This window comes from Frankia sp. CcI156 (genome assembly GCF_001983015.1).
Taxonomy (GTDB): Bacteria; Actinomycetota; Actinomycetes; order Frankiales; family Frankiaceae; genus Frankia; species Frankia casuarinae.
In genome coordinates this window covers 57,672-167,901 of record NZ_MOMD01000016.1, presented here as the reverse complement: position 1 = coordinate 167,901, position 110,230 = coordinate 57,672, and the positions used below count along the sequence as shown (strand labels likewise).

96 protein-coding genes, 2 tRNA genes, 1 other RNA gene, 10 pseudogenes and 1 riboswitch (1 of these 110 running past the window's edge) are annotated in these 110,230 nt (G+C 70.2%); of the genes and pseudogenes, 53 read left to right on the top strand and 56 right to left on the bottom strand.

The genetic code is table 11. The features are described 5' to 3' along the window. Positions 1 to 324 precede the first annotated feature (324 nt). On the top strand, positions 325 to 1,362 hold the full coding sequence (locus CcI156_RS08655) for a CD225/dispanin family protein (protein WP_076805212.1): 1,038 nt from the start codon (positions 325 to 327) through the stop codon (positions 1,360 to 1,362). A gap of 70 nt (positions 1,363 to 1,432) precedes the next feature. On the opposite strand, the gene CcI156_RS08650 is transcribed toward CcI156_RS08655, so the two are convergent. Then, positions 1,433 to 1,999 (bottom strand): CD225/dispanin family protein, encoded by a 567-nt coding sequence (locus CcI156_RS08650; RefSeq protein ID WP_076805210.1) that lies wholly within the window; start codon positions 1,997 to 1,999, stop codon positions 1,433 to 1,435. Between the two features lie 483 nt (positions 2,000 to 2,482). Here CcI156_RS08650 and CcI156_RS08645 point away from each other — a divergent pair, with 483 nt between their 5' ends. Further along, positions 2,483 to 3,829 (top strand): glycoside hydrolase family 26 protein, encoded by a 1,347-nt coding sequence (locus CcI156_RS08645; protein WP_023840108.1) that lies wholly within the window; start codon positions 2,483 to 2,485, stop codon positions 3,827 to 3,829. Between the two features lie 67 nt (positions 3,830 to 3,896). On the opposite strand, the gene CcI156_RS08640 is transcribed toward CcI156_RS08645, so the two are convergent. From CcI156_RS08640 to CcI156_RS08620, 5 genes are all read right to left on the bottom strand, one after another. Then, positions 3,897 to 4,559, bottom strand: a complete 663-nt coding sequence (locus CcI156_RS08640) for a TIGR03085 family metal-binding protein (RefSeq protein WP_175637558.1) — start codon at positions 4,557 to 4,559, stop codon at positions 3,897 to 3,899. Positions 4,560 to 4,586: 27 nt separating this feature from the next. After that, the gene (locus CcI156_RS08635) at positions 4,587 to 6,218 is read right to left on the bottom strand and encodes a CHASE3 domain-containing protein (RefSeq protein ID WP_076805208.1); all 1,632 of its coding nucleotides are present in this window, start codon (positions 6,216 to 6,218) and stop codon (positions 4,587 to 4,589) included. Next, entirely contained in the window at positions 6,218 to 7,390 is a 1,173-nt protein-coding gene (locus CcI156_RS08630) for a PP2C family protein-serine/threonine phosphatase (protein ID WP_076805207.1), read from the bottom strand. The genes CcI156_RS08635 and CcI156_RS08630 overlap by 1 nt, the downstream gene beginning before the upstream one ends. Before the next feature lie 236 nt (positions 7,391 to 7,626). Then, a complete protein-coding gene (locus tag CcI156_RS08625) occupies positions 7,627 to 8,388 on the bottom strand; it encodes a hemerythrin domain-containing protein (RefSeq protein ID WP_254847333.1) in 762 nt (253 codons plus the stop codon). 204 nt (positions 8,389 to 8,592) lie between these two features. Continuing rightward, complete coding sequence (locus CcI156_RS08620) at positions 8,593 to 9,306, bottom strand: PhzF family phenazine biosynthesis protein (protein WP_011434754.1); 714 nt, start codon at positions 9,304 to 9,306, stop codon at positions 8,593 to 8,595. A gap of 224 nt (positions 9,307 to 9,530) precedes the next feature. Between CcI156_RS08620 and corA the strand changes: the two genes are divergently transcribed. The 3 genes from corA (at position 9,531) to CcI156_RS08605 (ending at position 13,021) form a co-directional block, all read left to right on the top strand. After that, positions 9,531 to 10,790: a magnesium/cobalt transporter CorA gene (gene corA / locus CcI156_RS08615; RefSeq protein ID WP_254847332.1), complete on the top strand. Its 1,260-nt coding sequence runs from the start codon at positions 9,531 to 9,533 to the stop codon at positions 10,788 to 10,790. A 214-nt stretch (positions 10,791 to 11,004) separates the two neighbouring features. Next, on the top strand, positions 11,005 to 11,391 hold the full coding sequence (locus CcI156_RS08610; protein WP_011434752.1) for a hypothetical protein: 387 nt from the start codon (positions 11,005 to 11,007) through the stop codon (positions 11,389 to 11,391). Between the two features lie 351 nt (positions 11,392 to 11,742). Continuing rightward, positions 11,743 to 11,909: riboswitch (cyclic di-AMP (ydaO/yuaA leader) on the top strand. Between the two features lie 5 nt (positions 11,910 to 11,914). Continuing rightward, positions 11,915 to 13,021 (top strand): C40 family peptidase, encoded by a 1,107-nt coding sequence (locus CcI156_RS08605; protein WP_083718382.1) that lies wholly within the window; start codon positions 11,915 to 11,917, stop codon positions 13,019 to 13,021. A gap of 519 nt (positions 13,022 to 13,540) precedes the next feature. On the opposite strand, the gene CcI156_RS08600 is transcribed toward CcI156_RS08605, so the two are convergent. The 3 genes from CcI156_RS08600 to CcI156_RS08590 all read right to left on the bottom strand — a co-directional run bounded on the left by CcI156_RS08600 (position 13,541) and on the right by CcI156_RS08590 (position 16,417). Then, positions 13,541 to 14,188, bottom strand: coding sequence for a PHB depolymerase family esterase (locus tag CcI156_RS08600; protein WP_011434750.1), 648 nt, complete (start codon positions 14,186 to 14,188; stop codon positions 13,541 to 13,543). A gap of 136 nt (positions 14,189 to 14,324) precedes the next feature. After that, positions 14,325 to 15,068 (bottom strand): type 1 glutamine amidotransferase, encoded by a 744-nt coding sequence (locus tag CcI156_RS08595; protein WP_011434749.1) that lies wholly within the window; start codon positions 15,066 to 15,068, stop codon positions 14,325 to 14,327. A gap of 98 nt (positions 15,069 to 15,166) precedes the next feature. Next, a complete protein-coding gene (locus tag CcI156_RS08590; protein ID WP_076805203.1) occupies positions 15,167 to 16,417 on the bottom strand; it encodes a MurT ligase domain-containing protein in 1,251 nt (416 codons plus the stop codon). Between the two features lie 420 nt (positions 16,418 to 16,837). On the opposite strand from CcI156_RS08590, the gene CcI156_RS08585 reads away from it, so the two are divergent. From CcI156_RS08585 to CcI156_RS08575, 3 genes are all read left to right on the top strand, one after another. Beyond that, positions 16,838 to 17,329, top strand: coding sequence for a tRNA adenosine deaminase-associated protein (locus CcI156_RS08585; protein WP_011434747.1), 492 nt, complete (start codon positions 16,838 to 16,840; stop codon positions 17,327 to 17,329). A gap of 42 nt (positions 17,330 to 17,371) precedes the next feature. After that, positions 17,372 to 17,902, top strand: coding sequence for a tRNA adenosine(34) deaminase TadA (gene tadA, locus CcI156_RS08580; RefSeq protein WP_011434746.1), 531 nt, complete (start codon positions 17,372 to 17,374; stop codon positions 17,900 to 17,902). 118 nt (positions 17,903 to 18,020) lie between these two features. Further along, a tRNA-Ser gene (locus CcI156_RS08575) sits at positions 18,021 to 18,107 on the top strand. A 127-nt stretch (positions 18,108 to 18,234) separates the two neighbouring features. On the opposite strand, the gene CcI156_RS08570 is transcribed toward CcI156_RS08575, so the two are convergent. Together CcI156_RS08570 and CcI156_RS08565 are read right to left on the bottom strand one after the other, a co-directional pair. Continuing rightward, positions 18,235 to 19,620 carry a pyridoxal-dependent decarboxylase gene (locus CcI156_RS08570; RefSeq protein ID WP_076805201.1) on the bottom strand — a complete coding sequence of 462 codons (1,386 nt, stop codon included), beginning with the start codon at positions 19,618 to 19,620 and terminating at the stop codon, positions 18,235 to 18,237. A gap of 534 nt (positions 19,621 to 20,154) precedes the next feature. Next, complete coding sequence (locus CcI156_RS08565) at positions 20,155 to 20,490, bottom strand: DUF4326 domain-containing protein (RefSeq protein WP_023840114.1); 336 nt, start codon at positions 20,488 to 20,490, stop codon at positions 20,155 to 20,157. A 631-nt stretch (positions 20,491 to 21,121) separates the two neighbouring features. Here CcI156_RS08565 and CcI156_RS08560 point away from each other — a divergent pair. Further along, on the top strand, positions 21,122 to 24,130 hold the full coding sequence (locus CcI156_RS08560; protein ID WP_254847331.1) for a TIR domain-containing protein: 3,009 nt from the start codon (positions 21,122 to 21,124) through the stop codon (positions 24,128 to 24,130). Between the two features lie 37 nt (positions 24,131 to 24,167). On the opposite strand, the gene CcI156_RS08555 is transcribed toward CcI156_RS08560, so the two are convergent. From CcI156_RS08555 to CcI156_RS08545, 4 genes and pseudogenes are all read right to left on the bottom strand, one after another. Then, positions 24,168 to 25,205 (bottom strand): hypothetical protein, encoded by a 1,038-nt coding sequence (locus CcI156_RS08555; protein ID WP_076805199.1) that lies wholly within the window; start codon positions 25,203 to 25,205, stop codon positions 24,168 to 24,170. Positions 25,206 to 25,290: 85 nt separating this feature from the next. Next, entirely contained in the window at positions 25,291 to 25,875 is a 585-nt protein-coding gene (locus CcI156_RS24665; protein ID WP_139341451.1) for a glycosyltransferase, read from the bottom strand. A gap of 154 nt (positions 25,876 to 26,029) precedes the next feature. Beyond that, a pseudogene (locus CcI156_RS26755) lies at positions 26,030 to 26,263 on the bottom strand (radical SAM protein); the annotation flags it as partial. Between the two features lie 31 nt (positions 26,264 to 26,294). Beyond that, positions 26,295 to 26,768, bottom strand: a complete 474-nt coding sequence (locus CcI156_RS08545; RefSeq protein ID WP_011434739.1) for a hypothetical protein — start codon at positions 26,766 to 26,768, stop codon at positions 26,295 to 26,297. A 61-nt stretch (positions 26,769 to 26,829) separates the two neighbouring features. Here CcI156_RS08545 and CcI156_RS25560 point away from each other — a divergent pair, with 61 nt between their 5' ends. The 3 genes and pseudogenes from CcI156_RS25560 to CcI156_RS08530 all read left to right on the top strand — a co-directional run. Next, positions 26,830 to 27,066: a hypothetical protein gene (locus tag CcI156_RS25560; RefSeq protein WP_023840118.1), complete on the top strand. Its 237-nt coding sequence runs from the start codon at positions 26,830 to 26,832 to the stop codon at positions 27,064 to 27,066. A gap of 19 nt (positions 27,067 to 27,085) precedes the next feature. After that, positions 27,086 to 27,631 (top strand): hypothetical protein, encoded by a 546-nt coding sequence (locus CcI156_RS25555; protein ID WP_023840119.1) that lies wholly within the window; start codon positions 27,086 to 27,088, stop codon positions 27,629 to 27,631. A gap of 1,050 nt (positions 27,632 to 28,681) precedes the next feature. After that, a pseudogene (locus CcI156_RS08530) lies at positions 28,682 to 28,915 on the top strand (zinc ribbon domain-containing protein); the annotation flags it as partial. Positions 28,916 to 29,194: 279 nt separating this feature from the next. Here the strand turns inward: CcI156_RS08530 and CcI156_RS08520 are convergent. Further along, positions 29,195 to 29,279, bottom strand: a tRNA-Ser gene (locus tag CcI156_RS08520). A gap of 106 nt (positions 29,280 to 29,385) precedes the next feature. Here CcI156_RS08520 and ffs point away from each other — a divergent pair. The 4 genes from ffs (at position 29,386) to recR (ending at position 33,109) form a co-directional block, all read left to right on the top strand. Beyond that, positions 29,386 to 29,482: signal recognition particle sRNA small type (ffs, locus tag CcI156_RS08515), an RNA gene on the top strand. 38 nt (positions 29,483 to 29,520) lie between these two features. Continuing rightward, positions 29,521 to 31,959, top strand: a complete 2,439-nt coding sequence (locus tag CcI156_RS08510) for a DNA polymerase III subunit gamma and tau (protein WP_076805195.1) — start codon at positions 29,521 to 29,523, stop codon at positions 31,957 to 31,959. 58 nt (positions 31,960 to 32,017) lie between these two features. Beyond that, positions 32,018 to 32,494, top strand: a complete 477-nt coding sequence (locus tag CcI156_RS08505; protein WP_076805193.1) for a YbaB/EbfC family nucleoid-associated protein — start codon at positions 32,018 to 32,020, stop codon at positions 32,492 to 32,494. 15 nt (positions 32,495 to 32,509) lie between these two features. Beyond that, on the top strand, positions 32,510 to 33,109 hold the full coding sequence (gene recR, locus CcI156_RS08500) for a recombination mediator RecR (protein WP_076805190.1): 600 nt from the start codon (positions 32,510 to 32,512) through the stop codon (positions 33,107 to 33,109). 107 nt (positions 33,110 to 33,216) lie between these two features. On the opposite strand, the gene CcI156_RS08495 is transcribed toward recR, so the two are convergent. Further along, positions 33,217 to 33,825, bottom strand: coding sequence for a hypothetical protein (locus tag CcI156_RS08495; RefSeq protein ID WP_023840124.1), 609 nt, complete (start codon positions 33,823 to 33,825; stop codon positions 33,217 to 33,219). Positions 33,826 to 34,431: 606 nt separating this feature from the next. On the opposite strand from CcI156_RS08495, the gene CcI156_RS08490 reads away from it, so the two are divergent. Next, complete coding sequence (locus CcI156_RS08490; protein ID WP_076805187.1) at positions 34,432 to 34,884, top strand: hypothetical protein; 453 nt, start codon at positions 34,432 to 34,434, stop codon at positions 34,882 to 34,884. Between the two features lie 145 nt (positions 34,885 to 35,029). On the opposite strand, the gene CcI156_RS08485 is transcribed toward CcI156_RS08490, so the two are convergent. Both CcI156_RS08485 and CcI156_RS08480 read right to left on the bottom strand, forming a co-directional pair. Further along, the gene (locus CcI156_RS08485; protein WP_011434731.1) at positions 35,030 to 36,028 is read right to left on the bottom strand and encodes a zinc-dependent alcohol dehydrogenase family protein; all 999 of its coding nucleotides are present in this window, start codon (positions 36,026 to 36,028) and stop codon (positions 35,030 to 35,032) included. 13 nt (positions 36,029 to 36,041) lie between these two features. After that, entirely contained in the window at positions 36,042 to 36,626 is a 585-nt protein-coding gene (locus tag CcI156_RS08480) for a TerD family protein (RefSeq protein ID WP_076805185.1), read from the bottom strand. A 299-nt stretch (positions 36,627 to 36,925) separates the two neighbouring features. Between CcI156_RS08480 and CcI156_RS08475 the strand changes: the two genes are divergently transcribed. Then, complete coding sequence (locus CcI156_RS08475; RefSeq protein ID WP_011434729.1) at positions 36,926 to 38,194, top strand: aspartate kinase; 1,269 nt, start codon at positions 36,926 to 36,928, stop codon at positions 38,192 to 38,194. 109 nt (positions 38,195 to 38,303) lie between these two features. Continuing rightward, positions 38,304 to 39,383: an aspartate-semialdehyde dehydrogenase gene (locus tag CcI156_RS08470; RefSeq protein ID WP_076805183.1), complete on the top strand. Its 1,080-nt coding sequence runs from the start codon at positions 38,304 to 38,306 to the stop codon at positions 39,381 to 39,383. Between the two features lie 209 nt (positions 39,384 to 39,592). On the opposite strand, the gene CcI156_RS08465 is transcribed toward CcI156_RS08470, so the two are convergent. The 5 genes from CcI156_RS08465 to CcI156_RS08445 form a co-directional block, all read right to left on the bottom strand. Next, positions 39,593 to 39,796, bottom strand: a complete 204-nt coding sequence (locus CcI156_RS08465; RefSeq protein ID WP_009740954.1) for a cold-shock protein — start codon at positions 39,794 to 39,796, stop codon at positions 39,593 to 39,595. Positions 39,797 to 40,202: 406 nt separating this feature from the next. Further along, complete coding sequence (locus CcI156_RS08460; protein WP_076805181.1) at positions 40,203 to 41,771, bottom strand: CYTH and CHAD domain-containing protein; 1,569 nt, start codon at positions 41,769 to 41,771, stop codon at positions 40,203 to 40,205. 186 nt (positions 41,772 to 41,957) lie between these two features. Next, entirely contained in the window at positions 41,958 to 42,758 is an 801-nt protein-coding gene (locus CcI156_RS08455) for a CPBP family intramembrane glutamic endopeptidase (RefSeq protein WP_254847330.1), read from the bottom strand. Between the two features lie 73 nt (positions 42,759 to 42,831). Beyond that, the gene (locus tag CcI156_RS08450) at positions 42,832 to 43,824 is read right to left on the bottom strand and encodes a cytochrome d ubiquinol oxidase subunit II (RefSeq protein ID WP_011434725.1); all 993 of its coding nucleotides are present in this window, start codon (positions 43,822 to 43,824) and stop codon (positions 42,832 to 42,834) included. After that, positions 43,824 to 45,491 carry a cytochrome ubiquinol oxidase subunit I gene (locus CcI156_RS08445; RefSeq protein ID WP_076805177.1) on the bottom strand — a complete coding sequence of 556 codons (1,668 nt, stop codon included), beginning with the start codon at positions 45,489 to 45,491 and terminating at the stop codon, positions 43,824 to 43,826. Before CcI156_RS08445 ends, CcI156_RS08450 begins: the two co-directional genes overlap by 1 nt. Positions 45,492 to 46,135: 644 nt before the next feature. On the opposite strand from CcI156_RS08445, the gene CcI156_RS08440 reads away from it, so the two are divergent. The 8 genes and pseudogenes from CcI156_RS08440 (at position 46,136) to CcI156_RS08405 (ending at position 55,210) form a co-directional block, all read left to right on the top strand. Further along, positions 46,136 to 46,693: a BlaI/MecI/CopY family transcriptional regulator gene (locus CcI156_RS08440; RefSeq protein ID WP_023840127.1), complete on the top strand. Its 558-nt coding sequence runs from the start codon at positions 46,136 to 46,138 to the stop codon at positions 46,691 to 46,693. 13 nt (positions 46,694 to 46,706) lie between these two features. Next, positions 46,707 to 47,945 carry a M56 family metallopeptidase gene (locus CcI156_RS08435; protein WP_023840128.1) on the top strand — a complete coding sequence of 413 codons (1,239 nt, stop codon included), beginning with the start codon at positions 46,707 to 46,709 and terminating at the stop codon, positions 47,943 to 47,945. Between the two features lie 470 nt (positions 47,946 to 48,415). Further along, complete coding sequence (locus CcI156_RS08430; protein WP_035731187.1) at positions 48,416 to 49,795, top strand: ROK family transcriptional regulator; 1,380 nt, start codon at positions 48,416 to 48,418, stop codon at positions 49,793 to 49,795. A gap of 310 nt (positions 49,796 to 50,105) precedes the next feature. Continuing rightward, the gene (locus CcI156_RS08425; RefSeq protein ID WP_011434720.1) at positions 50,106 to 51,032 is read left to right on the top strand and encodes a TauD/TfdA family dioxygenase; all 927 of its coding nucleotides are present in this window, start codon (positions 50,106 to 50,108) and stop codon (positions 51,030 to 51,032) included. A 189-nt stretch (positions 51,033 to 51,221) separates the two neighbouring features. Next, positions 51,222 to 52,262: an ABC transporter substrate-binding protein gene (locus CcI156_RS08420; RefSeq protein WP_076805175.1), complete on the top strand. Its 1,041-nt coding sequence runs from the start codon at positions 51,222 to 51,224 to the stop codon at positions 52,260 to 52,262. Positions 52,263 to 52,304: 42 nt separating this feature from the next. Further along, a complete protein-coding gene (locus CcI156_RS08415; protein ID WP_011434718.1) occupies positions 52,305 to 53,147 on the top strand; it encodes an ABC transporter permease in 843 nt (280 codons plus the stop codon). After that, a complete protein-coding gene (locus tag CcI156_RS08410; RefSeq protein WP_023840131.1) occupies positions 53,120 to 54,046 on the top strand; it encodes an ABC transporter ATP-binding protein in 927 nt (308 codons plus the stop codon). Before CcI156_RS08415 ends, CcI156_RS08410 begins: the two co-directional genes overlap by 28 nt. A gap of 322 nt (positions 54,047 to 54,368) precedes the next feature. Next, positions 54,369 to 55,210 (top strand): annotated as a pseudogene (locus CcI156_RS08405) (transposase family protein). 3 nt (positions 55,211 to 55,213) lie between these two features. On the opposite strand, the gene CcI156_RS08400 reads toward CcI156_RS08405, so the two are convergent. Both CcI156_RS08400 and CcI156_RS08395 read right to left on the bottom strand, forming a co-directional pair. Further along, a complete protein-coding gene (locus CcI156_RS08400; protein ID WP_023840133.1) occupies positions 55,214 to 55,453 on the bottom strand; it encodes a hypothetical protein in 240 nt (79 codons plus the stop codon). 617 nt (positions 55,454 to 56,070) lie between these two features. Beyond that, positions 56,071 to 56,340 carry a type II toxin-antitoxin system VapB family antitoxin gene (locus CcI156_RS08395; RefSeq protein ID WP_011434714.1) on the bottom strand — a complete coding sequence of 90 codons (270 nt, stop codon included), beginning with the start codon at positions 56,338 to 56,340 and terminating at the stop codon, positions 56,071 to 56,073. Between the two features lie 162 nt (positions 56,341 to 56,502). Here CcI156_RS08395 and CcI156_RS08390 point away from each other — a divergent pair, with 162 nt between their 5' ends. Next, entirely contained in the window at positions 56,503 to 56,910 is a 408-nt protein-coding gene (locus CcI156_RS08390) for a YciI family protein (RefSeq protein ID WP_076805173.1), read from the top strand. Positions 56,911 to 56,918: 8 nt separating this feature from the next. Continuing rightward, entirely contained in the window at positions 56,919 to 58,064 is a 1,146-nt protein-coding gene (locus tag CcI156_RS08385) for an RNA polymerase sigma factor (protein WP_035731191.1), read from the top strand. 99 nt (positions 58,065 to 58,163) lie between these two features. On the opposite strand, the pseudogene CcI156_RS27660 reads toward CcI156_RS08385, so the two are convergent. The 5 genes and pseudogenes from CcI156_RS27660 to CcI156_RS08370 all read right to left on the bottom strand — a co-directional run. Continuing rightward, a pseudogene (locus tag CcI156_RS27660) lies at positions 58,164 to 58,268 on the bottom strand (RNA polymerase subunit sigma-24); the annotation flags it as partial. Between the two features lie 6 nt (positions 58,269 to 58,274). After that, positions 58,275 to 60,227 carry a molecular chaperone HtpG gene (htpG, locus tag CcI156_RS08380; protein ID WP_076805171.1) on the bottom strand — a complete coding sequence of 651 codons (1,953 nt, stop codon included), beginning with the start codon at positions 60,225 to 60,227 and terminating at the stop codon, positions 58,275 to 58,277. 166 nt (positions 60,228 to 60,393) lie between these two features. After that, positions 60,394 to 60,603 carry a hypothetical protein gene (locus tag CcI156_RS26160; RefSeq protein WP_023840136.1) on the bottom strand — a complete coding sequence of 70 codons (210 nt, stop codon included), beginning with the start codon at positions 60,601 to 60,603 and terminating at the stop codon, positions 60,394 to 60,396. 146 nt (positions 60,604 to 60,749) lie between these two features. Continuing rightward, positions 60,750 to 60,830 (bottom strand): annotated as a pseudogene (locus tag CcI156_RS27655) (hypothetical protein); the annotation flags it as partial. A gap of 32 nt (positions 60,831 to 60,862) precedes the next feature. Further along, a complete protein-coding gene (locus CcI156_RS08370) occupies positions 60,863 to 61,399 on the bottom strand; it encodes an ABC transporter ATP-binding protein (protein WP_076805169.1) in 537 nt (178 codons plus the stop codon). 67 nt (positions 61,400 to 61,466) lie between these two features. Here CcI156_RS08370 and CcI156_RS08365 point away from each other — a divergent pair, with 67 nt between their 5' ends. Continuing rightward, positions 61,467 to 62,312 carry a TetR/AcrR family transcriptional regulator gene (locus CcI156_RS08365; protein ID WP_076805167.1) on the top strand — a complete coding sequence of 282 codons (846 nt, stop codon included), beginning with the start codon at positions 61,467 to 61,469 and terminating at the stop codon, positions 62,310 to 62,312. A 101-nt stretch (positions 62,313 to 62,413) separates the two neighbouring features. On the opposite strand, the gene CcI156_RS25545 is transcribed toward CcI156_RS08365, so the two are convergent. Beyond that, positions 62,414 to 62,578: a hypothetical protein gene (locus CcI156_RS25545; protein WP_011434708.1), complete on the bottom strand. Its 165-nt coding sequence runs from the start codon at positions 62,576 to 62,578 to the stop codon at positions 62,414 to 62,416. 174 nt (positions 62,579 to 62,752) lie between these two features. On the opposite strand from CcI156_RS25545, the gene CcI156_RS08360 reads away from it, so the two are divergent. Both CcI156_RS08360 and CcI156_RS08355 read left to right on the top strand, forming a co-directional pair. Next, on the top strand, positions 62,753 to 63,148 hold the full coding sequence (locus CcI156_RS08360) for a hypothetical protein (protein WP_076805164.1): 396 nt from the start codon (positions 62,753 to 62,755) through the stop codon (positions 63,146 to 63,148). Position 63,149: 1 nt separating this feature from the next. Further along, positions 63,150 to 64,181, top strand: a complete 1,032-nt coding sequence (locus CcI156_RS08355; protein ID WP_076805163.1) for a tyrosinase family protein — start codon at positions 63,150 to 63,152, stop codon at positions 64,179 to 64,181. Between the two features lie 134 nt (positions 64,182 to 64,315). On the opposite strand, the gene CcI156_RS08350 is transcribed toward CcI156_RS08355, so the two are convergent. The 7 genes from CcI156_RS08350 to CcI156_RS08320 form a co-directional block, all read right to left on the bottom strand. Next, the gene (locus tag CcI156_RS08350) at positions 64,316 to 65,242 is read right to left on the bottom strand and encodes a putative protein N(5)-glutamine methyltransferase (protein ID WP_023840139.1); all 927 of its coding nucleotides are present in this window, start codon (positions 65,240 to 65,242) and stop codon (positions 64,316 to 64,318) included. A gap of 288 nt (positions 65,243 to 65,530) precedes the next feature. After that, positions 65,531 to 66,964, bottom strand: a complete 1,434-nt coding sequence (locus CcI156_RS08345; RefSeq protein WP_254847334.1) for a cell wall metabolism sensor histidine kinase WalK — start codon at positions 66,962 to 66,964, stop codon at positions 65,531 to 65,533. 65 nt (positions 66,965 to 67,029) lie between these two features. Beyond that, the gene (locus tag CcI156_RS08340; RefSeq protein WP_011434703.1) at positions 67,030 to 67,758 is read right to left on the bottom strand and encodes a response regulator transcription factor; all 729 of its coding nucleotides are present in this window, start codon (positions 67,756 to 67,758) and stop codon (positions 67,030 to 67,032) included. Then, on the bottom strand, positions 67,755 to 68,567 hold the full coding sequence (locus tag CcI156_RS08335) for an FAD:protein FMN transferase (RefSeq protein ID WP_254847329.1): 813 nt from the start codon (positions 68,565 to 68,567) through the stop codon (positions 67,755 to 67,757). Before CcI156_RS08335 ends, CcI156_RS08340 begins: the two co-directional genes overlap by 4 nt. A 61-nt stretch (positions 68,568 to 68,628) precedes the next feature. Beyond that, positions 68,629 to 69,210: an FMN-binding protein gene (locus CcI156_RS26750; protein ID WP_371681781.1), complete on the bottom strand. Its 582-nt coding sequence runs from the start codon at positions 69,208 to 69,210 to the stop codon at positions 68,629 to 68,631. Continuing rightward, positions 69,207 to 70,553, bottom strand: coding sequence for a ferric reductase-like transmembrane domain-containing protein (locus tag CcI156_RS08325; RefSeq protein WP_011434700.1), 1,347 nt, complete (start codon positions 70,551 to 70,553; stop codon positions 69,207 to 69,209). Before CcI156_RS08325 ends, CcI156_RS26750 begins: the two co-directional genes overlap by 4 nt. Before the next feature lie 139 nt (positions 70,554 to 70,692). Beyond that, entirely contained in the window at positions 70,693 to 70,971 is a 279-nt protein-coding gene (locus CcI156_RS08320; RefSeq protein WP_011434699.1) for a hypothetical protein, read from the bottom strand. A 579-nt stretch (positions 70,972 to 71,550) separates the two neighbouring features. On the opposite strand from CcI156_RS08320, the gene CcI156_RS08315 reads away from it, so the two are divergent. The 3 genes from CcI156_RS08315 to CcI156_RS25535 all read left to right on the top strand — a co-directional run bounded on the left by CcI156_RS08315 (position 71,551) and on the right by CcI156_RS25535 (position 73,800). Then, positions 71,551 to 72,411, top strand: coding sequence for a helix-turn-helix transcriptional regulator (locus tag CcI156_RS08315; protein ID WP_076805161.1), 861 nt, complete (start codon positions 71,551 to 71,553; stop codon positions 72,409 to 72,411). Further along, positions 72,408 to 72,650, top strand: coding sequence for a DUF397 domain-containing protein (locus CcI156_RS08310; RefSeq protein ID WP_011434697.1), 243 nt, complete (start codon positions 72,408 to 72,410; stop codon positions 72,648 to 72,650). Before CcI156_RS08315 ends, CcI156_RS08310 begins: the two co-directional genes overlap by 4 nt. 991 nt (positions 72,651 to 73,641) lie before the next feature. Continuing rightward, on the top strand, positions 73,642 to 73,800 hold the full coding sequence (locus tag CcI156_RS25535; protein ID WP_175637556.1) for a hypothetical protein: 159 nt from the start codon (positions 73,642 to 73,644) through the stop codon (positions 73,798 to 73,800). Between the two features lie 272 nt (positions 73,801 to 74,072). Here CcI156_RS25535 and CcI156_RS08305 read toward each other — a convergent pair whose 3' ends face one another. Genes CcI156_RS08305 through CcI156_RS08290 form a run of 4 tightly spaced genes read right to left on the bottom strand, consistent with a single transcriptional unit; the run spans position 74,073 to position 78,640 of the window. Continuing rightward, positions 74,073 to 75,167 carry a hypothetical protein gene (locus tag CcI156_RS08305; protein ID WP_076805159.1) on the bottom strand — a complete coding sequence of 365 codons (1,095 nt, stop codon included), beginning with the start codon at positions 75,165 to 75,167 and terminating at the stop codon, positions 74,073 to 74,075. Positions 75,168 to 75,219: 52 nt separating this feature from the next. Beyond that, positions 75,220 to 76,527: a glycosyl hydrolase gene (locus tag CcI156_RS08300; protein ID WP_011434694.1), complete on the bottom strand. Its 1,308-nt coding sequence runs from the start codon at positions 76,525 to 76,527 to the stop codon at positions 75,220 to 75,222. A 2-nt stretch (positions 76,528 to 76,529) separates the two neighbouring features. Then, positions 76,530 to 77,507, bottom strand: a complete 978-nt coding sequence (locus CcI156_RS08295) for an NAD(P)-dependent oxidoreductase (protein ID WP_076805156.1) — start codon at positions 77,505 to 77,507, stop codon at positions 76,530 to 76,532. A gap of 2 nt (positions 77,508 to 77,509) precedes the next feature. Further along, a complete protein-coding gene (locus CcI156_RS08290; protein ID WP_011434692.1) occupies positions 77,510 to 78,640 on the bottom strand; it encodes a DegT/DnrJ/EryC1/StrS aminotransferase family protein in 1,131 nt (376 codons plus the stop codon). Positions 78,641 to 80,457: 1,817 nt separating this feature from the next. On the opposite strand from CcI156_RS08290, the gene CcI156_RS08285 reads away from it, so the two are divergent. From CcI156_RS08285 to CcI156_RS08270, 4 genes are all read left to right on the top strand, one after another. Beyond that, the gene (locus CcI156_RS08285) at positions 80,458 to 81,342 is read left to right on the top strand and encodes an alpha/beta fold hydrolase (protein WP_023840146.1); all 885 of its coding nucleotides are present in this window, start codon (positions 80,458 to 80,460) and stop codon (positions 81,340 to 81,342) included. Between the two features lie 265 nt (positions 81,343 to 81,607). Next, the gene (locus tag CcI156_RS08280) at positions 81,608 to 82,132 is read left to right on the top strand and encodes a phage holin family protein (RefSeq protein ID WP_371681780.1); all 525 of its coding nucleotides are present in this window, start codon (positions 81,608 to 81,610) and stop codon (positions 82,130 to 82,132) included. A 125-nt stretch (positions 82,133 to 82,257) separates the two neighbouring features. Next, positions 82,258 to 82,800, top strand: a complete 543-nt coding sequence (locus CcI156_RS08275; protein ID WP_023840147.1) for a DUF3618 domain-containing protein — start codon at positions 82,258 to 82,260, stop codon at positions 82,798 to 82,800. 306 nt (positions 82,801 to 83,106) lie between these two features. Continuing rightward, positions 83,107 to 83,553: an SRPBCC family protein gene (locus CcI156_RS08270; RefSeq protein WP_076805230.1), complete on the top strand. Its 447-nt coding sequence runs from the start codon at positions 83,107 to 83,109 to the stop codon at positions 83,551 to 83,553. Between the two features lie 143 nt (positions 83,554 to 83,696). Here the strand turns inward: CcI156_RS08270 and CcI156_RS08265 are convergent, their stop codons facing one another. Continuing rightward, complete coding sequence (locus CcI156_RS08265) at positions 83,697 to 84,821, bottom strand: sensor histidine kinase (RefSeq protein ID WP_235462906.1); 1,125 nt, start codon at positions 84,819 to 84,821, stop codon at positions 83,697 to 83,699. A 398-nt stretch (positions 84,822 to 85,219) separates the two neighbouring features. On the opposite strand from CcI156_RS08265, the gene CcI156_RS08260 reads away from it, so the two are divergent. Beyond that, on the top strand, positions 85,220 to 87,814 hold the full coding sequence (locus CcI156_RS08260; RefSeq protein ID WP_011434686.1) for a Tex family protein: 2,595 nt from the start codon (positions 85,220 to 85,222) through the stop codon (positions 87,812 to 87,814). Between the two features lie 274 nt (positions 87,815 to 88,088). Here the strand turns inward: CcI156_RS08260 and CcI156_RS08255 are convergent, their stop codons facing one another. The 6 genes from CcI156_RS08255 to CcI156_RS08230 form a co-directional block, all read right to left on the bottom strand. After that, positions 88,089 to 88,577, bottom strand: a complete 489-nt coding sequence (locus tag CcI156_RS08255; protein ID WP_011434685.1) for a carbonic anhydrase — start codon at positions 88,575 to 88,577, stop codon at positions 88,089 to 88,091. Between the two features lie 60 nt (positions 88,578 to 88,637). Beyond that, complete coding sequence (locus CcI156_RS08250) at positions 88,638 to 89,663, bottom strand: aromatic/alkene monooxygenase hydroxylase subunit beta (RefSeq protein ID WP_076805152.1); 1,026 nt, start codon at positions 89,661 to 89,663, stop codon at positions 88,638 to 88,640. Positions 89,664 to 89,665: 2 nt separating this feature from the next. After that, on the bottom strand, positions 89,666 to 89,971 hold the full coding sequence (locus tag CcI156_RS08245; RefSeq protein WP_011434683.1) for an MmoB/DmpM family protein: 306 nt from the start codon (positions 89,969 to 89,971) through the stop codon (positions 89,666 to 89,668). Continuing rightward, on the bottom strand, positions 89,968 to 90,393 hold the full coding sequence (locus tag CcI156_RS08240; RefSeq protein WP_023840149.1) for a Rieske 2Fe-2S domain-containing protein: 426 nt from the start codon (positions 90,391 to 90,393) through the stop codon (positions 89,968 to 89,970). Before CcI156_RS08240 ends, CcI156_RS08245 begins: the two co-directional genes overlap by 4 nt. Continuing rightward, positions 90,386 to 90,634: a toluene-4-monooxygenase system B family protein gene (locus CcI156_RS08235; protein WP_011434681.1), complete on the bottom strand. Its 249-nt coding sequence runs from the start codon at positions 90,632 to 90,634 to the stop codon at positions 90,386 to 90,388. Before CcI156_RS08235 ends, CcI156_RS08240 begins: the two co-directional genes overlap by 8 nt. Before the next feature lie 100 nt (positions 90,635 to 90,734). Continuing rightward, positions 90,735 to 92,258: an aromatic/alkene/methane monooxygenase hydroxylase/oxygenase subunit alpha gene (locus CcI156_RS08230; protein ID WP_076805228.1), complete on the bottom strand. Its 1,524-nt coding sequence runs from the start codon at positions 92,256 to 92,258 to the stop codon at positions 90,735 to 90,737. 314 nt (positions 92,259 to 92,572) lie between these two features. Between CcI156_RS08230 and CcI156_RS08225 the strand changes: the two genes are divergently transcribed. Next, positions 92,573 to 93,247 carry a MarR family winged helix-turn-helix transcriptional regulator gene (locus tag CcI156_RS08225; RefSeq protein ID WP_052154512.1) on the top strand — a complete coding sequence of 225 codons (675 nt, stop codon included), beginning with the start codon at positions 92,573 to 92,575 and terminating at the stop codon, positions 93,245 to 93,247. Positions 93,248 to 93,394: 147 nt separating this feature from the next. Here the strand turns inward: CcI156_RS08225 and CcI156_RS08220 are convergent, their stop codons facing one another. Then, complete coding sequence (locus tag CcI156_RS08220; protein WP_011434678.1) at positions 93,395 to 93,988, bottom strand: NADPH-dependent FMN reductase; 594 nt, start codon at positions 93,986 to 93,988, stop codon at positions 93,395 to 93,397. A gap of 113 nt (positions 93,989 to 94,101) precedes the next feature. On the opposite strand from CcI156_RS08220, the gene CcI156_RS08215 reads away from it, so the two are divergent. Further along, positions 94,102 to 94,935 (top strand): helix-turn-helix domain-containing protein, encoded by an 834-nt coding sequence (locus CcI156_RS08215; RefSeq protein ID WP_011434677.1) that lies wholly within the window; start codon positions 94,102 to 94,104, stop codon positions 94,933 to 94,935. A gap of 342 nt (positions 94,936 to 95,277) precedes the next feature. Next, positions 95,278 to 96,258, top strand: coding sequence for a glycoside hydrolase family 26 protein (locus CcI156_RS08210; RefSeq protein WP_371681779.1), 981 nt, complete (start codon positions 95,278 to 95,280; stop codon positions 96,256 to 96,258). Between the two features lie 127 nt (positions 96,259 to 96,385). On the opposite strand, the pseudogene CcI156_RS08205 reads toward CcI156_RS08210, so the two are convergent. Then, positions 96,386 to 96,711: pseudogene (locus CcI156_RS08205) on the bottom strand (DDE-type integrase/transposase/recombinase); the annotation flags it as partial. A 303-nt stretch (positions 96,712 to 97,014) separates the two neighbouring features. Between CcI156_RS08205 and CcI156_RS26745 the strand changes: the two are divergent. The 4 genes and pseudogenes from CcI156_RS26745 to CcI156_RS23970 form a co-directional block, all read left to right on the top strand. Further along, a pseudogene (locus CcI156_RS26745) lies at positions 97,015 to 97,186 on the top strand (IS5/IS1182 family transposase); the annotation flags it as partial. Positions 97,187 to 97,370: 184 nt separating this feature from the next. Then, positions 97,371 to 97,748 carry a hypothetical protein gene (locus tag CcI156_RS08195; RefSeq protein ID WP_035941041.1) on the top strand — a complete coding sequence of 126 codons (378 nt, stop codon included), beginning with the start codon at positions 97,371 to 97,373 and terminating at the stop codon, positions 97,746 to 97,748. A gap of 155 nt (positions 97,749 to 97,903) precedes the next feature. Next, a pseudogene (locus tag CcI156_RS08190) lies at positions 97,904 to 98,656 on the top strand (lanthionine synthetase C family protein); the annotation flags it as partial. Between the two features lie 14 nt (positions 98,657 to 98,670). Continuing rightward, positions 98,671 to 99,517 (top strand): annotated as a pseudogene (locus tag CcI156_RS23970) (thiopeptide-type bacteriocin biosynthesis protein). Positions 99,518 to 99,576: 59 nt separating this feature from the next. On the opposite strand, the gene CcI156_RS08180 reads toward CcI156_RS23970, so the two are convergent. Then, positions 99,577 to 99,927: a hypothetical protein gene (locus CcI156_RS08180; RefSeq protein WP_023840158.1), complete on the bottom strand. Its 351-nt coding sequence runs from the start codon at positions 99,925 to 99,927 to the stop codon at positions 99,577 to 99,579. Positions 99,928 to 99,982: 55 nt separating this feature from the next. Continuing rightward, positions 99,983 to 100,531 carry an SDR family oxidoreductase gene (locus CcI156_RS08175; protein WP_076805145.1) on the bottom strand — a complete coding sequence of 183 codons (549 nt, stop codon included), beginning with the start codon at positions 100,529 to 100,531 and terminating at the stop codon, positions 99,983 to 99,985. Between the two features lie 777 nt (positions 100,532 to 101,308). Here CcI156_RS08175 and CcI156_RS27385 point away from each other — a divergent pair. Then, on the top strand, positions 101,309 to 101,437 hold the full coding sequence (locus tag CcI156_RS27385) for a hypothetical protein (RefSeq protein ID WP_255361092.1): 129 nt from the start codon (positions 101,309 to 101,311) through the stop codon (positions 101,435 to 101,437). A gap of 29 nt (positions 101,438 to 101,466) precedes the next feature. Here the strand turns inward: CcI156_RS27385 and CcI156_RS27650 are convergent. Further along, positions 101,467 to 101,700: pseudogene (locus tag CcI156_RS27650) on the bottom strand (TetR/AcrR family transcriptional regulator C-terminal domain-containing protein); the annotation flags it as partial. Positions 101,701 to 101,926: 226 nt separating this feature from the next. Here CcI156_RS27650 and CcI156_RS08160 point away from each other — a divergent pair. Genes CcI156_RS08160 through CcI156_RS08140 form a run of 5 tightly spaced genes read left to right on the top strand, consistent with a single transcriptional unit; the run spans position 101,927 to position 108,834 of the window. Then, positions 101,927 to 103,396: an efflux RND transporter periplasmic adaptor subunit gene (locus tag CcI156_RS08160; RefSeq protein WP_023840161.1), complete on the top strand. Its 1,470-nt coding sequence runs from the start codon at positions 101,927 to 101,929 to the stop codon at positions 103,394 to 103,396. After that, positions 103,389 to 104,264: an ABC transporter ATP-binding protein gene (locus tag CcI156_RS08155; RefSeq protein ID WP_011434669.1), complete on the top strand. Its 876-nt coding sequence runs from the start codon at positions 103,389 to 103,391 to the stop codon at positions 104,262 to 104,264. The genes CcI156_RS08160 and CcI156_RS08155 overlap by 8 nt, the downstream gene beginning before the upstream one ends. After that, positions 104,264 to 105,499 (top strand): ABC transporter permease, encoded by a 1,236-nt coding sequence (locus tag CcI156_RS08150; RefSeq protein WP_076805140.1) that lies wholly within the window; start codon positions 104,264 to 104,266, stop codon positions 105,497 to 105,499. The genes CcI156_RS08155 and CcI156_RS08150 overlap by 1 nt, the downstream gene beginning before the upstream one ends. A gap of 25 nt (positions 105,500 to 105,524) precedes the next feature. Next, a complete protein-coding gene (locus CcI156_RS24645) occupies positions 105,525 to 106,568 on the top strand; it encodes a hypothetical protein (RefSeq protein WP_023840164.1) in 1,044 nt (347 codons plus the stop codon). Continuing rightward, positions 106,561 to 108,834 carry a biotin/lipoyl-binding protein gene (locus CcI156_RS08140; protein WP_023840165.1) on the top strand — a complete coding sequence of 758 codons (2,274 nt, stop codon included), beginning with the start codon at positions 106,561 to 106,563 and terminating at the stop codon, positions 108,832 to 108,834. The genes CcI156_RS24645 and CcI156_RS08140 overlap by 8 nt, the downstream gene beginning before the upstream one ends. 1,021 nt (positions 108,835 to 109,855) lie before the next feature. On the opposite strand, the gene CcI156_RS08135 is transcribed toward CcI156_RS08140, so the two are convergent. Beyond that, on the bottom strand, positions 109,856 to 110,230 hold the 3' portion of the coding sequence (locus tag CcI156_RS08135; protein ID WP_076805138.1) for a type I restriction endonuclease subunit R. Its footprint extends 2,751 nt past the window's final position; the window shows 375 of its 3,126 coding nt (coding positions 2,752–3,126); the start codon falls outside the window, past its right edge — the gene reads right to left on this strand; it ends in the stop codon at positions 109,856 to 109,858.

Here is a 110,230-nt window from a genome sequence, read left to right as displayed (position 1 = left end):
GCCCACGATCAGGCTCGCCAACCCCACGAAACCCCAGGTAGCAGCTTGATCGACTTAGTGGAAGTGGCATTGCGGCTACGGGTCGGCGCTGCTGGTCGGAGGTCTGTATGCCGCCGGTGCGGCGGTGGTCGGGGCGGTGAGCCTGGCCCGCCGGGACGTCACGGCCTGACAGCACGAATCTGCCAAAGGCAGACGAATGGCGGACTGATGGCGGACGGATCGCCTATCATCACCGCTGATGGCGCCCGGCCGACGACGGGGAATGGCGGTTCGCATGGTGCCTTCCGATCGGAACCGCGGCGACGTCGTCAAGCGGATCGGACGTTGACCCCGCTCAACCGGCTGGTTCGCGAACTCGGTGGCGTCGACGCCTACGCCGTGCTCGGGGTAGCGCGCACCGCCGACCGGGCGGAGATCCGCCGGGCGTACCGGGCCCGCGTCCGGGCTCATCACCCCGACAATCCCGCCAGCCGGGACGCACAGTCCATGCGCACGATGCAGCTCCTCACCGTGTCCCACGAAATCCTCGACAGGTGGCGGGACGAGTACGACGCCCGCCTCACCGGGTCGCCCTCGTCCCCGGCACCGGACGCGGGCGGCCCGGGATCGACGAACCACACCGGCCGGACGAATACCGGCGCCCGCACGAACGCCGGTTGCCGGACGGACACCGGTGCCCGCTGGGATCCCTGGACCGCGGCCGACACCGGCCCGCGGTCGGGCTCACGCATCAGCGACCCGTCATCCCGCACCACCGGCACCACCGGCACCACCGGCACCACCCAGCGTCGCCCGAGGACCGATCGGCCCCGCAGCCGCTGGGAGGAGGAGTTCCGCCCGCCTCCGACCGAACCATTGCGGTGGAACACGCACAACGTGCGGTGGCCTGGGCCAGGGGACACCGGCGGTCACTACTACTCGAGCGGACATCACTACTCGACCGGCTACCCACGGAATCGACACAACGACACCGGCCCCCATCCGGGCTGGCCCGGAACACAGGCCCACCGACCCGCCGAACCCCACCAGACGCTCCGGCGGCACGCGCAGACACCACGGCACGCGCAGACACCACGGCACGCGCGGRCGCGGCAGCGGCCGGKGACCGAGGYGACGCCAAAGGTCGGCAATTACCTGGCTCTCGCGATCCTGACGACATTCCTGTGCGCACCGCTCGGCGTGATGGGGATCATCAACTCCTCGCGCGCGTCGAATCGACTCCTTGCCCACGACGTCGCCGGGGCGCGCCGGGCATCGCGTCGCAGCCTGGCCTGGTGCCTGGCCGGACTCGTGTTCGGCCTCCTCTTCCTCGCGTCTCTCTCGGTGATGGCGGGGCTCTGCGGCGGGAGCTCCATCGGCTGACGAGCCGACAAGCGAGCCAAGCCGACGGCCGTTACGACGAGAGCCTGACTCTCGGTCAGGCCACGCTCCTTCAGGTGCGAGCGGGTGGGAGCGTCGAATACGACGTGCTGGAATCGGTCTCGAAGCCGCMGGCCAAGCCGATGACGAGGATGACCAGGAACACCACGATGATCGAGATGGCCGAGATGATGCACCACATCCTGGCCTTCTTGGAGGCGTCCAGCGCGCCGTTGATGTCGCCGATCTGCTGGCGGCTCTGCACCTTGGTGGCATAGACGATTGCCACCACACCGGCGGGCAGACAGCACAGCAGGGTGACCACGATCGACTGCCACAGGTAGGTCGGGATCGGCTGGTTGTAGGGCGGAGGTGGGCCGAACCCACCCGGGCCGCCGTATCCCAGCGGGGCACCGTAGCCCTGCGGCGCGCCGTACCCACCGGGCGGGGGTCCATAGCCGGGCGGTGGAGGGCCGTAGCCGCCCTGGTCATAACCGCCCTGGCCACCGTAACCGCCCTGGTCATAACCGCCCTGGCCACCGTAACCACCCTGGCCGTAGCCGCCCTGGCCGTAGCCGCCCTGGTCATAACCCCCTTGACCGTGACCGCCGGCGGGAGGGTACTCGGGTGGCTGGGACATTGGGTGCTCTCCTGTTGTCGTCGTGGCGGGCGAGCCGGTGAACGGCCCCGCCACCGCGCCTGGCYGCATAACCCCCGGGGCGCTCGACCAGGCACCGCGGACACTCCACCGGCGCGTGATCCCCGACCCGTGCGCGGAATCCGTGACRCGAGGTGGGTTGACCACCAGGCACATCCCAGGCTCCGCGCGCGCACATTGTGGCACAGCCAGCGTGTCGACCAACCGGCGTGCCGACCAACCGGGCTCCACGCCACCCGAGAGCCTCACCGCCCGAAACCCCCGAGTTCCGACAAGTCGGCCTAGCACGTCGGTGTAGTGTCTCGTCCGAACTATCTAGACACGGCAGCCGGCGTCGAGGGGGCGACCGGAGGCCGGTCCGGTCCGTCTCAGGCTGCTGTGCGACATGGAGGTCATCCGCTTCGATGCCGAAGCCGGGACCCGGGGGGTCCTGACGACACTGCCACGCACGGAGGGATACCCGCGGTGAAGCACCGAGCGGAGGGCAATCCCAGCCCGCCGAGAGTCCGATCCGGTTCCCGGCGCGGGCGCCGCCGTCCGCGTCACCCTGCCTGGATCGCGTCGCTAGGCGTGATGGCTCTGGTCGCCGCCGTAGTCGGGTGGACCCTCGTCCCCGAACGCGACACCGGGGGCGAGGGCTCGGCGACAGTCGAGGCCACCGCCATCCAGCACGGGAAGCCCCGACACGGCGATGACCTCCGGGTGCAACCCAGCCTCTCGGCGGGCAGCGCCTCGGCGGGCAGCGCCTCGGCGGGCACGACCGGCGGAAACTCCCGCGCGACCGTCGCCTCGCCGTCGCCCGCCCCGGTGCCCGCGGGCACCCCGGCCGGTACGGCCCCACGGACCACCGCCAGGCCGACGACCCCCGGCGCCGCGGCCCGGGTCACGAAGCCTGCGGTACAAGTGCCCGTTATCCCCGTCGGTGGTGGGGGCGGTTCGGTGCCCGGCGGCATGAGCGGCGTCGCCGCGGGGACGATGACGCAGGTGCGGGCCTGGGAGAGCTTCCGCGGCTCGCCGGTCAACGTCGTGCTCACCTTCACCGACAGGTCGAGCTGGCAGACCATGACGAACCCGTGGCTCGGCTCGGGCCCGGAGAAGTTCTCGACCTTCGCCGGCACCTGGGTCATCTCGCAGTCCTTCTACCCCACGGGCGGTGGGGACATGAACTCCTGCGCGAGCGGCGCCTACAACGGCCACTGGGCGGACTTCGGCCGGTGGCTGGTGGCGAAGGGCCGCCCGGCGAGCGTCATCCGGCTCGCCTGGGAGTTCAACGGCGACTGGTTCCCGTGGTCGGTCTCCAAGACCAACCCCACCACCTGGGTGAACTGCTTCCGCCAGGTTGTCAGCGCGATCCGCTCGACGGATCCGCAGGCCCGCATCGACTGGGCGCTGAATGCGCACAGCAGCGGAGCCTGGGCCGTCTACCCCGGTGACCAGTACGTCGACATCATCGGCATCGACAGCTACGACCAATGGCCGGCGAGCACGGACGACGCTGCCTTCGCCAGTCAGTGTCACGCCGAAGCCGGGCTCTGCTCGACGATCGCGTTCGCCCGCCAGCACGGCAAGCAGTTCTCGGTCCCAGAATGGGGACTCGTCGGGAAGAGTGATACCGGGGCGGGCCGCGCCGGCCAGGCCGGCGGCGACAACCCGGTGTACATCCGCAACATGTACCAGACGTTCGCCGCGAACCGCGACATCCTCGCCTACGAGACGTACTTCAGCGATTCGTCACCCGGGAACGTGCACTCCTCCCTGGTGAACCCGACAGAGCATCCCGCTGGCGCGGCCACCTACGCCTCGCTCTGGTAGCGCCTTGCTCTGGTAACGCCCCGCCCCGATAGCGGCACGGCTCCGACCGGATCGCAGCCGCCGGGAGCTAGGGACCGGTGGGAGCCGCGCGGAACCGCTCGATGTCGGCGTCGGAACCGCGCAGCTCGACCCGGGCGACCTGGCCCCGCCCGAACGCGTACAGCACGATCTCCTCAGGTGGCCCGACGATCTCCACCACCGGCTCGCCGCCGTGCAAGGCGCGCCGGCCAGGAGCGTCCGTACGCTCCGCCACGACACCCAGGCCGGCTCGCCGGAACCCGGCGAACCCGATCAGCAGCAGAGCGGTCCACATCGCGTCACGGCTTCTGGTGTCAAGCTCGCGAGGCTCCCAGCCAGGGGCGGCGCGGCGGATGTCCTCGGCGTGCRCGAAGAACTCGACCAGGTTCATGGCATCGTCGATCAGGCCGATGCGGGTCGGCTGCCACCACGGCGGCCCGGCACGGAACGTCTCGACCAACTCGGGAAAGGTGTGGGCCCGCATGGTGGCCCGCTCGGCCCGCTCCGTGATGCCGTGCAGCCGACCGACGATGAGCCCGGGAGCGGCCYACGGCACCCGCTCGCGGGTGACCAGGTGCGCCACCAGATCATGGTTCGTCCATCCGGCGCAGAGGGTGGACGCCGCCGGGCCACGCTCGGCCAGCAGGTCCGCGAGCTCCCGCCGCTGCGCACGGGCCCCTGGCCGGGTGAGAACCGCTCCTGACCCCATCATGTGCGGCACTCTAGGCGATGAGGCGACTCACGGCGGGTCTCTGGCCGTTAGAAGTCTCCGGTTAGGGAAAGTGAACCGGAAGGTGGTTCCGTCCTTCACCGCGCCGTCCAGCCAGATCCGGCCGCCGTGGAACTCGACGATCTTGCGACACAACGCCAGCCCGATGCCCGTGCCCTCGTAGACATCCCGGCCGTGCAGCCGCTGGAAGATCACGAAAATCTTCTCGGCGTACTCCGGWTCGATTCCGATCCCGTTGTCGGCGCAGTACAGCTCCCACTCGTCCGCCCGGTCGACGACACCGACATGCACGGCGGGAACCGTCTCGGCCCGGAACTTCAGCGCGTTCCCGATCAGGTTCGCGAACAGCTGGGTGAGCAGGACGGGGTCCCCGCGCACGACCGGCAGATCATCCGCGGTGACCTCGGCCCGGGCGCTCTCGATCGCGATGGACAGCGCTCCCACCGCCCGGTCGAAGATCTCCCCCAGGGACACATCGACGAAACCGTCAGTAGTCCGCCCCACCCGGGAGAAGGCCAGCAGATCGTTGATGAGCTGCTGCATCCGCTTCGCGCCGTCCACCGCGAAAGCGATGTACTGGGTGCCCCGCTCGTCGAGCCTGTCACCGTAGCGTCGCTCCAGGAGCTGGCAGAAACTCGCCACCTTCCGCAGCGGCTCCTGCAGGTCGTGCGAGGCGACATAGGCGAACTGTTCCAGGTCACGATTGGAGCGCCGCAGCGCCTCGGCCTGCGCCTCCACCGCGGACCGCGCCGCCCGCGCGACCCCGAGCTCCCCGATCAGCTGGCGTCGCATCGACTCCACGTCGGCGGCGAGCGAGGCGATGTCCGGGGGACCGGTCGGCTCGACCACGTGATCGAGATGTCCGGAGGCGACGGTTCGCGCATCGTCGCTCACCCGCTCGAGCGGGCGGGTGACCCAGGACCGTAGCGCCCGCGCGATGACCGCCAGGAGTACGGCCATGACGGCCGCGCCGGTCACCAGCGCGAAGATCAGGAAACGGAGCGCCGCCGTGACGTGCTGGCGGGCCCGGACTTCCCTGGCCCGCAGGTCCGCCTCGAGGTCCCCGGCCGCGGCGCGGACCGCCTCGAAGCGGGTCTTGCCGAACTCCGGTGACAACAGGCGGGCCGCCGCGGGACCGCCCACCCGCACCGCGTTGATGGCCGGATCGGCGTAGTCGCCGTGCCAGGCCCGGATCCGGTCCTCCAGCACGGCGAGCCTCGCCAGCAGGTCGGGGCGCTCCACGAGCCGTCGGTGCAGGTCCGCGAGCAGCGTGCGCTCGGCCCTGCGCCCTTCGTTGTAGGGCTCCAGGAAGTCCTCGCTGCCCTGAAGCAGGTAGCCCCGCATCCCGGTCTCCTGGTCGACCAGGCTGGAGACCAGTTCGGTGGAGCTCAGCAGAGCCGGGGCGAGGACGTCGCTGCGCGTGTGGAGGGCGTCATCAAGCCGGACCAACGACGAGACGACGAGACCAGCGACGATCATCAGCACCATCGCCGCCACCGCGTAGGTCACCTCGAGTCGACGGCGCAGGCGCCAGACGGACCCGACCCGGCCGCGCTCCACCGCTCCGCTCGGCCCCGCGTCGCCCGCTCCCCCGTCGGTGACGTTCGGGTGGGTGACGTTCGGGTGGGTGCGCTCCGGCATCAGCCGGCACCCCAGATCAGCAGCAGGAGCGCGACGTCGTCGGTCAGCGGGCCGCCATTGCGCGCCTCCACCCGGTCGATCAGGTTGTCGAGCAGCCCGTCGGGGTCGTCGGCGGGCCAGAGTTTGGCGATCTCGGGCAGCACGCCCTCCCAGCCCAGCGGTTCCCCGCCCGGTCCCTCCCGCCCCTCCAGCAGGCCGTCCGTGGCGAGCAGGAGCGCCCAGTGCGGCCCGAGCTCGATCCGCACCTCCTCGGAGAGGTCGTCGTCGACGATGCCAAGAGCCGGACCGACGACGTCGCCCGGCAGCGCCGACAGCCGCGGATGCAACAGCGCCGGCGGCGGATGACCGGCCAGCCGCATCCGCGCCGAGGTCCGGTCGGGAGCGATCGCGAGGGTGCACACCGTCGCGAAGATCTCATCCTGTTCCCGCTCGCTCACCAGCACGCGTTGGAGATACCCGAGCCGGTCGGGTTCCGGAACACCGGCGAGGACCAACGTGCGCCACGCGATCCGCAGGCTCACCCCGAGCGCCGCCTCGTCCGGGCCGTGCCCGCAGACGTCGCCGAGCAGGACGTGGAGCGTGCCGTCCGCGGTGGACACCATGTCGTAGAAGTCCCCGCCGAGCAGGGACTGCTGCCGGCCGGGGCGGTACCGGGCGTCGTGATGCAACCGGCCGTCGTCGATGAGTGGCCGGGGTAACAGGCCGCGTTCGAGGCGGGCCCGCTCGTCCGCCAGCAGCTCCGACTCCCGCAGCGCCTGCGCGGCGGTGTCGGCCCGCTTGCGCTCAATCGCGTACCGGACGGCCCGGACCAGGTCCCGCCCGTCGACCTGACCCTTGACGAGATAGTCCTGCGCGCCCGCGGCGACCGCCTGCGCCCCCCGGTACTCGTCAACCAGACCGGTGAGCACCACGACCGGCGCTCCCGCMTCGACCGTGAGCAACCGGCGTAGCGCCGACAGGCCCTCGCTGTCCGRCAGCCCGAGATCCAGCAGCACGCACGCGACGTGCTCGCTGCGACGGGCGGCTTCGGCCACCGTGCGCACCCGGGTCAGYTCGACCGGAGCGGAGACCTCGTCGAGGAGCTCGGACACCAGATAGGCGTCGGCATCATCATCCTCGACCAACAGCACCGGCCAGATCACTTTTACGGGATCAGCGTTCGGCGCCCGCATCGCGGTGCCCTCGGTTCCTGACACATCTCMTCGGCATTGCACGACACGAGGCCATACCGGCCCAACCCGGACTCGAAGCATGGCACGACCACGGCGCCCGTGCGCATCGGAACGCCGAACCGGAGTGGACCGCGGCCAGGAAGACCGTCAGGAAGACAGAGCGCGACGGGCTCCGGAAGACCGGGCTCAGGAAGACATGGTGGGCCTACGGAAACGACGGCAGTCGCAAGGACGGATCAATGAGCGGCGATGTGGCTACCAGTGACGTTGTGGCTACCAGCGGCGGTGTCGCCCTRCGCGCCTTCCTTCCCTGACGGGGTCTCACCCGCAGCCGGCGCCGTGGGACGGCCCAGCAGGTACCAGCCCCACAGCCCGGCGGGCACCGGGGCCCGCCTCGGCGCGCCGGGCACCTCCCGGGCGTCCATCACGTCGAGCAGGTGATCCCAGTAGCCCGTCAGGCGGGCCGCCAGGCTTCCACCGAACAGCCTGCTGTGCAGAAGGTGCGGATGYGGTCGGGTCGGAGCGTGGCGCATCGCGTCGGAGAAGCGGTCGAGGAGATCCCGGCGCTCGTCGTCGGACAGCTCGGCCATCAGCTCACGCAGAAGTTCGTCCTCCAGCGTCGCATGTTCGACCATCAACGCGGCCAGATCCCGGCGCAGGTTCGCGACCGGCTCCGCGGGCCGGTTGAGGTCCCCCTGGACGTACTGTTCAATGCCGCGCATCACCGAGGAGCAGCGCCGCGCCAAGCGGCCCAGGTCCGCCACCCGCGCCCGGCCGCCCACGACCCGGCGGGCCATCTCCGGGTAGACCACCGACTCCATCGCGCTCAGGTGCGCGGAGACGGCGGCCACGGCCGCGTCGCTGGCGCGCAGCGCCTGCCGCGGGTCGGTCGACGGACCATCCACGTCACCGTGGGCACCGACGTCGCGCGAGAGCTCGATCAGACGGACGGCATCCTGATGCGCGGCCTCCACCAAGGTCACCAACGTCTCGGCCATGACCACCTCGCAGCCCATGGGCGGATACCCAGCGGAGAGCTACCGGGATCCAAAGCTACGCCTATCCGACCCGGTCCGCATCTCGGCAGCCACCACGCAGCCGTAACCCGGTACCCACAAAGGGTGCCAGTCGCCTCGCTCGGCACCTACACTCTCAGGCTTGGTCCCCGTGGTGTCCGGCCGTGGCCGCGCCGAACGGCACCGTCACCGGGCGAGGAACTCGTCGAGATCGGCGAGGAACCTCGTCTCGTCCTCGACCACCAAGCCGCCGACATCGGCGTGGCCGGGCGGACCCGGCTGCGCGAGCACAATCGAACCGGCGCCGTGCCGGATGGTGAGCCGCCGCCCGAGCATCGCGGCCAGTCGCATGGAAGCCGACCCGCAGGCCTCGTCCTCGGTGACGCCGTGCCTGCTGGCGAAGGCCCGGGCCCGCACGACCCCGCCCGGCTCATCCTCCCACGCCCAGAGCTGGGTCAGGTCCTCGGCGGGTGGACGGGGCAGGTCGAGCGCGTCGACCTGGCCCGGGTCCGCGAGCATCTCATGCCACCAGCAGGGCACGGCGGCCAGGGCGCCGCGGACCCAGACCCGGCCCTGCTCCTGCCAGCTGACCGCCTCGCCGCCGGCCGGGCGGAGGATCTCCGGATGGCCACCGAGCAGCCGACCCAACAGCCAGGCCGACCCCACCAAGGCGTGCCCCGCCATGGGCAGCTCCCCGGTGGGCGTAAAGGTGGCCAGCTCCGCCAACTCCGGGTCGTCGACGAAGACCGTGGCGGGGCAGCCCAGTCGGCGCGCGACGACGGACCGCTCCCGCGCGTCGGGCAGCAGCTTCGCGGCATCCAGCACCACGGCGAGCAGGCTGCCGCCGGCGCCCGTCTCGTCGGCGAACACCCGAAGCGTGCGTACCTCGATCCCGATCACTCGATCCTCCCTGTGACGTATCCCATGCGCCGGACGTGTATCTCACCCTTCGTGCCACACCACGCCGGCACAGTTGCCAGGCATCCGCGTCCACGGTGAAGCCCGGATCGCCTCCGGACGGCCGGCACCGACTTGTCACCATGAAGGTTCACCAGCGGGGAAGGGCGTGGGAGATGCCGACAGGTGGACCTGGACATGGATCGGCGGCAGGGAAGAAGGCAGTGATGCGGGACGACGCGGTGCCGGGCGAAAGGGTACGCGACGAGACGGTACGCGAGACCCGGGGACGCGACGTTGATGGCGCGCGCCCGGACGGCGGCGACCACGGCAGCCAGCATCCCGTTCGGGAGGTGCTGGGGGACGCCCTGGAGCAGGCGTCGGCCAACGCCCATAAGCTCGCCGGCGCGCTGACCCGTCCGGTCTCCCTGGTCCGGGTGGGTCGCAAACGACGCGGGGCGCCCCGCTCCGAGCTACCGCGGACACCGGACGGGCGCGTCATGGCCTGCGGCGTGTACAGCCATGGCCGGCGGGTCACCATGGACATCGACCAGGCCGACGCGCTGCGGTTGGCGCGGTCCGAACGCAACGGGTTCGCCTGGCTCGGCCTGTTCGAGCCGAGCTACGAGCAGCTCACCGCGATCGCCGAGGAGTACAGGCTGGACAAGCTCGCGGTGGAGGACGCGGTCACCGGCCACCAGCGCCCCAAGCTCGAGCAATACGAGAACCACCTGTTCATGGTGCTCAAGACGACCAGTTACGTGGAGCACACCCAGGTAACGGGCACCTCCGAGGTAGTCACCACCGGCGAAATCATGATCTTCCTCGGCGAGGACTTCGTCGTGACCGTGCGGCACGGCAGGCACGGGGAGATGACGAAGCTGCGCGGCCGGCTGGAGGCCAACCCGGAGATGCTCCGGCACGGCCCGACGGCCGTGCTGCACGCCATCTGCGACAGCATTGTGGACGACTACGTCCGCACCGTGGAAAGCATCCAGGCCGACGTCGACCAGATCGAGACGGGCGTCTTCCACCGGGATCAGAAGYCGTCGACGGAAAGCGCCTACCAGATGAAACGCGAGCTTCTGGAGCTCAAGCACGCGGTGCTGCCGCTCGCGGGCCCGTTGCGTACCCTCACCATGGACGCCCCCACGATGGTCGACGTGGCGATGCGCCGTTACTTCCGGGACGTCGCCGACCACCTCGAGCAGGTCAGCGAGCGAATAGCTCACTTCGACGAGCTGCTTTCCTCCGTGCTCCAGGCGACGCTGACGCAGGTGACGATCGCGCAGAACGAGGACATGCGACGGATCAGTGCCTGGGTGGCGATCGGCGCCGTCCCGACCGCCGTCGCCGGGATCTACGGCATGAACTTCGACCACATGCCGGAGCTTCGTCAGACGTGGGGCTACCCGGCCGTCCTGGCCGTCATTACGACGATCTGTCTGTTTCTCTACCGTGCGTTCAAGCGCAACGGCTGGCTCTGACACCGACCTGCATGCTATGCGCGCATAGACCACGACAATGACGGCAGATCCATAGTCCCTTTTTACTATAAGTTGGCTGACGCGACGTATCCGTACGATGGGTTACCCCTGGCCCGCCACGTCGGTTACCGTTACCAACCGTGTCGGAGCAACCGGGTCTCGCGCCAGCCGCTCGGCGCGGTCCCCGCCGACCCCCCACCCCTCGGGGGACTCCATGACCTCGCCTGACCCCAAGAGTCGTAAAACGGCCATCCTGCCCGATCGGGGCGATCTCATCGCGGAGCTCGCCGGCCGGCTGGAGGCCCTCGACGCGCTCCTCAACCGGCTGGAGGATGCCGAGCGGCAGGCCGCCGACGCCAGCGAGCATCTCATCCGGACCCGCCGGTGGCAGGAGGACACGGTCCGGACCATCCAGGAGGAGCGGGCTCGGATGCGCCAGCGCCAGCACGCCCTCGACGAGCTCGCCGACCACGCCCGCGCCGCGGTCGAGGCGCTGGCGCACCACCGCTCGCTGCCCCGTGAGGTCCACGAGCTCGCGGTCGAGCTCCAAGTGCTCGATGCGGCGGGATTCCTCACCCGCCGCGGCTCCCGGTCCCGCTGAGGGGGGTGCACACCCGGCCTCACCCGTCGACTACTTTAAGTAGTCAAAATCGCCCACGGGCCGCGGGAGGGCTACCCGCCCGCCCGCCTCTCACCCGGACCGGCCGCCGCCGCGGACCCCACACGCAACGAAAAACCAGCAGGACAAACGGGGCGCGAAGGGCCTTAGGGCCGCCCGGTCAGCCCGGCCGACCGCGCGGGCCGCCGACGCCGCGCGACGGGAACTTCAACGCGCACTCGCTGTAGTTGGGAAGGACTAGTGTTTACCCACCCCATCCAAGTGGACTAGTCTCACGCCGACGTCACGACAACACCGGGCCGAACGCCGAGTCCTGCCCCCGGCCCCGGTGTCCCCTCCGAGTCGTCATCAGGGGCAGGAGCGGGGGACCCACCTCCACCGGCCGGCGCCGATCCGCGGTGTCGACCTAGGGGTGAAGCTCGACGCGTGAAGGTCACGCGAGAGCCGGGCAGCCCAGCCCGAACCCGACAGCTCACTTCGCAGGCGCACGGGAAGGAATACACCGTTGTCCGCGCAAAGCGTGMAGCTCGACGAAGAAACGCGAGGCGCCGGTCGCGGCCGTCACCGCGCACCCTCCGCGCCCCCGGCCGCCCGCAGCCGGGCCCGGGCCCGCGCCTTCGCCGCCGTGACCACCGGGACCGTCGCGGTCTCCGGAGTGGCTCTCGCCGGCTGCGCCACCGACATCAACGCCGACGCCGCGAAGGACGAGCAGCCGAACACCGCTCCGATCACCCTCGCCGCGCAGATCGGCTCCCAGGCCGCCCTGGGGGGCAGCATCGCCGCCGCGGCGGTCAGCACCCACGGCTCCACCTCCCTGCTCGGCTCGACGGGCGGTGTCGACGCCCCGCCCCTGGCCGGCAAGGTTCAGGTCGGTCTCCGGGTGACCAACCCCGACGTGAGCGTCAGCGCGGACCAKCCGATCGACATCGGCTTCTCGCTCTACAACGAGCAGACCCACGAACCGCTGGCGAACCAGCTGGTCAAGGTGCAGGTGAAGCTCCCCACCGGGTGGGCCACCTTCAAGCACCTYTACACCAACGCCCAGGGCTACGCCTCCTACACGGCCCGGGTGCTCACCACCACGAATGTCACCGCGGTCTTCGACGGCACGGACGCCCTGCAGTCCGCCCGCTCGGCGAACGACGCCACCCTGCGCGTACGGCCGGCGCCCACCCCCCGGCTCGTCCGCAACGCCGCCTGGTCGGATCTCCTCACGACAGGGGACGCCGCGGACCAGGCGTCGGTTCCGGTCCCGTCGAGCTCCCTCGGGGAGAAGGCCGTCTACCTGGCCTCCCTGCAGGCCGGCAAGCCCTACGTCTACGGTGCGGAGGGCCCGAGCTCGTTCGACTGCTCCGGCCTCATCCAGTACATCTTCAAGCAGCTCGGCAGGAGCGTGCCGCGGACGACCGACGCCCAGTTCGCCGCCGCCACCCGGGTGTCGCAGTACAACAAACAGCCCGGCGACCTGATCTTCTTCGGGACACCCGGGAACATTTACCACGTCGGCATCTACGCGGGCGACGGCATGATGTGGGCGGCGCCGCACACCGGCGACGTCGTGTCGCTCAAGAAGATCTATACCACCTCCTACTACGTCGGTCGGATCCTCTAGCGGCCGGTCGGAGCCGGCGCACCGCCCTCATGCCGACGCAACGGCTCACCCGGCTCCGGTGGATCRCCTTCGCGGCTGGGGCGCGGACCACACGAGCCCTGCCAGTCCACGAGCGGCCGGCTACCGAGCCCCTCTCCAGGCGCCGACCCGAAGCCGTGGAAGCCGGACCCGGGACTCCCACCCACCGGCGAAGCCGCGGACAGACCAGCAAGCGGGCCCTGTCACCGCCCGACAACCCGCCTATGTGGTTCCTTTCCAGCTCTCCGGACGGGCCCTCCTTCCGGTGGGACGGACGTCAGATCTCCCCCCCATCTGACGTCCGTCCGGCCGGAAGGCCCCCGATTCCGCCGGCCTTCCCTCGGATTCCCCCCCCATCCGCACGGGAAGGCCGGCGGGCCTCGGGCCCCGGCCGACCAGGTCCGCCGATGCCGCTACCCCCCTCCCGGCGGCATCGGCGGACTTCAGCCCTCGGTCTCTGCCCGGTGCGGAAACCGCCCGGCCCGCTCGCGGGCGCCGCGGTCAGGCCCCCAGCCGGTGACCAGACGAGAACTTCCACAGGGTCTCGCTGACCTTCCGGTCCCAGGAGGCCTCCGGGGCCCGGCCCTCCGGGACACGGTCCTGGCAGGTCGGCCCGGGCTCCGGGTCGAACTGCCCGACGACGCCGACCGCGGCGAACTCCGGCTTACCCGGGGCGCAGGCGGCGGTCAGGGCCAGCCGGGCACCCTCGCCGATCCCCCACACGTAGACCCGGTTCGGATCCACCTTGGTCCGTTTCGTGGAGACGAAGCGGACCACGTCGCGCAGATAGCGCACGTCGGCCCCCTCGGGTCCGTCGATCCGCCACGTGCCGCCCACGGCTTCCGGGAAGGCCACCGCGAAGTCGCGGGAGTTCGCGAGCTTGCCGGCGTCACTCTGCCGGTCAAGTGACTTCGCGTCCGCGTTGTCGTCGTGCAGGATCAACACCAGCGGAAGCGGGTTGGCGGGATCGGACGGGGCCTGGACGAGCAGCTCGCGGCCCGCCGACGCGTAGTCGCCGGGCAGGCTGACCCGCTGGGTCTTCGGGCGGTCACGGGTCCCGAGGTAGCCCCAGACGACCACGATCACGACACCGACGATGAGCACGGTTCTCTTGTTTTTGCCCCACCATCCGGCGAGGGGATTCGACACCACGGTCCAACCGAACCACACCGCTGGCCGGGAAACGCCGCAAACCTGGCAGCAGATGACGACAAGACCGGGGTCAGACCGGGGCCTGTCCGCCTTGTCCCCCCACTTGTCCCCCCAAAAAAAGCCAGGGGACGCGTCAGGTGACGGCCAACGCGCGGCGCCGGGCCTGGCGCAGCACCTCCACCTCGCGGGGCGCGTCCAACGGCGGCAGCGGACCATGGACCCAGCTCAGCAGGAGATCGGCGAGGGCGGGATTCTGCGCGAGCACCGGCCCGTGCAGGTAGGTGCCGATGACCCGGCCATCCACGATGCCGTCCGTTCCGCCGTCACCGTCACCGATCCCGAGCCGGACCGTACCGAGCGGGATGCCGCTCGCGCCGGGCAACCGCCTCGTCCGCCCGGCGTGATTCTCATACCCGTACAGGGTGGGCAGGCCGAGCCGTGCGTCCGGTTCCACCACGATGTCCCCGACCGCACGCGCCGGCGGCGCGTCCGACGGGCCGAAGGAGCGACGGGTCTCCACGTCGACGAGATTCAGCCCCTCGTGGATCTCCCCACCGGATGGGAAGGTCGCGCCGATCACCTGGTAGCCGGCGCACACGGCGAGCACCGCCGCTCCCGAGCTCACCGCTCGCCGGATCGCCCGGTTCTGCCGGATGCCGTCCGCGGCGAGGACCTGCGGTGCGTCCTCGCCGCCGCCGAGCAGGTAGATATCACAGCTCTCGGGCACCGCCGACCCCGCGGGAACGTTCACCACCTCGACCGGCAAACCACGCCAGCGCAGGCGCTGGGACAGCACGATCGCGTTACCGCCGTCGCCGTAGGTACCAAGCAGCTCGGGGTAGATCAGCGCGATCCTGGTCGCAGAGCCGCCCGTCATCGCGTGGATCCCCTCATCTCGCGCACAAMCTCACTGCGTGCACAACCTCGCCGCGTGCACAACCTAGCCACGTGCACAACCTAGCCACGTGCACAACCTCACTGCGTGGACCTCACCAGCAGATCGCGGAACGCCGTGTAGTTGGCGACGACGTCGACCACCTTCTCGTTGGCGGCCAGGGCCGCGTCCCGCGCACTGGCATACACGCTGTGCGGCACCTMCGCATAGGCCAGCCGCACGCTCATGTCCTCCTTGCGCTCCCCGGTGACCAGCACCTGCCGGCCGGCGAGCCGTTCGAACGGCACGTCCCAGATCCAGGACGGATCCCGCCCGTCAGCGGTCTGGGAGTTGAAGTCGATGACGACAGGCCGCGGCGGCGCGTCCGCCAACAGCTCCATCATCTCCACCCAGCCAGYGGGGTTCTTCGCCAGCAGCAGCCGGCCTCGATGGCCCTCCTCGCCGAGCGCCACCTCCYGATAGCGACCCTGCACATCGCCCAGGCCGGTCATGGCCGCAAGCGCATCCTCGATCTCGACGCCGAACTCCCGGGCCGCGGCGGCGGCCATCGCCGCGTTGCCGAGGTTCACCCGTCCGGGCAGATCGAGCCGGGCCTCGATGGTGCGGCCGTACCAGAGTAGTTCCCGGGAGCCGGTGACCGCTACGATCGGCTCGGGCCTGGCCAGCCCGCACTCGGACCACCAGCCGCTGCTGTTGYGGTGTAGCAGCCGGGCGCACTGCGGGCAGACCATCGCGTCCGCCGTCCAGTTCTGCCCCGCCGACACCCAGACCTGCCGGTGCCAGCCCGCCGCCGCCCAGGCCACCAGGGGATCATCGACGTTCGCGACCACCGTCGTGTCGCGCAGCTCCGAGCCGAGCTCGCGCCACATGGCGGCGATGCGCCGCGTCTCGTTGGACCGGTCGAGCTGGTCACGGCTGATGTTCAGCAGCAGGACCACCCGCGGCGAGATCTCCCTGGCCACCTTCGGCAGCCAGATCTCGTCCACCTCGAGAGCCGCCGCCGCGTCAAACGGCGGCCGGGACAGCGCGGCCAGCACCCCGGGCGCCATGTTCGCCCCGCCGCTGTTCGACTTGACCGGCCCCAGGGTGCCCAGGGCCCGGGCAAGCAGCCTCGTGGTGGTGGTCTTGCCGTTGGTGCCCGACACGCAGGCGGTCATCCGGTGGGAGCCGACCTCGGCGAGCGCCGCCGGGGATACCCGCAGCGCGAGCTTGCCACCGATCATCTCGCCGGAACCACGGCCGAGCCGGCGTGACGCCTCGGCCGCCAGGCGTTCAACGGCGAGCGCGGCCTGGGTCCTGGCGGTGAACCGGCGGGGGATTGATGTCGTCATCGCGGTTTCTACAGTGCCACGACGGCACCGGGCGGCGAAGCCCGCCCCGTCTTCTGTTCCGATAGATCCCGGTCCAGTCCCCGGTCATCGGCCCGGTACCACCCGGTAGCGCCCCCGGACGGGGGTTTGTTCCAGCCCGGACATTACCTCACGTGAGCTGGCGTTACCCATAGTCCGTTGGGGAAGGTGTCGACCGGACCACCGTCGCGGAATCGACGCGGCATCGCGGTAGAACTCACCTGACAGGGTGAACCGGAATACCCACGGCCGCCCCCACAGGTGAGAATCACAGGCGGAACACGGCTGGTCGGCGCGGGTGCGCCGGTTTGGCCACCGGGGGCCGCGCCGGGCGGGCATCCCGGACCGGCACGGCCGGCCCGGGTCCGCCGCGCGGTTGCAGAAGGGACGTGAGGGCGCACAGTGACCACGAAGGCAATCGCGATCGCGCGGGTACACGGCCACTGGTCGGTGCACGATCTCGACCCGGCCGACGTCGACGACCTCGACGCCCTCACCGACATGATGCGGGATCTGGGTGATGGCCCCGTCGTCGCCTTCCTCGAGGAGGACGACGAGTACCTCGCGGTGGTCCGGGTGTGTCCCGACGACCCGGATCCGCAGGTCTTCCTCTCCGATCGCCGGGTCCTGGTGACCTCCGACCTCGCCGAACGCCTGTTCGCCGACGCGCTGCCCTCGATGGCGGGGCTGACCACCCCGGACGACGAGGATGACGCGTCCGCCGTCACCCATGCCGCCCCCGTGGGCGATCTCGATCTACTCGGCGATCTGGGCACCCCCGCGGAGGCGTTGTTGGAACTGATCGGCGAGGAGGGGATGCTGCCAGGCGATGTGATCAGCGCGCTCAGCGAACGGGCCGGGGCGGGGGAGATCCTCGATGACGCACGTGGCTGAGCCCACCGCTTCGGTCCCGCGCCGCCGGCCCGCTGATCCGGGATGACCGATCCCGACGAGTACCCCCGGGCGGGCGCTCCCGCCCGGCTGAGCGGTCCGCCCGGACCGGACCGCTTCCACGAGGCGATGGGGCTCGCCCTGCGCGAGGCCCGCCTGGCCCCGGACCACGCCGACGTCCCGGTGGGTGCCCTGGTGGTGACCGAGGACGGCACGGTGCTCGGGCTCGGGCACAACGAGCGGGAACGCGGCGCCGATCCCACCGCCCACGCCGAGATGATCGCCCTGCGGGCGGCCGCGCGCCGGACGGGTTCCTGGCGGCTACCGGGAGCCACCCTCGTGGTCACGCTGGAGCCCTGCACCATGTGCGCGGGGGCCCTCGTGCTCGCCCGGGTGGACCGCCTCGTCTACGGCGCGGTTGACGAGAAGGCCGGGGCGGTCGGCTCGCTCTGGGACGTGGTGCGGGACCGGCGGCTCAATCATCGACCCGAAGTGGTCGCCGGGATCCGCGCCGACGAGTGTGGCGCCCTCCTGGCGGAGTTCTTCGCCGCGCGCCGGCGCCCGGCGGGGCGCTAGCCGGCACACCGCCGCCACGCTCGCCCGGTTCGGGGCGACGGGCCGCAGCCTCGGCGCCGTCGGACCCCTACACACCCCGGCGAACCGGACTCTCGCGACGTCCGGTAGGCTAGTCCGCGGTGGAGTCGCCTAGTGGCCGAGGGCGCACGCCTCGAAAGCGTGTGAGGGGGCAACCCCTCCGTGGGTTCAAATCCCACCTCCACCGCCCTAGCGGCACGTCTCGCTCTTCGCGTGCTGGCCGGGCCCGCACAGCGGTCCCGGAGGATCAAGCCCGGGCACCGGGCCGGCGGGGAGACCGGACGGCGGGGAGAGGGAGCCCATCGCGGCGAGGATCAGGCCATCGTGGCGAGGATCGCGCCGATGTCGTCAACGGTGGTCCGCGGGTTGACGATGGCGAACCGGGCGACGGTCTCGCCCTCGTGCACGGTGGGYGGAACAAACGCGAAACCGTCCCGCAGCAGGTTCTCGCTCCACCGCTGGTAGTCCGCGGCCTGCCAACCCAGCCGACGGAACACCACGATCGACAGCTGCGGTTCCCGCACCAGCTCGACGTAAGGCAGCGCGGCGATCTGGAGCGCGGCCGCCCGGGCGGTCGCCAGCGTGGACTCGATGGCCCGGCCGTAGGCCAAGGTGCCATGCGTCGCCAGCGAGAACCAGAACGGCAGCCCGCGGGCCCGCCGGGACAGCCCGATGGCGTAGTCCGACGGGTTCCAGGCCCCCGCCGAATCCAGGACCTCGAGGTAGCCGGCCCGCTGCGGGCCGTGCGCCGCCCGGGCCACCGCCGGATCGCGATACACCAGCGCGCAGGCATCGAACGGCGCGAACAGCCACTTGTGCGGATCGACGATGAACGAGTCGGTCTCGGCGATCCCGTCGAAGAGAGAGTGGGTCGATGCGGCGGCGAGCGCGGCCAGCCCGTAGGCGCCGTCCACATGTACCCACAGCCCGCGGGCCTGACAGACGTCCACCACCCCGCGGATGTCATCGACGGTGCCGAACTGGGTGGTCCCTGCGGTCGCCACCACCGCGAACACGCCGTCGACGGCCTGGGCGCCGTCCTGCTCGGCGAGCCGGTCCAGCGCCTCGGCCAACAGCGGACCGGTCAGTCGTCCGGCGTCATCCGTCGGCACGACGACGACCTCGGTGTCGAGCACCGTGGCGGCCTGGTAGAGGGAGGAGTGCGCTTCGGCCCCACAGACGAACCGCCATCGCGGTGGAGTCGGCCGACCGGCGGCGGTCAACCGGCTCCGGGCGGCATGCCGGGCGGCGGCCAGCRCCGACAGGTTGCCGACGGTGCCCCCCGGTACGAACAGCCCACCGGCGCAGGCGGGGAAGCCCGCGAGGTCCGACAGCCATCGCAGCGCCTCGTTCTCCGCGAAGACCGCGCCCGCGCCCTCCATCCAGCTGCCCGCGTAGATGGACGACGCCCCGACCACCAGATCGAACAATACAGCCGCCTTAGTCGGGGCGGCCGGGATGAAGGCGAGATTGCGGGGATGATCCGTCGAGATGCAGGCGCGGGACAGCTCCTCGTCGAACACCTCGAGAGCGCGACGGCCACCGATGCCCTCGGCGGTGATCGTGGATCCCACCGCCGCCGCCAACTCGTCCCATGACAATGGCGCGTCCAGCGGTACCGGATCGAATCCGAGCCGGACGCGGGCAAAGTCACATATCGCGCGGACGAGGTCGGCAGCCTGCGCGTCAAACCGATGCACAGGCGGAGTCTAGGGTCGGCCATGCCCGGACATCGGGCAGCTCACCCCGCCGCAACACCGGCGTTTCCGGGTCAACCCCGAGTTCACACCGGCTCGTCGCAGACCGTCACAAGTCGCCCGGGTCGGGTGATCTCCCGCGACCCGAKGGACGACGCGAGGCTACGCGTCCTGCTTGCCGCGCTGACGACGGAAGAGGAACCCGCCACCAACCAGGGCAACCAACAGAACAATCGCTCCGACACGCTTCACAACAAACCTCCACGATGAGGACCCGGCCTACGGGACGACATGCCCGGGCGTCCATCCATATACCCCATGGACGCCGCGGAAGGTGCCCAGACCCGCCGTCCCGGGGGACGAACGGCTGACACATCCTCATGCCATCGAAACCGAGCATGCCATGAAGTGGTCCCAGGCGTGCGACCGGACCGCCGGACAAGCCGACGCGTCCTACGACAGCACGATGGACACGTGTCGTATCGCGGGGCAATCTTCACGCGGCCCGGCGTTTGGACGGTGCTTTCACAGTCGCCCTCATCGCACCCGTTCGGCGACAAGGGCTGCGAGGATGTCGGCATGGCAGGGCTCGCCCGGCGGGCACCAGCAGGCCAACCGCTTACCAGCCAGGTCGGGCAACTCGGCGAGCCGCTCCGACCGCGAGTAGCGGCGACCGGACCGGTCGTACCGGACATCCGGCCCACTGCCGGTCATCCACGCCGCGTACAGCTCTACCGCCGCGGACCGCCCCCACTCGCGCTGGTCGAAGGGATTGCCCCATCGGGTCGGCCGGGCGACCACGACCACGTCGTCGGGCCTGCGCCACCCGGCGGCGCGGGAGAGCCGGACATGGGACTGTGCGACGGTCATCATCGGAGGCCTCCCAGCTCGACGACATCCCTGGCGCCGCCCAACTCGCCCGGATCGTCGGTGAGATCCAGATCGTCGGTGAGAATGGCGTGCGTGGATGGTACGGACACCACCATCCCCCCGCACGGGGTTCGCAACCGATCGGCGCGGACCGGGCCGGCTGTCCGTGCCGATCAGGCCACCTCACCGCCGATCCACGTACCAGAGGAGCCACATCGGGCCCGGGAACCAGTGGACGGTCCACGTTCGGCGGACCCGATTCAACGCCACCCCAATAAACAAGCAATCTCTGTGCAATAACCACACAATAACCGTACGATCGTTAATCGTGTGATCGTTGCAGTAAGAAACGTGCCGGAGGCACGGRAACAGCGCAAAAGGGGGCAGCCACAACCATCCAGCCATTCCCCCTTTACTTTCCGTACACCGGAAATTTGATAACGGGTAAAGTACATTTTTTCGACGCGACGAGGTTGCCGTCCCGGCCCTTCTGGTGATATCTCGCGGCGATGCGGCGGGATCGTTCCAGGGCGCCGACGGGACCGGTTGCGACCGGGCGCCGACGAGTATCCATGCCGCCTGCCGGAGGTAGGACAAGCGGCGCATAGAATGTCCGCGAGAATGTGCGCGGCAAATGCGGCGAGTCCTGGGGGCGATGGTGGCACGAGTCTTCGTCAGCCATGCGGGCTCCGACGCGGAGCTGGCCGACAGAGTGCATCAGACGCTGACCCTTCTTGGCCACCGGGTGTTCCTCGCTCAAAACATCCGGGTGGGCGTCCAGCCCGGCGACATGTGGAAGGATCGGTTGCACCGCGAGCTGCGAGCCGCCGACGCCGTGGTCTGTGTCATCACCAACGCCTACAACGCCTCCCCGTGGTGCGCCTACGAACTGGGAATCGCCTACGAGGTCGGCAGCCTRCTGCTGCCGCTGCGCGTGGAGCCGACGGTCACCTCCCCGCTTCTGGAGGACCGGCAGCACGTTCACCTGCACGAGAATCCGGGGTGGGCCGACAACCTGAACATTGGGCTGCGGCGCGTCGAGGCCGGCGGCGGGCTGGGCTGGGCGGACGACCGGTCCCCGTTCCCGGGTCTGCGGCCGTTCACCCGGGACATGGCCAAGGTGTTCTACGGGCGCGGCAACGAGCTGCGGCGACTCACCCACCGGCTACGCTCCCTCGGTGAACAGCGTCTGCTACTGGTGGTCGGCGCCTCCGGATGCGGCAAGTCGTCGCTGGTCACCGCCGGCCTGCCGGCCCAGCTGGCGGGCGAGCCCGGCTGGGAGGTGGCCGACCCCTTCTGGCCGGGCCGGGACCCGGTCCGCAAGCTCGCCCACACCCTGACCCAGGCTGCGAGGCGTGTCGGCCAGCAGTGGGCGGTCACCGACATCGACCGGCAGCTCAGGGAGGACGACCTGGCCCTGATGGGGCTGGCCGAGGAACTTCTGACGGCCGGCTCCGGCCCGGTGCGGGACAGCCTGCTGCTACTGATCATCGATCAGGGCGAGGAGCTGTTCACCCGATCGGACGAAGAGGAACGGGCCCGGTTGGCGACCCTGTTGCGGCATGGGGTCACCGGTCCCGTGCGGGTGGTCATGGCGCTTCGCTCCGAGTTCCAGGACCAGGTCTTCGCCCTGCCCGAACTGAGCGGCCCCCCCGAACAGGGCGGGGTCAACCTGCACGTCTTCCCCCTCCGCCCGCTGGCCCGGGACATGCTGCCGGTCGTCATCACCGAGCCGGCCCGGGTAGCCGGCCTGCACGTGGAGCCGGAGCTGGTCGCCAGGATGGTCGMGGACACCGAGGACGGCGAGGCGCTGCCGCTGCTGGCGTTCACGCTCCATGAGCTGGCCAAGGACCAGACCCGCGGCGGCACCCTGTCGATGGACCGGTACCACGAGCTGGGTGGCGTGCGGGGGGCGCTGGCCCGCCGCGCCGACGCCGTCCTCGACGACGCCGTGGAGACGAGCGGGCTGGGCCGGGAGGAGATCCTGGTCGGCATGGCCGAGCTCGCCACGCTCGACGAGGCCGGTCGGCGGACCCGCCGACGCATCGACCTCAAGGACCTGCCGTCCGACGCGTTGCGGAGAACCTTCCAGGTCTTCGTGAACCAATGGCTGCTGTCCACCCCCAGCGACAGCCTGGGGACCGCCGTCGGGGTCGTCCACGAGGCGTTGCTGACCGCCTGGAAGCCACTGGATGCCGTCATCCGGGAACGGGAAGCCGCCCTGCTCAGTGAGGGCAAGGTCGAGCGTGCCGCCGCCGAGTGGGAGCACAACGACGGCCCGCTCTGGGACGAGGACCGGCTGACCACCGCCATCACGACGCTGTGGCAGTCYTATGAGCGTTTCCGCGCCGGTGAGGAGCCGGTGGTCCATCTCAAACCGGCCGGGCGGAGGTTCATTGACGCGTGCGACCAGCGGATCGAGGAAGCCCGTCGCCAGGAACGTACGCGCGTCGAGGCGGCCCGCCGCCGGGAACGTCACGAACGTCAACGCCGCCAGCAGGTCATCGCTGTCCTTTCCGTGCTCCTCGTCTTCACCGTCGTCGGGGCCGCGGTCGCCACCTGGCAGTCCCTCACCGCCCGGCAGGCGCAGCGCACCGCGGAACGGGCGCAGCGCACCACCGAACGGGCGCGGCACGCCCTGATCACTCACACCCTGCTCGCCGACGCCGACGCCGCGCGGGCGACGGACCAGGTGCGCGCGTTACGACTCGCCATCGCCGCCGAGGACATCGACCCCGGTACCGGTGGTGCGGCCGGCGGTAAGGCCGCCAGTGGTGAGGCCGCCAGTGGTGAGGCCGGCGGTAAGGCCGACAGGGGCGCCGACAGCCGGGCGAACCTGCTGCAAACCCTCGCCGAGGACCCGAACCCACTCGCCAGCCGCGGCGATCCCGTCACCTCGGTGGCGTTTTCCCCGGATGGACGCATCCTGGCCGTCGGCGGCGCGAACGCAACGGTCGTGCTGTGGGATGTGACGGAGGGTCAACATCGTCGGATCGACCCGCCCCTCACCGGCCAGCACAGCGGGATCACGTCGGTGACGTTCTCGCCGGACAGCCGGAACCTCGACGCGACCGGCGTCGACGGGACGGTGCTGCGGTGGGACGTCACCGACCCAGACCGGCCACAATTGCGGGGGCGTGTGAACGCCGCCGCGGCCCTCCCCACGCCGTGGGATGCGTTCTCCCCGGACGGGCGCCTCAGAGCCACCGGCCAGGACGGATCAATCATGCTGGCRGATGTCACCGCCCCGGATCGGCCCCGGCCGCCCAGCATCCTTCTCGCCGACCCCGGACCGGTCCGGGCCGTGGCCTTCTCCCCGCACGGGCAGGTCCTGGCCGCGGTCGGATCTGGCCGGAGGGTATGGCTCTGGGATACCAGCGTCACCCCGCCGCGGCAGATCGGGCAGCCGCTGACCGGGCACACCCGCTCCGTCCTGTCGCTGGCGTTTTCCCCGGACGGCGGGACGCTGGCCTCCGGCGGCAACGATGGCACCGTCCGGCTGTGGCGGCTCGCCGCGGTCGACGCGTTCCGCCGCAACGGCGTCGTCGAGTACGCCTGCCACGAGGCCCAGGGCGGGCTCGACCGGTCGGCGTGGAGCTTCCACATTCCCGGCCTGCCCTACCAGGACACCTGCGCGGGGTGACCGCCGGCGGCACCGGCGGCTACCTCGGCAACGACGGCTACCTCGGCAACGACGGCAACGACGGCAACGTCCAGGTGTCGAGGCGTTCGGCGATGTTGTTCGTGCCCTGGCGCCGCCCGGCGATCCGCCGGGCGTCCGCGAGGAACCGGTGGGTCCGCGTGACCATCACGGCGTTCGGCCGGTGCTCGGAGATGTCCAGTGCCTCGGTGACGAGCGCTTCAGCCTCGTCGACGTGGTGGCGGTACAGGGCCGCTGTAGCCGCGGCGATCCTCGCCATCGACCGCAGGCCGGTCGCCCCGGCGACATCGAGATGGTGCACCGAGGCGTCGGTATAGACCGATGCCGCGTCCGGCTGGCCGAGTTCGACGTACGCTGCCGCGGACAGTTCGGCGAGCGTCAGCATGTGCAGGGTGTCGATCGAGAACCCGGGGTTACCCGACTGCGCGCGACTCAGCGTCCCCTGGATGCGCCAGGCACGATTGATCGCTTCGTGCACGCCCGCCCGTTCACCGAGCGCGCCCAGGGTACGGGCCTCTATCGCCGCGGCGCGGCTGGCGGCCGGCGAGCCCGCACCGACGTGGGACGTGGCGGCGCGGGCCAGCGCGAGGGCGGAGGTCAGGCGGCCGGACTTGCGGGCCAGGGAGCTCTGCCACAGCCGAACCCAGCACTGAAGTGTCCGGTCCCGCGCCTCCTCGGCGTGGCCGAACGCCTCGGCGAACGCGGCCGTCGSCCCGGGGATATCACCGAGGTCGTGGCGGGTGGTGGCCCACAGGGCGGCCAGGCGGCCGGCGGCGCGGTGCAGGCGGGCGTCGACGGCGGTCGGGTGCCCGCCCTCGGCGAGCAGGGAGCGGACGGCCGGCAGATGCCGGCGTAGGTACACGCTCGTCGCGCCGATCGGAGTCCGCTCGTACGCCCCGGTGATCTGCTCGATGCGGACGTCGATGTGGTTCAGGACGTCCTCGGACGCGATCACTCTCGGGATCACTCGCCCGCTCCGGACCATGAACAGCCCGGGTGGCAGGGATGCCCCCGCCGCCAGCCGGAGGAACCGCCGTCGATCGGACTCGTCGCCCATGCCGCACCTGCGCTTCGGGATGTCGCCCGCCTCCCATGACCATGATCCGTCCGTGGGCAGTCGAGAAACGGGTCATCGTCCATGGTCACGCCCCGTCTTCCATGATCATGCCCCGTCTGCCGGTCCGACTGCACACTCGCTGGACGCTAGCCGGGGCGGCCGCCCGCCGGAAGCGGAAACACCCAGCACAACGTGGTCTCCCGCGGCCTGCGGGCCACGGCCCACGGCGTCCCACGGCGGCACCGGTCGACCCGGCGCAGGTCACTAGCCGTGACTTTTGCACCGGCGGAGCCTCAGTGCGGTCGTGGCAGCCGCCCGCCGGCAGCCGGCCGCGACGGGCGAGGTCGGYGGTGATGTGGGTGAGGTTCGCCGCGTTGTGCAACCGCCAGCGTTCCCAGCCGGGAGTGCCCTTGCGCACCCGCTCCGGCCGGACGTCCGCGGCGTCGGTAACGGTCTCGAAGGGTTTCTGCTCGTGCGGCCGCACGTCCGTGACGTGGCTCAGCCCCTGCGGTGGGGTGCCGACGAAGCCGCAGCGCAGGATGCGGATGGYGGCGAGCAGCCGGTCCACGAGGGCCGGCTCGCAGAGCACATCGTCGTCGAGGTAGAGCACATATCGGCCGCGGGACGCGTCGAGCAGGAACTGGCGCTGCTCCGCCATGCCCCGCCACATCCGCCCCCGGTGCACCTCGACGGCGCCGCCCCGCGGTGTAGTAGCTGGTGGACATCCGTACCCCAGGCCGCGTCAGTGTCGGCCAGAGGCCATCCGGGATCCGGACCAGATTGGTGAAGATCTCCACCGTCATGCCGGTGTCGAGCGCCCGGCCGACAAACTCGGGCAGCGCCGGGTGCAACGTCGGCTCACCGCCGATCATCGACACCAGGCGGACCCCGAGCTCGGCGGCAGCGTCGATGACCTCCGCCCAGTCGGCCGCGGTCATCGGCCCGTGCCCGCCGGCCGGGCCCGAGTCGGCGTAGCAGTGGGAACAGGAAAGCTGGCAGCRGCCGGTGAGCTCCAGCGACAGCCGGTCGATCGGCGGTGGGGCAAGGGTGGTGGTCACTTGTTCTCCTTGCGGGTGGATGCGGTGGGGATCAGTGGGCGGTGAGGGCTCGCGGGGGATGGAGCTCGCCGCCCTGGTGGAGGGCGGCGCGCTGCGTGAGCTGGTCGGGGGTGAGGGCCTTCATCCCGTGGTAGGTGCCGGCGACCTGGGCGCGGGCGAGTTCGAGCGCGAGCGCCGCCCACTGGACGAGCTGGCGGTCGATCTCCTCCATCTGCTCGGTCGCGGGCAGCGTGCCGCCGTACAGGAGGTGGTGGACGAGCGCGACGGTCCGCGCCATCTGGCGGACGTTGGTGTCGGCGGTGCCCTGGTAGCGGGTGCACTCCTCGGTGAGGATCTTCACCTGCTCGTCGCTGAGGTTCAGGGCCTCGCGGTGCTCGACGTCCTGGCCGAACAGTCGGCCTGCTCGGAGCCGCTGCCGTTGCCGCCCAGATCTCCGGACGGATCGCGGCCGCCGCCGCCATCGCCCCCCGACGCTGCGGGAGATCGAGGCGAACATCAACCGCATCGCCCGCGCCTACATCGTCACCCCGCCGGCCGAGCTCGCCGCCGAAGCCGAACGGGAGTGGATGGCCGTCGAGCAGATGCTCGATCGCCGGGTGCGAGGGAAGACCCGGACCACGTTGGACCTCCGCGCCGGCCAGTACGCGATCTATCTCGCGTTGACCGCCAACGACCTCGGCGCGCAGGAGGATTCCGACACCTATCTCGATCTTGCCGGTCAGCACGCCCAGGAAGCCGGCGACCGGCTCCTGTCCGACTGCGTCGCCGCGGTCGGACAGCTCGTTCGCCTACTTCCGGAATGATCCGCATCGCGCGCGGAGCGTGGCCGCGGAGCGGCGCCGTGACGCGCACCCCTACGCGCGGCCCATGCTGGCCGCCTGCGAATCGCGGTCCGCCGCCCGCGGGGGCGACGAGTCGACCGCGCGAGCCGCGCTAGACGACATGTGGGACCACCTGTGGAACGGACCCGTCATGCCCGGTGAGGTCCGCATCGATGAAGGCCAGGCCGTGGCTCAGACAGCGGCGATCCTCGCCACCCTGCGGGACCCGGCCTCCGAGAAGTTCGCGCAGCGCGCCGTCGACGCCTACCTCGGAAGCGGCCGGTCGGCGAACCTCGGCGGCTCCTACAACGCCCTCGCCCGCAGCTACCTGCACCGGGCCGAACCGGACCCGGAACGGGCCACCGCTGCGACGCGCAGTGCGTTGGAGGCGGTCGGAGACCAGCGGACTTCGTGGGTCGTCGGACCAGCCGCGAAGACCTGGCGCACCCTGGATGCCCGCTGGGGAACGATGCCGGCGGTCCGGGAACTCGGCGAACCGGTCGCGGCAGCGCAACGCCCGGCACTGACGTCCGGAACGAACGTCTGAGCCGCGCCTTTCTGCATGCCTACCGCGTGCTCCGCGGCCATAGGGACCGCGGCGGCGCCCGTTCTGCCCATAGCGGGCGGGCAGCGTCACGGCGTCGGTGTGCGACGCGCAGATGCAGTAACGGATCCCGAGGCCGCAGATCTGGCCGCGAGGGTCGTCGGTGGCCAGATGTCCGCAAATGCCGCCGCGCGGGAAATGGGCTGGCGGCACCCGCGGATCGTCGTCTCCTCGCCTACCGCGGTCGCTGCCGCTCTCCGTAAGCACATGTCCCGCGATGACCTAGCGCGCCTGATCGCGATCCTCCAGGAAGGCAACAGCCATGGATGACCTGTACGCCCGCGCCGGGCTGATCCGTCACAAGGTCAACGTGTTCGCTGCGATGGACACGGACGGGAAGGCGTATTCGCCGCTCCGTCCCGAACCGGAATCCGGCCCGGAACCCGCAGCCCCGGCCCCCAATCGCGTGATCTCAGTCACATAGCGGGTCAATCAATAGAAGATCATAGATCTTGATGTTTCAAGATCAATAATTTGCCGTAGCCGGATGATCGTCGATATGAACGGATGTGGGTCGCCCTCGGTCGGTCCGCTCCACAAGGGAGTGGTCTGGCTAAAGGGAGGAACCCCGTGTTTCTGATCGTTCTGATGACCGCGGTACCCGAGGCGCTGTACCGCGGTGTCTGGCTGCTGGGGCTGATCGTGGTGCTTCGCGGCGCGACTCCGGCGGAGCGGGAAGCCCTCCTCAGAGCCTACGGACSGGCATATCCAGCACCGCGAGCTCAGAGAGTGTCACGGCAGCGGTGACCGTCAGCCGGCGCGGTGTCCAGCGAGGGCGTAGGCGGGGTGCCGGGCGCGGTTGTACCGCTGAGTGGTGCGCGGGTMGGCGTGGCCGGCGGCGTCCTGGACGTCGTGCAGGGGCAGGTCGGATCGCCACGTTGCGGAGCGGGTGGTTCCTGCGGAGGTCGGTCTGCCGGGTGTACCGGTCGAGCGCGGTCGACGTTGGAGACCACCGGCCTCCCTCCGCGATCGCCGCGCGGGGCGCGCCTGCGGACGCTGTCCGAGCGCACGTTCACCTGCCAGTCCTGCGGACTGGTACTCGACCGCGACCACAACGCCGCAATCAACCTGSACAACCTCGTCGCCGCCAGTGCGTCGGAGACGGTAAACGCCCGTGGAGACGACCGTAAGACCCGCGCAAGCGGGCAGGTGGCTAAGAAGCGGGAACCGAGCGCGGCTTCGGCCGATCAGACTCGGGGCGCCTCGCCGAGAGGCAAGGCGGCATGAGAGCACCATTGGACGCTCACATGCAACGGTGTCGACATCACGCTGGTGTCCAAGCGGCACGGGCACAGCTCCACCGCGATCACCGGCAACCTCTACGTCCACCTGATGCGGTCGTCCGGCCAGCGGGCCGCCGAGGCGGTGGCTACCGCGGTGCCCCGCACACGCCGGACTCTCACGGGACTCTCACAACGATCATCGGAGGATGGTGACCCTGTGTCCGACCCGGAATCCGCCCAGGTCAGGAGCCTTGATCATAATTGCCGGAATACAGCGAAACGGCGGAGGATGCGAGATTCGAACTCGCGAGGGGTTGCCMCCAACACGCTTTCCAAGCGTGCGCCCTAGGCCACTAGGCGAATCCTCCGTGGATGAGACTATCTGATCGTTGCGGGGCCGGGCGCCGGGCCTGCCGCCGTGCCGCCCGGCAGACCTCGGAATTCATGATCGTCCATCACGGGCTAGACTGCACAGCAGACCCCTCGTGCGGCGTTACCCTCGTGAACCCCCCCAGGGCCGGAAGGCAGCAAGGGTAAGCGGGCTCTGGCGGGTGTGCGGGGGGTCCTCTCGTTTCGCCGATCGTCTCGTCGAGCACGCGGAGCAGGTCAGTGAGCACAGCGTTGTACAACCGCTACCGTCCCGCGACGTTCGCTCAGGTCGTCGGCCAGGAGCACGTGACCGACGCGCTGCGCAAGGCCCTGCGCACCGGTCGGCTGCACCACGCCTATCTCTTCAGCGGCCCCCGGGGCTGCGGCAAGACCTCCTCCGCCCGGATCCTCGCCGCCTCGCTGAACTGCGTCCAGGGCCCGACCCCTGAACCCTGCGGGGTGTGCGACGAGTGCGTGGGCATCCGGACGGGCGCCTCGATGGACGTCACGGAGATCGACGCCGCGTCGCACGGTCTCGTTGACGACGCCCGKGACCTGCGCGAGCGGGCGTTCTTCGCCCCTGCGTCGGCCCGGTTCAAGGTCTTCGTGGTGGACGAGGCGCACATGGTGACCGCGGCGGCGTTCAACGCGCTGCTGAAGGTCGTCGAGGAGCCCCCGCCGTACCTCAAGTTCGTCTTCGCCACCACCGAACCGGACAAGGTCATCCCGACCATCCGGTCCCGGACGCACCACTATGCCTTCCGGCTGGTTCCGCCGGGCGTGCTGCGCGAACATCTGGCGTCGGTCTGCGCCCGGGAGGGGGTCGTCGTCGATCCAGCCGTGTTGCCGCTGATCGTGCGGGCGGGCGCCGGATCGGTTCGCGACTCGCTGTCCGTTCTCGACCAGCTGCTGGCCGGCRCGGACGACGACGGCCTGCGCTACGACCGGGCGGTGGCGCTGCTCGGCATGACCRACGGCGTCTTGCTGGACGAGACCGTCGACGCGCTGGCCGACCGCGACGGCGCGGCCCTGTTCACCGTGGTCGACAAGGTCGTCTCCGCCGGTCACGACCCGCGCCGGTTCGCGACCGATCTCCTCGACCGGTTCCGCGACCTGATCGTGATGGCGGCCGTTCCGGACGCGGACGCCCGCGGCCTGCTGGAATCCTTCTCCCCCGACCAGATCGACCGGATGCGGGCGCAGACCACCCGGATGGGCCCCGCCGAGCTGYCCCGGACGGCGGACGTCCTGCACAACGGCCTGGTCGAGATGCGGGGGACGGCGAGCCCACGGCTGATACTGGAACTGATCATGGCCCGTGCGTTGCTGCCCACGGCGTCGACCGACCCGGCCGYGCTGCTCACCCGGTTGGAGCGGCTGGAACGGCGGGCCGTGCTCGGCGGGGAAGAACCGGAGCCGGGCCCCCCGGCCCCGCTGCCGGTCGGCCGGGCTCCCGCGCCGGTCCACCCGCCCGCCGCGGACCCGGAGCCCATGCCGCTGGCAGTCCGGGCATCCGCTCGGACCGGACCGGTGTCTCGACCGGCGGCGGGCCCCCAGCCTGGTTCGCCGGGTCCCGCGTTCACGTCGGGTGATCGCCCCTCGGGCCCGGCAGGTGTTCCGGGCACGGCCGGCACGCCCGGGACCGGGCGGATCGACGCCGCCGGCCTGCGGATGCTGTGGGACGAGCTTCTCGCGCTCGCCGGCCGCCACAGCCGGAAGACGCATGCGATCCTGAAGGATCACGCGACCGTTGCCGACGTTCGGGGCGACGAGGTCGTGCTGGCCTTCGCCACCCCGACGATGGGCCGGATGTTCGGGCAGGGGAACAACGCCGAGCTGTTCTGTACGGTGCTGGCGGAGAGACTCGGCGGGACCTGGCGGGTCACCGTCGCTCCCGCGGGCGGATCTGGTCGCGGCAGCGGGCGGCCCGCAGCGGGTCCCGGTCCGGGCGGCGGTGGCTACTCCGGCCCGCCCGGTCCCTCCAAGGCCTCGGGGTTCGCCGGCTCGGGCGGAGCCCCCGGGCCCACCGGCCAGGCGGGAGCATCCCGCTCACCGGCACCAGCACCGGCGCCGGCACGGGCCGCCGGCCCGGCAGGACAATCCTCCGGCCCCTCCTGGGGCCCGCGGCTGGATCCGCCCGTCGGCGCCGAGAACCGCGCCGTCTCGCCGGGATCCCCCCGAGCCATGCCCGGCCAGATGCGCGGACCGGCGGGGTTGTCCCCCGACACCGGGAACGGCTACGGCGGCTCCACCGACGGAACCGAAGGCGGCACGACAGACCCCGGCCGCGGCCCGGACGGCTACGGCGACCCCCGCGAACACGGCGACCCCCGCGAACACGGCGACCCCCGCGAACACGGCGACTCCCACGGCGCCGGGCACGGTTCCACCGGCCCGGGCCCCGGCCCCGAGGGCGGCCCCGGCCCCGAGGGCGACAGGCCCTGGTCCGCCACGGGCCGGGACGGCTCGTCGCCCGGACCGGCGAACGGGGTCGCCGCCGCTGCCAGCGCACCTCCCGCCGGGGAGGAGCCGGGTCCGCGGCGCGAGGACGAGCCGTCCCTCGACGACGAGGCCGTCCCGTCCGGTCCCGGCGGGGCCCGCGGGGGCGAGGAGGCCGCCGTGTCCCTGCTACGGAGCGGACTGGGTGCCACGATCATCGAACAGATCTCGTCCGGCTGATCTCGTCCGGCTGAAGGAACAGATCTCGTCCGGTTGAAGGAGACGTAGGCTCATCGACATGTCTAACCCACAGAACCGCGCCGGGAGTGGGGCCTCCGCCGGGGGCGGGGCGCTGGGGCAGCTCTTCGAACAGGCGCAGAAGATGCAGGCCGCGATCCTCGCCACCCAGGAGGACCTCGCCACCGCCCGGGTGGACGGGACGGCCGGCGGCGGCCTGGTCCGCGCCACCGTCAACGGCGGCGGGGAACTGGTCGATCTGACGATCAGCCCCGAGGCGGTCGACCCCGAGGACACTGAGACGCTCGCGGATCTGATCCTCGCGGCGGTCCGTGACGCGACCACGAATGCCCACAAGCTCGCCGCCGACCGGATGGACGCGATCACCGGTGGCCTCGGCGCGGGCGRCCCGGCAGGTCCGGGTGGCGCCGACGGACTCGGTGGACTCGGTGGACTCGGTGGACTCGGTGGCCTGCTGTCCGGTGGCGGCCTCGGAGGCCCCCCTCCGGGTGGCCCGGGCCTTCCCGGGCTCGGCTGACAACCGGCGGCACCGGTGTACGAGGGCATCGTCCAGGATCTGATCGACGAGCTCGGGCGGCTGCCCGGCATCGGTCCCAAAAGTGCCCAGCGGATCGCGTTTCATCTGCTGGCCGCCGACCCCGTGGACGTCCGCAGGCTGGCCACCGCCCTGACCGAGGTCAAGGAGAAGGTCCAGTTCTGTCGGAGTTGCTTCAACGTGGCGCAGTCGGAACTGTGTCGGATCTGCTCCGATCCCCGCCGCGATCCGAGCTCGATCTGTGTGGTCGAGGAACCCAAGGACGTCGTGGCGATCGAACGCACCCGCGAGTTCCGGGGGCGGTACCACGTGCTCGGGGGCGCGATCAATCCCATCGGCGGTGTCGGTCCCGACGACCTGCACATCCGGGAACTCGTCGCCYGCCTGGCGGACGGCACGGTGACCGAACTGATCCTCGCCACCGATCCGAATACCGAGGGTGAGGTCACCGCATCCTACCTGGCCCGGCAGATCGCTCCGATGGGCCTGAAGGTCACCCGCCTCGCCAGCGGCCTGCCCATGGGCGGTGACCTCGAATGGGCGGACGAAGTGACCCTGGGACGCGCCTTCGAGGGACGCCGCGTCGTCAGCGCCTGACACCCCGGCCTGCTGTCACCCGGTCCCACCCCGAAGCCACCCGGCTCCACCGGTCCGCCACCGGGTCCGCCGGTCCGCCACCGGGTCCGCCGGGGCCRCTGCAGCCGCTAGAACCCCAGGATGGGGGCATAAGCCGAGCTGGGAATCGAGGCCAGGGCCAGCAGGACCACGCTGACGTCAAGGTGGTCGGCCTCGGCACTGAACACGGCGTGTAATCCTCTGGTGCGGTAGATCCGTACCTCGGGATCCCGGACGACCTGTACTCCGAAGACGTTCGTCGCCCGTAGCCACCAGACCCGCCCGGCCGCCCGGACCCTGACCTGACGGGCGTCCCGGCGCAGCCCGGTCGTGAGCCGGGCGAGTCGGGTGGCMGGCAGGCAGGGCTGATCCAGATAGCCGATGATGTCCCGGTCGGAGCCGTGCACCACCAGCCGGACCGGCCGGGCCGCCGAACCCGGCTCGACGAGGTCGGCCTCCGCCGCGATCTCCCGGTCCCGCGGATACATCTCGGCCGCCCAGATCCCCTCACCGTGCAGGACCCGTTTACCCTGCGGGCCAGCCCCCGGATGGCCGCGGGGCACCATGCCGCCGATGATCCGCCCGGCCCCTTCCAGCCGCCACGCGACGGAGACGACCACCCCCGACGGCACCGGCGTGGCCAGGTCGCAGACGGCTGGTAGGTGGCACATGCGTAGATCACGGACGCGCCTATCCATCCACACCGCTCAGGTCTCCAGCGCCGCGGTGCCCCGGACCCACGCCGCCGCGGTGCCCCGGACCGCCCGGCGAACCGCCATCCTCACCGGAGGACATCCCGGTAGCTTCCCGCACCAACGCCACCCAAACCTCAAAATTGATCACTCTGAGTTATCTCCTTCACGCTACAGCAGCCCTTCATCCATGGATTGCCGCCGAGTCGCTCCGCTACGCGCCCAGATGCTACGAGGCGCGCCGATCTACCCATGATGCGCATTCGCCCGAGCATCTGCGCGGGCATTCGACGAATTCGTCGGCTCGCGCGTCGGCGTGGGAATCGGCCGGAGCATCGACGAACGCATCGAGACGGGCGGCAGCAAGAGCATCCAGAGAAAGGTGGGACGGCGTCCGCGCGCACCTTCGCGCGAGCATCGGACACCCGGATCCGATCCCGGGAGCGGTGGTACCCGCGCCCCCAAACACGGAGACCACCGGGCGACCACTGATGGTGACCACCGGAAGGCCCCACCATCACCCCGCGGTACGCATCCTCCAATCGGGACGTCAGGGTAGGGGGTACCCGGCGAACGCTCTGCCGTCCGTCTGCCACCAGGAGGTCCTGAAGCATGATCATCAGTTCACATGTCGGGGCGGGCGCTTTCGTGGGCATGGCGATCCGGCACCCGGTGTCCGCCCTCGCCGCCGGCTTCGTCTCACACCTGGTCATGGACGYGTTGCCCCACTGGGGAACGGGTCCGAACACCGAGCCGGAATGGTTGCCGATCGCACGCAAGGACGGCGTGGCGGGACTCGCGGCCATGGCCTTGTTGACGGCGTCCGCCCCCGCCGGGCGCCGACTCGCCGTCCTCGCCGGCATGACCGGTGCCTGCCTACCGGACACCGACAAGGTGGGCCGGTACTTCGTCGGGGTGAGTCCCTGGCCGAGCCGGTTCGACMGTTTCCACGAAGCGATCCAGAACGAGGCCCGACACCGCCTGCCGCGCGAGATTGCGACGGCCGCCGTACTGACCACCGCGGGCACCCTGCTCCTGCGCCGACTCGCGACCCRCGGCGACTGAACGCGGAAGCTCAGCGCGCATCCCCCGGCAAGGTCGCCAAACCTCCGGGCCCTTCCGGATCCCGGGCCCTTCCGGATCTACGAACCAGATCCGGAAGGGCCGGCATCGGCAGGAAGGCCCGGCACCGACAGGACAGGCAAAACGGTCAGGGCAGCAGCACGGCCGCGCCGGTGACCCGGTCGGCGGCGAGGTCGGCGAGGGCCCGGTCGGCCGCGGACAGCGGGTAGGGCGACACGGTCACCGCGAGCCGGTGCTCGGCGGCGATCGCCAGGAACTCCTCACCGTCGGCGCGAGTGTTGGCGGTCGTGCTGCGTACGGACCGTTCCTGGAACAGATGGTCGGAGTAAACGAGCGGCGGGATGTCGCTGAGGTGGATGCCCGCGATGGACAGCGTGCCGCCACGGTCGAGCGCGGCGAGCGCCACCGGCACCAGGTCACCCACCGGGGCGAAGAGCACGGCCGCGTCCAGCGGCTCGGGCGGTGCGGCATACGCCTCGCCCGCCGAGGCGGCGCCGAGTTCCAGAGCAAGCTCGCGGGCCCGCGCCGAGCGCGTCATCACGTGGACGGTGGCGCCCTGTGCGATCGCCACCTGGGCGGCGAGATGGGCGGACGCGCCGAACCCGTAGATGCCGAGCCTCCCGCCGGGCGGCAGCTCCGCCCGGCGCAGCGCCCGGTAGCCGACGATGCCGGCGCACAGCAGCGGGGCAAGCTCCGCATCGCTGTAGCCGTCGGGCAGCCGGTAGGCATAGTCGGCGCGCACGCAGGCGTACTCGGCGTATCCGCCGTCGACATCCCATCCGGTGTAGGTCGAGGCCGGGCAGAGGTTCTCCGCTCCGCGCCGACAGTACCCGCAGGTCCCGTCGGTCGAGGCCAGCCAGGCGATGCCCAGCCGGTCCCCGGTGCGCACGCCGCTCACCCCCTCGCCAACCGCGTCGACCCGTCCGACGACCTCATGTCCGGGCACGGTGCGCGGTCGGTGCGGCGGGAGATCACCCTCGGCGAGGTGCAGATCGGTACGGCAGACTCCGCAGGCGTCGACGTGGACCCGAACCTGGCCCGGCCCTGGCCGGGGCACGGGCAGCTCGGCCGGGCGCAGCGGGCGGGTGCTCATCGGCCCGGGAGCGACTACTTGCCAGGCACGCATCCGCTCGGGTAGCTCAGATGTTGACGCCATGATCACGAGCCAGACCACCAAGGTCATTGTGGCCCTGGCCGACGGCGCGGAACTTCCAGTCGGCGCCGTTGCGGTAGACCTCACCGAAGATGACGACGGTTTCGGTGGAGTAGTCCTCGGACAAATCGTAGCGGACCAGCTCGTTTCCGCCCTGGTCGACCACGCGGATGTAGGCGTTGCGCACCTGGCCGAAGTTCTGGTTCCGGTTCACCGCGTCGTAGATGGAAACCGGAACGATAATCCGGTCAATGTCGACTGGAACCAGTGCAAGGTTGATGATAACGGACTCGTCGTCCCCCTCTCCCTGTCYGGTCAGGTTGTCACCGGTGAGCGTGATCGCCCCCTCGGGGGACGCGAGGTTGTTGAAGAAGACGAAGTAGCCGTCGTTGAGGACCTTGCCGTCCGCCCGGACGCCGATKGCAGAGGCGTCCAGGTCGAAATCGGTCCCGGTGGTCGTGCGGGCGTCCCATCCGAGCCCGACGTTCAACGCGGTGAGCTGGGGGGTGCCGGCCTCGGCGGCCTGCTTCGTGAGGCTGACGTTGCCGCCCTTGGCAAGGCTGACTGCCATTGAGGATCGTCCTTCCTGAGCTGGTCCTCGGCGTCGGGGACCATCGCGTGGACCGCGTGCGTCGCAGTCGGTCATACGGGTGAGCCGGTCGTACGGGTGAGTCGGTCATACGGGTGAGCCGGTCGTGCGGATGTCATCACCCTGGCACACCGGAAGGAATACGCCCAGCACCCCGTCGCCGGGGCGACATCGTCCCGGCGGCGGAAAAGGGACACCGGACCAGATCCGGGCAAGGCCGCCGAGCAAGGGCGACGGGCGGCCGCGCTCGGTCAGCGGCCGCGCTCGGTAACCTGGCTGCCATGGCGCTCTTGGTCGCGAAGTTCGGTGGGTCCTCCGTTGCCGACGCGGACCGCATCAAACGAGTCGCTGAGCGAATCGTGGAGAACCGGCGGGCCGGCAACGACGTCGTCGTGGTGGTCAGCGCGATGGGTGACACCACCGACGAACTTCTCGATCTGGCCGAACAGGTCTCGCCGCTTCCGCCCGCCCGGGAGCTCGACATGCTGCTCACCGCCGGTGAGCGAATCTCGATGGCGCTGCTGGCCATGGCGATCACCACCCTCGGCGCCGAAGCCCGCTCGTTCACCGGCTCCCAGGCCGGAGTCATCACCGACTCGGTGCACGGCAAGGCGCGCATCATCGACGTTACCCCCGGGCGGATCCGCGCCGCCCTGGACTCCGGCGCCATCGCGATCGTCGCGGGCTTCCAGGGTGTGAGCCAGGACACGAAGGACATCACCACGCTCGGTCGAGGCGGCTCGGACACGACCGCGGTGGCGCTCGCTGCCGCGCTGGGAGCGGACGCCTGCGAGATCTACACCGATGTAGACGGCGTGTTCACCGCCGACCCGCGCATCGTCCCCGACGCCCGCCGCATCGACACGATCTCTTATGAGGAGATGCTGGAGATGGCGGCGTGCGGCGCGAAGGTCCTCATGCTGAGGTGCGTCGAGTACGCCCGCCGTTACAGCGTCCCCGTGCATGTCCGATCGTCCTTCTCTGCGAAGCCGGGCACGTGGGTCACCGAGATTCCGGAGGAACAGCTCGTGGAACAGGCCATCATCCGTGGGGTCGCGCACGACCTCAGCGAGGCGAAGGTGACGGTCGTCGGATGCCCGGACAAGCCCGGGGTGGCGGCGGCGGTGTTCCGGGCCGTGGCGGACACCGACGTCAACCTGGACATGATCGTTCAGGTCGGCTCGGTCGCCGGGTCGGGGCGGACGGATATCTCGTTCACCCTGCCCAAGGCGGATGGACGTACCGCGCTCACCGCGCTCACGAAGGTCCAAAGCGAGATCGGCTTCGAGCGCACCCTCTACGACGACCACATCGGCAAGCTGTCGCTGATCGGCGCGGGGATGAAGTCGCACCCGGGGGTGTCCGCCCGGTTCTTCGGCTCCCTCGCCGACGCGGGGGTCAACGTCGAGATCATCTCCACCTCTGAGATTCGCATCTCAGTAGTGGTGCGCGACACCGACCTCCCGCTCGCCGTGCGGGCCGTGCACGGCGCCTTCGACCTGGGTGACCCGAACGGCGGGGCGATCGTGTACGCGGGAACCGGACGATGACGTTGGCGACGTCGTGGGTCCTCGAGACGGCGGCACACCGCGGCAGCTGGACACGCCGCGGCAGCTGGACACGCCGCGGCGGCACAGTGGCGAATCAGGAGGATGGATCGTGACGAGCAACGAGGCGGGCCGGCGACCGACGCTCGCAGTGGTGGGGGCGACCGGCGCGGTCGGCACGGTGATGYTGTCGCTGMTCGACGAACGCCCCGGCATCTGGGGAGAGATCCGGCCGATCGCCTCGGCCCGATCCGCGGGACGGACGGTACGGGTGCGCGGCGCGGACGTCGTCGTCCAGGCCCTGGCACCGGAGGTCTTCGACGGCGTGGACGTGGCCGTGTTCGACGTTCCCGACGAGGTCTCCGCCCGGTGGGCACCGGTAGCGGCGGCCCACGGCGCGGTCGCGGTCGACAACTCCGGCGCGTTCCGGATGGACGCCGACGTGCCGCTGGTCGTGCCGGAGGTGAACGCCGACCAGATCCCCACGCGGCCGCGGGGCATCATCGCGAACCCGAACTGCACCACCCTGTCGATGATCGTTGCGGTCGGCGCTCTGCACCGGGCGTTTGGGCTGGAGTCGATGTTCGCGGCCTCCTACCAGGCCGCGAGCGGCGCCGGGCAGGCCGGCATCGACGCCCTCTACGACCAGCTCACCGTCGTCGGTGGCACCCGCGAGCTGGGGCGGACCGCCGGTGACGTGCGTAAGGCCATCGGTGAGGACGGCCTCGGCCCCTTCCCGGCGCCGCTGGCGCTCAACGTCGTGCCCTGGGCCGGTTCACTGAAGGACGGCGGCTGGTCCTCGGAAGAGTTCAAGGTCCGCAACGAGTCCCGCAAGATCCTGGGTATCCCGGATCTGCGGGTGTCGGCTACCTGTGTGCGGGTGCCGGTCATCACCACGCACGCGGTCGCGGTGCACGCCCGCTTCACCYGGCCGGTGACCGCGGACGAGGCGCGCACGGTGCTGCTGAACGCTCCCGGCGTCGCCGTCGTCGACGATCCGTCAGCCGGCGAGTTCCCGACCCCGGCCGACGTCGTCGGAACGGACCCGACCTGGGTCGGCCGAATCCGGCAGTCGCCGGACGACCCGCACGAGGTCGCGCTGTTCCTCTGCGGGGACAACCTGCGCAAGGGCGCCGCGTTGAACACCCTGCAGATCGCCGAACTTCTCGTGCAGGATTGGCTGTACCTTTAATCAGGCGTTAAGCTTTTGGCCGCGAACCAYGCCATCCGGGAACCGATGAACGCCCCGCGCTTTCCGGSCCGAGAAAACGATCGAGATCAGCCGGAAAAAACATACCTTCCACCGAACTGTCGGATATCGAACTGATCGAGAAGTMGAGAAGCGGTCAGCCCGCCCCAGGAGGACCCTTGGGCGGGCTGACCGTTGAAGTCTCTCGTGGCTCAGACGACGCGGACGGCGTCGGCCTGCGGACCCTTCTGACCCTGGGTCACCTGGAACTCGACCCGCTGGCCCTCCTCAAGTGCCTTGTAACCGTCCATCTGAATCGCGCTGTAGTGAACGAAGACGTCGGAACCGCCGCCGTCCACGGAGATGAAGCCGAAGCCCTTCTCCGAGTTGAACCACTTCACCGTGCCCTGAGCCACGTGCCGTTCTCCCTGCTGGTGCAGTCAGGACCCGCACCGCGCGGGCCCCGGGCCGAACATCAGGAAGCTGCAAGAGCCCCTGACGTTGTTYCGCCGCGCCTCGGTTGAGACGCGAACCGCCGAACTCCGGCCAGGGACGACGCTACACGGACGGAGGCCTTCGCGGGAGTCCTCCGGGCAAGGAAGTCCACTTCATACCCCGGTCACAGAACAACGCAGCAGGTCCGGCCGCCGGCAGCTCCACCCGTCCCGTCCCGCAATCCGTCGAGCTGACAGGGATTTCCCGAGCGCGCCGACCCGTGGCGGATGGTCGTGCGCCCGATGGCCCGGATGTGGCGCACGAATGGGTGACGCGGAGGAGGTAATCGGTCAGACCACGGCAGAGCCCACCCGGCACGGCCTCAGGTCAGCGGATCCAGCGACGGTGCCGGGCTGCCGAGATCGCGGGCCACGCATCGAAGAAGTCTCGTTCCGCCATGCGTGCCCGGCACTCCTCCAGGCCCAGCAGGACACCCAGAGTAAACGCGGTGGGGGCGCCCTGGGCCTGCGCTGCCGTCCCCCAGTCCCCCAGCAGCCTGCGCGCGATGGTGGCGTCCTGATGGGTTCCGAGCAGCTCCTGCGCGATCTGGGCCTGCTCGACCAGCCGCGCCGCGTCATTCCCGTACAGCGGTGCGACGGCTTCCGCCGCGTACCGTAACCGCTTGGCCTGCTTGCGGGCGGAATGCAGCAGTTCGTCCCGTTCCGAGCCGGCCTTCAGGGCRCTCGCGGCACGGACCTTCTTCGCCAGCTTCCGGTCGGCGCCGAGCAGCAGATCGGGGAGGGCCTTGCCGGCCGGACGGGCCGCCGCGGGGGTGAGCGGGCCCCGCAGTAGGGTGAGCAGGTTGGAGACGAGCGCGAAGTACCGGTCACTGCGCAACATGGCCAACGCCTCCGCCCGGCCGTTGGCCGTGCCGGCGCCGAGGTGCGCGGTGACCGTCTTGCGCACGGGCCCCGCGACCAGCTCGGTGGGCAGCTCCGCCAGGCGGGTCTCGAAATAGGCGGCCTGGACCTCGGCGTCGCGGGCGCCGGAGAGCGCGCCGGCGAGGTCCCGCAGCTCGCCGTCCAGGAAGAGCGCTCTCTCGGGCGGGAACAGCGGCGCGAACGTCCGCAGGGTGCTGCGGGCCCGACGGCAGGCGACGCGCATCTTGTGGACCGCCTCGGGCTCGTCGAGCCGCACCCGCGGATCGGCCGCGAGCAGGGCACGTGCCTGTTCGATCAGGTAGGCCCGTACCACCTCGCCCGCCGGCGTCCCGCGTCGTGGCTTGCGCGGCGGCGAAGGAACGTCCGGCCCGGGGCCGGCGGCCAGCGCCTCACCCAGGACCCGCGCGAGCTTCGAGGAGTCCGCCGCCGGGGTGGCGCCCGCGGCCGTGAGCAGACCGGCGACCTCGTCGAGCACCTCGGGCCCGCCGTTGACGAGTTCGACCTCGATCTCCCGCCAGCTGCTCAGTACCGTCGTCTCCCCCAGGGTCTGCGCGGAGACCTGGTCATCGACGACCTCGGCCAGGTCGACTCCGACCGTGTCCCGCAGTCGGYGCGCTGTCCGCAGTGTCCGCAGCCTGGCGACCGGCCGCGGCTCGGCGCCGCGCAGATGGACCGACACCAGATCGACGAACTCCGCGGGAGGGCTGTACCGCGGGCCCTCCGCCCCCACGCCCACGCCCACGCCCGCGTCGAGCGGGAGCTGGAGCTCGTCCCGCTCCCCCACCCGGACGGGCAGCTTGAGGTGCCATCCGGCGTCCGCCCCACCGGTCCGACGCCGTATCGTGATCTTGTTACGGGCCAATCGGAGATCGTCGCTGTCGTAGTAGACGGCCTCCAGGCTGACGGTCTTGCGGGTGCGCGCGGTGGCGACGCCCGCAACCTCCCCCAACTTCGGGAGCACAAAGGTCGGTTCGACCGAGAACTTGCGCTCGATCTCGCGGATTCCGTTGACCATCGGTCCTCCCCGACCAGCCGTACCGCGGCAGGCACTCGACGGCTATGCCTTCCGGCGCCCCATGGCCTTCCGGCGCCCCGAACCCGCCGACGTTGACGTCCTCGAACGATCCACCGCCTCCGCGATACACCGTTGAGATACGCATCGTATGCCCATCAGACGATCTCTATTTCCCCACCCGTAACCTTAGCGCGGCGCCGGGATCCAGGAGATCTTTCCGACCAACGCTACGTATCCGACGAACGCGACGGTGTCGATGAGTGCGTGGGCGATGACGAGCGGCAGCACCCGGCCGGTCCGCTGGAACATCCGGCCGAACAGCAGGCCCATCGCGAGGTTACCGGTGAACCCACCGAGCCCCTGGTAGAGGTGATAGGAACCGCGGAGCAGGGCGCTGGCCGCCAGCGCCCGGTTGGCCGCGACACCAAGTTCACGCAGCCGCACCAGCAGGTACCCGGTGACGATGACCTCCTCGGCGAGGCCGTTCTGCGCCGCGCTGAGGACCAGGACCGGTACACGCCACCACACGTCCGGCAGGCCCGAGGGCGCGACGGTGAGGTTCGCCCCGCTGTGCCACGCCAGCAGGTAGAGGCCCAGGCCGAGCCCGCCGACCCCGGCCGCGATCGCCGCTYCCCGGCCGGCGTCGCGACCGGTGTGCCGACCGTCCAGGCCGATCGCCCGCGGTCCGCCTCCGTGCCTCGTCAGCAGGTATACGGCGAGCAGCGCTGGCACCAGCCCGGTGACCAGGTCGGCGAGTTGGAGCGCAAGGTCGAGCCAAGGCCGTCCCGGCGCCGCCGAGGTGTTCAGCCGGGCCACCTGGGAACGGACGGGGCCCGGCCGGGTCAGCACCCCGACGTAGCGGATGACCGCGAACAGCGCCGAGGTGGCGAAGGAGACCCCGAGCACGAGCCAGACCTCGACGACGAGCTGCCGGCGGGTGAGCGACTCACCCGCGATGACCGGCGCCTGAGCGGGGGCAGAGGTCACGCGATGACCGTAGCCCACCGCCGCGGCGGGCCGGCCCGATCACTGCACCGGCCCGATCACTGCACCGGCCCGATCACTCCGCCGGTTCCGGCCGGGAGAACAGCCGGAACAGCATCATCAGGGACGGCACAAGCACCACCAGACCGCCGGCGATGGCGAACAGCATGGCCCGGATGTTCGTCGTCGGCGCCGCGGCCGTGTCCACCGTGGCCTGCCCGACCACCAGGTCCGGGTACTGGGCCACCGCCCAGCCCCAGAGCATCGCGCCGACGGCGAGACCGGCCGCGATGCGGGCGGCACCGAACTGCTCGCGCCAGAGCGCGACGAGGGCGCCGATCCCGCCGAGGGTGGACAGGGCTACCAGGGGAAGCGAGCGGTCCCTGAACCGGCCGGCGACCTGCGGGGCGTCCGCCCACAGCAGGGGCAGCAGGATCGCGGCGAGTGCACCGCAGAGCACGGCGCCGCCGATGGCCCGCCGGCGGAAGTCGGCCACCAGGTGCGCGGTGGCCGGGGAAGAGGCGGCGTCCCGGCAGAGGTAGACGGCGGCGAGGAAGGCCGTCGCGGCGACCGCGAAGGCCCCGCAGACGAGCCCGAACGGGCTGCGCACCGGCGCGAACGGGTCGTCGGTCGACAGATCACCGCTGGCCAGAGCCGCACCGGCCACCCCGAGCGCGAACGGGGCGATCGTCGAGGAGACCGCGAAGACGTGCCCCCACCAGTGGTCGGGACCGGCCCCACCCGCCCCGTAGGACCGGTACACGTACGCGGCGCCACGCAGCACGATGCCGACGAGGGCCACGGACAGCGGCACCTCCAGAGAGGAGCCGATCACCCCGTAGGCCTCGGGAAACCCGCTGAACATCGCCACCACGATGAAGATCAGCCAGACATGGTTGGCCTCCCACACCGGGCCGAGTGACGCCGAGATCAGTTTCCGCTGGTCGCCGGCGTGCCGTCCGCGTGCCAGTAGGTCCCACACCCCGCCACCAAAGTCCGCGCCACCGAGCAGCGCGTAGGCGGTGAGCCCTACCACCATGATGATCAGAAGGAGGTCAGCGCTGGTCATCAGTCTTCTCCCCGCCCGCCGAAACCGGTGGTGCCGTCGGATCCCGTTCCCGTTGTCTCACCCGGGTGCGCCGAACCGCGGGATCCCTCGGGACCGCCGCCGGTGCGCCGCCTGCCGGCCACCGGCGGTTCGACCGGCAGTTCGACCGGCAGTTCGACCGGCGGTTCAACCGCCGGTTCAACCGCCGCCGGTTCAACCGCCGCCGGTTCGGGTCGCGGCTTCGGGATGGATGGCGAATCGGAATCGGTTGTCCGTCCGGGCCTGGCCGGGCTCGCCTGCCCCGCGCCGTGGACGGCCGTGCGGTGGACGCCCGCGGCGGGCCGCCCGGACCGGATCTCCGCGACGGCCGGGCCGCCGGTGGCCATCCGGCGCAGGATGAGGATCAGCGCACCCGCGAGCCCCAGGTACAAGACCAGGGAGCCGGCGAACATCGGCGCGACCCCGTCGGCGCCCGTCACCGCGTCGTGAACCCGCATGTGACCGCCCACGATCCACGGTTGACGACCACCCTCGGTGACCTCCCAGCCGGCCATCATCGACAGCGCGGACGCCGGTCCCGTGGCCGCCGCGGCGAACAGCCACGGCCGTCCGGTGKGCAGCAGCGTCTTCTCGCCGCGACGGCGCCGGCGGACGACGGCGGCACCAGTCAGAGCGGACAGTCCGATCAGCGCGGAACCGAACCCGACCATCGTCGCGAACGACCCGTGCACCAGCAGGCCGTTCGGGCGCTCGTCCGGCGGCGCGGCGTCCAGACCGGTGATCACGTGATCTGTACTGAATCCCTCCATCAGCGAGAGCAGACCGGGGATCTCCAGCCCGTAGCGGACCTCGCCGCTCTTGTCGTCGTAGAACCCGCCGAGGGTCAGCGGCGCGTGCGACCTGGTGTGGTAAAGYCCTTCCATCGCGGCCAGCTTGAACGGCTGGTTGGCCCCGGCGATCCGGGCCGCCCAGTCCCCCACGATCAGCTGAAGCGGCGCACAGACCAGCACCACCGCCAGGCCGATCCGCAGCCCGCGCTGGTGGTAGGCGTCCCGGCGACCGCGCAGCATGCCGACCGCGTAAATGCTGGAGACGGCCCCGCCGGTGCACATCAGCGCGKCCAGCAGCATGTGGACCACCTGGGGCGGAGTCCCCGGGCTCAGAAAGGGCGCGAACGGCTCGGCGGCGACGACCTTGCCGTTCACCTCGGTGATCCCCCGTGGCACGTTCATCCAGGCGTTCACCGTGATGATGAACAACGTCGACAGGGTGCCGGAGATCGCGATCGGCCATAGCGTGAGCCAGTGCGCGCGCGGCGACAAGCGCTTCCAGCCGTACAGGTACATCCCGACAAAGATCGCCTCGGTGAAGAACGCGAAGCCCTCCAGGGAGAACGACAGTCCGAGCGCACTGCCGTACTTCGACATGAACGCGGGCCAGAGCAGGCCGAACTCGAACGAGAGCACCGTTCCCGAGACGGCCCCGACCGCGAACAGCACGGCGAATGYCCGCGACCACTTCTTCGTGAGCGCCAGCCAGGTCTCGTCACCGGTCCGCACCCAACGCCCCTCGGTGTAGATCAGCAGCCACGGCATGCCGACCCCGAACACGGCGAAACAGATGTGAAACGCGAGGGAGAACGCTGTCTGGGCGCGGGCAAGGTCGACGGCATCAGCGGCGAGAACCATGCGCACAGCTCCTTCGGTGGGCCGCGAGGGGAAAAATCGGCCGAGAGCCAACCGATCCTCTACGAGGCATAGAGGTTTCTACGGTATGTAGCCAATTCTCCTGGCGACGAGCAAAGCGCAGTGAGCTCGATGACATGGTCAAGACCGACGGCACTACCGACGGCGCTGTCGAGACGTGCGCCACGGTCGACGGCACGGGGCGGGACCGAAAGATACCTCCATTGCGGCCGTCATCCTGTTTGATGGATAGCCCGTTCGGCGGATAGCCCGTTCGGCGGATAGCCCGTTCGGCGGATAGCCCGTTCGGCGGATAGCCCGTTCGGCGGATAGCCCGTTCGGCGGATAGCCCGTTCGGCGGATAGCCCGTTCGGCGGATAGATAGTCCCCTAAGTCATGAAGATGTTTCCTTGTAAAGGAATTCGGGCCGCGTGAACGGCGGYGGATCAGTCAGCCGGCGGGTTCGCACTGGTCCGGAGCCGGGCGCCGATCGGGAGCCGGGAGGCAGATCGGGGGCTGGAAGGCCGGTTCCTCCCCGGTTCCTCCCCGACGGCCGGCACCGTTGCCGCGTGGCTGTGACGCAACAGGCCTCAACGAAGCACCCCGTTCGGTTCCACGAATGTTCTACGCCACGTAGGATTGGCACCATGGCGCGCCTGGGTGACCTCGAACGGTCGGTCATGGACGTGTTGTGGGCGAGCGACGACTGGCTGACCGCCCGCGAGGTCGCCGGCCGTCTCCAGCATGAACGCGATCTCGCGTACACCACCGTGCTGACCGTGCTCGAACGGTTGGAACGGAAGGGATTCGTGCGGCGTCAGCGTTCGGCGCGCGCGCATCGCTACGCGGCCAGCGACAGTCGCGAGGCCGTCGTGGCCGAGGCGATGATGGAGGCGCTCGGCACGGCGGACGATCGTGGTTCCGCCCTGGTCCGCTTCGTGGGGTCGGTGTCCGCGGAGGAGGCCGAGATCCTTCGCCGTGCCCTGGAACCCGTCGGTTCCGGGGCACCCGGCATCTTCGTGCCTGGCGGAGAGGCCCCGCGCGCCGAGGATCCGCAGGCCGAGGATCCGCACACGGAGGTCCGGCACGCCGAGGCCCGGCGCGGTCCGGCGATCGGAGACCCGCCCCGCGACGACCCGGAGCAGATCGTCACGGTAGCCACCGACCCGGATCGAACGGCCCAGATTCCGCCCGACCACCGGTAGCGTTAGCCGGGACATGACGACCGCGGCACTTCTCGCCCTGTTCGCGGGCGTGTTGGCCTGGCCGGTCCCACGCCTGCTGGCCGCCGCGCGCTGGCCCTACCGATGTCCACGGGCGGCGATCGTGCTCTGGCAGGCGGTCGGTCTGGCCGGCGGAGTGTCGGCGCTACTCGCGGCGATCGCGTTCACCGTCTCACCGCTGTCCGGCGACACCCCGACCGCCATCGTCGACCATCTCGACAACATCGCGGCCGGCGCGCCGCTGACGGGCCTGGGCCTGATCAACCTCATCGGCCTCGCTGTGGCGGCGGCCTTGGCCTCCCGGCTGTTCGGGGTGCTCGGCACCTCCAGCGCCGCCACCCTTCGCGAGCGTCACCGACACCGCGACCTGGTCGATCTGGCTGGCCGTCGGCATCGCCGGCATGAGACCTGCGTCCCGCCCGGCCATGCGTCCCATCATTCCGGCACAGCCGCGGACTCTGGTGCGGCCACCGACCCTGGCACAACCGCCGACGGYGGGGGCGCAACCGGCTGCTGCCTGTGCGAACACCGGGACCGGGCCGGCATTCTACTGCGTATCCTCGATCATCCCGTCGCGGTCGCCTACTGCGTGCCGGGGGTGCGRCACGCCCGGGTTGTGGTCTCCCGCGGGCTACTGAACACCCTCGACGCCACCGAACTGGACGCCGTGCTCGCCCACGAGGCGGCCCACGTCGCCGGTCGTCACGACCTCGTCATCCAGCCGTTCGTCGCGTGGGAGCGGACCTTCCCGTTCCTGGACCCGGCCAGGGAGGCGACCGCGGCCGTCTCGCTCCTCGTCGAGATGCTCGCCGACGACGCGGCGGCCCGGCAGACAAGCCGCCGATCGCTCGCGCGGGCCTTGGCCCGGCTGGGCGGGGCAAGGGCACCGGTCCCCGCCGGGGCGCTGGGGATCATCGATTCTCCGGCCGCTGTGCTGCCCGCACTCGGCTCCCACGAGCCTACGGCGGTCGGCGTCCGCGATTCCGGCCCGCCCGGCCCGGGCAACCCAGACGCCGGCGGGCCAGACCCCGGCGATGCGGCGCCCGGCGATGCGGCGCCCGGCCAGACACGACCGGTCGGCGGCGGCCCCCGGCGCGGCACGGCCAATCCGGTCATCTCGCGGATCACCCGGCTCCTCGACCCGCCGGAAGTGCCATGGTGGATGCCGCCGTGCGCCTACTTCGGGGCGATCATCGTGCTCGCCGCGCCCCCGCTTATTCTCCTAGTCGGCTGAGTGGAAGGCGATAATCTCTACTTTTTTTATTGACAAGCGGCGGAATGATATCTACTGTCAGCGTCATGAGCCGGCGCCCGCTTCTGGTCTGCCGTGCACACATTGACTTTCATCGCGTCGCGAGCGCGCTCTGTCACCCTTACCATCGATCCCGCTGATCATCAGGCCCCGTTCCGCCGACTGGCATCCGTCACCGTAAGCCCCCGGCGCCCGGTGACGGCACCTGCCGCCTCGTACCCGAGCCGGCCAACGGCCGCCGACCTGATGTCAGCGAAGGGTGGGCCCCTCCCTCCGGTCCACCGTCCCTGTGGTCAGCCGGGCCCCCGGTCCTGACTTTTCCGTGCGTTCCACCTGCCCTGTGTTTGCACGCCTTGCGCGTGCGCGGCGACGAGAGGCCCCGTCGGCCGCGTGGTCGCATCGCGAGGAGGTTCTCCGTGCCCGTACGCGACAAGGCGCCAGTACGCGACAAGATGTCGGCGCGGGAAACGCTGCCGGCGCAGGGAAGGCCGCGGGCCGCGGCGGGGGTCGTCTCCAGGCTTGGAGCCGGGAGAACCACTGCCGGCGGCCCAGGCAGCCCAGGCGGCTCCGGCGGCTCCGGCGCCCCCAGTGGTTACGGTGCCCCGGGCGGCCCCGCGGGCTCCGCGGCGGCGATCCTGCGGGCGGTCCTCGACCACGGTCCGGTCGCCCGCACCGCCATCGGGAGGGCAACAGGGCTCAGCCCGGCGGCGGTCTCCCGGCAGACAGCCGGGCTGATCTCCCTGGGTCTGCTCCGAGAGCTTCCCGCCTCCTCGCTGGCTCCCCGGGCCGGGCGGCCGCACGTGCCCCTGGACGTGGACACCGACCTTCATCTGGCCTGCGGGGTGCACATCGCCGTCCCGTTCGTCACCTTCAGCCTTGTCGACCTGCGTGGACAGGTGGTGACGCGGGAGCAGTTGCCGCGGGAGGGGGGYCCGGCGGACGTCCTTCGGATGATCGCCCGACATCTGCCCGAYTTCCTCGCCCGGCGCGCCCAGGGCAACCGTGTCCTCGGCCTCGGCGTCGTCACCGGCGGCCGGGTCGACCCCGACCTCGGCGTGGTGATCGAACACGAGCCCCTGGACTGGCATGACGTGCCGGTCCGGGAGGTGCTGGCGGCGGCCATGGGCATGCCGGTGCACGTCGACGGGCACGCCCGCGCCCTGGCCCAGGCGGAGATCCTCTTCGGCGACCCGCGCGCCCGGCGCAGCCTGCTGCAGCTGTTCGTCGGCAACGTGGTCGACGCCGCGTTCGCCACCGACGGATCGGTGCACATCGGACCGCATTCCGCTGCGGGCGGCATCGCTCACCTGCGGCTCGCCGACAGCGACGTCCCGTGCCGCTGCGGCCGGTCGGGCTGCGCGCAGGCGGCGCTGTCGGAACGGACCATGCTGCTGCGGGCGACCCAGGACGGGATCATCTCCCGTCCGGACCTGCAGGTGCTGCTGCACGCCGGGCTCGCCGGCGACCCGCGCGCGCTGTCGCTGTTGCGCGCCAGGCTCCGGCTGGTGGGTCGGATGATCAGCCTGCTCGTGGACATGATGGACCCGGAAATCGTCGTTCTCACCGAGGCCGCCGCGCTCTGCCTGCCGGATCTGTTGGTCGACCTGCACGAGGAGATCGCCGCGCACTCACGTGTGTGCACCGATCCCGAGCGGATGGTGCTGCCGAGCAGCTTCGGCATGAACGTGCTGGCCGTCGCGGCGGGAGCGACCGTCCTCGACGCGGTCCACCGCCGCCCGCACAGTCTGCCCGTCCCGCTGCCCGCCCCGATGCCGTCGCGGACACCATCACGGACACCGACAGTCGCCGCAGCCGCCCGCCGGAGGTATTAATTCCACCAGAACACAAAACGTTGACGGCCCGGAAGGGCGAGACCGAAGATTGACCGGTGAGCGACTCCAGGAACGGCGGTACGGGAAGATTTCCCGCAGCCAGCGCTCGTTGTCGCCGATGTTGCCGCCCGGCGTCACGTTCCGCTGTCCGTCGCGACAGAATCCGTAGTCGATCGCAATAGTGCCGATCACGATAGCGCAGGCGTTCCCGGCACTCCCCGAGAACGCGTCCCACCGGTCCGTCACCCGGAATTCCGGCTGCCCTCCCCGCCGTCTTCGCATCTTTTCCCAACCTCTGGAGGAACACAGGATGACAACCACGACCCCTCTTCTGGGACTCGACGTCCGCCCGCTTTCCGGCTATATCGGGGCCGAGATTCACGGAGTGGACCTGCGCGAGGACCTGGACGACGCGACCATCGCCGAGATCCGCTCCACGCTGCACCAGTGGAAGGTTGTCTTCTTCCCCGGCCAGAACATCGACCACGCCCAGCAGGTCGCCTTCGGCCGACGCTTCGGCAAGCTGACCCCGGCCCACCCGCACGAGGACGCGCCGCCGGCGGGCTTCCCGGAGATCCTGCCGATCGACAGCCGGCGGTACGCCAGGTTCTTCGGAACGAAGAAGAAGGTCACCTACGACAATGGCTGGCACACCGACGTCACCGCGCTGGTGAACCCGCCCGCCGCGTCGATCCTGCGGGCCGGCATCGTCCCGCCATACGGCGGCGACACTGCGTGGACCAACCTGGTCGCCGCCTACCAGGAGCTGCCCGAGCAGCTTCGGGACCTGGCCAACGGCCTGCGCGCCCGGCATAGCTTCGGAAACTTCCCCAGCGAGAGCGAGTACGGGCGGAAGGTCGCCGCAAACCCGCTGGTCGCGATCCACCCGGTGGTGCGCGTCCATCCGGAGACCGGCGAGCGGGCGCTGTTCGTCAGCCCGAGCTTCACCTCCAAGGACAGCGAGATCATCGGTTTCTCGCCGAAACAGAGCCGCCGGATCCTCGACCTGTTCTACGAGCAGATCTCCCGGCCCGAGTTCACGGTGCGGTTCAAGTGGAACCCCGGTGACATCGCCTTCTGGGACAACCGCGCGACCTCCCACCTCGGCCCGTCGGACCTGGGCCACCTCGACTTCGACCGGGTGCTGTACCGGGTGACCATCGAGGGCGACATTCCGGTCGGCGTCGACGGCAAGGAATCCGAACTGGTCGCCGGGGAACCGTTCCTCGGCTCCTGATCCGCTGTCCGCCGATATCCGCGGACACCACGAATACCGGAGCCGGCAATCCGCTGACAGCCGCGAGGGCCAAGTCCCTCGCGGCTGTCGGCACCCCGACCAACGATCCACCTCGAACGACAAGCCACCCCGAACGGCCACCGTCTGTCCGCCGGATCACGACCGAACGACCCGATAGGGAGATTTCCGATGCAGCATCGACGACCGCGCGGGCGGCGTCTTTCCCTCCTGGCCGCCGGACTTGCCGCAGCCGTCGCGGTGACCCTGGCCGCCTGTGGGAACGACGGCGGCAGCGGCAGCGCGGGTTCGGCCGCTACGGGTGGCCAGGTGACGCTGCGGATCGGCGACCAGGGCAAGTATTTGGAACTGCCGCTCACGCTCTCCGGCGAGGCGCGGGGCACTTCCTACGGGTTGAGCTGGAACACCTTCGCCGACGGTCCGCACATGAACGCCGCGTTCAGCGCGAGCAAGATCGACGTGGGCTTCATGGGCGATACACCGGTACTGTTCGCGAACGGGGCGCACGCCGGCGTGACCGCGGTCGCTGTCGCGGAGAACCCGGTGAACACCCAGACGATCATCGTCAAGGCCGGCTCCGGGATTCACAAGCCAGCCGACCTCAAGGGCAGGCGCATCGCCCTCACCCTCGGTACCTCCCTGCACGGTTATCTGCTCAACCAGCTCGCGTCCGCCGGTCTGAAGCAGAGCGACATCACCCCGGTGAACGTGCCCATCACGAGCCTCGGAGCGACACTCGCCTCCGGTCGGGTCGACGCCATCGTGTACGCCAAGCAGTACGTCGCCGCGGTCGGCCAGCAGGCTCCCGGTTCCTATGAGATCGAGACCAAGCCRCTCCCGGTCTTCTCGGTCGTGCTGGCATCGAAGAACACCCTCAAGGATCCGGCGAAGCGCAYGGCGGTGCAGGACTTCCTGATCCGCCTGTCCCGGGCATCCGCCTGGCCGAAGGCCCATGAGGACGAGTGGATCAAGAAGTACTACGTGGGCCAGCTCAAGCAGAACCCGCAGGCGGCGAGGARGTACTTCGACTCGCTGCCGCGGGCACTCTACAAGCCGGTCTCCGAAAGCTTCATCGAGAGCCAGCGCGTGCAGGCCCGACTGCTGATCGACGTCGACCAACTGCCGAAGACCCTGAACGTCAACGACGAGATCGACAAGGGTTTCAATGCCGAGCTGACCRCCGCGTTCACCAAGGCCTCGCTGRCCACCTGAACCTCAGGGCACCGGGACGTTCCATCCGAGGGGATGATAAACGTGAACGAACTCATCTTACCCGACGGCGTCATCGCTGACGGCCGGACCGAGGCCGGGCCGCGCGGCTCCGGCGGGCGCCGGTGGATTCCGCCGGAGGTCCGCCGGTTCACCGGTCCCGCGCTGTTGTTCGCCGCCTGGTGGACGGTCACGGGATTCGGCCTCGTCAGCGACCAGTCCTTGGCCTCCCCGGCCGCGGTGTTCGGCGCGGGACGGGAGCTGTGGAACAGCGGCGAGCTGCTGGACAGCCTCGGCATCTCGCTCTACCGGTGCGGGGTCGGCCTGATCCTCGGAGTCACCATCGGGCTGACTCTCGCGGTGATCGCCGGTTTCTTCCGCGCCGGCCAGGACGTCGTCGACTCCGCGATGAACTTCCTACGGACGATCCCCGTCATCGCGTTGCTGCCGCTCATCATCGTATGGATCGGCATCGGCGAGGAAGCAAAAATATTCCTGATTACCGTGGGGGTCTCCTTCCCCATCTATATGAACACCTACTCCGCCATCCGCGGGGTCGACATCAAACTGGTGGAGGCCGGCCAGACCTTCGGCCTCGGCCGGTTCGGGCTCATCCGGCGAGTCATCGTTCCCGGCGCGCTCCCGGGCTTCCTCGTCGGTCTGCGCTGGGCTCTGGGAGTCGCCTGGCTACTGCTGGTCTTCGCCGAGCAGGTCAACACCGACAAGGGCATCGGCTACCTGCTCAACAGCGCGCAGTCCTGGAATCGGACCGACATCATGGTCCTCTGCCTGGTCATCTACGGAATCCTGGGACTCGTCAGCGACGGAATGGTCCGCATCCTGGAAAGGACGCTGCTGTCATGGCGCCGCGGCTTCGACGGAACCTGAGCACCGACACCGACACCAACACCACGGCGGCGGCCACGGCCGTCGCCACCCTGGAGCGCCCGGCCACCGCCGACGCTCAGCACACCGCCGACGCTCAGCACACCGCCGACGCTCAGCACACCGCCGACGCTCAGCACACCGCCGACGCTCAGCACACCGCCGAAACCGCCGAAACCCGCGGTGCCGACGGCGCCGCCATCCGGATCCGCGGCCTGCGTCGCACCTTCGGGAATCACACGGTCCTCGACGGCCTCGACCTCACGGTCGCCTCCGGGGAGTTCGTCGCCCTGCTGGGCCGCAGCGGGTCAGGGAAGAGCACGCTGATCCGCATCCTCGGCGGCTTCGACGGCGGCATCTCCGGCGAGGTTCTGGCCACCCGGCAGCGTTCGGTCGTCTTCCAGGAGGCCCGGCTGCTTCCATGGACGCGGACCCTGGCCAACGTGACGATCGGTCTGTCCGGCCGCGACGTCGCCGAACGCGGACGGGTGGCGCTCGCAGAGGTCGGGCTGGCCGGGCGGGAACGGTCCTGGCCGGTGGCGCTGTCCGGTGGTGAGGCACAGCGGGTCGCGCTCGCCCGGGCGCTGGTTCGGGAGCCGGACCTTGTCATGCTCGACGAACCGTTCGGGGCCCTCGACGCCCTGACCCGGATCAGGATGCACGCCCTGCTCCAGCAGCTGTGCCGTCGCCACCGGCCGGCGGTACTGTTCGTCACGCACGACGTTGACGAGGCGATCCTGCTCGCGGAGCGGGTGCTTGTCCTCACCGAGGGACGGCTCTCCCTCGACGTTCCAGTCGATGTGGCGTCCCCTCGGCGACGGACCGACCCCGCCTTCGACCGGCTGCGTTCCACGCTGCTGGCCGAGCTCGGCGTCGACGAACTCGCCGAAGGCGATCATTGACCTGCCGCCGCCTCGCGGACGCGCAGCCCGTCCGCCGACGATGTGGGCACCCGTACCGGGGACGGCCTGCTYGGACTCCACCGCCTCCGCCTCGGCGGCTTCGGCATCCTCGGCCGCGTGCTCGGCTCGGATCGTCTCCCGCCGGGCACGTCTGGACGGATCAGTCATTGAGCCTTTCCGCGCAACGATCGATAGCTCTGCGTGAGCATCACGGACGGTAGGCGGTAGGGCGGTCCGAAGGGGGCGGTGCAAGAAGAAACGCGGGACCCCGGTAGAAGTCTGTTCCGACCAAAGACCAGCTTCAGGGAGTCCCGCGCGCGCCATGAGTGCGACATACACGGCCGTACTGCCGTTCCAGGACCACACGGTCGAGTTCGTCACCGGCCTGCTGGAAGCGGAACGTGTCCGCCGCGGCACCCGGAAGGGGACACGGAAGCTCACCAGTCGTGAGCAGGCGGTGCTCGTGCTGCGCTGGTTCGCCGACGCCACCCAGGTCGCCCAACTGATCGTCGACCATGGGATCAAGAAGTCGACCGGCTACGACTACCTCCACGAAGGGATCGCCGTGCTGGCCGAGCGCGCCCCGAAGCTGGAATCCGCCCTGCTCGCCGCGAAAGCCGCCGGTCRCAGCCACGTCAGTGTCGATGGCACGCTGATCGAGACCGACCGGAACGCCACCCCGGGCCCGACCGCGGGAGTGGACCTGTGGTGGTCGGGCAAGCATGCCAATCACGGCGGGAACATCCAGGTCGTCACCGCGCCCGATGGCTGGCCGCTGTGGACTTCCGAGGTGCGCCCCGGCCGCGAACACGACACCACCGCGCTGCGCGCGCACCCGCAGATCTTGCCGGCGCTGGCGGTCTGGATCGCCGCAGGCCTGCCGGTCCTGGGCGATCTGGGCTACGAAGGCGAACGCGACACCGTGACCGTCGCGATCAAGAAGCCCAAGGGTGGCTGAAGCCCAAGGGTGGCTCGCTCACCGACGACCAGAAAGCATCCAACAAGGCGCACAACGCCCAACGGGCCGTCGGCGAACGCGGGAACTCGCTCTTGAAGATGACGTTCAAGGCGCTGCGCAACGTCAGCGTCTGCCCGTGGAAGATCGGGAAGATTGTCGCCGCCGCTCTCGTGCTCCTGCACATCGAGCATGATCGAACGACGTGATCACTAAACGTGACGATCGGTTACGCGGAAAGGCTCAATGGTCGTGTCGGCATCACACTGCCGGGCGAAACCGGCCGCGGCACCGTCCAACAGGCCGACGAAGGCCTCCCTCGCCCGCTCGAAATCGGTCCGCTCCCAGGCGTCCAGGGTTTCCCTGCCCATCGCGGTGAGCAACAGCAGCTGCGCGATCGCCGCGGGGTCGACGAACACCAACCGCTTCCACAGCTCGAACTGGAACGCCATCCTCGGGTCCGCGCTGATCCATCCGGCATGCGCCGTCAGGGACCGTACCCTGTCGGGTACAGCCCTGCGGTGGCCGTGGCCACGAYGGCGCCGAGCGAGTGACCGACGAGGTGCAAGTGATCGATGCGGGCGTCCCGGGCCGCAGCGACGACTGGCCCTAGCCAAGGGGACATGCGGCAGGCTGTCACGATCAAGCGGAAGAAGGCCGGGCCTGGTGGGCATCACCGCGCTGGTGAGCACCACCACGCTGGTGGGCAGGGACAGCGTGCCGTCGAGAACCCCCGGCGGCCAGAAACTCTCGCTGAAGTATGGAAAGACGCGCGCCCCGTGCCCGACCGCGACCGACACCGCCATACTGAATGACAACACGTCCACGACGACGTGGATGTCGCTTGTTGGCRCAAGAACGGCAAGATCCTCAAGTCCCCAGCCAAAACGAAGGGAGAAGCGGCGCTGGCCCGCAAAGCCTGGTGCGTMAGAAGCMAACGGAATGCCTACTCAGCCGGTCATTCGTCGGTRTGCCTATTCGTCGTCCAGCTCCGCGGCGATCAGATCAGTGTGGACGAAGTCCTCACCCTTGAGCCGACGAGTGCCGACGAGTGCCGACGAGTCTACGATCACGCTGGCAACCCATGCTCATCGTAGAGATCCTCGATGCTCAGGCCGGGCGGGGGCACCGCGGCCGCTGTCTGACGACCCAGGGCAACGATGCGGGCCGCTCGCTGCTCACCTTCGTCGCGGTCGGCGCGCATCCGCTCCAGGCGTTCCCGGACAGCGACGAGCACGGCCGTCGTGACGGTCTCCCCCGTCAGCTCCGCAAGCTCGCGGCTCAGACGCTGGGCTTCCTCATTTTTGATGTTCAACACCGTCAAGGCTCCGTCCACCATGGAGGCGGGTCCTTCCACCAAGGTACCCGCCGTCCGTTGGGTCTTAYCGRCTGAGACTCCGGCGCTCGGGATGCAACCGGCGATGTCGAGAACCCGCKACTGGCTCCGTCCCCGCGGTGAACGTGACCAAAATGGGTAGCACCAGCACCGAGGAGAAACACGATGGCTAAGTACTTGCTGCTCAAGCACTACCGCGGCGCTCCGGCTCCGGTCAACAACGTGCCCATGGACCAGTGGACCCCGGAGGAGATCTCGGCGCATATGCAGTACATGCACGACTTCGCGGYCCGGCTCGAGGGGACCGGCGAGTTCGTCGATGGCCAGGCGCTTGCCCCCGAGGGGACGTTCGTCCGGTACGACGGTGAGGGGCGCCCACCGGTCACCGACGGCCCGTTCGCCGAGACCAAGGATCTCATCGCCGGCTGGATGGTGATCGACGTCGACAGCTACGAGCGCGCCATCGAGCTGGCCGGGGACCTGTCGGCCGCCCCTGGGGCGGGCGGGAAGCCGATCCACGAGTGGCTCGAGGTGCGCCCGTTCCTGACCTCACCGCCCACCATCACAGAGTGACCTCTCAGATAAACGAGGCCCTGCTCCGGAGCCTCACCCCGAGCGTGCTAGGGATCCTCGTCCGCCGCGGAGCCGACTTCGCGGCGGCCGAGGACGCCATGCAGGACGCGCTGGTCGAGGCGGTCCGCGTCTGGCCGGCCGACCCGCCGCGGGACCCGAAGGGCTGGCTGGTCACCGTGGCCTGGCGCCGGTTCCTCGACGCGACCCGGGCGGACGCCGCCCGCCGCCGGCGTGAGGACCTCGTCAACGAGGAGCCGGCGCCCGGGCCCGCGCCCACGGTGGACGACACGCTCCAGCTCTACTTCCTGTGCGCCCACCCCTCGCTGACGCCGTCGTCCGCGGTCGCGCTCACGCTGCGCGCCGTCGGCGGGCTGACCACCCGCCAGATCGCCCAGGCCTACCTGGTGCCCGAGGCGACCATGGCGCAGCGCATCAGCCGTGCCAAGCGCACCATCTCCGGCGTGCGGTTCGGCCAGCCCGGCGACGTCGCCACCGTGCTGCGCGTCCTCTACTTGGTCTTCAACGAGGGCTACTCCGGCGACGTCGACCTTGCCGCCGAGTCCATCCGGCTCACCCGGCAGCTCGCGGCCGCGGTCGACCATCCCGAGGTGGCGGGGCTGCTCGCCCTCATGCTGCTCCACCACGCCCGGCGCGTCACCCGGACCGCGCCCAACGGCAGCCTGGTGCCGCTCGCCGAGCAGGACCGCAGCCGGTGGGACACTGAGCTGATCGCCGAGGGCGTCAAGATCCTGCAGGCGGCCCTCGCCCGCGACCGGCTGGGCGAGTTCCAGGCCCAGGCCGCCATCGCGGCACTCCACGCTGACGCGCCCACCGCCGAGGAGACTGACTGGGTCCAGATCGTCGAGTGGTACGACGAGCTCGCGCGTCTGACCGACAGCCCGGTCGTCCGGCTCAACCGCGCAGTGGCCGTCGGCGAGGCCGACGGACCGCGCGCCGGGCTGGCGGCGCTCGCGGCGCTGAACGACTCACTGCCCCGCCACGCCGCGGTGGCGGCGTACCTCCACGAGCGCGACGGCGACCTGGCGACGGCGGCACGGCTGTACGCCGAGGCGGCCCACAAGGCACCCAACCTCGCCGAGCGCGATTACCTGACGCGCCAGGCCGCCCGGCTCAACGCCCGCCGGTGTCGCTGACGGGTCGCGCTCGGATTTTCCCGCAGCACTTGGCGCGGCCCCGCGGCCAGGGCTGTCGCCTCACAGTGAGTTCGAATCTCATTACGGTGTGCGGTCGCCTGCATGCTGACGGACCGCGGCAGGATTCCTGTCGACAGCCTGCGCCACTTCGGCGCACTCGAAGTCGAATACGTCGCGCGGCACAAACACGGCCCGCTCGGTTGGCGGCCGCTACAGCGCCTCCGCCAGGCGTTCGGCGAGGAGGCGGGTGAATCGCGCGGGATCGCGCAGTTCTCCGCCTTCGGCGAGCAGCGCCATGCCGTACAGCAGCTCCGCGGTGTCGCCGAGGGCGGCGGAATCCGCGTCCCGTTCGTGTGCGGCGCGCAGGCCCATGACCAGCGCGTGCGTCGGGTTGAGTTCGAGGATGCGCTTGGGGCGTGGCATCTCGTGCCCCATCGCCCGGTACATCTTCTCCAGCGCGGGCGTCATGTCGAACGTGTCGCCGACGAGGCAGGCCGGCGACGTGGTGAGGCGGCTGGACAGCCGGACCTCCTTGACGTCGTCCTCAAGCTTGGCCGCCAGCCAGGGCAGTAGGGCGGCGAAGTCCTTGCGCAGCTGTTCCCGCTCGGCCTCGCTGCTCTTCTTCTCGTCGTCGGTGTCGAGGTCGACTTCGCCCTTCGCGATCGACTTCAGCGGCTTGCCGTCGAACTCCGCCACCCGTTCGACCCAGACCTCGTCAACCGGGTCGGTCAGGATCAGGACCTCGTAGCCCTTGGCCCGGAACGCCTCCATGTGCGGCGAGTTCTCGATCATTCCGCGCGAATCGCCGGTCAGGTAGTAGATCTCGTTCTGGGCGTCCTTCATACGCTCGATGTACTCGCGCASCGTGGTCGGCCGATCGGCGTCGTGCGTCGAGTCCACCGAGACGAGGCCGAGGATCGCATCCTGGTTGTCGGCATCCTCGAGGAGGCCCTCCTTGAGGGCGGCGCCGAACTCCTTCCACAGCGTGCGGTAGCGCTCGGCGTCGTTCTCCTGAAGAGCCCTGATGGAGGCCAGTATCTTCTTGACCAGCCGGCGCCGCACAAGTTGGATCCGGCGGTCCTGCTGGAGGATCTCTCGGGAGATGTTGAGCGACAGGTCGTGCGTGTCGACGACGCCCCGGACGAAGCGCAGATAGTTCGGCAGGAGCTCCGCACAGTCATCCATGATGAACACGCGCTTCACATACAGCTGGACGCCGCGGCGTGCATCCCGGGTGAASAGGTCGAGCGGCGCTCGCGACGGGATGAACAACAGGGCCTCGTACTCGAACGTCCCCTCGCCCTTCATGTGGATGACCTCGAGCGGGCCGGTCCAGTCATGGCTGAGGTGCTGGTAGAACTGGTCGTACTCGGCCTTGTCGACCTCGCTCTGCGGCCGGGCCCACAGCGCCTTCATCGAGTTGAGCGGCCGGTCGCCGGCATTCTCGGCGCCGGCGCCGGACTCGGCTGTCCCGTCGTCGTTCGAGTCTCGGTCCTTCGCGGCGGGGGCCGACACCAGCCGGATGGGCCAGGCGATGAAGTCGGAGTACCGCTTGACGATCTCCCGGATCTTGTTCTCGTCGGTGTAGTCGTAGAGACGGTCCTCGCTGTCCTCGGGCTTCAGGTGGACCGTGACCGCGGTTCCCCGCGGCGCGTCGTCCACCGTCTCGATGACGTAGGTGCCCGCGCCGTCGGACTCCCACCGGGTGCCGCCGCTCTCACCGGCCTTCCCAGTCAGCAGGGTGACCTTGTCGGCCACCATGAAGGTGGAGTAGAAGCCGACGCCGAACTGCCCGATCAGATCGGATGACGCCGCGCCGTCCTCRGATTCCCGCAGCTTGCGCAGCAGCTCGGCCGTGCCGGACTTCGCGATGGTGCCGATGAGCCCGACGACCTCGTCGCGGGACATCCCGATGCCGTTGTCGCGGACGGTCAGAGTGCGAGCGTTGACGTCGGCCTCGATCTCGATGCGCAGGTCGGCGCTGTCGACCCGCGGGCCGTCCTTGACCAACGACGCGATGCGCAGCTTGTCCAGGGCATCGGACGCGTTAGAGATCAGCTCCCGCAGGAAGATGTCCTTGTTCGAGTAGATCGAATGGACCATCAGCTGCAGAAGCTGACGCGCCTCGGCCTGAAACTCCAGCGTCTCGACCCGGGTGCTCACGGGGCTCCTCCATGCGGACACGAGCAGACTGCACGACGGCTACCCGGTCCCGCGCGTGACGGCCAGCGCCCAGCGACGCCTCGGGCACGCAGCGGAACGGGCAGCCCGTATCATATCGGGCGTCCACGAACCTCCGCCGACGGACCAGCCGGTGGGCGGCCCGATGCTAGCCCTGCTGACGGCGCTTGAGGCGGAACGCAACCTGCAGTTCGGCGGGCAGCACCTCGGCCTCCCAGGGGTCGACCAGTTCCAAGCCCAGGCCGGTGAAGTCGCTGGTGTTGCGGGTAGCCAGGACGGCGTTGCGGGCTCGACAGATAGCCGCGATCTGGGCGTCGAAGCCRCTGATCGGAGTCCCGGCTTGTTCACGCTCGACCACGAGGCTGGCGTAGTGACGGGCCGCCGTGGCGCGAAGGGCAGGACTCTGTCCTGGAACGCCGAGAAGACATCGTCCGCGGCTGCCATCAGCAACTCACGGCGGCGACCGGATGGCAGTCGGACGAGGCTGTAACGGACCTCAGCCACGGTGATCGAGGTCGTGTTCAAGGCGTCACCGGGTCGGCTGGTTACCCACCTTACGACGCGGTCGGCTGGTGCTGCGCGCATGAGCTCGGAGATGACATTGGTATCGAGAACAATCATTCTGAGGGTGGCACCCGGTCACGCGAGCAGGTCCGCTGCCCGCGGTGCCTGTGCCCGCGCTGGCACAGGAGGGGCCGCTTGACCATGCTGGCCGCCAGGTCGAGGCGCCGGCGCATCCCGCCGGAGTACGTCTTCACCCGGCGGTCCCGGGCGTCGGCCAGGTCGAACTCGGCCAGCAGGTCGTCGACCCGGGACCGGACCACGCGCCTGGGCAGGTGGCGCAGCCGCGCCATCATCTCGAGGTTCTCCCGGCCGGTAAGCAGATCGTCGATCGCGGCGTACTGGCCAGTCAGGCTGATCGCGCCCTTGACGCCGACCGGGTCGCGAAGCAGATCACAGCCCGCGATCACGGCCGTCCCCGCGTCAGGGGCGACCAGGGTTGCCAGGATGCGCACCATCGTCGTCTTGCCCKCCCCGTTCGGACCGAGAAGCGCGAAGACGGAACCCTGCTCGATAGCCAGGTCGACGCCGTCGAGCACCGCCCGGCCATCGTAGGACTTGCGGATCCCGTCCGCGATTACTGTGTATGGCATACATGAAAGGTATGCGCCATATACAGTTGACGTCAAGCCGTATTCTCGCAGTCAAGGAGGGAGGTCGATGGTCAGCGAGAAGTCACCGCCGCTACCGCCGGGCCTCGACCTGCTCTGGGGCCGCCGCGAGCRTGGTCAGCGCGGGCCGCGGCCGSAGCTGTCGGTAGACGCGATCGTGGCGACGGCGACCCGGATCGCCGACGCCGAGGGCTTGGACGCGGTGTCGATGGCCCGCGTGGCGAAGGAGCTCGGCTACACGACGATGTCGCTCTACCGGCACTTGGCCACCAAGGACGAGCTGCTCCAGATGATGTGGAACGCCAGCGCCCAGGGCGCCGAAAGCCTCGTCATCGAGGGCGATGGTTGGCGGGCCCGGCTGCGAGCCTGGGTGATCGTCCAGCGCCAGATGATCGACCGCCATCCCTGGATCACCCAGATGCCGATGGCCGCGCCCCCGCTTGCGCCGAATTCGCTGACCTTCGTCGAAAAGGGGCTGGAGACCCTCGACGGCACCAGCCTGTCTGACGCCGACAAACTCCGCGTGATCGGCCTGCTCAGCTCGTACGCCCTCAGCGAGGCCCGAATGGCCCACAATGCCGCCCGGGCTGCCGCCCAGGCCCGGACGGCTGTGGCTCCTTGCGCTGKGGCTGGAGCTGACGCGGAGGCAGGGCCGGCTGGGGGCGACGCGCCGCCTGTCTGGGGCTTCGAGGCGTTGCTGCGCGAGCTCGTCGACGAGCGGACCTATCCGCGGCTGCACCGCATCGCCTGGGCGGGCGAGATCGGCGACGGCCCGGCGGGCTTCGAGGAGACCGAGGAGTTTCTCTTCGGCGTGGACCGGATCCTCGACGGCATCGCCGCTCTCATCGACCGAACCTCGGCAGCCGGCGGGACGTTGGGCATCGGCTCGAGCTGAGCGACCGCCGCGGTGATGACATCATCCCGCGCGGCGGCTACCCGGCCCTCTCCAAGCGACGGCGGAGGCCCAGGTCAAGGCGGACCTCAACGATCTCGCGATCAGCAGCCCGCATCGGCGAGCTCGTCGAGGTCCTCGGCGACCCCGGCCATCCGGAACACGACGAACGCCTGGAATGGCTGGGCCTGCGGGACGCAGACGAGTTCGACCCGGTCGAGTTCGACGCCGAAGACGTGAACAAGGCGCTGTCGACCATCCGATAACACCTCGGTCGGCAGGTTGACGCATCCCCGGCACCGGCGGCGCCGCGGCGTCGCCGGCCCACGTGACGCACAGACGCCTGGACGACACCTCGTTGCCAGACCCGTACCGTCGGTAGATTCTTGGTCACCTCACCGCCTCACCACCTCACCGCACCGCCTGGAATTCGGGGGAACTACATGCCACCGGACCCGACAGACGTCACTCATCCCGCCTTTCTCGCCAACTATCTTGCTAGCCTTCCCCGGCCGGAACACGTACATGGCGACCCGGCCCGCAGTGTCCGCGAGGACGACTTCGACGGTCACCACGTCGTCATCACGACCACCTACGAGATCACCGTCGACGGCCAACCATTGAACGTCCACATTKGGGTTTCCAACGACGGCACGGCACACTGCCACGGCCTGCCCAACTATCAGATCCCCTCGGTCGTCGACCTGGTACGCCTGATCATCACCGCCTTCCCCGAGGAGTTCTCCCCCGGGGCCTCTGGCGACGACCATGGCCCGCACGGCGATCCGGGCGAGCACCATCACCACGACGCCCACGACGAGCTCCCGGAAGGGGCATGACATGGCGGTCGTCCGGCGCGACATCCTTCTCGACGACGACGCGAGAAAGGCCTATATCCGCGGAATCAAGCTCCTCAAACACGAACCTACGACGCTGCGCACGRATCAGTTCGGCATCCCCGGTCCGAGCCGACCGGTACGGACCTACGACCTGTTCGTCATCTGGCATGTCATCGCGATGAACACCCCCGTCCCCCCGGGAGGGTCACCGAGCAACCGCAACGCCGCGCACGCCGGCCCCGTCTTCCTGCCCTGGCACCGGGTCATGCTTGGCTGGCTGGAAGTGCACCTCCAGCGCGTTCTCGGCGACCCGAACTTCGGGCTGCCCTACTGGGACTGGGCGCGCGACGGGACACCCTCCGCCCCCGCCACGGCGCCGAACCCCGCTGCTTCGGCACTGTGGCGGAACACCCCGGACGGTTTCGGGGGCCAGGGCACCCCGATCCCCGGCGGTGCGTTCTTCTTCGACCCCGCCGACCCGACCAGCTTCCGGGTACGGATCTCCACCAGCAGCAGCGGCGCGCTCCAGCAGGTCGCCGAACGCGGCGTGCGGCGTAGATTCGGCAGCGCCACGTTCGGATCGTCGATCCTGCCGAGCAACGCCGATATCACCGCAGCCWTCGACACCGTCGCCGATCCGACACTCGCGAGCTACGACGAGGCTCCCTTCAACGTGAGTTCGCGGGGGTTCCGCAACCGTCTCGAAGGCTTCATCGGCACCGGACTGCACAACCAGGTCCACCGCTGGGTTGGCGGGGGCAGGGACATGTYGCTGGCGTCGTCCCCCAACGACCCGGTCTTCTTCGTGCACCACTGCAACGTCGACCGTGTCTGGGAGGGTTGGATGCGGCGTCACGGCCGCGTGTACCAGCCGGACATGACCGCCCCGGCAAGCCTCCTCGGCCATCGGATCGACGACCCGCTKGTCTCCCCGTTCGCCCCGTCGAGCACGTCGAGCACGCCGAGCACCCCGGCGACCCCCCGCAGCGTGCTCGACATGACCGACACCTACACCTACGACGTCCTGCCCTGAAACATCTCCTGTTGGCTGACGAGCAGGTCCCGGGGATTCACCGAGGACGGCTTCGGTCCATCCGCATCCATTGCATCCGGCCGCATCCGGCTGCCCGCGGCCTTTCCGCGGGCAGCCGCGGATAAGGGCTGGGCCTACCCGACTGGCGGCAGCTGTCCAGCTGCCGCGCCCACCGCGGACACGGGAGCCGCGGCCGGCCTGGTGGCGATGACGACGGTGGCGTTCAGGTCGGCGGAACTGGCGACCGTGGGGATCAGACCGGCCTGGGCGCTGGCTTCGACGATCGATGCCGCCTGCCGCTCGCCGGTCTCGACCAGCAGGTGACCGCCCGGGGCCAGCCACCGCGGCGCCTCGGCGGCCACCCGCCGCAGAACATCGAGCCCGTCCGCCCCGCCGTCGAGCGCCACCCGCGGCTCGTGCTCGCGAGCCTCCGGCGGCATCAGCTCGATCGCGTCGGTGGGTACATAGGGGGCGTTCGCGGCCAGCAGGTCCACGTGGCCCCGTAGGACGGCTGGCAGCGGCTCGTAAAGATCACCATCGTAGACCTGGCCACCGGCGGAGGCGAGGTTGCGGCGGGCGCACCGCACCGCGGCCGGTTCGATGTCGGCGGCGTGTACTTCGATCCCGGGCAGGGCTGCCACCAGCGCGACCCCCATCGCCCCCGAGCCACAGCACAGATCGACGACAGTGACCGGCCGGGACCGGCCGGCAACCCGTTCGACCGCCTGATCGACAAGGAACTCCGTGCGGCGGCGGGGCACGAAGACCCCGGGGTCCACGGCTATCCGCAGGCCGTGGAACTCCGCCCAGCCGAGCACGTGTTCCAGGGGCAGACCGGCGACGCGCCGCCGCACCATCGCGGCGAGTTCGCCCGGGGTCCGGGCCGCATTGACGAGCAGCCGTGCCTCGTCCTCGGCGAAGACGCAGCCGGCGGCCCGCAGCCGCGTGACGACGACGGACCGCGGCAGGGACGAAAACGGTGAGGAAGACGGACGAGAAGAGGAGGGAAAGGACGGACGAGAAGGGGAGAGAAAGGAAGGAGAAGGGCCGGATGTCGACACGGGAAGCCTTTCGGGATGCCGAAGGGCACCCTCCCGATCGCCTACCTCGAGCGAACCGCGCGACCGCGGGAGGAGAGCACCCACCCTGACACAGCGGAAATGGGTCTCACCCCCTCAAGACGATCACCTGTGGTGACGGCCATCTTACCCGAGCTATCTGATCCGGATCGCCGCGGGCCCAGGGCGCCGGCCAGCACGACCGAGGTGATGAACCAGAACTCCGCCCCCTTCGCCGCCTAGCGCGCGCCCGCCACGTCTCCGGGCCCGTTTCCGGCGAAGGTGAACAGGTCAGTCGGGCTGCGACGGACCGGGCAGGACGAGACGGAACGTCGCCCCGCCGCCCGGGGTCGGCCGGTACTCGACCCGCCCGCCGTGCGCGGTGGCGACGGCGTCGACGATGGACAGGCCCAGACCGGTCCCGCCGGCGTCCCGGGACCGCCCGGCATCGGCCCGGAAGAAGCGTTCGAAGAGGTGGGCCACGGCATCCTCGGGGACGCCCGGGCCGTGGTCGACCACCGAGACCACGATCCCGTCGGTGGGACCATCGCCCGTCGGCCCCGGGGAGCCGGCTTCGAGGGGGCCCACGGAGACGGAGATCCCGGCGTCGGGCGGGGTGTGGACGACGGCGTTGCGGACGAGGTTGCCGACGGCCTGCCGCAGCCGGCCCTCATCGCCGAGCACCTCGAGGATCGGCGRCACGTCGACCTCGATCGTCCGTCCCGGGCTCACCACACGGGCGTCGGTGACGATGTCACGGACCATCGCCGCGACGTCGACCGGCTGGCGCTCCAGCACCGGTCGCTGGTCCAGCCGGGCGAGCAGCAGCAGGTCATCCACCAGCTCGCTCATGCGCGCGGACTCCTCCTCGATGCGGCGCATGACCATCGCCAGGTCCTCGGGCCGCTCCGCGGCGCCGCGGTGGAACATCTCGGCGTACCCGCGGATCGATGTCAACGGGGTCCGCAGCTCGTGGCTCGCGTCCCCGACGAAGCGGCGCAGACGCCCTTCGGAGACCTCACGCGCCCGGAACGCCGCCTCGATCCGGGTGAGCATCGCGTTGAAGGCGAGCCCGAGCCGACCCACCTCGGTCCGGCGGTCCGCGTCGGCGACCCGCCTGGTCAGGTCGCCGTGGGCGATCAGGTCCGCGGTCTGCTCGATCCGGGTCAGGGGACGCAGCCCAAGCCGGATGAYGACGTATGCCAGCACGGCCAGCGCGGCCGTGACCACCGAGGTCGCCACGACCTCGATCCTGGTGACCCGGTCAAGGGTGGCGTTCACCTCCGCGAAGGGCACGGCGACGATCAGCACATACCCGTTGTCGAAGCGCTCCGCGAGCATCCTGAACCGGCCGCCATGGTCCTCGGCGCCCACCGTGCACAGCGGGACGGTCGCGAGGTCCGGATGCAGCCGGGCGGTGGCGAGCAGGCGTGCCGACACCGCCGGACGCTGCGTCGGCGCCGCCGGGCCACCCGGACCACCCGGGCCACCCGGGCCGGGGCTGGCCTCGGCGAGCCGGCGGCCGGCGCCGTCGTACAACGCGCCGTAGGTGCCCACCAGGAACGTGGTGCCGAAACCTGGGTAGTGGTCATCCCCGTCCCCGTCCCCGCCGGCCCGCAGGAGCAACTGCTCCATCAGCGGATGGGCGTCCCGGACCTGCTGGTCCAGCCGGCCACGCAGGTAGGCCCCCAGAGCCCCTCGCGTGCCGACGGCGCCGAGAGCCATCCCGACGGCCAGCAGGCCCACCAGGGCCAGCAGCAGCCGGGCCCGCAGGGACAGGACCGGCCGGCTCAACGCGGCAGGCGCAGCACGTAGCCGACGCCGCGCACCGTGTGGATCAGCGGGGGTGGCACGTCGTCGATCTTGCGCCGCAGATAGCTGACGTAGGTCTCCAGGACCCGCGCGTCACCGCCGAAGTCATGTCCCCAGACGTGGTCGAGGAGTTGGGCCCGGGTGAGCACCTTGCGGGCGTTCGCGAGCAGGTAGTGCAGCAGGCGATACTCGGTGGCGGTGAGGTCGACGTGCCGCCCGGCGCGCCGCACCTCGCGGGTCTCCGGGTCGAGCTCGAGATCGGCGAAACGCAGCGGCGTGGGCGCGCCGTCGGCGGCCCCGGCCCGGCGCAGGATCGCCCGGACCCGGGCGATCAGCTCGCTGACCGCGAACGGTTTCGTCACGTAGTCGTCCCCGCCGAGGGTCAGTCCGTGCACCTTGTCCTCGGTGGCGTCCCGGGCCGTCAGGAACAGGGTGGGCACGCCCTGCCCCGATCGCCGCAGCCGCTCGCAGACCGCGAACCCGTCGATGTCGGGGAGCATGACGTCCAGCACGAGCAGGTCCGGCGGGGACAGGGCGGCCTGTGTCAACGCCGCCTGCCCGGAGTGCGCGGCGCGTACGTCGAAGCCCTCGTAGCGCAGTGCCATGGTCACGAGGTCGGTGATCGCCTCCTCGTCGTCGACGACGAGGACCCTGATCGGACGGTCCACCCACCCAGTCTCGTCCTGCTCGCCGGGAAGACCGGTCATCGGGATCCGGCGGACGCGGAACGGGACCCGTCCGATGCGGGGGGTGATGCGGGGGGTGCGGACGCGGCGGCGGCCACCTGGCCGGGGAATCCCCCCGAATGGTCCAGCCGACCGACGGCGTCGACGATCAGCCAGGCCCATCCCTCCCGAGCAAGATCGACAAGCAGGGTCCACGCGTCCCGGCCGGCGGCGAGGGCGGCCGTGGCGTAGGCGTCCGCCAGGGTGAGGTCCRGTCCAACGAGGGTGACCGCGACGAGCTCGGTCGCCGGGATGCCGGTGCGCGGGTCGATCACGTGCGCGCCCCGCTCCAACACCCCCGAGGTGGCGACGGCCAGCTCGGTGCCCTCGACCACCGCGACGAGTCGGCTCCGGTCGAAGGGATCCGACACCCCCACCCGCCAGGGTCGCCCCGGCGCCGAGGCGACTCCCCTGGCCCGCAGGTCCCCCGCCGCATTGACGCAGTGGTCCGCGGCTCCGGCGTCAGTCAGCACCCGGGAGGCCGCCTCGGCCGCCCAGCCCTTGACCAGACCGGTGGGGTCCAGCGTGCCGTCGCCCCGCCACGCCGGGTCGAACCTGCCGCCGGTCCGCTCCCGGCAGGCGCGGGCCACCCGGTAGACCTCGCGGACGTGGTCGGGACAGGCACCGAGGTCGACCTCGCCGCGCCGGATTCGAGAGACCCAGGACCCGGGCAGGAACGTGCTGAAATCCTCGTCCGCCCGGTGCAGGACCGCAGCCGCCGCCTCGATCGCCGCCGCCAGATCCGCTGGGGCGAGCGGGGTGCGGACGTCGATGCTGACGACGGTGCCCATCACCGGTTCGGCGCGGACCCGTCCGGGCCGAACCGGCACCGGCCYGCCCGACACCGGCAGGCTAGGCACCGGCCTTGTCCAGGGCGGACTGGACGGACCACGCGTACCCGTTGCTGGTGTACGAGGCGCCGGAGACGGTGTCGATCCGGGCGTTCTGGGCGTCGAGCACCTCCTGGCGCAGGATCGGCACGGCCCGTTCGTTGATCTCGATGTCCCGCCGCTCCCGGTCCGGCATCTGCAGGACAACCACATCGGTGATCTTCTTCCCGACCAGGACAAGCTGGACCTRCACCGGCCCGTAGCGGGTATCGATGGCGTCCCCGGTCACCGTCCGGGTGGTAACCGTTCCGGYGGAGCCCGAACCTGTGGACCCCGCGGTGGCGGAGAAGGACGGGGCCGGTGTGCCCGCCGACGCGGAGGGCTGAGCGGGCTGAGCGGAGGGCTGAGGGGTCGCCCCGGCGGAGGGCTGAGGGGTCGCCCCGGCGGCGGTCGGCGACGCGGCGAGTGCCACCAGCCGCTCCCCGTGTCCGGTCGCGGCCTTCGCACCGACCACGAGGATGGCGGCTCCCATCAGCGCCACGAAACCGAGCCTTCCCCGGTAGGGTTTTTCGGCGTTGTCGTTGTTGTCGTTGTTGTCGTTCAACGGAGATCGAACTCCTCGGTGTGAATCTGGTCACGGGAAACGCCGAGACCGCGAAGCGCCCGGACGACCGTGGTGGTCATCCCACGAGGGCCACAGACGAAGACGTCGCGGTCGGCGGCGTCCGGGATGGCGGCATCGAGGAAGCGGGCCTCCAGCGGGTCGTATCCGAGCTCACGCCGGGAACCGATCACCCGGTGGACGATCATTCGACTGCTCTCGGCGAGCGCCTCAAACTCCCGTCCCAGCGCGAGATCGCTCGGCCGGCTCACCCGGTGCACAACCACGACGTCGTCGCCACGACCGGCAAGATCCTCTGCCAGCGCCCGAACCGGTCCGATTCCGCTGCCCCCGCCGACGAGCAGCGCCCGGCCCCGGTGGGCCCGCGCGGCGGTGAAATGTCCGAAGGGACCTTCCGCCACGACCGGTGTGCCCGGTCGCAGCAGGGCGACCGCCCGGGAGTGGTCGCCGGCGGCCTTGACCGTGATACGCAGCTGATGCGCTGTCGGCGGGGCCGACAGCGAGTAGGGGTGCGCGGTCACGAGATGCCCGCGGGCGGCGAACCGCCACAGCAGGAACTGCCCCGGACGCGCACCGAGCCGGTGCAGGTCGTGACCGCGGATCCACACCGAGACGACGCCGGGTGCCTCCTCCACCACCCGATCGACCGTCATCCGGTGCCGGGCCACGGCCGCGATCGGCAGGATCAGGCGCCAGACGACGAGACAGGCGGCGACGGAGACGTACATCGCGGTCCACAGCAGCCGGTTAACCGGGTGACCGACGAAGTCCCCACCGGTCTCCGTCTGGTGGAAGAAGACCAGGAACACGGCGAGGTAGGTGGTGAGATGYAGCGCGTACCAGACTTCGTACGAGATGCGCGGCCGGGCCGCCCGGGCACTCGCGACCCCGACGGCCACGAACAGCAGGGTGCCGACGGTGGCCTTCCACATCTCCGGGTATGTCATGATCACCGTGACGAGCTCGGCGAGCGGCTGATGATGCCCGGCCAAGCCGTAACCCCACACCGTCAGCAGGATGTGGACGACGATGAGCAGGATGACGTTCGTGCCCAGGCCGCGGTGCCACGCGGCCAGCCGGTCGAGACCGACGGCGCGTTCGAAGGCCGGTATCCGTGCCATGAGCAGCAGTTGCACGAGCACCAGATARGCCGCCAGCAGGCCGCAGACCCGACCGACCGCGGTCATGGCGGGCCCGGCGCCGTGGACGCTGGACGCGGAGGTGTCGAACCACCACAGGGCCACCACGGCGATCCCCCAGGCCACCAGGGCGAGACGCACCACGAGGTGGGGAGACCATCGGGCCGGGTGCCGYGTCGAACTCATGGGACGGACGATGTCCGGAGAGGCTGTGGACTACCTGAGAGAAGCCTCGGAACTTGCCGGGACTTCCMCGGAGCCGTCACGGGCCGGGGGCCACGCCAACCCGCAGGCGGGAGTCACCAGCAGCCACGAGTGGACCGGCTCAGGACGCCCGGGCGTGCTTACGAGCGTTAGCGGCATGCCGCAGGTCGCCACTCCCGCAGTATCCGTACTCGACCCGTCGCCGCCACACGGTCAGCCGGCAGCGGTCCGCCTCGATCGTCCAGGTACGGCGTTCGACCCGATCCTCGATCTGCACGGGCCGCGAGGTCACCGGCTCGTTCGCGCGCAGATGAGCCCAGTTGTGCGCCGCCTCCCATTCCGGGAAGGTGGCCACCAGTTCGCCATCGCCGTCATAAACCTGGAATTGGCGAGTCGTCATTGTCGCGCCTTTCGGTGATTGTCCGATAATGATGATCGTGGATCTGCCCGCCGGAGCCGCCGCGGAAGAAATCMCCTCCGCGCACAGCCGCGCGACGCACAGCCGCGCGACGGAGAGCCGCACGACGGAGAGCCGCGCGACGGGGACAGCGCGGCGGACAACGGCGAGATGGCCGGCTCCGGGCGAGGATCGTCATCCACTCAGCCGGAACCGGCGGTTGAYGGTTGACGCCTGAGGGGTGACGCCTGACAGCCGCCGGCGTCGACACATGCGGGACCGGCGACGCGGCCGCCGGGCATGGAGGCACCACAGGTGCGGGGCGCCGTGTCTCGGCGCGGTCTCCCTACCGACATCCCGGACCCTGCGCGATGACCATCGACGTCTCCCCGCAACCAGCTCTGCCCCACACTCTCACCTTGAGGTGCATCATCGCTACTCAAGGTAAGCATGACCCCTGCACGCCTCTTCTGCAAGAGCTTCTGTAAGAGTTTCGCTACCCAGCGATGCGCGCCCTGGGTGAGGAGTGGCGAACAAGTGGCAGGATGCATCCATCACCCCGAAGAGCCCGAAGGACGAGCGATGGCCACGAGCGGCGGTCCGACCGTGCGGCGAAGGCGCCTGGGCGCCGAGTTACGACGACTTCGCGAGGGGGCGGGCATCTCCGTCGACGAGGTCTGCCAACTGCTGCGCTGTTCGGTTTCCAAGGTCAGTCGGATGGAGAACGGCCGCGTGCCGGTCCGCACCCGGGACGTGTCCGACCTGCTGGCTCTCTACGGCGTGACCGACGACGAACGCCGGGACGCGTTGCTGGCCCTGGCCCGCGAGTCCCGGCGCCACGGCTGGTGGCACACCTACCACGACGTGGTCCCCGCCTGGTTCGAGATCTATATCGGCCTGGAGGGCGACGCCGCCTCGATCTCGGTCTACGAATCGCAGCTCGTCCATGGGCTGCTGCAGACCAGCGACTACGCCCGGCCCGTCATCCGGGCCGACGATCCGGAGGTGAGCGAGGACGAGGTCGAACGCAAGATCGCGCTCAGGCTGGACCGGCAGCGCCGGCTCACCGCCGCCGATCATCCTCGCCTCTGGGTGATTCTGGACGAGGCGGTCCTACGCCGGACAATCGGCGGCAGAGCCGTCATGCGAAGCCAACTTGAGTTCCTCGCCAAACAGTCCGAGCTGCCGAACGTGACAATTCAGGTACTTCCCTTCTCCGTGGGCGCGCATGCCAGCCTGGGAAGCACATTCTMGATACTCGGATTCCCCGAGTCGGGAGACAACGAAGTGGTCTATATAGAGGAAGCGGCCGGAAGTCTCTATATTGAGCGCCCCTCCGAAGTCAGGYGCTATAGAGTGAAGCTGGATCATCTTCTGGCGGCAGCCCTGCGGCCGGAAGAGTCCATCCAGATGATACTCTCGGTCGCAGAGGAAATGAAATGATCAGATATATGAAGCCGATCACCGACAATGCCATCGAGGCGGCTTGGCGCAAGAGCAGCTACAGCAACGGCGCGGGCGGTATGTGTGTGGAGGTCGCGGCGCTCGGCGGGGGCGTCGCCGTCCGTGACTCGAAGAACCCGACCGGGCCGGTGCTCGCCTTCTCGGCGGCCGAGTGGGACGCGTTCCTGGCCGGCGCGCGGGACGGCGAGTTCGACCGGAGCCGGATCATCCCGGGCTGAACCACCACCCAGCCCTGATCCGGGGGAATGGGGTGGGATGTCCTGTTCCCACCGAAAAATCCCATCGGAAAAAGCGAGATCGCCGCTGGTCGGCCTCGGCCCGGTTCCGGTCGCTCCGGCACGTCGCGACCGGAACCGGGCCGTCCGCTTTCGGCTCTCCCCCACGGTTCGATGCGCATCGCTCCGGTGACCGTAACCCCGCCGATCACGCCGGTAACCGGGTGATCCTCGGTCAACCCCTACCCGGGCCGGGATGCCCGGGCCAGGATGCACCGCCCTGGTGTTTCAGGCCCTGGTGTTTCAGAGCGGGACCGGCGCCGGGCCGGACCCGCCATGCGGAGACGATTCGATCAACGGCATCGTTCCATCGGCCTGGGGGCCGAGATACCTGTTCAGGAAGTCTCGCCACGAGCCGGTTGGCTCTTGCGCAATGCCTCCCGGTCGCGCACTCTTGTAGATGTTCGGTCGAGCTTCGTTGCCTGGACGTTCGTCTTGTCGCGGTTGTTACATGATTGTAACGTGATGTGGATACGGCAGCGCGTCACTCGCCGCGAGGCGATCGGGTGACAAGGCTCCTGCGGTCTCCCGTCACAGCCCGGCAGGTCGGCGTCTGGCCACCTTGCACCCGACCGGAACAGGCCACGCGGGCGTCAAGCGCCCGCCCAACGCGGAGGAGGGCAGTCGTTGTGACCATATGTGATAATACGGCTACCCGCGTGCGGCGCCATAACGCACCTGCCCGGATCCTCGGTCAGCCGGGGCGGGCGGAGCGCAGAGTCGCCATCCCGTCGCCCTCCTAGCGAGGCGGCGCAGCGCAGCGTCCGCCCGCTCTCCGGGTCCATCTGCTCATCTCCGATCTCGGATCGACCTCGTGTCGAAAGGATCGGCCGAGGCATCGTCGCCTCGTTCCCCGCCTTCCGGTCCGGTGTGCCGTCCGAGGTCACCCGCGAGTTGCAATGCCCTGTTTCCCTGCCACTGGGAGGTGATTGCCGTGRCCACCGCCACGACCAACCTGCTCAACACTCCGATCGAAGATCAGCGCGTCGAGCGTGTCCGCCGCGCGGCGCTGTCGGCCTACGTGGACGGAAAGATCTCCTTCGCGCAGGCGAACCTGCGGGTGCGCAAGGCCCTTCAGCGATTCGGGGTCTGACGAGCCAGCCGGGTCGTCGAGATGCGGCTGGCGGCGCCTCGACGACCCGGCCGGAGAGGAAACCCTGATCGCCCGGTCCGCGCCTGCTCTGCTCCGGGCCGGGCAGCAAACCTGGGCGGCGGGGATACGCGGGAAACGTGCGAGCGGGAAACGTGCGAGCGGGAAACGTGCGAGGCGGGCAAGCGGGAGACGGCCGGGCGCCCGGGCGATCGGGGGGTGAACCCGAGCGGCCGGCCACGACGACTATCTCACCGAAAGCACACGGCGCATCACTATAAGTTCTTCGACATGCCGCTGCGGTGAGCAACCGTGCCGGTACGAGCGTTAGAAGCCGCTTCGTCCCGGGCCCTTGCCGGCTGCCCCGGCTCCGCCTCCGATGGCTCGACCACCTCCGGCCRGCCGTCCAGGGGCGCGACGCCGTCCCCCAACCCGCGGTCGTCGGGGGTGGGTCGCAGCACGCTCTCAAGTTCGTCCACGGACCGGTCTGCCGCCATCCGATCACGGCCGAGAGCGGCGATTCCGGCCGCGACCAGGACCATCGCGACGATGAACGCCGCGCGGCGGACGCCGTCGGGCGCCGGCTCGCTGAACAGCGTCAGGCCCAGAGTCACCGGCAGGAAGGCGGAGACCCCGCTGGTCACCGGGAAGGCGATGACGGCGGCGCGCCCTTGCAGGCCACGCTGCTGAAGACCGAGCGCCAGCACGGAGAACAGCACGAGGACGTAGGGCGTCGGAGTGGTGAGCAGGTCCACCAGCGTGGACTGCCCCTCACGTCGTTCGTTCACCGCCAGGCCGATCTGGCGGGTCGCCAGCGTGGCGATGGCGTAGCTGACCCCGGCCGCGGCCCCGAATCCGAACGCGGCGCCCGCGACCATCTCCCGCACCGCGGCCAGGTTGGCGAGGGACGCGCAGAGCAGCGCGAAGACCAGACCGAGGACCAGGAAGGCCAGCAGGACATCGGTGCTGGCCGAGCTGCCGACCTCCGCTCGGCGCGTGAAGGCGAAGGCGAGCAGGCCGATACCGCCGACCATCGCGACCACGCCCAGCCAGCCGGTCAGGCTGATGTTCTCGCCGAGCACCCGCTGCGCCAGCAGGGTGAAGACGATMATGTCGAGGGCCATCACCGGGGCGACCATCGCCACCGGGGCCACGGACAGCGCATACACCTCCAGCAGGAACGAGCCCGCCTCCACGGCGAGGCCGATCAGCCACAGGGGGCGCAGCACCAGTCGGGCCAGCAGCGCAAGCCCCAGCCCCGAGCTCTCCTCCTCCCGGCGGGCAGCGCGGGCCTGGACGAKCGGCGCGATCCCGTAGAGAGCCGCCGAGACGACCGCGGTCGGCAGACCGATCACCAGGGCTCTGCTCATGTCCCGTCCAACATCGTGGCCCTCGGGATCCGTCCCGAACCGTGGGTTCGCCTCACCAGTCCGCGCCGAAACCGATCTGCGCCAGAGCCGCCCCGAATGCCCGCTCCCACGCGTGCGGGCCGATCGCCACCCGGTCCGACGGTGGCTTGACCCGGTCAAGGCACGCGAGCGCGGATCTGGTCAACGACACCGGGTCGGTGTTCGTCACCTCGGCATGACCTCGCTCGAGCTCCTTCTGAAGGTTATCCCGGCCATGCCCCGGCACCACGTCGATGAGCAGCAGGTCCCGGCCGATCACCCGAGCCTCGCTGCAGGTGTCCCCGGACGACGTGACGACCAGGTCGCTCGCCGCCATCAGCGCCGGGACGCGATCGGTGAAGCCGAACGGGATGACCTTGTGCTGCTGTTCCGACAGAGACGCCAACCGCGCGGCCAACCGCTGGTTGCGGCCGGCCACCGCAAGCACGTAGATGCCCGCCGCGGCCATGGCCGCGGCACCCTCTACCAACGGTCCCAGCCCCCAGGAGCCGGACATCAGCAGCACGCAGGGAGCGTCCGCGGGGATGCCGAGCGCGGCCCGCGCCTCCTCCTGGGTGGGCGGGTCGTAGAAGGGTTCCCGGACCGGGGTCGGGACCACCGAGATCAGCGCGTTCGGCGAGAACCGCCGCACGTACCGGGCGGCGGTCTGCGAGGTGACCAGGTAGAGGTCGGTGTTGTCGTGTACCCACAGCCGGTGCACGCAGCAGTCGGTGGAGAACACCGCCGTCACCAGGCCGGGGAACTCGGCCTTGACCCGGCTGGCCGCCGCGGCTCCGGTAGCGAAGATCGAGATCACGAGATCGGTCGGCTGGGCGGCCAGTTCCTCGCGCAATGCCGGGACGACGAACCGGCTCGAGGTCCTCTCGATGGCCTGGGCGAGCCGGCCACCGGTTCTCATCTGTGAGAAGTGCACGGCATCATACAGGCCCGGAACGGCGATCATGCCACGGAAGACCTTCTCCCCCCGGGAGCCGTTGCGCCCACCGAGCATGCGCAGGCTGTCGGCGGTCCGGGTGGTGAACCCGCGCCGGGTGAGCGACGCGCCGCACGCCTGTGCCATCACGTCGTGGCCCATCCCGAGCGAGCCCGACAGCAGCAGCGCGCCGCCGCGTCGCGTCGGCGTCCCGGCGGGCCGGACATCGACGCCGTGCGTGCGCGGATCGGCGGGGAGGGCGCCGGCGACCGGTCCCCCCGCTGCGGCCGGCCCTGGCAGGACAGGTTCCGTGACCCCCGGTTCGCCGGCGGCTGGCGGGCCGCCGACCCCCGCCTCAACATCATCTTCGGATGGTCCATTCACCGTGCTACCGCCGATCTGCGCCATGGTCACTCCGAGGAGGCCGCGGAGATATCGAGGTCGCCGACAGGCGGGAGCGCCTGAGCCGGAGGCCGTCGATTTGCCAGATACCACTCGATGTACTGCCGGACACCCTCCGAGAAGGGTGTGGTCGGTCGCCATCCGAGCACCTCCGCGGCCCGCTGCGCGGAGATCTCCCGACCGCGGAAGTCCCCGGGGCGCGCAGGCATGTGTTCGATGGCGGTGCCGGGGAAGTACTCCTGGACGGCCCGTGCCATCTCCAGCACACTGACCGATTCGCTGCCCTCGAGGGCGAGCGTAGTGTTGGCCGCGTCGGGGGTCAGAGCCAGCACGTGCGCCTCGGCCAGGTCCCGGACGAAAACGTAGTTGCGGAACTGCAGACCGTCGMCGGCCACCGTCAGCGACTCGCCGTTCAGAGCCTTGCGGACAAAGCGGGCCAGCACCAGCTCGTCACGCATTCCGGGGCCGTAGGGGATGCCGTAACGCAGGATCGTGAACGGCAGCCCGTAGGTCTGCTGATAGCTGTGCAGCAGCAGTTCGGCGGCCAGTTTCGTCGAGGTGTAGACATGCCCGGCGCGGCCCAGCGTGATCTCGGCGTCCTCCGTCAGCGGCGCCGAACCGGCCCGGTCACCGACCGCCCCGTACACCCAGACGGTGCTGGCGAACAGCACCCGGCGAACCCCGACCTGCCGCGCCGCCTCGCAGATGTTCCCGGTGCCCTCGACGTTGAGCCGCACGGTGCGCACCGGGTCGGCGAACGCGAAGTCCACATTGGACATCCCCGCGATGTGGAAGACRGCCTCGACGCCCCTCAGCGCGGCGGTGACCGCCGGCAGATCAAGCACGTCGAGGTGCTGGTAACTAGCCCGGGGGTCGACCGGCCGGTGTTCGACGTCCAGTGAGAGAACGTCGTGACCGGCGTCAAGCAGACGGTCGACCACATGGCTGCCGATGAAACCCGACCCTCCGGTTACCGCGATCTTCATCGTCATCCGTCCAGGCTCAGGCTCTGCAGCGCGGCGGCGAAGGACGCGACCACATGGTCGGCCTCCGCCTCGGTCATGTCCGAATGGATGGGCAGGCACACGTGCCGGGCGCAGATGTCCTCGGCGACCGGAAGGGACCGGAGCGCATAGTCGCCGAAGACCGGCTGCCGGTGCAGCGGCGACTCGTAAACCTCACCGCTCAGGGAGACGCCGTGGCGTTCCTTCAGCTCCTTCTTCAGCCGGCCGCGGTCGATTCCGGGGCGGGGCAGGACGATGTACTTGTAGTAGTTGCAGAGACCATCCGGCGGCACCTGCAGGCGGGTGACGGTACCCAGGGTGTCCAGCGCGGCGTCGTACCGCGCGGCTACGGCGGCGCGGGTCGCCAGGAAGTCAGCGAGATGCCGCAGATGCACCCGGCCGGTGACCGCATGAATCTCGCTGAGCCGCCAGGCGTACCCCTGCTTGATATGGACGTTCCCGAGAAAACCGGCTTTGCCCTGGTCACGATAGATCCGAGCGGCTTCGTGAATGGCGGGATCGGACGTGAGGATCATTCCGCCCTCACCGCTCGTGATGACCTTGGTTGGATAGAACGAGAACGCTCCCGCGATCCCGAACGACCCAGCGTGGCCGTCGCCGTGGCGGCTGCCGTGGGCATGTGCCGCGTCCTCGACCAGCGCGATGCCTCGATCGTCACAGAAGGCCCGCAACTCGGCCACGTCCGGCGGGATCAGCCCACCGATATGGACCAGGACAACGGCGCGGGTCCGCGGCGTCACCGCGGCCTCGACACTGCGGGCGGTCAGGGCAAAGGTGTCCGAACTCACATCCGCGAAAACCGGCATGGCACCGGCCCGCAGCACCGCGAAAGCGGTCGCCGCAAACGTGTTCGTCGGCACGACGACATCCGCGCCTTCGACACCGTGACTGCGAAGGATGATCTCCAATGCGGCTGTTCCACTGCTCACGGCGACCGCGAACGGGGCCTCGTGAGCCGCGGCGAATGCCGCCTCGAATTCAGCGGTATGGACGCCCAAGGTCAGCGCACCGGTGGCCAGGATCTCGGTCGCGGCCGATGCGATCTCCGCGCGATCCTCCGGTGAGAAGACGATACGCGCCGCAGGGACATGCACCTGTTCACCCCTACCTTCCGAGTCATTCCCGTGCGAGCGAGCCGGCSAGCCCCCATAGCGGCTGCGCCGCGACGAAGGACCCGGTCGGGACGAGCCGCGGCCTTCGCGGCATCACCGACTCCGAATTCCGCCGGCCTCCCGCCAGCGACCTACCGCGCTCCCTCCGACCCCTACGGAGGCAACCATCGGCTTTGTCGGTACATGCCCAAAACAGGCTATCGATCCCGATCGCCGGCATGTCCGCAGCCCATGGCCACTCCCCACGAAACATCTCATATCTGTCCGAACGTAGCCAGACCTGTCAGCAAGGCGATATTCCCGCAAGAGGGGAAAGKCATCCGTMACTAAAAACCGCCAACCCGCAACACGTGGTGATCGACGGCGACGCCACTCACCGCGACGACCACGGGGCCGCCCACGGCGACCCAGACCTGCTCCTCCAGCACCGCAGCCGTCCGGACCTCGTCGTTACGGCACCGCCGTTACGACACCGCCGTTACGACACCGCCGTTACGACACCGCCGTTACGACACCGGTCCCGACCAGCCGCTTCCCGGGCACGGCCAAGGCCGGGAGACCTGCATCGTCGCGCCTCCGATACCCAGCGCAACGCTCAATCACTCCGAGTAATACTCTCCCAGGTAGCCACGGAGGCAGCGGACGCCACCCCGCTGTCCGTTCCTGTCGATGAACCGCGACCTCGACCGAGGACGCAGGGCGGGAACGAGCAGACACTGYGGCAGACACTGATCGCCACGCGAACCACGCCCGTGGGCACGCGGACGACGATCAGTTGAAGACGGATGAACCGGATGGATGACGCGGCCGGCCGGGGCTGACCGGCTGTCGAGAAATCACCCGGTCGGAGTGGGCGACCAGGAAAAGATCCTCAACGGTCGAACCAGGGCCGTTCGCTCGGGAACGGTCTGGATGCAACCGGACACAAGTAGTCCCGACGAGACCATCTCACCCAACGTACGGGGGGAACGCAGGTATACGGCCTCGTCGGGACTTGGTGAAAGTGTACGACCCCCATCTGTCGGGCGCGACGGGACCAAGGTCCCTAACGGTTTCCGCACCCTCGACTCTTGCCAAAGAGCGCCGCAGTGTGCCTCGTGGGGCGAGAATGGTCACGATGCCGTCTCCCGGAAACCGATCTTGCACCGGCGTGTGCCGTAGGGCGGCCAGTGGGACGGCCGCCTCCACGCCAGCCCGATTTTGATCGCCAGGGTTCTGGCGACGTCCCCCGCACCTCCGGAGACGGACGACTCGGGCACCAGGGCCGGCGGGGTCGGCAACGGGGCGGGCGGYTCGCCCGGGCCGGACGGCAGTCCCCGAAAGGTCGAAATTTCGGGCTAGATTACCGGTTCTGTTGCACATGGGAAACATCAGAATGCTTCGCTGCACCCCGTGCGGCGAAGGGAGTGGCGGCGGTCACGGGAATATCCGCGGCGGTGGGATGCCCGTGGCACACGACGCGTATTCCCGGGAACGGGTGTGACGCCGCACGGGGCCGCCGGGCTCCGGTACCGGACCGGTCACCTCGCCGGACCGAGTGCACACGCGCTGTTCGCACCCGGCGGCGTCGGGCGTCCTGCGCATCGGCCGAGGCGGGTCGACCGCCGACGCATCTACGCAGGCCGGTCCAGCATTACATGATCGCCGCCCCGCGGTGGMCGTCTCATCGCCAATCCGACAACACGGCCGCGAACGGCCTGAACGCAGGCCTGGCGGTGTTGTATCAGGGGTGGGACACGTCGCCGCGGCCGGCGACGATGGAACCACCCGCCCGACGAACCGAACGGCAGAGACCTGGGATGGATGACGAAGCACCGGCCTGGTTCGAGGCCGCCCTTGACCACCGACCGGAGCGGCACGAGACCGAGGTGGCGGGCGCGACTATCAGTTACCGCTGCTGGGGCAGGGGCGGCCGGCCGGCGATCGTGCTGGTCCACGGTGGTGCCGCCCACGCGGGCTGGTGGGACCACATCGCGCCGATGATTCCGCGGGAGTACCGCGTCATCGCACTGGATCTGTCCGGCCACGGTGACAGCGACCGGCGCGAGGACTACTCGCTCAGTACCTGGGCGGCCGAGGTGATCGGTGTCATCGACCACGCCAAGGTCGCCTCGCCCCCGATCATCATCGGGCACAGCATGGGCGGCTGGGTGACGATCACCACCGCAGCCCAGTACCCGGACCGGGTCGCCGGCATCGTCGTCGTCGACTCCCCCGTGCAGGAGTTCACCCCGGAGGAACGGGCGGCCCGGGACCGGACGGCGTTCGGCCCGCTGCGGGTGTATCCGACAGCGACCGACGCGCTGGCCCGGTTCCGGGCGGTGCCGGAGCAGCCCTACGTGCTGCCGTTCATCATCGATCACGTCGCCCGGGGTTCGATCGGGTCGGTCCAGGGCGGCTGGACGTGGAAGTTCGACCCGAAGGTGTTCGGCAACCGGACCCCGTCGCCCGAGGTACTACGCAAGGTGCACTGCCGKGTCGCGCTCTTTCGGGCCGAGAAGGGCCTGCTCACCCCCGACATCGGTGTCCAGATGTACAACCTGCTCGGGCGGGTGGCACCGGTGATCGAGATCCCGCTCGCCGGCCATCACGTCATGCTCGATCAGCCGTTGCTACTGGTCACCGGGATCCGGACGATCCTCGCCGACTGGGAGCACTCCTCCCCGCAGGAACGGGTGGACTGACGACCGGGTGCGCCGGCCGCGGGCGCGGGAGCCCGGCGGAAAGCGGACGAGACGGTAATTCGTCCCAGGTGGCGCGACTGCCGGGGTTAAGCCGCCGATCCTAGGGAATCCGCAGATCGTACGTTGTTCCGCGGGTACGGCTACGCGGACGCCCCGCCAGGAGAAGCCGCAAGGAGAACCCATGAGGAGTGCGCACCGGCGGCAGTCGGGAACGATCGGTATTCCCTACCCGGACGATAGCGCCCCATACGTGGCTGGTGCACGGGTGCGGACCTCATCGGATGCCACCCAGGCTCTCCGGGCCGCGCCGGGCCCGCCGGCTGCCGGGAGCACGAGCGGGGACCGCGGATCGACCGGCAACCACGGATCGACCGGCAACCACGGATCGACCGGTGACCGCGAATCAACCGGCAACCACGAATCAACCGGGGAGCTGGTGTCCGACGTCGTCTCGGACATCTCCACACTGTTCCGCCAGGAGCTCGCCCTCGCCAAGGCCGAGATGCGCGAGGAGGTGGAGAAGGCCGGCAAGGGCGCCYGCATGTTCGCCGTAGCGGGCGGCGCCGGTTACTTCACCCTGCTTTTCGCCTTGTTGGCCGTCATGTTCGGCTTGGGGGAGGTGATGGCGCTGGGCTGGGYCGCCCTCATCATCACTGTCGTCCTCGGCGTCGTCGCGGCCGTRCTGGCCATGAGGGGTCGTTCCACCGTGCGCACGGTCCACCCCACTCCGGCGCAGACCGTGGAGACGCTGCGCGAGGACGTCCAGTGGGCGCAGGGCCGCCGCGGGTAGTTCGTCCCCCACCACCCTCGGGTTCGTCCACCCGCCCACCACCCCGTGTCGCCACTCCCGTGCCGCCCACCACCCCGTGTTTCCGCGGAACCACCGGCAGAAGCATCAGAAAGGTCAGGTTCGCAGTGACAAGCACGAGTCCGGATAAGATCCGGTCCGACATCGAGGCGACCCGGGCGCGGCTCGGCAGCGACCTCGACCAGCTCTCCGACCGGGTCAGCCCGCAGAAGGTCGCCGGTCGCACCGCACAGGACATCAAACGCCGGGTGACCACGGCGACCGAGGCGGTCCGCCCGAAGGTCGCGGCGACGACGGAGATCGCGGCCGAAAAGGCCCGGGACACGGCGGATCAGGCGAAGGCCACCGTACGCCGGCAGCTTGACGCCCACCCGCAGCTCGCCGTGACCGCACAGAAGGCCCGCGCGACGGCCGGCAGCGCCGCGGGTACGGCCACGCAGACCGTGCACAAGCAGCTCGAGGCGCACCCGCAGGTGGCGGCGAAGGCCGGCCAGGTGCGCGACACCGCGGGCAGCGCCCTCACGGCCGGCCGGCAGAAGGCCGCCGACAACCCGCGGGCGGCGGGGTCCGCCGCCGGGCTGGCGGCTCTGCTCGTGATTCTGCTGTTCATCCTCCGGCTCCGGCGGCATTGCGGGATCGACCCGGGGTAGCGGTCCCCGACGCTCTCGGCGGCGCTCGCCACACTCGGCCCGGCGGCGCGCGATCTGGCCGCTCTGGTGGGCGTCCACCTGCTCGCCGACTGTAACTCCAAGTAATCAACTGCGCCGCTCGGCGCCCGTCAAGCCGGGAAGCGCGACGGGCGAGGGCGACGGACTACGGGTCAGATGAGACGGTCAGGGGCACGCGAGCCTGGCGGCCCGCCCGTGGCGCCACGGGTTCCCTCCCGGACGAGCACGGCTGCCGGGAGGAACGCGGACTTCGGCCGAGAGCCGGCCGGAGCGAGGAAGGAGGAGCTGGTGGGACAGATCGAGGTCGTCGTCAGGCGGGTCGTGCCGGGCACCCCCGAGCAGGTTGTCGCGAAGCTCGCGGACTACCAGGGCGCCCGCGCCCGAGCCTGGCCAGAGAACGTCTCCGAGTACCGGGTGTTGGCGGGGGGCCACGGTGCCGGGACCCGCATCGCCTATCGGCTCCAGRCAACCCGCAAGCGGGTGCGTCAGATCGACGCGACCGTCTCCGTCCCCGATGCGAGCACTCTCGTCGAGGCGGACCAGAACTCCTCGCTGTGCACCCGCTGGCACATCGTCCACGGCTCCGGGCCGGACCAGAGCCTGGTCACGGCGACGACGACCTGGGACGGTGCGGGCGGTGTCGGCGGCTTCTTCGAGCGCGCGTTCGCCCCCATCGGCGTCCGCAAGCTGCACACCGCGGTCCTGGACAAGGTTGCCGGACAGTCCGGGGGCTAGGATCCGGCCGCCGAGCGGTGCAGGGTCGGCCATACTTCCCGCGTCGGCCCCGCCGCCATCAAACCTGCCCGGCCCATCAAACCTGCCCGGCCCACCGAACCCGGCCGGCGAGCCGGACCCGGCCGGGCTGGGGCGAAGCCCCGTTAGACGTACATGTACATCCGCACGGTCGTGCCAACCCGGGTCGACCGGAGCTGGACGAGATCGCACAGCTGGTTGACGAGCCACAGCCCGCGGCCGCCGCCCAGGGACAGGTCCGGGCGGCGGCGTCCGGCCAACCGGTCGTACAGYCGGCCGCCGTCGCGGACCTCGCAGATCAGGCAGGCGTCGTCCGTCCAGAGGCGGACCGCTCCGTGGCCCCCGCCGTGGTGCACGCTGTTCGTGGCGACCTCGTGCACGGCCAGCTCGAACTCGCCGGTCCGCTCGGCGCCCAGGCCCCAGGCCAGGGCGACCCGGATCACCTCGGCGCGGACGTGCCCCAAGTCGCGCGGGCCGAAGGCGAACTCGACGCGGGGAACGCCGAGGTCCGGCAGGGCCTCGGCCAGCGGGTCGGGGCCCGGACTCGCGACGGCGGACCCGGGCGGTCGATACCGGGAACTGATCCGGCCCAGCCCGCCCTCCACCACCGCGGGATGGGTGCGCCAGATCTCGTCAACGAGCGCCGGGCCGATCCGGCCCACGTCATAGAGGCACCGCAGCCGCCACGCCGGCGGCGCGGCGAACGCCTCGTTGAGCAACGCCTCGTGCAGCATGGATTCCCGCCGCTCCGGGCCGGACCGGGCCAGCCATGTCGGCTCGCCGATCCCCCGTACCAGCCGACCGCGCTCGACACCGAGATCCAGAAAATCCTGCCAGGCCGGAATAACCCGGGCCGGGTTACGACCAAGCTCGGCCATATCGAGAAAAGAGACGCGCTGCGCGGCCCGACCGAGGGCTGCGCGTAACTGGCGTATCCGCGGCTGTGTCACGGCTACCAGGACGGCCTCGTCGACCGCGAGTCCGGCGAGCACGAAATCGCGCGTTGCGCTGAGGAAACCGGCGTCGCCCTGATACAGGAAAGCCTCGTGCCGAATCCCGTCGGCCCCACTTCCACCGGTGACCGGGCCACAGATGGAGCCCAGGGTGCTCCCGTGGCTCACTTCACACCCCGGCGCGGCAAAACGCGGGTCGCCCCCGTGGGAACCCACCCGCCCACTCACCGCGACCTCAGCGGCGGAATGCCGAGAATACACGCGGCCCGCGCCGGCAGCCCCGTCCCCAGTGTGCACGGGCACATCGTAGGTCATGCCGAACCAATGGGATATACCCCGCAACGCAATCAGACCGCCCAGCTCGTCAGAGCTGGTAGCGGAAACGACCCGACCAGCCCGGAACCGGTTCTCCGGCCGGGCGGACCACGCCGGGCCGGGCCGGTCGCCGCCGTGACCGCGCCACGCGGGGACGATGCCCGAGACCAGGAGGCCGGCGCTCGAGACCAGGAGGCCGCGGGAACGCGGGAACGCGGGAACGCGCACCGGGACCGCCGCCCGCGGGCGGAAAACCTCGTGATCACCCGTAGTCTCGCAGTCAGGGCGTCGGCGCGGGTCTCACCGCGCGGCGCCCGAGCGACGACGCGGCCGACCCCGGCCCGGCGACCGAAGATCGACGAGAAGGCGGATCAGGGATTGTGACGACGACATCTGTCCCGCAGCGTTCCATCCATCAGCGGATCGCCGAGGAGCTCGGCGTGCGCCAGGGGCAGGTGACGGCGGCGGTCGACCTGCTCGACGGTGGTGCCACCGTGCCCTTCATCGCCCGCTACCGCAAGGAGGCGACCGGCACCCTCGACGACACGCAGCTGCGCACGCTGGAGGAACGGCTGCGTTACCTGCGGGAGCTGGAGGATCGGCGCGCCGCGATCCTCGAATCGATCCGGTCGCAGGGCAAGCTGGACGACGCCCTGGAGGCGCAGATCCTCGCCGCCGACTCCAAGGCCCGGTTGGAGGACATCTACCTGCCCTTCAAGCCGAAGCGGCGGACCAGGGCGCAGATCGCCCGGGAGGCCGGCCTCGAACCGCTGGCGGAGAGCCTGCTGGGCGACCCCTCGCTCGACCCGTACGCCACGGCGACGGCCTACGTCGATCCGGAGAAGGGTGTGGCCGACGCGGGTGCCGCGCTGGAGGGGGCGCGGGCGATCCTCGTCGAACGGTTCGCCGAGGACGCCGACCTGATCGGCACGCTGCGCGAGCGGATGTGGTCGCGTGGTGTCCTGGTATCCCGGGTCCGGGAGGGCAAGGAGGAGGCGGGGGCGAAGTTCTCGGACTACTTCGACTTCTCGGAGCCGTTCACCTCGTTGCCGTCGCACCGCATCCTCGCGGCGTTCCGGGGGGAAAAGGAGGAGATCCTCGACCTGACCCTCGAACCGGACGTGCCGGCGGAGCCGGACGCCGCCCCGCCGCCCGGGCCGACCGACTACGAGACGCGGATCGCCGAGGCGTTCGGGATCTCCGACGCGGGCCGACCGGCGGACCGGTGGCTCCTCGACACGGTCCGCTGGGCCTGGCGCACCCGCATCCTCGTGCACCTCGGCATCGATCTACGGATGCGGCTGTGGACGGCCGCCGAGGACACCGCCGTGCGGGTGTTCGCGGCGAACCTGCGTGACCTGCTGCTCGCGGCGCCGGCCGGAACCCGGGCGACCATGGGTCTCGACCCGGGGTACCGCACCGGAGTGAAGGTCGCCGTGGTCGACCCGACCGGCAAGGTGGTCGCCACCGACACCATTCATCCGCACGTCCCGGCGCGGCGGTGGGACGAGTCGATCGCCACCCTGGCCCGGCTCGCCCGGGAGCATCGCGTCGACCTGATCTCGATCGGGAACGGGACGGCCTCCCGGGAGACCGACAAGCTCGCCGAGGACCTCATCCGCCGGCACTCGGAGCTGTCGCTGACGAAGGTGACGGTCTCGGAGGCGGGGGCGTCGGTGTACTCGGCGTCCGCCTACGCCGCGGCGGAGCTTCCGGGGCTCGACGTCTCACTGCGCGGGGCCGTGTCGATCGCCCGGCGGCTGCAGGACCCGCTCGCGGAGCTGGTGAAGATCGACCCGAAATCGATCGGGGTTGGGCAGTACCAGCACGACCTGTCCGAGTCCCGGCTGTCGTCGTCCCTGGACGCGGTGGTCGAGGACTGCGTGAACGCGGTGGGGGTGGACGTCAACACCGCGTCCGCCCCGCTGCTGACCCGGGTGTCCGGAATCGGGGCGAGCCTCGCGGAGAGCGTGGTGCGCCACCGCGACACGCACGGGCCGTTCCAGACCAGGGCCGCCCTGAAGGACGTCCCCCGCCTCGGGCCGAAGGCGTTCGAGCAGTGCGCCGGCTTCCTGCGCATCCCCGACGGGGACGACCCGCTGGATGCCTCCAGCGTGCACCCCGAGTCCTACCCGGTGGTGCGGCGCATCCTCGCGGCGACCAGCGGCGACCTCGGCTCCCTCATCGGCAACGGGGCGGTCCTGCGAGCCCTGAAGCCGAGCGAGTTCGTCGACGACACCTTCGGCCTGCCGACCGTCACCGACATCCTCGCCGAGTTGGAGAAGCCCGGCCGTGACCCGCGGCCGGCCTTCAGGACGGCGGCATTCACCGAGGGGATCGAGACGCTCGCGGACCTGGTCCCCGGCATGACCCTGGAGGGGACCGTCACGAACGTCGCCGCGTTCGGGGCCTTCGTCGACATCGGCGTTCACCAGGACGGCCTGGTGCACGTGTCGGCGATGTCGAAGAACTTCGTCAGCGATCCGCGCGAGGTCGTCAAGCCCGGCGACATCGTGACGGTGAAGGTTCTCGACGTCGACATCCCCCGCAAGCGGATCTCGCTGACGCTGCGGCTGGACGACGAGGCCGGTGCCGGGGGCCCGGGCCGCCGGGACGGCGAGGGTGACCGGCGGGGAGCCGCGGGTGCGGGCGCCGGACGCGGCGGAAGCCGTGATCATGGTGATCGGCGGAATGGCGGCCGGGGCACCGCGAGTGCGGGCGCCGGACGCGGCGGAAGCCGTGATCATGGTGATCGGCGGAATGGCGGCCGGGGCACCGCGAGTGGCGAACGCGGTGGTGCCGGCGGGCGCGGTGCCGGTGGTGCCGGCGGGCGCGGTGCCGGTGGCAGGAACGGTTCCGGTGGCCGCGGTGGATCCAGCGTGCCGGACGGCGCGATCGCCGAGGCGCTGCGCCGGGCCGGCATCGTCAACGGCGACCAGATCACTCTCGGTGAGTCCGGCCGCAAGCGCGGCTGACCCACTGACCAGGTGACGGGTGGGGCCGGTGGGTCGGGCCGGTGGGAATCACCGGCTCCGGTGCCGCCCACCGACCCCACCCACCTGGCCCCCAGGGTGCTTCGCGGATCGACGGTACGGATCCCCGAAGCACCCCGACGGCGGGCGAAGCCCGGTGCCGCCAGAAATACGGCATCGTCAGAAATACGGTGCCGTCAGAAAGAACCGATGATGATGCCGGTAATGGTGAGTCGATACTCGAAGGCGCTGAACAGCAGGGTGCGGCAGGCGGATATCACGCGACTTCGGTGAGCAGTCCGGTGGCAACATCGAAGATGAAGCCGCGGATGGCGTCGGTATGCGGGATGAACGGGCTCGCCTTGATCCGCGCAATCGACTGGCGTATGTCTTCGGCCAGGTCGGTAAACGACTCCACGGCCCATTCTGGTTTGATCCCGGTCTCGTCCTGGATCGAGCGTTTAAAATCGTCGTCGGTGAAGGTCAGCATGCCGCAGTCGGTGTGGTGGATCAGGATGATCTCGCGGGTGCCGAGCAGGCGCTGGCTGATCGCGAGGGAACGGATCTCGTCGTCGGTGACGACGCCGCCGGCGTTGCGGATGACGTGAGCCTCGCCGTCGCCCAGGCCAAGGATCGCGTAGACGTTGAGCCGTGCGTCCATGCAGGCGACGGCGGCGATGTGCTTGGACGGCGGCAGCGGAAGCGGCCCGGCGAAGGTCTTCGCGTAGGCGGCGTTGTTGGTCAGGTAGTCGTCGGTGACGGACATGGGTCCTTCCCGGGGGCGGATCGGTGGTGGAGGCCGGAGGTTCAGGCGGGATCCGCCGGTTCAGGCAGGATCCGCCGTGCCGGTCCAGGAGGCACGGAACGCCGCGGTGGTCGCGGCGACGGTGGTGGCGACCTCGGCCGGGCTGGCCGGGTTCGGGGCATTGTCGAACAGGGCCGCCAAGCCCGCGACGGCCTTCTCCGCGCGGGGGCGCCAGTTTTCTTCCCAGGCGGCGAGAACCGCGGCGTTGTCGGGGCGTCCGGCGATGGCGTGGCGGGCCAGGGCCGCGCTCCACGCCCGGCTGCGGGCGCCGTCGACGCCGGACTCGCGCAGCAGCTGGGCGGTCAGGCCGTCGCCGTTGGCGTCCGCGAGATCGGCGAGGGCGGTCTTGAGCAGGGTGTCGAGCGCCGGCTTGACGACGAGGTTCAGTGCCGTGAAGGCCTCCGCCCAGTCGTAGGCGACCAGCAACCGCTCCAGCGCCTCTCGGGCGGGTTGCCAGGCCGGGTCGTCTTCCCAGAACCGTCGGGTGACCCGGCTGTCGGCGAGGTCGGCGCCGTGGACCAACGACAGCGCCTTGGCCCGGTAGGCGATCCACTGCAGAGCGCGCAGTTCGTCGGCGGCCTGGAAGAACGCGGCGTTGCTGACGTAGGCGCTGGGTCCGAGTTGGCCGACGTACAGGCTGGTGATCTGCAGCACGTGGAACAGGTAGCGGGCGGGCAGGTAAAGCCGCGCGAGGACGCCCACCCAGACCGGGTCCAGGCCGGCATCCGCATCGAGGGCCTCGAAGTGGTCGACGACACCTTCGGCGTAGATCTCCCGGTCGTGCTGCAGGGCGATGTAGCGGCGGTAGTTGAGCTGGGCGGGGTCGCGGAACTCCTCCCAGTCCACGCCCCGCAGCGGCGAGCCCTCGCGGTAGCGCAGGTACCACCGGTTGATCGGACTGTTGGGATCAAGGTCGAACGGGGCCGGCTGCCGCCCGAAGTGGTAGTGGAAGTGGCCGGTGACGGTCTCGTACTCGTTGGGCTTGCGGCGGGCCCCGTCGAACACACTCCAGGTGCRCAGAGGCCTCGCCGTGGGGGAGGTGGTCATCCTCAGTCCTTCCGGTCCAGGTACCAGACGAGTTCGTCGTCGCTCACGTACCGCATCCGCCCGGCAAAGCCGGCGAGGGCGGGTTCGAGGGTGGCGAGCGGGACGGACCGGCCGGCGGCCTCCTCCAGGCTGGTGCGGGTGACCCGCAGGAAGCGGGGCGCGTTGATGCGCACGTAGCCGTTGCGGTCCTCCACGACCAGCGTCTGGTCGGGGTTGTCCTTCTCGATCGCGGCGTGCAGTGCCTCGACGACGTCCGGATCGAATCCGCGGACGATGGGGCCTACCAGGCGGCTGGAGTCGGCGGTCATGAAAATCGTCTCCCCGTCGGGGCCGCGGTCGCATCGCCACGGCAGCGGTGGTAGTGACGTCGGCCGTCGGGTGGGATCCCGACAATGATCCGCTCGCCGTCGGCGCGCACCGGGAAGCTGTACAGCCGGCAGTCGCTCGGGTTGAGGCTCTCGCCGGTCGCCAGGTCGAACTCCCAATGATGCGCGGCGCAGGTGAGCACCCCGTCCTCGACGGCGCCGTTGACCAGCGGGAACCGCGAGTGCGGGCACACCGCCTGGTACGCCCGTAGCGCCCCGCCGGGCAGGTGTGCCAGCAGCACCTGCTCGGCGCCCGCGGTCACCTCGAGCACATCGCCTTCCCACACCTCGTCCAGCGAGGCGACGTCGGTCCACGCCACTGTGGTGCCACCCGCCGACGCACCACCCGCCGACGCGCTACTCATCGAAGAAGGCTTCGACATGGTCGAGCGGGCCGACGCCGGCCTCGCCGATGCGCGCCTCGCGGGCGAGCACCTGACCGTTGTGGCGGATCCCCACCGGCGCGTCGCTGGCCGGCAGACGCCGGCCCACAACGTGGTGAGCGATCTTTTGGCCRACGACCTCGACGGTGTCGGCGTCGTCCACCGCCACCAGCAGCGACACGAAGTCGTGTTCGAAAACCGCGCTCAGCGGCAGCAGAGCCATCGGGCCCCCTCGGAGTGCTCGTGGACGTACTCGTGGACGTACTCGTGGACGTACTCGTGGCAGTGCTCCCGCGCTCCGGGGGTCACCTGTGCCCAAGACGTCATCRCCGTGCCGCCCTGGCGCCGGTTGCGCCCGCCGCCGCGGCCTGCGCCCAGGCGTAGCCGGTGGCATCCTGTCCCTGCTCGGCCGGCGACAGCCCCATGTAGGCGAGCACGCCGCCGAGGTCGGGCGGGCTGATCTCGCCGGCGAGGAACCGGTCCACCAGCGACCGGTGCCCGGCGAACCGCTCCGGACGCCGCGCGAAGATCCACTTGCAGGGTTCCGAGCAGAACAGGTAGTCACGGCCCCCGTGGGTGTGGCGCAGCGGAGCGGCCGAGGCCAGCGCGCCGGCCTCCACGCCGGCGGCCCGCACGATCGGCAGCTGGCACAGATTGCACACCAACGGCAGCGTCTCCGGGAAGGTGGCCTCGACCTTCCCCGCGCGGATGTTGTCGCCGATGGCATCCCAGTACTTGCCGAACGTGCGGTTCCAGCCCGGGTACTTCTCCTCCAGCCACACCCGCTCGTCCGCCGAGACGCCGGCGTCCGGGTTCCACCAGAYCGTCGGCCGCCAGTTCCACACCCCGAGGTGAATCGCGTGGTGGTACCAGGTGAGTTCGTTGACGAACTCCTCCCAGTACCACGGATACTCCAGGCCAAAGTCCCGGAACTGGTCGGAGAACTGCTTGATCACCCACTCTTCGATRAATTCCTTGAACGACATCGTCCGATGCTCGAGCGGGGTGTAGTAGTCCATCGACAGGCCGGTCAGCAGCGCGAACACCCGCCATGACCGCCAGAACATGTGATCGATGAGGAACTGGCCCCAGTCCTTGTGGCCGCCCTCGGCAAGGATCTTGATGGTCGGCTCGCCCTGCTGGGCATGGCGGGCCTCGTCCGTCTGGATACTGGAGATCAGCGATCCGAACTCCAGGTCGCCCACCTTGATCGCGTCGGCCGCCATGCCGAGGAACTGCAGGTTCGTGAAACCGGTCTCAAGGGTGAAGGTGAGCTGCAGCGCGATCGACAGCGCGTCGTTGGCGACGAACATGTCGTCGAACAGCTGCCGGACCGCGAGCACGATCCAGTCGTTCGTGTGGAACGCCTTGAGCGCCCAGTCGGCCCGCGGCTCCTTCCCGATCAACCCATAGGGGAAGAACGCCTGGATCTGGCCGTGCCGGACCTCGTCGAGCGTGCCGAACGTCGCCGTATTGCGCCACGCCGCCGCCCGCCCGAACCGGCCCATCCGCGCCTCACCGATGGAGGCGAGGTACTCCGGCATCGTGATCGCGCCGTAGTGCGCCAGGATCACCGACTTCCATCCCGGGTCGAGCTTCTCGAACAGCGCCGAGCGGGCGATCGCGTTCTTGACCGAGTACGTCGTGGTGTCCTTCGTCACCTGGTTGTGCACGTACTCCCGATAAGTGATCTTGTATGGCTCGTCCCAGGCCAGCCACCCCTCGGCTGGGACCCGGCCCGTCCCCGACAGCTCCTCTGGGAAGACGTCCTGCTCGGACACATAGCCAAACGACCAGTTGGTGTCGCGGGCAAGGTCGTACCAGTCACTGCGGGCAAGCTTCGGCATGCTCGCCTCCTTGGTGTTCCCCCAYGGACGCGGACCGAACCCGCCCGGTCCGGCGACGCTCCCGCGCCGCACGGCCCAACCCGGCATCGGCCGCTATCTCGACAATTTCAGTCGACAAGGAGAACTATGTGCGGGACGACCTTTKATGTCAAGGACTCCTAACGATCCGGTCCKGGCGGATCGGATTGCTAAGGTCCACTCGCGGGTTCCGACCTTCCCCGTTACGACCCTCGCGGCGGGTCGGCCGTCGCGAACCCGGGAAAGTCCCAACGGCAGGAGGCAGCGGTGCTGGCGATACACGCGGCGTTCGGACCGTGCGCGTGAGACCGCCCGGCACCCCCGAGGAACGCCACCCCGGACTCGACGCGAAGATCGTGGCCGCCCTCGACCGGATCGGCGAGGCCCTGCAGGTGCTCGCCCGCCGCCTGGCCGAGGCGCACGACCTGTCCCCCACCCAGCTTCGGGTCCTCGCCCGCATCTATGCGGGACCACCCCCGCCGGCCCGAACCAGCGCGCTGGCACGTGAACTCGACGTGGCCGACCCCACCGTCAGCGACGCCGTGGCGGCCCTGCGCCGCAAAGGGCTCGTAGGCCGCCAGCAGGACCCCGCCGACCGGCGTCACTACCGGCTACACCTCACCGCCGACGGCCAACGGACCGCGCACGCGGTCTCCCGGTGGACCGCCCCGGTCGAGGTAGCGACCTCCACGATCCCCCGCCCGGACGGCGAGCACCTGCTCGCAACCCTCCTGGACCTGCTGGAATGCCTGCACGCCGAACATCTGATCAGCGTGACGCGCGCGTGCACCACCTGCCGGCACTTCGAACCCGCACCCCGCCACGCCCGACCCGCCCGCCACGCCCAACCCACTGTTCACCGCTGCGCGTTCTTCGACTACCGCCTCGGACCGTCCGACATCCGGGTCGACTGCCCGGAACACCTCACCCAGGAGGAGTTCGCCCGCCGCGGCGCCGCGGGCGGCCGGTAACACCGAACGGGGCCAACCGGGTCATGCACGTCAACGTCCAYAGCGCCGCGGTCGGCCTGCCCGACGGCACGCCTGCGGGGTCCGTTGTCGACAGCTCACCGATCAGCTGCGCGAGGAGGGGGCCTGCGGGCCCATCATCACGAGACACTAGTCGGGGTAGGGCACCTCGGCGCGTGCCTTCTGGAGTGCGGCGGCCCACCAGGCAAGCTGGTTGAACAACGTCTTGGCGTAGCCGGGAGCGTCGGGATCAGCTGGCCGGCCAGCATCCCAGTTCACGAAGTAGTTCGGGAATGCCAGCCCGTCGCGAATGGTCACCGCGTGCAGCTCGGTGAGGACGTTCTCCAGGTGCAGGACCGCGTGCCGACCACCCGCCGCGCCGCCGTAGCTGACAAAAGCGACCGGCTTCGCGGTCCACTGGGTGAAGTGCCAGTCGATGGCAGCCTTCAGTGACGCCGGGTAACTATGGTTGTATTCGGGGGTTACTAGGACGAACGCGTCCGCGGCGTCGAGTCGCGCGGTCAGGGGTGCCATGCCCGCCGGGCGCGGGTATGAGTCTCCGGCGTACTTCGGCGACGCGGCGGGCAGGGATAGGGGGATCTCAAAGTCGGCGAGGTCGACGACCTCTACGTCGAAGCTCCCATGCGCGGAGGCCTGTTCGGCGACCCATGAGGCCACGACCGGTCCGAACCTCGCCTCGCGCACGCTGCCGACGACGATGACAAGTTTGCTGGTTTCGCTCATGCGTCACATGTTCGGTCGCGCCGGCAGCGGCAGCCAGACCGAGCGCAGGCTGGCCCTGATAGGGCCAGCCTCGGACGGCGTACCGAGGCCGTGCCGGTCTTACAGTGAAGAGCGTGAGTACGCCGCTGGGTGACTTCCTCCGCGCCAGGCGCGATGCCACCCGGCCCGAGACGCTCGGCCTGCCGGCAGGCCCCCGGCGCCGCGTCCCGGGGCTACGGCGGTCGGAGCTGGCTTCGCTGGCAGGAATCAGCGTTGAGTATCTCGTCCGGATCGAGCAGGGGAGCGACCGCAACCCATCGGCCTCCGTCGTCAACGCGCTCGCCGACGCGCTGCGCCTCGACGTCTCCGAGCGGGAGCACCTGCGCTACCTGGCCAAGATCGCCGCTGGCGTGTGTATCGGCCCGCTCACCCAACCTCGGCTGGAGGTCAGGCAGACAGTGCTCAAGCTGCTCGACCAGCTCGAGCCAGGGATCGCACTGGTCACCAACCGCCTGGGTGACATCCTCGCGTACACCAGTGGCTTCGACCTGGTCGCCCGACCGTCGGGGCTGCTCGATACCGACAGGCCCAACCTCACGCGCTTCGTCTTCACCGACAGGCGCGCCCGCGAGGTCTTCCCGGAATGGGATCAGATCGCCGACGAACGAGCCTTCGACCTGTGGCACGGCCCGTCGGCCGAGCGCTCGGCCCAATTCAGGGCGGAACTCGCTCCGGTCGCCGGCGACGACTTCACCCAGCGACTGAACCGGCACGCRCTACCACGGCGCGGTCCGCTGCGGTGGACACACCCCGTGGTTGGTGAACTGCGGCTTGACCGCGAGGTCCTGGAGCTCCCACCCGCCGATGCTCAGCAGCTGGTGGTATTCCTTCCCGCCGACGACACGACCGCCGACACGTTGAACCGGTTGCGCAGGAGGGGCGGTACCAGCCTGCGTGCCGTCAACTGAGCAAATATGGCGGCACGCCGCCACTCTTATCGAAGTCAAGCAGGTCCAGGTGTCCCCGTGGAGCAGTACCCGCGGGGGCTCGGTGTTCTCCGGCATCTGATCGCCGCGATCGACCGACCTGCCAGCATGATCGATCCTGGGCTCGCCCGCCACATCCGCGACGACTGTCCGATACGACACTGACGTAACGGTATGGTTGGTTTTCGTGGTACCGGAGCGCCAGGAAGGACCGAGGGACCCGATGGAACGTGCAGCGTGACGGCCCGGCAGCGAGGTCGGGCCGGGTACCGGGCTCGCCCGGGCAGGCCGTTATGGATGCCGCTGACCGCACTGACGATGGTGATGGCTGTTGTGCTGGGCGTGGCGGCCTGCTCGGATCAGCCCGAGCGTCCCCGCGCTCCGCGGCCGTCACCAACCACCACGCCCCCCTCCGCCGTGGAGCCGGCACCGTCCGGGCTGGGCTGGGTATCCGGCGCCAATGGAAACTTCCCGGCAGACGTGACCGCGTGGGCGGCGTGGACCCGCCGTCCCGTCGACCTCGCGATCGTTTTCACGGACCGCGCCAACTGGCCGAGCATCACCACGGCGTCCTGGCCGGTCGGGGCGTTCACCCGGGCAGCCTTTCCCGGGGAGCTGTCGGTGGCGCAACCGCTGTACCCGCAGAACGGCAATGAACAGGYGTGCGCTCGCGGTGAGTACGACGGCTACTGGGCCCAGTTCGGGCAGACTCTGTCGAAGTACGGCCGCGGCGACGCCTACGTGCGCCTCGGCTGGGAGTTCAACGGGGACTGGTTCTGGTGGCACGTCCGGGATCCGCAGGCGTGGAAAAGCTGCTTCCAACACGCCGCCACCGCGATCCGGTCGACCGCTCCGCACGTGAAGATCGACTGGAACATGACCGCGCACCKCGACAGCCTGCCCGGCAGCGGCGCGGACGTCTGGTCCGCCTACCCCGGCGACGCCTACGTCGACGTCGTCAGCATCGACTCCTACGACTCCTATCCGGCGTCCACGACGGAGCAGGTCTGGACCCGGCAATGCCAGCAGCGTTCCGGGCTGTGCACCGTCGCCGCCTTCGCCCGCGCCCACGGCAAGCGGTTCGCCGTCCCCGAATGGGGACTGGTGCGCTCGACCGGCGGTGGCGGCGACAACCCGTTCTACATCGAGAAGATGCACGAGTTCTTCGCGGCGAACGCCGGACTCCTCGCCTACGAGGCCTACTACAACAACGCGGAAGCTGACAACGTGCAATCCTCCCTGCACAACCCGAACCTGAGCCCGAACAGCTCCCGCCGCTATCTCGGCCTGTTCGGAAAGGACTGACGGCGGCGCCGGCGCGGACGTGGCCGTCGGCGACGTGTCCGCCTGCCAGCAAGCCGAGGGTGATCCCCGGGGGCTCTGTTGCGTTACGGGGAAGCTGGGCATGCCAGCGGGCCGGGGCGTCTGTCGGTCAGATAGCGGTAGCGAGTTCGGTGAACGCGGCGGCCAGCCTCAGCTGTGGGTTGCTGTCGATCCCGAGTTCGGAAGTGGCCGCGGCGGACGTTCTGGACTAAGGCGTGTCCGGCGCTGAGAGTTTGGACCGAGCGCAGCCATTTCAGCCCGCGCRGCGTCGTGCTTTGAGTCGGCCGTGGTCGGCTTCGATCCGGTTGTTCTCCCGGGCGGCGTCGACATGGCAGGCATCCCAGGCAGCAGCTCGTCGAGGAGCCTCGGGTAGACAGGTGCCTTATCGGTGGTGATCGCCACCGGCCGCCGACCATGCGTCAGCGCCCGAACGAACGAACCGTCAGGACCGCGACGGCGCCCGCCAACTGCTGGTCGACCACTACTTCACCGCCCCCAGCTGCCGGTTCCTGTTCGTGGACGACGTAGCTGAGGACAGCCTTGACCGGGGCATGCCGGGAAGGGCGGGAGCAGTCCTGACGTACGCGGGTCTTCGCGTCCGAGAGTCGTAGGCCCAACGCTACCGGCCACCGGACAGCCTGCTCACGTTCCTCRACAACCTCTGTCCTGTCTGGTGGCGGGCAGGTTCGTGGCCGGCCGAGGGCCGTGGAGCGGGACGGAGGTCTCGTAGTAGTCCGAGCATACGGCGGGTTCGCCGGCCGGTTCGTGACCTGGGCCGCCACCGTCATGAAGACCACCGTGGAGATCGTCCGGAAGAAGGAAGGACAGAAAGGCTTCCAGCCGCTTCCGAAGCGGTGGGTGGTGGAACCGCACCCTGGCCTGGATCGCCGGCCACCGCCGCCTCGCTCGGGACTACGAACGCGACCCGGCCAGCTCTGCCACCTTCGTCCACTGGGCCATGATCCGCACCATGGCCCGTCGTAAACATTCAGCTTCATTGTTGATGTTGCTGTGAGTGGTTGGCGCTCGTTCCGGGTCCGACTGTTGGCTGATGTGTGGCGCATCGGATCTGGTGCGTGTGGTGATGTGGTGGGGTGCCGCCGCCGGAGGAGATGTCGCGTGAGGAGCTGGTTGCTCTCGTGGTGGCGCGGGCGGGGCTGATCGAACAGCTGCGGGCCGGGATCGCCGAGCGGGAGGAGCGGCTGGCTGGGCAGGAACGTCGGGTCGAGGAGCTGGCGGCGGAGGTCGACCGGTTGAGGCGGGCGGGCTCGCGGAACTCGGGGAACCCGTCGTTGCCGCCGTCGTCGGACGGGGTGCTGCCGGGCCGGGTGGGGCCGAACCGGGCTGAGCGCCGTGCCGCCGGGGGCGGGAAGAAGAAACGTGGTAAGCAGCCGGGCAGGACGGGTGGACGCTGGCTTGGCGGGAGGACCCGGACCCCGGGTCGAGGCGCATTTTCCGGTCGGGGTGTGTGACTGCGGGGCGGCGCTGGCCGGGGCGAGGCCGGCGGGGGTCGCCCGTTCGCACCAGTCCCACGATCTCACCCCGGCCCGGGTCGACCGTGACCCAGCATGATCTCTACCGGGTCGTGTGCGGCTGCGGGCGCCGTCATGTGGCCGCCCGGCCCGGCGGGGTGACCGGGCTCGGCGTCGTAGCCCGCCGCCTCGACGATCTTGACCTGCTCCGCGAGGTCCTCGCCTACCTGGTGCTTCTCACGGAGCCGATCGACGGCCTGCCCGGCTGGTGGTGCCCCCACGGCCCCAGCCGCACGAAGGCCGGCCCGCCCGGTGGGCATGGCAACCACGGGATCGCCCACGGCATCACGGGCCCCGCCGCGCTTCTGGCCCTCGCCCTGCTCGACGGCGTCCGAGTCGAYGGACAGGAACAGGCGCTCAGGACGATCTGCCAGTGGCTCGATACCTGGCGGCGGCCAGCCAGCGAAGGATCGTGGTGGCCGGAGTTCGTCACGCTCGACGACCTCGACCGCGGCGAGCCCCGCCAACGCGGCCCGCTGCGGCCGTCGTGGTGCTACGGCGCTCCGGGTATCGCCCGCACCCAACAGCTCGCCGCCCGCGCCCTCGGCGACACCACCCGCGAGCACCTCGCTGAAACGGCGTTCGCCGCCTGCATCCGCGACCCGGCCCAACTGGCCCGGCTCACTGAACCCGGCCTCTGCCACGGGACCGCCGGGCTACTCGCCACCGCACGCCGGATCGCGGCCGACGCGCGAACCCCTATCGCCCTCGCACCGCTGCTGCGTCTGCACCAGGACACCGCCGCTGCGGCGGACGCATCCCCTGGCTTCCTCGACGGGTCGGCCGGGGCCGAGCTCGCCGTGGCCGGGACCACGACGTCTTGGGACGCCTGCCTCCTGCTTTGCTGACCGGAAGGCCCGACATGCACGAGACCCCATGGAAACAGCTGAACATCCGCTACCCCGGCCCGCAGCCCCGCGGGCGGGAAGACCAAGCCATCGGTCACCTGGCGCGCATCCTGCCCCGCGCCGAGGCGGACGGGCTCATCACCTCCTGGTTCTTCATCCGCGTTCTTCATCCGCAAGGGCGCCTGGCGCATCCGCTACCTGACCGCGCAGGACACGGACGGCCAGTACGACACGACCACCGACCGCCCMCACGCGCTGCTCACCGATGGAGTCCGCTGGACCGCCGACATCTACGAGCCAGAGGTCYACGCCTTCGGCGGCCCCGCCAGCATGAACGCCRCCCACGAGCTGTTCCACCACGACAGCAACCACCTGCTGTCGTTCCTCGCCACCAACCCGACCAACCGGCGCGAACACTCCCTCGTGCTGTGCACGGCGCTCATGCGCACCGCAGGACTCGACTTCAACGAGCAAGGAGATGTCTGGGCACGGATCGCAGAGCAGCGCTCGGTCTTCGCCAACCCGCCGTCGGACCCGCAGGTCTGGGCCTCCTTCACAGGCGACGTCCACCGTCTCCTCGTCGGCGAAGCCCGCGCAGACCTCCTCGGCAGCTGGCTCGACGCRTTCGAGGACGCGGGCGGAACGCTCCGGAAGCTCCGCGAAGAGGGCCAGCTTACCCGTTGGATACGTGCCATCATCGCACTACACGTGATCTTCCACTGGAACCGGCTCGGCCTCCCCGCCCGCGCACAGGCCATCCTCGCGACTGCCGCCCGGCAAGCCGTCCTCGGTCCCGCCCATCACCTTGATCGGCTACGCCCTGACCATCCCCGGCTCCTACGCTCAGGGTCCGCCCTGTGACACCTTCTAGCGTCGCCGTGCGCGCCGCCGTAGGGAGACTTCGTCGATGGGTCCCGGCGTCAGACCTCGCCAGCCTGCGGGGGCCCGAGATGGCCGGTCACTTCCACCCAGTCGGGCTCACGGTCCGTGCCACGGGCCACGACGACCATCAACCGCCGCCCGACGGCAACCTGGAGCCGATCGAAGTCGCGGCTGGCGGCGCCACGCTGCCGGCGGTAGGCGCCCAGCTGCGCGGGTTCCAGCGGCCGGTCGAGGACGCCGAGGAAAAGGCGCAGGTTGGAAGGGCCGACCAGATCCGCGGTCACCCACTCCCCGCGCACGGTCCGGCCGAAGGCACCATGTTCCCGGCCCCGCGTCGGTGGCGGCGCGGTCGCGAACAGCCGATCCTCAAGCGCCGCCGCCCTCGCCATGGCCCGGTTCCGATCCGGCGGGATCTGCCCTGCCCGAGCCGGCCCGCTGGGCGCATCAGGACTCGGCGCGTACGAAGCCGCGCTGGCCGGGGCCTGATATCGAACAGGTCGACATCGTCGGTGATGACTGCGTTACCGCCGTCCCGGACGAGCTGGTAGCCGTCGACGGCGGAGTCCGCGATGGACGGATCGAATCCGGCGCGGACCAGGTCAGTCCGCTGGCGACCAGCGCCTGTTCGCCGGCACGGTGCCTGGGCGAGGGCAGATTGTCGGCGTCATCGGCTTTCCCGCCGATGGCGGRCAGCTTGACAACCTTCCGGACGCCGTAGGCACGGGCCGCCTGAATCATGGCCAGGTCATGCTCGGCGACCGAGCCGGTGGGGCTCGGAGCGGTCAGCAGGAAGACGCTGTCCACACCAGCGACCGCGCTGTGGAGCGAGTCAGCACGTTCGAAGTCGGCCTGCACGACATCGATCAGCGCGCCATCAGGAAGACGGAGACGGGCTGGTTCTCGCGTCATCGCCCGAATCCGAGCGCCCCGGCCGACTAGGAGGCGCAGCACCTCGCGACCGACGGTGCCGGTCGCACCAGTAATCAAGATCATGGGACCATCGTGGTGGCGACGGACCGCGGTTTCTAGGAAATTCCGGCACACCGGTACAGGAGTTGACCTACGAGAAGCCCCGTCCCCAACGACTACTGTGGTCACCGGCCTCACCCGGGCCGCCTACCACCCGAGCAAGGCCATCCCTCTGTGCATCCAGGTGCGGATCACCATCGGCTTCGTGCCGACGGTGCTCGGGATCGCYGCGGCCTGGGGGCCGGCAGCGACCTGGCCTGCCTGCCGGTCTTCGTGTTCTGCCTGCTCCTGCAGCGCCACATCGTCGGGGGCGTGGCGCGGCGAGGCTCACAGTCGGCTTGTCGACGTCCTGCTCGGCCATGCTCAGYGGGCGCGTCCGCAGCGGCACGATACGTCCCGCGCCCGAGTGGACCACTGCCCCTCGCGGTGYGGAGCTGCCCGCGATGATGAAATGACCGGCCGGCGAGCCGACGTCGACCATGTCTCTACTCTACCAATGACAGATACCCTGATCTCCCAATAGCAGCAGGCCGTCAGGTCTGCCAATCCGACCGCCAGCAGGGAGCACCGCACCACGCGGATCGCGATCGTGTTGGACGGCTTGCGCGTGGCGCGTGGCGCGTGGCGCGTGGCGCGTGGCGCGTGGCCGAGGGCCATCTCATGGCCTGGGCGACGGTACTCGGATCGCCGCGGGTAGGCACCGGCCGCCCATGATCCTGTTTACCCGACGGCACGGCGRATGCCGCCGATGACAAGACGCAGGCCGAAGTCGAAGTGCTCCTTCTGGTGCGGAGCAGGGAGATGGTCGAGCGCAGCGAACAGCTGCGGGTGACGTCGTGGACCGACCGGGCCAATGAGCCGTGCGGCGCTCGCGGACGGATCGGGCAGAGCGGCGGCGAGTTGTTCCTCAGTTGTTCCTCAGTGCTGTGACTGACCACGTAGTAAGTGATCGTGTCCGTCGACCACGCGGCATCTCGGCTGGACAGTCCCCCCACGCGGAGAGCGGAGACCAATTGTTCGCCGTACGCCAGCGCGTCGGGCAGGGGAAAGAAGACGCCCGCGAACAGCCGAGCACCGTCGCGGCGAGACAGCCGTGCCTCGTGCAGACGATGAGCGAGTTGGGCGACCTGGTCGTGCCAGGGCTGGCGCTCGTCGAGGTCTGACGTCACTCCGGCCAGCAGCGCGTCGACCATCGCCTCCAGCAGCAATGGCACCGGCAGCGAACCACCGCCGGAACGGCACGACAACACAAACCCCGGATTCACATCAATCAATCACCAGCATTCGACCCGACCGCCAACCGCGACGATGGGCCGGTGAACTCATAGCTGACGCACAGGTGCCGTAAAGGCCAGGTTCAGCTATCCCCGCGATGCTTGCCGCCGTGCAGAATCAGTTGCCATCCGCGAACGGCGGCTCATGATCTCTCCAGTCCGGCTGATCGCGCGCCACCGGTGGGTGGTCGCCACGGTCACGGCAGTCGTCGTCGCCGCGGCGGTCACGACCTACGTGTTCACCCGCGGCGGTTCGTCCGGGCCGGCCGCCTCCTCGTCGCGGACCGTCGCCGCCAGCATCGGGACCATCAAACAGTCGATCACGACGACCGGAACGATCGAACCAGCCACCGAGGCAGCCCTGAACTTCACGGCGGCGGGGAAGGTCACCAGCGTCCTGGTGGGCGAGGGCGACCCGGTGAACGCCGGCCAGCCGCTGGCGACCATCGACTCGGCGTCGTTGACCGCGAGTCTCGTCCAAGCCAAGCTAACGCTGGCGAACAGCCAGGCCAAGCTAGCCTCCGACCAGGACTCCGGGGCGTCCAGCACACAGCTCGCCGTCGATCAGGCCTCGGTGACGACCGCGACCGACGGGGTGTCGACCGCGCAGGCCGCGCTGGACGGCGCGACTCTCACCGCACCGGTCAAGGGTGTCGTGGCGAGCCTGTCCCTGGTGGTCGGCCAGCAGGTGGCGGCATCCTCCGGCGGGAGCGGATCAGGCCAGTCCGGCGGATCCGCGAGCTCGGCAGGCGGGTCCGGATCGGGCGGCGCCGCCTCGTCCGGCCTGGGGTCGGCCGCCGGGTCGGGGTCGGGGTCGGGGTCGGGCTCGGGGTCGGGCTCGTCCGGCTCGTCGTCCGGCGCACAGATCCTGGTGATCAGCACCGACTCGTGGATCGTAAACGCCACCGTGGACTCCAGCGGGGTCGGTCTGATCGCGAAGGGCGACCAGGCGACGATCGTGCCGGGCACGGGTGGCACCGGAGGCGTGCCGATCGGCCGGCTCCCCGGTGGCGGCGGTGGCGGTGGTGGCGGTGGAACTGGCGGTAGCGGCGGGCCGGGAGCCGGTTCCGGTCCCGCGAGCCAGGGCGGTGCGGGCACCTCCGACGCCGGCAGGAACACGGTCTACGGGACGGTGTCGTCGGTCGGCCTCATCGCGTCGAGCTCCGGAGGGACGGCAGCCTTCCCGGTTATGATCAAGGTGACCGGCAGCCCCGGCGGGATGCACGCGGGTGACACCGCGACAGTCTCGTTGACCTACAAGCAGCTCGGCGACGTTCTGGTCGTCCCGACAGCGGCGATCACTCAGGCCGACGGCAAGCCCACGGTCTACGTCCTGTCCAACGGCAGGAAGACCGCCACGACCGTGACGACCGGACCCACCGGAGGCGGCTTCACGCAGGTCGTCTCCGGGCTGTCGGAAGGCGACAAGGTCGTGGTCGACACCCCGCAGGTGGCCACCCGGAGCGGGTCCGGAACCGGCCCGGGCCGGGCCACGGGCCAGGGCGGTACGGGCAGGTTCGGGGGCGGTGCCGGGTTCGGCGGCGGAGGCGGTTTCCCCGGAGGCGGGGGTGGCGGCTCCGCTGGTCGGGGCGGCGGCTTCGGCGGGGGTGGCTGAGGTGGTCGGGACAACGGAAAACGAACTGGCCTGGACGCCGGAGGAACCGGCAGGACAAGAGCAGACAGGACAAGAGCAGGCAGGGCAAGAGCAGGCAGGGCAAGAGCAGGCAAGGTCGGGAGGGACGGCGGGTCCGGCGACGCCGCTCCCGCCGTATTCGGACAACGACACCCTCGTCGTCAACGCCCCTGTCATCGAGCTGGACCAGGTGACCAAGTCCTACCGGGCGGGATCGCTGGACGTCACGGCRCTGCGTGGTGTCTCGGCCCGGATCGGAACCGGCGAGTACGTCGCGATCGTCGGGCCGTCCGGGTCCGGGAAGTCGACGCTGATGCACATCATCGGCTGCCTCGACGTGCTCACCTCGGGCAGCTACCGGCTCTCTGGGGAGGACGTCGGCGGGATGAGCGAGGCCGACCTGGCCGAGATCCGCAACCGCCGGATCGGCTTCGTGTTCCAGCAGTTCAACCTGTTGCCGTCGCTGTCCGCGTGGCGCAACGTCGAGCTGCCCCTGACCTACCGGGGGATGCGCCGCGAGGTCCGCCGGGCGCGGGCCGTCGCGGCACTCGACCGGGTCGGCCTCGCCGACCGGGTTGAGCACCGGCCGGGCGAGCTGTCCGGCGGCCAGCAGCAACGCGTCGCGATGGCCCGGGCGCTGGTCGGCGACCCGTCGCTCATCCTGGCCGACGAGCCGACCGGAAACCTGGACTCCACCGCCACCGGTGACGTGCTGGACCTCCTCGACGAGCTGCACCAGCAGGGCCGGACGATCGTCCTGATCACTCATGAGCTGGACGTGGCGGCCCGGGCGCACMGGGTCGTGCGGATCCGGGACGGCCTGGTCGAGTCCGACACGGCGGCATCCTGATGGGCTGGCTGGAGACGCTGCGCACCGGGTGGGACGCGATCCGCACGCACCGGCTGCGCTCCGGGCTGACTGTGCTGGGCATCCTGATCGGGATCGCCGCGGTGGTGCTCACCGTGGGCCTCGGCGTCGGCACGCAGAACAAGGTCGGATCGCAGATCAGTGCCCTGGGCAGCAACCTGCTCATCGTCTCGCCAGGCAGCTCGACGAGCCCCACCACCGGCCTGCGCGGCGGGTTCGGCTCCGCCTCGACGCTGACCATGACGGACGCGGCCGCATTGTCGTCACCGGTCTCCACACCGGACATCGTCGGGGTCGCCCCGGTCAAGCAGGGCCAACTGACGCTGGTGAACGGGGCCACGAACTGGACGACGACGGTGGTCGGCACGACTGCGGCCTGGCGCCCGGTGCGCAACCGCACCCTCGCCGAGGGCCGTTTCCTCACCACCACGGACGACGCCCAGTCGGCGGCGGTGACCGTCCTCGCCTCGGACACCGCCGAGCAGTTGTTCGGCCGACGCGACCCGGTCGACCAGAGCGTGACGATCAACAACATTCCGTTCACGGTGGTCGGGGTGCTCGATCCGGCCGGTTCGAACACCACGAGCAACCTCGACGACCAGGCGGTCGTGCCGCTGTCCACCGCGGCGAGCCGACTGTTCGGCGGGACGACCCGCACCTCGGTCTCCTCGATCTACATCGAGGCACGTTCGTCGTCCACGCTCTCAGCGGCCTATCAGGAGGCGACCGACCTGCTGCTGAACCAGCACGGCATCGCCAACCCGGCCAGCGCCGACTTCACGATCACCAGCCAGCAGTCGCTGCTGGACACCGCGACCTCGGTGAGCAAGACCCTCACCGTGCTGCTGGCCGGCATCGCGGCACTGTCCCTGCTGGTCGGCGGGATCGGCGTGATGAACATCATGCTGGTCTCGGTGACCGAGCGCACCCGCGAGATCGGGCTGCGCAAGGCGTTGGGCGCACCACCGGCGGCGATCCGACGCCAGTTCCTGGCCGAGGCGTCCGTGCTCAGCTTCGCCGGCGGGGTGGTCKGCGCGCTGTTGGGCATCACCGGCGCCCTGGTGCTGCCGCACTTCATCGACAACCCGGTGGCGATCGTGTGGTGGGCGGTGCTCGGCGCGATCGCCGTGGCCGTCGCCATCGGTATCGCCTTCGGCGTCTACCCCGCTAGCCGGGCCGCCCGGCTGGCTCCCATCGACGCACTCCGCAGCGAGTAGCCATCCCAGGACGAGGATCGAGATCTTGACTGGTCAAGCACCGCTCACCAGGTCCCTGACCGGCGGCCGCCCGACGCGGCTCGCCCTCGCCGCCGCCACGACCATGCTGGTCGCGGCGCTCGCCGGCTGCGGTGGCTCTTCGACCGCGGCGTCGGCACAGGGCAGTCCGAGCACCGGCCAGCCGGGCGGCCCGCCCGGTCAGGGGGGCCGTGGATCCGGCGCCGGCGGCCCGGCCGCGTTCGGCACCATCGCCGAGGTCGACGCCGCCAGCGCCAGCTCCGGCAGCATCGAGGTCCAGAGCCAGCCGTCGGGGCAGGTGACGGTGAAGTTCACCGGGACGACCACGTTCACCCAGATCATCGCCGCGACCCTCGCCGACGTCAGGCCAGGGGTGTGCGTCTTCGCCGCCGACGTGCCGACCGGGAACGGGGCATCCGGTTCGCCGGCCGGCGGCGCGGGCGGCACCGGTGGCACGCCGGACTCGGCGGCGCCCAGCCCCAGGCCGAGGCCCACCTCGTTCACCGCCACGACGGTGCTGATCAGCCAGCCGGTCGGGGACGCCTGCACACAGCCGACCGCCGGGCGACGGCCGACCGGCCAGCCCCGGCCGAGCGGCAGCCCGCGTCCGCGCTCGCTGGGCACCCGAGGGCCGGGAGGCTTCCGAGACGAATTCGGCGCGCGCGCGGAGGGCAAGGTGGCCTCGGTGTCCGGCTCGACCGTCACCGTCACCGGCAGCGGCAGCGGCAGCGGCAGCGGCAGCGGGGCAGCCATCACCTACACTGCGCAGGTCAACGGGGACACCAGGTACACCCAGTCGGTCACCGCGACGGCCAAGGCACTGGCCGTCGGGCAGTGCGCGACCGCGAACGGCCAGACCGACGACACTGGCGCCGTCACGGCGACCCACATCACGCTGAGCCCGAAGACGAACGGCCGCTGCACCGCCGGCTTCGGCGGCGGCGGCTTCGGCGGCGGCGGCTTCGGCGGCGGCGGCTTCGGCGGCCAGGGGGGCGGCAGTGCGGGCTCCGGCGCCACCGGCTCCGGTCGCACCGGGTCCACAAATGCCTGAAGGGGCAGTGTCCGAGAAGGCAGCGCCTGAGGAGAAGCCGCGGCCGTCGCGCCGCCGGTTGGGTCGGCCCCGCAAGGTCGTGGTGGGCGGCACGGCAGCGGTGCTGTTGGCTGGTACCGGCGTCGGAACGGGGCTCGCGGTCACGGCGGGCCCGGGGCCCTCCTACCGGCTGGCCACCGCCAGCATGGCGTCGGTGACCCAGGCCCTCACCTCGGTCGGAACGGTGGCCACAGTCAACAAGGCGACACTGGCGTTTCCGGTCGCCGGAACGGTGACCGCCGTGCCGGTGGCGATCGGTGACCAGGTCACGGCCGGGCAGACGCTGGCCGGCCTGGACCCGGGGCCGCTGCGGCGAGCCCTGGACGCGGCGAACGCGACGCTGGCGAACGCGCGGCTGGCACTGACCGCGGACGAGTCGGGCCAGACCTCGTCGGCGACCGCTTCGGGGACGGGCCCGGGCACGTTCACAGCGGCGGGGGCCGTGGCCACCTCCCTGGCAGACGTGACGGGCAGCTCGTTCCGGGGCGGCTCGTCGTCCGCCGGCATCGAACTGATCAGTTCCTCGACCGGACGCTCCCCGGCGCCGACCCCGGCGGCGGCTCCAGCCGGGACGACGGACAACGGGACGACGGAGCCGGGCACCCTCCTGACGGCGGTCACCACAGCGCAGCAGGACGTCGAGAATGCCCAGTCGTCCCTCGACAGCGTGCTGGCCGGCCTCGGCGCCGATCTCGGGAAGCTGACGTCCCCCGGCGGAGGCTGCGTGGTGGTCGCCGGGCCGCCCCGCGCGCCGATCACGTACACGACGACGCCGGTCCTCGCCGCCCCGTCGGACGCCACCGGGAAGATCAGCGGGACCGCCGGCGCCGACGACGCGATCACTCTGCTCCGGGACGGCGCCGTGGTCGCCTCCGTGACCGGTTCCTATGCCTTCACCGGTCTAGACGCGGGCACGCCGTACACGGTGAAGATCGAGGATCCCGACCCGACCGGTTCCGTTGACGCCCTCCAGTGCCAGCACGCGATCGGTGCCCTCGTCGCCAGGTACAGCACATCGCCAGGGCCGTCACAGCCGTCGGACCTGGCCACGCTGGTGTCCCAACTCGCCGCCGCCAAACTGAACCTGGACGCTGCGGTCCGCGACCTCGGCACGGCCGGCGTTCCGACAGCCGGCGTTCCGACAGCCGGCGTTCCGACAGCCGGCGTTCCGACAGCCGACGCTCCGACAGCTCCGGCCGCCTCGGCCATCCCGACCGAACCAGCCCAACCAACCCAACCAACCCAACCAGCCACTTCGAGCGCCCGTCCGCTGAGCGCGCCGGCCCCGTGGGTGCCAGGTGCGACGGGTGGGCCGGCTCCCGCCCCCAGCCACGGTCCCGCCCCCAGCTCCTCCGGTGGAGGATCGACCGTCCGCTCCGGAAGCTCGGCGGGATCGTCCCGCAGCGTGGGCGGCGGTACGTCCAGCGGCGGTACGTCCAGCCGGGCGGCCAGGGTCGTCACCGCCGAGCAGCTCGCGGCCGACCAGGCCGCCATCGACGCGGCTGTCGCGCAGGTGGCGCTGGCCCAGCAGAACCTGGCGGAGACGACCCTGACCAGCCCCGTCACCGGGACGGTGGCCGCCGTCTCGATCTCACCCGGGATGACCGTCGGCGCGTTCTCCAGCACCAACGCCATCACCGTGCTCGGCGCCGGTGGCAAGCAGGTCGTCACCACGGTCCCGCTGTCCGCCGTGGACCTGGTGCGGCCCGGCGACCGGGCCGACGTCACCGTCGACGGCGTGTCGACGCCGCTGACCGGCACCGTCTCCTCGATCGGCGTCCTGAACAGCACAACCGGGTCGACCACGACCTACCCCGTCAAGATCGCACTGGCGGCGACGCGGACGAAGCTCTTCGACGGCACCGGCGCGACCGTGTCGATCGTGGTACGGGAGGTCCGGAACATGCTGACCGTGCCGACCTCGGCGGTGCACCGGGTCGGCGGGCTGAGCACGGTCTCGGTCCTGCGGAAGGGCAAGGCGGTGACCGTCCGGGTGACCACCGGGGCGGTGGGGGCCGACCGGACCGAGGTGACGTCCGGCCTCACCGCCGGTAACCAGGTCATCCTCGCCGACCTGCACGCGGCGCTGCCGTCGGCACGCACGAACTCATCGTCCACCAGAGGCGGAGCTCTGAGCGGCGGGGGCGGGCTGTTCGGCGCGGGTGGGGGCGGTGGGGGCGGTGGCGGTGCCGGGGGCCGGGGCGTCCAGCCCGCCCGGGGTGGCTGAGCCAGATCCAGATCCAGTTTTCGGAAACCGTTGACAAGACTCGTGCGTCGGAGCCGACCGCGCGACCGCAGGCATAGTCAGATATCAGGACTTCTCGGCTTGTTGATCTCCGACATAGCAGCACTGGCCCGCCATAGCGATCAAAATCATCTGGTACATCGCCGCGAGCCCGCCTCTCCCGGCGGCCGGGTTCGCCCGCGACGCAGCGCGACAAACGGAGATCGTTTAGCGGGTGACGACACAATGAGCACACATCGAGCACACGCGCGGCCCGACGGACCCGCGCCGGAGGGTCAATTTTTCGAACGATGCAGGCCAAACCAATATCGTTCAAGGTTCGCGGCAGCTGCAGGGCGGGAAACCCGCCGGTTAAAAGCCCGTAGGACAGCCTGCCGTCTAGTATCGCATAGTGCCGTCATGTGTGTGTTCGTGCAGGTCACGGGCACTCTGTGTGTCCCGGGGTGCCGGCGGCTGCCGGGTGCTGGTTCGTCGTCCGGGTTCACGAGGTGCACACCCGAGCGCCTGCGCCGCGTGACCGTGGATCTTGAGTAGCCATTACGCTGGCATGAGTCTCCTACCCACCCTGAGATGGTCCAAGCCAGCGCCCTGCCCCGTCACGGACCAACCACTCTCGGCCGGGCAAGGCGAGCTCGGCCTCGGGCTGAACATGACCGGTTCCGGTGGCGCCCCGCCGAGTACGCCCTTGCTCAGGCACGCATGATCGACGCAGCGCGCCCAGGGCTCGGTGGCCGGTCACGACGGGTGCTGGCGGATCCGGCGCGAGACCCGCGCCTATGGGCTCTGGAGCGCCGCTATACTGGCGCGGTGAGGGACCGGTTTCGGTAGGTCACGGTCTTCGGAGGCAGAGGGCCAGGATCCGGTGATCGGGTTTCTGTAGGCGGCGTTCGGTCATCTCGCGACGGCCATGCCGACGCTTTGGACGCCGTGACCCGACTGATGCCGGTGGCTCGGAGCAGGCCRATTTCCCGAGGGACGAAAGCGCCCCTGACCGGACATTCTGTCAGTCGGTCTCCTGTGACGTGGCGACCTCGTAGAAGGCGTCCGCGAGGGCAAGGATGACGCTGTTGATCCCAGGGCCGTCGCTGAAGAAGTAGTCGGCCATGGTGTTGTGGGCTTCCTGGTTGTCGAGGACGGCCTCGGTGACGACGGCCTTGAAGTCGTCGGAGTCCATGAACTGCTTCTTCGAGTTGACCTGGGTCTGCCTGACGAGGTCGGGGTAGGCGAGGAGTCGCTGGACCAGGCCGTCGACGAACTCGCGGATCTGGGACTCGGTGAAGGACTCGGCGCCGAAGAGGTCGTTCATCTTGTCGATCACGACCTGGAGCGCGACGTACCTGGGCTCCTTGCGGGCGCCGGTCCCGGCGGCGCTGATTCC

Bases quoted from the DNA above. Each gene is read 5' to 3' on its own strand.
- CcI156_RS25560 (WP_023840118.1), top strand. From the start codon at position 26,830: ATGGCCGTCGAGCAGATGCTCGATCGCCGGGTGCGAGGGAAGACCCGG.
- CcI156_RS08410 (WP_023840131.1), top strand. From the start codon at position 53,120: ATGGCGCCGCGGCTTCGACGGAACCTGAGCACCGACACCGACACCAAC.
- CcI156_RS08545 (WP_011434739.1), bottom strand. From the start codon at position 26,768: ATGCGGTTGATGTTCGCCTCGATCTCCCGCAGCGTCGGGGGGCGATGG.
- CcI156_RS08610 (WP_011434752.1), top strand. From the start codon at position 11,005: ATGACCTCGCCTGACCCCAAGAGTCGTAAAACGGCCATCCTGCCCGAT.
- CcI156_RS08255 (WP_011434685.1), bottom strand. From the start codon at position 88,577: ATGTCCGTCACCGACGACTACCTGACCAACAACGCCGCCTACGCGAAG.
- CcI156_RS08565 (WP_023840114.1), bottom strand. From the start codon at position 20,490: ATGATGACCGTCGCACAGTCCCATGTCCGGCTCTCCCGCGCCGCCGGG.
- CcI156_RS08220 (WP_011434678.1), bottom strand. From the start codon at position 93,988: ATGAGCGAAACCAGCAAACTTGTCATCGTCGTCGGCAGCGTGCGCGAG.
- CcI156_RS08440 (WP_023840127.1), top strand. From the start codon at position 46,136: ATGGCGCGCCTGGGTGACCTCGAACGGTCGGTCATGGACGTGTTGTGG.
- CcI156_RS08400 (WP_023840133.1), bottom strand. From the start codon at position 55,453: ATGGCGTTCCAGTTCGAGCTGTGGAAGCGGTTGGTGTTCGTCGACCCC.
- tadA (WP_011434746.1), top strand. From the start codon at position 17,372: ATGACCGATCCCGACGAGTACCCCCGGGCGGGCGCTCCCGCCCGGCTG.
- CcI156_RS08140 (WP_023840165.1), top strand. From the start codon at position 106,561: ATGCCTGAAGGGGCAGTGTCCGAGAAGGCAGCGCCTGAGGAGAAGCCG.
- CcI156_RS08450 (WP_011434725.1), bottom strand. From the start codon at position 43,824: ATGACCAGCGCTGACCTCCTTCTGATCATCATGGTGGTAGGGCTCACC.
- CcI156_RS08340 (WP_011434703.1), bottom strand. From the start codon at position 67,758: ATGACCGGTCTTCCCGGCGAGCAGGACGAGACTGGGTGGGTGGACCGT.
- CcI156_RS08160 (WP_023840161.1), top strand. From the start codon at position 101,927: ATGATCTCTCCAGTCCGGCTGATCGCGCGCCACCGGTGGGTGGTCGCC.
- CcI156_RS08475 (WP_011434729.1), top strand. From the start codon at position 36,926: ATGGCGCTCTTGGTCGCGAAGTTCGGTGGGTCCTCCGTTGCCGACGCG.
- CcI156_RS08180 (WP_023840158.1), bottom strand. From the start codon at position 99,927: ATGGCGAGGGCGGCGGCGCTTGAGGATCGGCTGTTCGCGACCGCGCCG.
- CcI156_RS08240 (WP_023840149.1), bottom strand. From the start codon at position 90,393: ATGAGTAGCGCGTCGGCGGGTGGTGCGTCGGCGGGTGGCACCACAGTG.
- CcI156_RS08425 (WP_011434720.1), top strand. From the start codon at position 50,106: ATGACAACCACGACCCCTCTTCTGGGACTCGACGTCCGCCCGCTTTCC.
- CcI156_RS08310 (WP_011434697.1), top strand. From the start codon at position 72,408: ATGATCAGATATATGAAGCCGATCACCGACAATGCCATCGAGGCGGCT.
- CcI156_RS08485 (WP_011434731.1), bottom strand. From the start codon at position 36,028: ATGCGTGCCTGGCAAGTAGTCGCTCCCGGGCCGATGAGCACCCGCCCG.
- CcI156_RS08245 (WP_011434683.1), bottom strand. From the start codon at position 89,971: ATGACCGCCGACTCCAGCCGCCTGGTAGGCCCCATCGTCCGCGGATTC.
- CcI156_RS08395 (WP_011434714.1), bottom strand. From the start codon at position 56,340: ATGGTGGACGGAGCCTTGACGGTGTTGAACATCAAAAATGAGGAAGCC.
- CcI156_RS27385 (WP_255361092.1), top strand. From the start codon at position 101,309: ATGGTCGAGCGCAGCGAACAGCTGCGGGTGACGTCGTGGACCGACCGG.
- CcI156_RS08320 (WP_011434699.1), bottom strand. From the start codon at position 70,971: ATGACGACTCGCCAATTCCAGGTTTATGACGGCGATGGCGAACTGGTG.
- CcI156_RS08595 (WP_011434749.1), bottom strand. From the start codon at position 15,068: ATGACGGGCGGCTCTGCGACCAGGATCGCGCTGATCTACCCCGAGCTG.
- CcI156_RS08300 (WP_011434694.1), bottom strand. From the start codon at position 76,527: ATGGCGCAGATCGGCGGTAGCACGGTGAATGGACCATCCGAAGATGAT.